This window comes from Micromonospora sp. CPM1 (assembly GCF_023896895.1).
Classification (GTDB): Bacteria; Actinomycetota; Actinomycetes; order Mycobacteriales; family Micromonosporaceae; genus Micromonospora; species Micromonospora tulbaghiae.
Genome location: NZ_JAMHIU010000008.1, coordinates 167818 through 252283 on the forward strand (window position 1 = coordinate 167818; position 84466 = coordinate 252283).

Below are 84466 nucleotides of genomic sequence, written 5' to 3' on the forward strand. Positions count from 1 at the left end.
GGCGCCCACCTCGGCATCGCCCACGACGGCGACGCCGACCGCTGCGTCGCGGTCACCGCCGACGGCGACGAGGTCGACGGCGACCAGGTCATGGCGATCCTCGCGCTGGCCATGCGGGACGCCGGCGAGCTGACCCAGGACACCCTGGTCGCCACCGTGATGAGCAACCTCGGCCTCCGGCTGGCCATGTCCGAGCACGGCATCCGGCTGGTCGAGACCAAGGTCGGCGACCGGTACGTGCTGGAGGAGCTGCGCGCCTCCGGCCTGGCGCTCGGCGGCGAGCAGAGCGGGCACATCGTGCTGCCCGCGTACGCCACCACCGGCGACGGGGTGCTGACCGGCCTGCACCTGATGGCACGGATGGCCGCCACCGGCACCTCGCTGGCCGAGCTGGCCGCCGTGGTCACCAAGCTGCCCCAGGTGCTGATCAACGTGCCGGTCGGCGACCGTACCGTCGGCGCCGCCGCACCCGCCGTCCGGGCCGAGGTCGAGCGCGCGGAGGCGGAGCTGGGCGAGACCGGCCGGGTGCTGCTGCGCCCCTCCGGCACCGAGCCGCTGGTCCGGGTCATGGTCGAGGCGGCCACCGAGGACACCGCGCGCGAGGTCGCCGAGCGCATCGCCGAGCAGGTCCGCACCGCCAGCCCGGTCGCCTGACGCCACACCGGGTCGCCTGAGCCACGCCGCCCGCCGGGATCTCCTCGGCGGGCGGTTCAGTTCGCGCGCAGGCGGCGCAGCCGGGTCACCGCCTCGGCCAGCACCTCCGGCCGCTTGCAGAACGCGAACCGGATCAGCCGGCGGCCGGCCTCCACGTCGTCGTAGAACACCTGAGTGGGCACCGCCACCACACCGCAGCGCTCGGGCAGCGCCCGGCAGAACTCCACCCCGTCCCGGCCACCGAGCGGCGTGACGTCGGCGGTGACGAAGTAGGTGCCCTCCGGCGCGAGCACGCCGAACCCGGCGTCGGCCAGCCCGGCGGCGAGCTGGTCCCGCCGCCGTTGCATGTCGTCCCGGAACCCGGTGAAGTACGCGTCCGGCAGCCCGAGCGCCACCGCCACCGCCGGTTGCAGCGGCCCGGCGTTGACGAACGTCAGGAACTGCTTCACCCGCAGCACGGCGGCCACCAGCGGTGCCGGCCCGCTCACCCAGCCGACCTTCCAGCCGGTGCAGGAGAACGTCTTGCCGGCCGACGAGATGCGCAGCGTCCGCTCCCGCATGCCCGGCAGCGTGGCCAGCGGTACGTGCGGCGCGGCGGCGTCGGTGAACACCAGGTGCTCGTAGACCTCGTCGGTGACCGCGTACACGTCGTGCTCCCGGCACAGCCCGGCGACCACTGCCAGCTCGTCGGCGGTGAAGACCTTGCCGGTCGGGTTGTGCGGCGAGTTCAGCAGCACCATCCGGGTACGCGGCCCGAACGCGGCGCGCAGCTCGTCCGGGTCGAACGCGTACCGGCCGTCGGCGCCGGGACGCAGCGTCACCGGGCGGCGGACCGCACCGGCCAGCGCGATCGAGGCGGCGTACGAGTCGTAGTACGGCTCGAAGCAGATCACCTCGTCACCCGGCTCGCACAGCGCGAGGATGCTCGCCGCGACCGCCTCGGTGGCGCCGGCCGTCACCACGATCTCGCCGTCCGGGTCGTACTCCAGGCCCCAGAACCGGCGCTGGTGCTCGGCGACGGCGGCGCGCAGCGCGGGGATCCCCGGGCCGGGCGGGTACTGGTTGTGGCCGGTACGCAGCGCCTCGGCCGCGGCGGCGAGCATCTCCGGCGGGCCGTCGGTGTCCGGGAAGCCCTGCCCGAGGTTGACCGCGCCGGTACGCACGGCCAGCGCGGACATCTCGGCGAAGACGGTGGTGCCGAACGGCCGCATCCGGGCCACCAGGGGATCGGTCGTCGTCACGGCGGCCAGCCTACGGCCCGCCGCCGACTGCTCACCAGCCGAAGCAGGTCGCGCCGTACTCGCCCGAGTCCGTGGAGACGACCTTGCCGTTGACTGTGATCCGGCAGGTCACGTCGCCGGACTCGACCGGGCTGGCGATGATCTGCACCCGCTCGCGGTCGTTCGCCGTGAAGCGCAGCCGCCAGGGTGTGTCCACGGCGCCGGGCTGGTGGAAGTTCGCGTCCGCGTCGTAGAACTGCACCTCCGCCTCGCCGTTGGTGGCGGTCACCTCGTACAGCACGGTGAACCTGCCGGGCCCGCCGGACGGGGTGGTGGCCGGTCGGGCCGGGGGACGGGTGGGCTCGTCGGCCCACCCGTCGGGCTCGCCGTACAGCGGGTCGTCGTACCGCTCGCCGGAGGCCGTCCCCTCGCTCATGGCCCGGCCGAGGAAGGACAGCCCCACGCAGCCGCAGACGATGAGCGCCAGGACTGTGACGATGCCGATCACCAGGCCGATCGCCCAGCCACCGCCGCTGCGGCGCGGCGGCATGCCCGGATACGCGTACGGCGGCGGGTAGGGCCCGGGCGGGTAGGCGCCGGGTTGGTAGGGGCCGGGCGGGTAGGCGCCCGGTGTCCAGGCCGGCTGTGCCGGGAGGTCCGGGGTGCCGGGTCGGGACGGCCACCCGGGCGTGCCGGGGGTCTGTGGGTCGCCGGAGGCCGGCGGGACGGCCGGGCGCGGCGTGGCGGCCGGGTCGGCCGGAGCCGCCCACCCCGGTTCGCCCACCGGCCGGCCCGTGTCGCTCGGAGACGTGGCCGGGCCGGTTCCGGACGCGCTCTCCGGGCCGGGTGCGGCCCAGGGGCTCGGAGCCGGGGACGGCGACCAGGGCGCGGGTGGCGTCCACGGCTGCGGGGCGGCCAACGGGTCCGGCGGCGTCCAGGTGGAGGGCGGCGGCGTGGCCGGTGCGGCGGTCGGGTCGCTCGGTCCGGAGGCCGGTTCGGGGGCGGGGGTCGTCTCGGACATCGGCTCAGCTCACAGGGGTACGGCGCGGACGACCGCGGAACGGTGGGCCCGGGGGACGGCGCCCGGCCTCAATGTAGGCGGTGGCGGCCAGCCGTGCGGTCCCGGCCGGCGGTCCGCGCGCCGCGTCCCGTACCGGTCCGGACGGGTGGAACGACCGGGATGGTGCTTTGTCCGGTAATGGCAACCCCGACGTTCGGTTCGCTCAAATTCAGTGATCGTTAACCGGCTTTCCGAGCACGCACGATGAGCGAAACTCGGTTAGGCTGCGGACCATGTGTGGAATCGTGGGTTACGCCGGTGCGCGCCCGGCGCTCGGCATCGTGCTTGACGGACTGCGGCGTCTCGAATACCGCGGCTACGACTCGGCCGGTGTCGCCGTGGTCTGCGAGGACGAGCTGCTGACCGAGAAGAAGGCCGGCAAGCTCGCGAACCTGGAGAAGGTCCTCTCCGAGCGGGCGGCGGACAACCCCGAGGACTGCGCCGCCAGCCCGATCGGCATCGGCGACGGCACCACCGGCATCGGCCACACCCGGTGGGCCACGCACGGCGGCCCGACCGACCGCAACGCCCACCCGCACCTCTCCCCGGACGGCCGCGTCGCGGTGATCCACAACGGCATCATCGAGAACTTCGCGAAGCTCCGCACCGAGCTGGAGGACGAGGGGGTCGAGTTCGCCAGCGACACCGACACCGAGTGCGCCGCGCACCTGATCGCCCGCGCGCTCGCCGACCTGCGCTCGGCCGGTGAGACCGACAGCCCGCAGCTCCTGGCCGCCGCCATGCGCGTGGTCTGCGCGCGCCTGGAGGGCGCGTTCACGCTGCTCGCCGTCGACGCCGGCATCCCCGGCGCGGTGGTCGGCGCCCGGCGCAACTCGCCGCTGGTGGTCGGCCGTGGTGACGGCGAGAACTACCTGGCCAGCGACGTCGCCGCGTTCATCGAGCACACCCGGGACGCGGTCGAGCTGGGGCAGGACCAGATCGTGCTGATCACCCCGGACACCATCGACATCACCGACTTCGACGGTCAGCCGGCCAGCGGCAAGGACTTCCACATCGACTGGGACTCGTCGGCCGCCGAGAAGGGTGGCTACGACTGGTTCATGCTCAAGGAGATCGAGGAGCAGCCGCAGGCCATCGCCGACACGCTGCTCGGCCGGCTCACCGAGAGCGGCGAGATCGCCCTCGACGAGGTCCGCCTCAGCGAGCAGGACCTGCGCGACGTCGACAAGATCTTCATCGTCGCCTGCGGCACCTCCTACCACGCCGGCCTGGTCGCCAAGTACGCGATCGAGCACTGGACCCGCATCCCCTGCGAGGTGGAGCTGGCGAGCGAGTTCCGCTACCGCGACCCGGTGCTGGACCGGTCCACGCTGATCGTGGTGATCTCGCAGTCCGGCGAGACGATGGACACGCTGATGGCGCTGCGCCACGCCAAGGACCAGAAGGCCCGCGTGCTGGCCATCTGCAACACCAACGGCTCCACCATCCCGCGCGAGTCCGACGCGGTGCTCTACACCCACGGCGGCCCGGAGATCGCTGTCGCCTCGACCAAGGCGTTCCTCACCCAGGTCGTGGCCTGCTACCTGATCGGCCTGCACCTGGCCCAGGTGCGCGGCATCAAGTTCGCCGACGAGGTGGGCGCCGTGGTGGCCCAGCTCCAGGAGATGCCCGGCAAGCTGCGCGAGCTGCTGGACCGGATCGAGCCGGTCCGCGAGCTGGGGCGTGAGCTGAAGTCCGAGCCGACCGTGCTGTTCATCGGCCGGCACGTGGGCTACCCGGTGGCGCTCGAAGGCGCGCTGAAGCTCAAGGAGCTGGCGTACATGCACGCCGAGGGCTTCGCCGCCGGCGAGTTGAAGCACGGCCCGATCTCGCTGATCGACAAGGGCACGCCGGTCATCTGCATCGTGCCCTCGCCGGTCGGCCGCGGCATGCTGCACGACAAGGTCGTCTCCAACATCCAGGAGGTACGCGCCCGCGGCGCCCGCACCATCGTGATCGCCGAGGAGGGCGACCAGGCGGTGGTCCGCTACGCCGACCACCTGATCTACGTGCCGCGTACACCGACGCTGCTGGCGCCGCTGGTGACCACGGTGCCGTTGCAGGTGCTGGCCGCCGAGATCGCCGCCGCCCGCGGGCACGACGTCGACCAGCCCCGGAACCTGGCCAAGTCGGTAACGGTCGAGTAGCCGATCTCGTCCACGGTCCCTCCGCCCGTCCACCGGGCGGGGGGGACCGCGCCGTCTCTGCCTGCTCACCGGCCCAGCACGATCCGGGCCATGCCGTCCAGCGCCGGGTTGTCCGGATCCCAGTAGCCGGTGTGGCCGTGCGGAGCGCTCGGGAAGCGCCGGCCGCCGAAGCCCGGCGCGCTCGGGTCGGCGCCGAACCAGAGCCGCTCGCCGTGCCCGTCGAGCACGGCGAGCGCCGGACCGAGCGGCGTACCGGCGAGCAGCGCGCGGCGGGCCAGCTCGTCCGGCGGGCGGGCCAGCCGGATCACGTCGTCCGGCGCGGTCGACGACCAGACCTGACCGGCGGGCATCCGCAGGTCGGCGGCGTGGTCGACGCCGACCCCCGGCGAACCGACGAAGACCAGCGCGTCCGCGCCCAACCCGTGGTCGCGGGCGGCGGCGCCGACCACGAGCGAGCCGTAGCTGTGCCCGAGCACCGTCTGCCGGGCCGGTGAGCCCTCGTGCGCGGCCCGCAGCCCCTCCTGGAACCGGTGCAGCGCCGGGCCGGCGTCCTCGGCCTGCCGGGTGCCCGCCGCCTCGGTGAGGAAGTCGGGCGCGTCGTAGTCCAGCCAGAGCACCGCCGCCGCCTCCTCGCCCGGCCCGAGCGCCGCGCACCGCTGCAACACCCGGGCCGCCCGGCCCAGCTCGGCCGGCGCGTCGGCGAGATCCGAGGTCATGCCCGGGACGTAGGTGAGCACCGAGGAGGCGCGGTCCGGGTTGCCGAGCGCCACCACCGCGCGGCCGTCGCCGGCCGGATCCAGACCCAAGAGGTACGCCCGGGGCGCCCCGCCCGCGGCCAGCCGCTCGGTGAGCCCGTCCAGCCCGCGCAGCGACGCCTCGACAGCGGCGAGCCGGACCCGCCGGGACGCCTCCAGCGGCCCGGCCGGAAGCGGGTGCCGCAGCGCGAGCCGCCGCACGAGCAACTGCTCCCGCCGGTCGCCGAGCAGCAGCCGGTTCGCCTGGTCCCGGGCGGCGGCCGGAAGCCCGTCGAGACGCCCGATCCGGTCCGGTTCCCGCCCCACCAGCCAGCGCCGCTCGGCCGCGCTCAGACCGGCCCACCAGCGGCTCACCTCGGCCGGACCGGCACCGGGCCCGGGCCGCCACGCGGGCGGGACGCTGACCCAGCCGCGCACCGCTGCGGTGGTCAGTTCCGCCAGCCGGCCGGCCGCCTCCCGGTCGGCGGCGCCGGCGAGCGTCAGCGCGCCCTGGATGCCGGCCCGCGCGTGGACCACGGCCGGTCCGGTCTGCGCCACCCGGGCCGGATCGGGCCGGACCGCGCCGGTGCGGTCGACGCGCAGGCCACCGGACTCGGCGCGGGCCACCTCGGCGCCGAGCCGGGCCTTCGCCGCGCCCAGCCGGGCACCGAGCTCGGCGAGCACCTGGTCGACCTCGACCAGTGCGGGAAGCACGTCGGTGAGGCCGGTGCGCAGTTCCCCGATCCGCCGCTGCGCCGCCGCCGAGGCCGTGCCCGACCACCCGGGGCGGAGCGCGCCGATCCGGGCGGTCAGCGCGTCGGCGCGCTGCCGTACCGGCCCGGCGAGGTTCCGCCACGCCGTCCCGGCGGTGGACCAGGCACCCGGGTCGGCCCGCCAGAGCTGCGCGTAGCCGACCGGCACGTCCGCCGCGCCGGCGGGACCGCCGCTCACCGGAGCACCCCGGTGAGGCGGCGGGCGGCGCGTTCGTCGACCGCCTCGTAGCCGTCCGCCCCGCTGCGCAACGCCTGAGCGGTGTCGGCCACCCGGGCGCCGAGCGCGCCGGACCAGCGCCGCACCGCCGCCTCCAGGTCGCCCAGCGCGACAGCGGATCGCCAGCCGTCCGGTGCCGCCACCAGCAACGACTCCGGCGCCGCGCCTGGCCCGCGGGCCAGCCGGTACGCGTCGTCGGCCAGCTCGCGCGCCACAGTGCGCAGCAGCTCCGGGTCGACGTCGAACGGTCTCTCCACCACGTGACCTCCCTCGCCCGGCGCCACCGGCCGGCTCCGGACACCGGGACGCTAGGCGGCACCCGGCGGTGGCCGCCGACCCCTGTGGACAACGGCCGGGGTTTTCCACAGGGCGTTTCCGCCAGGCGGTCCGCGGCGCGTACCGCCGGTAGGGTGAGGCCGTGATCGGGGGAGCCGCGGGCGGAAGCTGAGCCGGGCGCGACGAGCGGGGTGGGGTGGCATGAGACAGGTGTGGCGTGTCGCGGACGTTCGCGCGGCGGAAGCGGGCCTGATGGCCACCCTTCCGGCCGGCGCGCTCATGCAGCGGGCCGCGGCCGGGCTGGCCCGCCGCTGCGCGTTGCTGCTCGCCGACCGGGGCGGTGTCTACGGCGCCCGGGTGCTGCTGCTCGTCGGGTCCGGCGACAACGGCGGCGACGCCCTGTTCGCGGGCGCGCACCTGGCCCGCCGGGGCGCGGCGGTGACCGCGCTGCTCCTCGCGCCGGGCCGGGCGCACGCCGAGGGCCTGGCCGCCCTGCGGGCCGCCGGTGGGCACGTGGCCGACCGGCCGCCCGCGGTGGTCGACCTGGTGCTCGACGGCATCGTGGGCATCGGCGGCACCGGAGGGCTCCGCGAGACGGCCGAGCAGCTGGCCGCGAGCCTGACCGGGCAGCGCGGGCGCGACGGCACGCCCGCCACGGTGGTCGCCGTCGACGTGCCGAGCGGCGTCGCTGTCGACACCGGCCACGTCCCGCTCACCGACGCCGGGCGGCCCAGGGCGGTCCGCGCCGACGTGACGGTCGCCTTCGGCGCGCTCAAGCCCGCACTGGTCGTCGGCCCGGCCGCCGAGCTGGCCGGAGAGGTCGAGCTGGTCGACATCGGGCTGACGCCCTGGCTGCGCGGCACACCGGCGCTCCAGGTGATCGAGCAGGCGGACGTGGCCGACTGGTGGCCGCCGCTGGGCGCGTCGTCGGAGAAGTACTCCCGGGGCGTGGTCGGCGTGGCCACCGGTTCGGCCACCTACCCGGGCGCCGCGGTGCTCTCGGTCGCCGGGGCGCTCGCCGGTCCCACCGGACTGGTCCGCTACGCCGGGAGTGCCAAGGGCGAGGTGCTGCACCAGCACCCGTCGGTGATCGCCACCGGCCGGGTCGCCGACGCCGGCCGGGTGCAGGCGTGGGTCTGCGGCTCCGGCCTGGGCACCGGCGATGACTCCGCCGCCGAGCTGCGCGCGGTGCTCGCCGCGCCGGTGCCGGTGGTGCTCGACGCGGACGCGCTGACGCTGCTCGTGGACGGCAAGCTGGCCGGCCGGCTGCGCGGCCGGGACGCCCCGATCGTGGTGACGCCGCACGACCGGGAGTACGCCCGGCTCTGCGGCGAGATGCCGGGGGAGGACCGGGTCGCCGCCGCGCTGCGGCTGGCCGCCTGGATGAACGCGGTGGTGCTGCTCAAGGGCGACCGCACGGTCATCGGCACGCCCGACGGCCGCGCGTACGTGAACCCGACCGGCACCCCGGTGCTCGCCACCGGCGGCACCGGTGACGTGCTGGCCGGGTTGCTCGGTTCGCTGCTCGCCGCCGGGCTGGCCCCGGAGCGGGCGGCCGGCGCCGCGGCGTACCTGCACGGGCTGGCCGGCCGGGAGGCGGCGCGCGGCGGTCCGGTGACCGCGCCCGACGTGGCCGTCGCGTTGCGTCCGGTACTGGCCCGGCTGGGCTGATCCGGGCGGCGCCGTCCGGTGGCGACGGGCACCGCCCGCACGGCTCACGGCTCTGATGATCACTGACGGAAGTAGGCTGGGGACATGTGGCAGTCGGAGGTGCGCGTCGACCTGGACGCGATCCGGGAGAACGTGACCCGGCTCAAGGCCGGCACCAGCGCCGAGCTGATGGCGGTGGTCAAGGGCGACGGGTACGGCCACGGCATGGTGCCGGCCGCCCGCGCGGCGCTCGACGCCGGGGCGGACCAGCTCGGCGTCTGCACGCTGGACGAGGCGCTGCGGCTGCGCGAGGAGGGCATCACCGCGCCGGTGCTGGCCTGGCTGCTCAGCCCCGGGGTGCCGCTGCACGACGGGATCACCGTCGGCGTCGACCTCGGCTGCGCCAGCCTCACCCAGCTCGACGAGATGATCCAGGCGAGCCGCCGGGCGGGCCGCCCGGCTCGGCTGCACCTCAAGATCGACACCGGGCTGGCCCGGGGCGGCGCCACCGTCGCCGACTGGCCGGCGCTGCTGGAGGCCGCCGCGAAGGCCCAGGCCGACGGCCTGGTCGAGGTGGTCGGTGTGTGGAGCCACTTCGTGTACGCGGACTCGCCCGGTCACCCCACCACCGACCGCCAGCTCGCCGTGTTCCAGGAAGGGCTGGAGATGGTGACGCGTGCCGGCCTGCGCCCGCGCTACCGGCACCTGGCCAACTCGGCCGCCACGCTCACCCGGCCGGACACCCACTTCGACCTGGTCCGTCCCGGCATCGCCGTCTACGGCCTGTCGCCGGTCGCGGGCGAGCAGTTCGGTCTGCGTCCGGCGATGACCGCCCGCGCCCGGGTGATGCTCACCAAGCGGGTGGCGGCCGGCACCGGCGTGTCCTACGGCCACACCTACCTCACCGAGCAGGAGGCCAACCTCGCGGTGGTGCCGCTCGGCTACGCCGACGGGGTGCCCCGGCACGCCTCCAGCACCGGGCCGGTGCAGCTCGCCGGCAAGCGCCGGACCATCTCCGGGCGGGTCTGCATGGACCAGTTCGTGGTCGACTGCGGCGACGACGAGGTGGCCGACGGCGACGTGGCGACGCTGTTCGGCAGCGGGGCGGACGGCGAGCCCACCGCCGACGACTGGGCCGAGGCCGTCGGCACCATCAACTACGAGATCGTGACCCGCTTCGGTGGCGTGCGCGTGCCCCGCGTCTACGACGGCGAGCGCGCATGAGTGTCCGGTTGCCGCGACCGCGTACCGCCGCCGGCAAGGTGGCCGGGCTGGTCGGCGCCGCCGTCGGTGTGGCCGCCGCCGGGCTCGCGGCGGGCGTGGTCAGCGAGCGGGTGCTGGTCCGCCGGCTCAAGAACGACCCGGCCGACCGGTACGCCGGCGAGCTCTTCGGCGAACAGCGCTACGACGAGGCGTACCGGATGGAGATGCCGGACGGCACCGACATCCACGTGGAGGTGGTCGAGCCGGCCCGCCCGGTCGCCGGGCACCCGACGGTGGTGCTGGTGCACGGGTTCTGCCTGGACATGGGCACGTTCCACTTCCAGCGCAAGCGGCTCGCCGAGCGGGGCGACTACCGGGTGGTCGCGTACGACCAGCCGGGGCACGGCCGTTCCGGCCGGCTGGAGAGCGGCGAGTACGACCTGACCGCGCTGGGCCACACGCTGCGCCGGGTGCTCGACGAGGTGGCCCCGGACGGGCCGCTGGTGCTGGTCGGGCACTCGATGGGCGGCATGACGATCATGGCGCTGGCCGAGCTGTACCCGGAGATGTTCGGTGACCGCGTGGTCGGCACGGTGCTGATGGCCACCTCGGGCGGCCTCGCGGCGGAGACCAAGCTGGTGGCGCCCGCGCTGCTCGGCCGCGTCGGCTCGCCGGTGCTCTACATGATGAGCAACGCCACCCGGTACGGCGGCACCGTGATCGACCGGGCCCGCCGGTCGACCTCGAACGTGGCCTGGCTGCTCACCCGCAAGTACGGGTTCGGCACCTCGAAGCCGAGCCCGGCGCTGGTGTCGTACGTCGAGACGATGAACTCGCGCACCTCGGCCGACACGGTCACCCGCTACCTGCGCACGATCGCCACCCACTCCCGGTTCCCGGCGCTGGCGGCGCTGGCCGGCACGCCGGTGCTGGTGATCGTGGGGGACAAGGACATGATCACGCCGGTGACGCACTCCGAGGAGATCGTCCGGCGGCTGCCGCACGCCGAGTTCGTGAAGATCCACGACAGCGGGCACGTGGTGATGCTGGAGCACGCCGACGAGGTGAATGCGGCGCTGGAGAGGTTCCTGGATTCGCTATGACAGTGGTCGTGGAACTGAAGACGGTCGACGACACCCACGGGTTCGGGCGGCGGCTTGCCGGTGTGCTGCGGGCCGGTGACCTGCTGCTGCTCAGCGGCCCGCTCGGGGCCGGCAAGACGGCGCTGACCCAGGGCATCGGCGCCGGCCTCGGCGTACGCGGGGACATCACCTCGCCCACCTTCGTCATCGCGCGGGTGCACCGGCCGGACCCGGAGCGGGGCGGCCGGGTGACGCTCGTGCACGCCGACGCGTATCGCCTGGGTGAGGCCGCCGACCCGCGGGCGGAGATCGACGACCTCGACCTGGACGCCTCGGTGGACGAGGCGGTGACAGTGGTGGAGTGGGGCGAGGGGATGGTCGAGCAGCTGGTCGACGCGCACCTGCGGGTACGCATCGACCGTCGCGACGACGACACCCGGGCGGTCACGCTGGAGCCGGTCGGCGGCGACTGGGCCGCCCGGGTCGCCGAACTGTCCTAGGGCTGGAGGGGCATCGTCCAGCAGTTGGAGTACGCGGTCCGCCCGGCGAGCCGGTCGGTCAGCCAGGCCACCGCGTCGCCCTGGTCGGTGATGAGCGGCACCAGGTGGTTGGTGAGGATCTTGTCCCCGAGGTCCGGCAGGGCGATCGCCTGGTAGGTCACGTCGCCGCCCTTGCGGCACCAGTCGACCGCCAGCTGGCGGGCCTGCCGGTGGGGCACGATGTCGTCCTGGACGCCGGTCGCCACGCGTACCGGGCCGGCGGGCTTGAGCGTGCCGATGCGCTGCCGGTCGAGGACGGCCTGGGCCTCGGGCGCGGCGGCGATGACGGCGGTGAGGGACCGGCCGCCGGTGATCCACCTGCTGCTCTTCGTGAACGCGTACCGGAGGATCGCGTCACCGACGCACATGGTGGAGGTGTCCTTGAGCGCCGCCCGCCCGGCGTCGTTGACGTTCGCCTCGATGACGTCCCGCACGGCCGGGTCGGACTGGGCGAAGCCGTTGAGCGACCAGCCGAGCGCTCCCGCCAGCGCGCTGCCGTCGATGCCGCCGATGACAGCCGTCAGGTCGGCGGGAGGCGCACCGACGTAGGTGCCGGCCAGCGGCACGTCGGGCGCGTAGGCGGGCTGGAGTTCGGCGGCGGCGGCGCTGGCGCCGCCGCCCTGGCTGTAGCCGTACAGACCGACGCGGGACCGGTCGGTGACCGACGCTCCCGGCACCGTGCGGGCGGCGCGGGCGGCGTCGAGCAGGGCCCGCCCCTCGTCGAGGCGGTTGACGTACGTGTGCAGCCGGTCGGTCGCGCCCAGGCCGACGTAGTCGGTGACGACGACGGCGGCGCCGGTGGCGAGGAGGCGGTAGATCGCCAGTGCCTCGTAGCCGACGGAGAGGGTGTCGCCGGTGAGGGTGAGCGGATGTTGCAGAGCGAACGAGGGCGCGCACTGGTCGCCCTGTCCCATGGTGCCGGAGGCGACGGCGACCAGCGGGCGTGGTCCGGTGCCCCGCCACGCCGCCCACGGTTCGATGTAGGCGCCGGTCACGCCGACGGCCCGGCCGTTGGAGTCGGTGGACCGGTACATCAGCCGGGTGGCGGTGCCGGGCATCGGGCGGCCGTCGAGCCCGGGGATGCTCAGGCCGAGCGGCAGCGGCTCGGTGCGGATCAGCGTGCCGTTGACGGCGGGCAGGTCGGCGGGTGGGTGGTAGAAGGCGGGGATGGTCACGCCGCGGGAGACCACCGGAGCGGTGTCGTCGGCGGCCGCGGGTGCGCCGGATCCGGCCAGGTACACGGCTGCCGCCGCGGCGACGGCGAGCATCCGGACGCCTCTCGGGCGGCGGGGGGAGAGGGCGGCGGAGGGCGTGCGGGGACGGGTGTTCCTACTGCTCACGGGCACTCCTAGCGAGCATCGATGGTGGTGGATGCAAGCTAGCAGCGGCGATGTGGCGTAAGTAACTTGCCAGTAGGTTACGCTCCGGTAACTTTTGCCGCCAGTGTCCCGGCCCTGCCGCCGCCCGGGAGTGTCGGTCGCGGCTGGTATGAAGATGGCGACCGACGAGGAGAGGTTGCCGATGCCCGACGCCCCCACCCTGGACCTGCCGGCGCTGCTGCCGGAGGCCTGGCGTGCCGTGCTCACCCCCCACCTGGACCCGGCCCGCACCGCGGCGCTGGCCGAGTTCGTCGCCCGGGAGTACGCGACCGCCACCGTCTTCCCGCCGCTGGAGGACCTCTTCTCCGCCTACCGGCTGTGCGGCCCGGCCGACACCCGGGTGCTCATCCTCGGGCAGGACCCCTACCACAAGGCGGGCCAGGCGCACGGGCTGAGCTTCAGCGTGCGCGAGGGGGTGGCGGTGCCGCCGTCACTGCGCAACGTCTTCAAGGAACTGGGCGAGGACCTGGGCGTGCCGAAGCCGCGCAGCGGCAACCTCGACGGCTGGGCCGCGCAGGGCGTCCTGCTGCTCAACTCGGTGCTGACGGTCCGGCAGGCCACCCCCGGCTCGCACGCGAACAAGGGCTGGGAGGAGTTCACCGACGCCACCATCCGGGCGCTCGACGCGCTCGACCAGCGCGTGGTCTTCCTGCTCTGGGGCGGCTACGCGCGCAAGAAGGCGGCGCTCGTGACCAACCCGCAGCACGTGGTGCTGGAGGCCGGGCACCCGAGCCCGATGAACCCGCGCGGCTTCCTCGGCAGCCGCCCGTTCAGCGCGGCCAACAAGGCGCTTGCCGACGCGGGGCTGCCCACCGTCGACTGGGAGCGTTCAGCCGGCTGACCCGCCCGGCGCCTCGCCCGCCCCGGCGAGGCGCCGCCGTAGCGGGTCAGTCAACGGTGCTCGCCCGGCTCCTCGGGCTCCGTGTGGATGCCGCCCCATCTCCGTCATCTCCGGAGAATGGCGGGCTCTCACCTCATCTCTTTGATCCGGGCGCTACGCACCGTGACCAAACGAGCGGTGAGGGCGTGACCGGGGCGGGCGGAGCGGACGGCTAGGCTGGTTCACCGTGCTCGTACTCGTGGTGGACTCCTCGACGCCCGCGGTGACCGCCGCCCTGGCCGAGGTCTCGGCGGACGGCGTCGCGCTCCGCGCGTCCCGGTGCACCGTCGACGCCCGCGCCCACGGCGAGCTGCTCGCGCCGCAGGTCGACGCCGTGCTGGCGGACGTCGGCGCGCGGCCCGCCGACCTGGCCGCGATCGTCGCCGGCCTCGGCCCGGGTCCGTTCACCGGGCTGCGGGTCGGGCTGGTCACCGCCGCCACCATGGGTCAGGTGCTCGGCGTACCCACGTACGGCGTCTGCTCGCTGGACGGGCTCGGCCACCCGGCGGCCGCCGGCGAGCCGGTGCTGGCGGCGAGCGACGCGCGGCGCCGGGAGATCTACTGGGCCGTCTACGACGGCGCCGGCCAGCGCCTGGCCGGCCCGGAGGTGGCGGCCCCGGCGGTGGTCGCGGAGCGGGCGCGCGAACTGGCGGTCACCGTCGCGGTCGGCGACGGCGCGCACCGGTACGCCGACGTGCTCGGGCTGCCGGTGCGCGACGAGCCGCGCTACCCGGACCCGCTGGCGCTGGCCCGTCTCGCGGCGCCACGGATCCGCGCGGGCGCGCCCGGCGAGACGCTCACCCCGCTCTACCTGCGTCGCCCGGACGCGGTCGCGGCCACCGGCCACAAGCCGGTCCTGCCATGAGGCTGGGCCGGTTCCGCTGGTGGCACATCGACGAGGTGCTGCCCATCGAGGCGGACCTGTTCGGCGCCGAGCAGTGGTCGGCGGCGATGTTCTGGAACGAACTCGCCAACGGGCACTTCTACCTGGTCGCCACCGACGACGACGCCACCGACGACGACGCCACCGGCGACGACGGCGCCGTGCTCGGCTACGCCGGGCTGGCCGTGTCCCCGCCCGACGAGGCGTGGGTGCAGAACGTCGCGGTCCGCCGGGACGCCCAGCGCCGGGGGATCGGCCGGCTGCTGCTGGAGGCGCTGCTCGCCGAGGCGGCCCGGCGCGGCGCCCGCAGCACGCTGCTGGAGGTCGCCGCGGACAACGCGCCCGCGCAACGGCTCTACGCCACGTACGGCTTCGAGCCGATCGGCGTACGGCGCGGCTACTACCAACCGAGCAACACCGACGCGCTGGTCATGCAGCGCAACGAGGACTGACGCGCATGGCTGACGAACCCCTGGTCCTCGGCATCGAGACCTCCTGCGACGAGACCGGCGTGGGCATCGTGCGCGGGCACACGCTGCTCGCCGACGCGCTCGCCTCCAGCGTCGAGGAGCACGCCCGGTTCGGCGGCGTGGTGCCCGAGGTGGCCAGCCGCGCCCACCTGGAGGCCATCGTGCCGACCATGGACCGGGCGCTGCGCGAAGCGGGCGTCACCCTCGCCGACATCGACGCCATCGCCGTGACCTCCGGGCCGGGCCTGGCCGGCGCGCTGCTCGTCGGGGTCGCCGCCGCCAAGGGGTACGCGGTGGCGGCGGAGAAGCCGGTGTACGGCGTGAACCACCTGGCCGCGCACGTCGCGGTGGACACGCTGGAACACGGCCCGCTGCCCGAGCCCGCCATCGCGCTGCTGGTCTCCGGCGGGCACTCCTCGCTGCTGCGCGTCGACGACCTGGCCCGCGACGTGGTGCCGCTCGGCGCGACCATCGACGACGCGGCCGGGGAGGCGTTCGACAAGGTGGCCCGGCTGCTCGGGCTGCCGTTCCCCGGTGGGCCGTACATCGACCGGGAGGCGCGCGCCGGCGACCCGGCGGCGATCGCGTTCCCGCGCGGGCTGACCGCCCCGAAGGACCTGGCCGGGCACCGGTACGACTTCTCCTTCTCCGGTCTGAAGACGGCGGTGGCCCGCTGGGTGGAGGCGCGGCAGCGGGCCGGTGAGCCGGTCCCGGTCGCCGACGTGGCCGCGTCCTTCCAGGAGGCGGTCTGCGACGTGCTCGTCGGCAAGGCGATCGACGCCTGCCGCACCAGCGGCATCGACACGCTGGTGATCGGCGGCGGCGTGGCCGCCAACTCGCGCCTGCGGGCGATGGCCGAGCAGCGGGCCGGCAGGCACGGCATCCGGGTGCGTACGCCCCGGCCGAAGCTCTGCACGGACAACGGCGCGATGGTGGCCGCGCTCGGCTCGCACCTGGTGGCCGCGGGCGTCGCGCCGAGCCGGCTGGACCTGCCGGCCGACTCGGCGATGCCGCTGACAGTGGTCAGCGTGTGAGCGGGGAGGGGACCGACATGATCGTCCGCATGTGGGAGGCCAAGGCCGAGCCGTACGGCTTCGCCGACCTGATCACCTGGGTCTGCGAGACCGCGCTGCCCGAGTTCGAGCACGACCCGATGCACGTCTCCAGCGAGGTGTTCTCCTCCACCGACCACCGGCTCGTGGTCATCTCCAAGTGGCGGAACAACCCCCGGGAGCTGCCGGAGCCGCCGGCGCGCCTGATCGCCCGCCCGCCGCACAGCTGGGACTTCACCCAGGTCGACCGCTGACGCGACGGCCGTCACGACGGCCGGAATTGGTTGGCGCACGGGTCGCCCCGGCACCTAGCGTCGGTGGGCCATGCGCTTCTCACCGGCCGGCGATCCCGGCACCCCCGACGCGCGGTCGGCCACCCGATACCTCGTGTGGCTCGCCGGGCGGCACCCCGTCATCTTCGGCGCCGGTCTCGCGCTCGGCGTGATCTGGATGCTGGCCCAGGCGCTGGTGCCGGCTGTGCTCGGCCGCGCCGTGGAAGCCGGCCTGGCCCAACGCGACCCGGACGCGCTGGTGCGCTGGAGTCTGGCGCTGCTCGGGCTGGGTCTGGTGCAGGCCGTCGCCGGGATCCTGCGCCACCGCTGCGCGGTGCACAACTGGCTCGGCGCCGCCTACCGCACCGTCCAGGTGACGGTGGACGCCACCAACCGCCTCGGTGCCGCGCTGCCCCGGCGGGTCGCGGCGGGCGAGGTGGTGAGCATCGGCACCGCCGACATCGAGCACATCGGCAGCGCCATCGACATCACCGCCCGTGGCGCCGGCTCGGTGGTCGGCATCGTCACCGTCGCGGTGATCCTGCTCAACGCCTCCCAGCCGCTCGGCCTCGTGGTGGTGCTCGGGGTGCCGCTGCTGATGGCGCTCGTGGCGTTGCTGATCCGCCCGCTGCACCGGCAGCAGGCCGCGTACCGGGACTCGACCGGCCGGCTCACCGCCCGGGCCGCGGACATCGTCTCCGGCCTGCGCGTGCTGCGCGGAGTCGGCGGTGAGCCGGTGCTGTCCGAGCGCTACCGGCAACGCTCGCAGGCGTTGCGCGCGGACGGGCTGCGGGTGGCCCGGGTCGAGTCGCTGCTGCAGGCCGCGCAGATCCTGCTGCCCGGCGTCTTCGTGGTGCTGGTGACCTGGCTCGGCGCCCGGTTCGCGCTGCGCGGCGAGATCAGCGCCGGCGAGCTGGTCTCGTTCTACGGCTACACCGCGTTCCTGGTCAGCCCGCTGCGCAACCTCACCGAGGCGGCCGACAAGCTGACCCGGGGACACGTGGCGGCCCGCCGGGTGGTCCGGTTGCTGCGGCTCGCGCCGGAGTTCACCGACCCGGCCACCCCGGGGCCGGTGCCGGCCGGTCCGGGCGAGCTGGCGGACGTACGCTCCGGACTCGTCCTGCGACCGGGCCGGCTCACCGCGCTGGCCACCGCCACCCCGCAGGACGCCACCGAGATCGCCGACCGGCTCGGCCGGTACGCCGACGGGGACGTCACGCTGCACGGCGTACCGCTGCGGGACGTGGCACTGGCGACGGTGCGGGAGCGGATCCTGGTGGCCGACAACGACGCGCAGCTGTTCAGCGGCGTGCTGCGCACGGAGCTGGACCCGCACGACCGGGCCGAGCCCGGCGCCGTCGAGGCGGCGCTGGCCGCGGCGAGCGCCACCGACATCGTCGAGGCGCTGCCCGGCGGCCTGGACGGCGAGGTCGCCGAACGCGGCCGGGAGTTCTCCGGCGGGCAGCGGCAACGGCTGCGGCTGGCCCGCGCGCTCGTCGCCGACCCGGAGACGTTGATCCTGGTCGAGCCGACCAGCGCGGTGGACGCGCACACCGAGGCGCGCATCGCCGAACGGCTCGGTCCGGCCCGCCACGGCCGGACCACGCTCGTCTGCACCACGAGCCCGCTGGTGCTCGGCCACGCCGACCACGTGGTCTTCGTGGAGGACGGCAAGGTCGTCGCCGAGGGCCGGCACGAGGAACTGCTCGCCGCCGAGCCGCGCTACGCCGCCACGGTGAGCCGGGAGGAGGACCGATGAGCAACGCGCTGCCCGTCGCCGACATCGCCCAGGTCCGCCGGTACGTGCGCGAGCTGATCCGCCGTCACCCGCGTGGCCTGGCCGCCGCGCTCGGCCTGCACGCGCTCGCCGCCGGGGCCGGGCTCGTCGCCCCGCGCCTGCTCGGCGACCTGGTGCAGGGGATCTCCCAGGGCATCGCCGCGACGACAGTGGACCGGGTCGTGGCGGCCATCGCCGCGTTCGTGGTGGTGCAGGCGGTGCTGGTCCGCTTCGCGCACCTGGCCTCGGCCCGGCTCGGTGAGCGGGTGCTCGCCGAGCTGCGGGAGGAGTTCGTCGACCGGGTGCTCGCGCTGCCGCTGGCCACAGTCGAGCGGGCCGGCACCGGCGACCTGCTCACCCGCACCTCGCGGGACGTCGCCGCGCTGTCCCGTACGGTCCGGTTCGCCGGGCCGGAGACGCTCATCGCGGCGCTGACCGTGCTGCTGATCCTCGGCGCGCTGCTGCTGACCGGTCCGCTGCTGGCGCTGCCCAGCCTGCTGGCGGTGCCGGTGCTGTGGGCCGGCACGCGCTGGTACCTGCGCCGTGCGCCGCAGGGCTACCTGCGGGAGAACGCGGCCTACTCGGACATCACCGACGGGATCAGCGAGACGGTCGAGGGGGCGCGGACCACCGAGGCGCTGCGGCAGGCGGCCCGCCGCCGGGCCCGCGGCGACGCGGACATCCGCCGGTCGTACGCGGCCGAGCGCTACACGCTCCACCTGCGGACCGTGTTCTGGCCGGTGGCCGAGTTCGGCTACCTGGTGCCGATGGTGGCGACCCTGCTCATCGGCGGCTGGTTCCACCTGAAGGGCTGGGCCAGCCTCGGTCAGGTCACCGCCGCCACGCTCTACGCCCAGCAGCTCACCGACCCGATCGAGCGGCTGCTCGGCTGGCTGGACGAGTTCCAGGTCGGCGGCGCCTCGCTGGCCCGGCTGCTCGGGGTGGCGGCCGAGCCGGACGAGCGCACCAGGGCATCCGGCACGCCGGACGAGCGCACCGCCGCTCGGGGCAGTGCGGGCGGCGACGGCCGGCTCGCCGCGCACGACGTCCGGTACGCGTACCGCCCGGGTCACGACGTGCTGCACGGCGTGACGCTGGAACCCCGGCCGGGGGAGCGGCTGGCGATGGTCGGCCCGTCCGGGGCGGGCAAGTCGACGCTGGGCCGGCTGCTGGCCGGCGTGCACGCGCCGAACGCCGGCACGGTGACGGTGGACGGCCGCCCGCTGGCCGGGATGCCCCTGGCCGAGCTGCGTACCCATGTCGCGCTCGTCAGTCAGGAGCACCACGTGTTCATCGGCACGCTCGCCGACAACGTGGCGATGGTCCGGCCGGACGCCGACCCGGAGCGGGTACGCGCGGCGCTGGCCGCCGTCGACGCGCTGGACTGGGCGCTGGCCCTGCCGGACGGGCTCGACACGCAGGTCGGCGCGGGCGGACACCCGCTCACCCCGGCGCAGGCGCAGCAGCTCGCGCTGGCCCGGCTGGTGCTCGCCGACCCGCACACGCTGGTGCTGGACGAGGCAACCTCGCTGATCGACCCGCGGGCGGCCCGGGCCCTGGAACGGTCGCTGGCGGCGGTGCTTCAGGGCCGTACCGTCATCGCCATCGCGCACCGGCTCTTCTCCGCGCACGACGCGGACCGTGTGGCGGTGGTCGCCGACGGCCGGATCACCGAGCTGGGATCACACGACGAGCTGGTCGCGGCCGGTGGCTCGTACGCCGCGCTGTGGCGTTCCTGGCACGGCTGAGGACGCGCGACGGGCCCCGGCGACGTGCCGGGGCCCGCTCGACGGACGGGTCACGAACGGCGGGTCAGCCGCCAGGTCGCGTACCCGCCGGTGCCGAGCGCGATCAGGAACACCGCCCACACCACCCCGGTGCCGACCTGGAGCCCACCACCGCTGCCCACGTTGGCCTGGGCGGCGGCGACGAGCGAGTCGCTCTGCGCGGGCGGCAGCGCGGCCGGTGGCAACTGCTGCCAGCGCACCAGCCCGGTGCTCTCCAGCATGGTCATGTGGTCGTTGACGAACGTGTTGGCGTCCTCGGCCAGCTTGCGCACGATCGGGTCGCGGGTGCTGGCCCGGACCGCGCCGATCACCGGGAAGATCTTGCCGTGGGCGACCCGCAGCCGGGTGACGAAGATCTGGTCGAACCGGGCGCCGGTGGCGTTCCGCATCTCGGTCAGCCACCCCTGCTGCTCGGCCGTCGGATCCGTCGGCAGGGTGGCGCCGAGCTTGTTGGCCGCCTCGACCACCAGCTGGTCCAGCTCCGCGTGCTGCTTGGCGATCTCCGCGCCGACCTCGCGTACCCGGGCGGACTGGCCCTTCTCGGCCGCCATCTGCCCGGCCGGCATCTCCCACAGCCCGGCCAGCCGTACGCCGTTGAGCAGCGTCATGTCGGCGGCGTTCATCTGCACGCCGGGGTTGGGTGCGGCCTGCGCCGTCCCGGGAACGACGCCGATCCCCGCGCCCAGCGCGGCGAGCAGCAGTACCACCCGGTGCGCCAGCTTGCGGCGTGCGGATTCCAGCGATGCCATGGTTGCGGTGCCTCCTCGGTCCGGACCGGTACGCGGGGTCGTGGACGGCCGCGCAAGCCGGCCGCCCGTCCGCACACTGGTACGGATCGGCGGGCCGATCAGTTCAGCGGGTCGGCGAGGAGTCGTTCGAACGCCAGCTCGGCGGCGCCGATCAGCGCCGCGTCGTCACCGAGCTTCGGGGTACGCAGCCGCACGTGCTCCAGGCACGCGGGCAGCCCGTTGGAGTTGAGCCGGCTGCGCACCTGCGCGGCGGAGGCCAGGTAGAGGTCGCGCATGGTGCCGCCGAAGATGACCATCTCCGGGTTGAAGATGTTGACCAGGTTCGCGACGCCGAAGCCGAGCCAGTCACCGGCCTGCCGTACCGCGGTCTGGGCGCGGGCGTCGCCGCGGTCGGCGGCGTCGAAGACGGCGAGCAGCGCGTCCCGGCCGCGTGCCTCGGACCGGCCGGCGGCGCGCAGCAGCCCGTGCTCGCCGATCTCGGTCTCCCAGCAGCCGCGCCGGCCGCAGTCGCAGCGCACCCCGTCGCGGACCACCACCATGTGGCCGACCTCGCCGCCGTAGCCGCCGTGCCCGGTCAGCCGCCGCCCTCCGGCGATGATGCCCGCGCCCACACCGACGTCGCCGTAGAGGTAGATGACGTTGTCGCAGCCGACCGCCGCGCCGCGGGCGTGCTCGGCGTACGCGGCCACGTCGGCCACGTTGCCCACCGTGATCGGTACGTCTATCCCCAGCTCGACGGCGAGCGCGGCGCCGATCGGCTCGTCCACCCAGCCGGTGGTCGGGCTGAGCCGGACCAGACCGTCCTCCCGGCGGACCATGCCGCAGACCGCCAGCCCGGCGCCCACGCAGACCGCGTCCGCCGGCACCGACTGGTGCATCTCCTTGACCGCGCCCGCGAGCAGCGGGGCGGCCTCCCCGGCGACCAGGTTGCGCGGCCGGTCCATCTCCCGGCGGTCGAGCACCTCACCGCCGAGCCCGACCCGCGCGGCCCGCAGCCGGTCCACCTCGACGCTGTACGCGTACGCGTAGACCCGTTCCGACTCGGGCCGGACGACGAGTGACGGTCGTCCGGCCCGGCCGGTCTCCTTCGGCGTCCCCTCGCTGACCAGACCGGCGCCGGCCAGGTCCGCGGTCAGCGCGCCGATGGTGCTGCGGTTGAGTCCGAGCGCGGTGGTCAGTTCGGCGCGGGTGGTGGCCCCGTGAACGTGTACGTAGCGGAGCAATGCGCCCAGGTTCTGCCGACGGATCTCGTCCTGACTGGGGCCCGCGCGCATTGCCACTGCCATGGTGTTTCCGTACCCCTGATCAGCGGTTGCCGGTGGCGGCGGCCCGCCGACGCGACAGCGCGTCGATCGTCGCCGCGGCGAGCAGCACCACGCCGGTGACCACGTACTTCACGCCCGAGCTGTATCCCATCAGTCCCATACCGTTGTCGATGACCGCGACCACCGCGCCACCGAGCACGGCGTCGAGGATCCGGCCCTTGCCGCCGAAGAGGCTGGTGCCGCCGATCACCGCCGCGCCGACGGCGTAGAGCAGTACGTTACTGCCCCCGGTGTTGGGGTCGACGGAGTTGCCCCTGCTGGCGGCCACGATGCCGCCGATGGCGGCCATCGAGGAGCAGATGACGAAGACGGAGATGCGGATGCGGTCGACGTTGATGCCGGCCCGGCGGGCCGCCTCGGCGTTGCCGCCGACCGCGTAGATGTGCCGCCCGTAGCTGGTGCGCTGGAGCACGAACGTCCAGACGATCAGCAGCACCGCGATGATCGGCACCACGATCGGCACGCCCTTGAGCGAGGTGATCAGCACGTTGCGGCTGCGCTCCAGGTTGAGCACGTAGACAGCGACGCCGAGGATCACCGCGAGGCCGGCGATCCGGGCGGCGACCACCGCGATCGGGTCGGTGAGCAGGCCGCGGGCGGCCCGGTTGCGGTACCGCAGCAACTGCACGGCCGCGTACCCGGCGACTGCCACCGCGGCCAGCGCCCAGCCCAGCGCGGGGGTGAGGTTGCGGTTGGCGATCGCGACGAGCACGTCGTCGCGGATCGCGATGTTGGCGCCCTCGTCCATCAGCGTCAGCACGACGCCCTGGAAGGCCAGGAACCCGGCGAGCGTGACCACGAAGGACGGGATGCCGACCTTGGCGACCAGCAGGCCCAGCACGGTGCCGATGACCACGCCGGTGACGACGGCGGCGAGCACCGCCACGTACCAGGGGTAGCCGAGCACGGTGACCACATTGGCCAGGATCGCGGCGCAGACGCCGCTGGCGAAGCCGGCGGAGAGGTCGATCTCGCCGAGCAGCAGGACGAAGACCAGGCCCATGGCGATGAGCGTGACGGCCGCGCCCTGGGTGAACAGGTTCGCCAGGTTGCCGGCGGTGAAGAACGACGGGCGGGCGATCGAGAAGCCCACCGCCAGCGCCACGAGCATGACCACAGCGGGCAGCGCGCCGATGTCGCCGCCGCGTACCCGGCGCCAGTAGTTGTTCACGTGGCTGCTCATGGTCGGTGTCGGTGTGACACCGGCCGGGCCTTCCTTCTTCACGACGATGGCGGTCATCGGACGGCTCCTGGAGTGGTGTCGGCGGGCGCGGCGCCGTTGCCGCCCGGCTCGCCGGTGAGGCCGAGGCTGCCGGAGCGGCCGGCGGTGATCAGCTCGACCACCTGCGAGTGGGTGATGTCGGTGGTCTTCACCTGAGCGACCATCTGGCCGAGGTAGAGCGCGGCGATCCGGTCGGAGACGGCGAAGACGTCGTTCATGTTGTGCGAGATGAGCACCACGGCCAGGCCGTTGTCGGCCAGCCGGCGCACCAGCTCCAGCACCTGGGCGGTCTGCGCGACGCCGAGCGCGGCGGTCGGCTCGTCCAGGATGACGAGCCTGCTGTTCCAGAGCACGGCCTTGGCGATGGCGACGGTCTGCCGCTGGCCGCCGGAGAGGCTGGCCACGTGCTGGCGCAGCGACTTCACGGTGCGCACGCTCAGGCCGGCGAGCGTCTCGGCGGCCATCTGCTCCATGGTCGGCTCGTCGAGCACGATGCCGCTGCGCTTCTCCCGGCCGAGGAACATGTTCTGCACGATGTCGAGGTTGTCGCAGAGCGCGAGGTCCTGGTAGACGACCTCGATCCCGAGCGCGGCGGCGTCGCGGGGGCTGTTGATGGTCACCGGCCTGCCGTCGAAGAGGAACTCGCCGGCGTCGGTGGGGTGGATGCCGCTGATGCACTTGACCAGGGTCGACTTGCCGGCGCCGTTGTCGCCGACGAGCGCGGTCACCTCGCCGGGGTGCGCGGCGAAGGCGACGTCGCGGAGCACCTGGACGGGACCGAAGCTCTTGTCGATCCCGCGTAGCTCCAGCAGGGGGGTTGCGGACACGGGGTTCTCCTTTGGGCGGAGGGAGGTCTCGGATCCCGTCCGGCGCCGCCTGAGGCGGGTGGGTCAGCTCACGCCGGCGTCGGTGCAGAGCTTCGCGAAGGCACCGGTGCAGAGCTCTTCCTTGGTGACGTAGCCGTCGGCCACCACGTCCTTGACGTTGTCCTTGTAGATGGCCTTGGGCTCGAGCAGCACGGCCGGCACGTCCCGGTTGCCCTCCGGGTCCTTGACCGTCTGGCCGGTGTCCTTCTTCTCGCCCTTGGCGAGCGCGATGGCCAGCTCGGCGGCGGCGTCCGCCTCCTTCTTGACCGCCTTGTAGACGGTCATGCACTGGTCACCGGCGAGGATGTTCTGCAGGCCCTCCTTGGTGGCGTCCTGACCGGTCACCGGGACCTTGCCGTTGAGCTTGTTCTTCTTCAGCACCGAGATGGCCGCGTTGCCGAGACCGTCGTTGGCGGCGAGCACGCCGTCGATCTTGCCGCCGGCCTTGGTCATCTGCTGCTCGAAGATCGTGGCGGCCTGCGCGTTGTCCCAGGCCGGCACCGGGTCGTCGGCGACCTTGGTGTATTCCTTCGAGTCGAACTTCGGCTTGAGCACCGAGTCGTACCCGTTCTTGAACAGGGTGGCGTTGTTGTCGGTCGGCGAGCCGTTGAGGTACGAGATCGACGGGTTCTTGACGCCCTTGTCGGTCAGGCACTTGCTCAGGCCCTCGCCCTGGAGCTTGCCGACCGCCTCGTTGTCGAAGCTGACGTAGTACTGGGCGGAGCCGCCCAGGGTCAGCCGGTCGTAGTCGATGGTCGCGACGCCCTGCGACTTGGCCTTGTCGAGCACGGCCTTGCCGGTGCCGGAGTCCAGGTTGACGATCATCAGGACGTTGACGCCGCTGGTGATCATCTGGTCGGCGATGGTCTGGAACGCGGTCTTGTCGTTCTGCGCGTTCTGGATGTCGGACTCGACGCCGGCCGCGTCGAACGCCGCCTTGAGGTACTTGCGGTCCGCGCCCTCCCAGCGGGCGGAGGACTTGCTGTCCGGCAGGATCACGCCGATCTTCGGCTTCTTGGCGTTGGAGCCGCCGGCCTCGTCGGAAGAACCGCCGTTGTCACCGCATGCGGCCATGCTGCCGGTCGCGAGAAGACCGACGGCCGCGAAGGTGAGGAAGCCCTTGCGCATGTGCAGGGTCCTTTCGGAGGTGGGGGAGTGGTGATGTTTTGTTGTGTCCGGCAACGTATTCCCCGTTTCCCATGCGCCGCAAGACTGCCGAGGTCAGAAGTTTGTTGGCGGCGGTAACAATTCAGCAACGCGGTTGTCACCCACGGGACACCACCGGGAGAGCGCGTTCCGGGAACGCTCCCACACGTACCGTCACGACCCCGCTCAGATGGCGGCGATCGATGCCGTCGTCGCCCCGGTGAGCGCAACCAGATCCGTCGGCGCGAGCTGCACCTGCAACCCCCGGCGACCCGCCGAGACGTACACCGTCGGATGCGCCAGCGCCGAGGCGTCGATGACCGTCGGTAGCCGCTTGCGCTGCCCGAGCGGGCTGATGCCGCCGCGGACGTACCCGGTCGCCCGCTCGGCGGTCGCCCGGTCCGCCATGGTGGCCCGCTTGCCGCCGGCCGCGGCGGCGAGCGCCTTCAGGTCCAGCTCGCCGGTCACCGGCACCACCGCCACCGTCAGCCCGCCGTCGACCTCGGTGACGAGCGACTTGAACACGCGCTCCGGCGCCACCCCGAGCGCGGTCGCCACGAGCGCGCCGTAGTTCGGCGCGTCCGGCGACACGTCGTAGGTGTGGGTGCTGTGGGCGATCTTCCGCTTGCTCAGCAACGCGATCGCCGGAGTGCCGGGGCCCGCCATGGGCGTCAAGCTAGCCCGGCTGTCGGCCGACCGCGAGCCGAAACCGCGCGCCGGGGTCAGCCGCCGGCCGGAACCGGCCGGCAGACGAGCACCGTGGGGTCGCCGGCCACCCGGGTCAGCGCCAGACCGGCCGCCTCGTCGCCGGACAGTCGCAGGTCGCGGCGCAGCTTCTCCGGCTCCAGCGCCGACCCGCGCTTACGGATTTCGACCCGGCCGACCCGCCGCTCCCGGAGCAGGGCGCGCAGCCGCTTGAGCGAGAACGGAAGCACGTCGGTGATCTCCAGACAGCGGGCGAACGGGGTGGGCCGGGCCTGGTCGCCGTACAGGTAGGCGATCGACGGGTCGGCGAGCGTGGCGTCGAGGTCGGCGGCCAGCTCGGCGACCAGGTGCGCGCGCACCACAGCCGGATCCGGGTCGTAGAGGAACCGCCGGACCGGTCCCACCGGCGCCTCCTGCGCGCCCGTGCCGGTGAGGAGCGACACCGCGTCGTCGCGCTCGCGCAGCACCGTGGCGCGGCGCGGGACCTCGGCCAGCTCGCCGCACCACAGCGCCGCCTCGACCAGGTCGCCGTCCACGCTCACCCACTCCGCCTCGGCGCCGCCCGGGATGAGCGCGTGGTCCAGCCCGGGCGCCACCTTCACCACCGTGCGCGGCACCCGCGCGGCCAGGCCGGTGACGAAGTCCCACGGCGGCGAGTAGGCATTCGGGTCGAAGACGCGCCGCCCGGTGCCCGCCCGCCGCCGGGCCGGATCGCAGAACACCGCGTCCACCCCGGTCACGTCGAACGCCGTGGCGTCACCACAGGAGACCGTCACCAGATCGGCGAGCCCGGCCGCCTCGGCGTTCGCGGCGGCCATCGTGGCGGTCACCGGGTCGGCCTCCACCGCGTACACCCGGATGCCGGCGCGGGCCGCGGCGAGCGCGTCGGCCCCCAGGCCGCACCCCAGGTCGGCCAGCGTGGTCACGCCCGCGGCGCGCAGCCGTGCCGCGCGCCGGTCGGCGACCACGCGGCGGGTCGCCTGCTCCAGCCCCGCCCGGGTGAGGAACATCCCGGCCGCCGCCGCGCCGAACTTGCCGGCCGCCCGGCGGCGCAGCTCGGCCTGGGTGAGCGCCGCCGCCGCGAGCCCGCCGGGAAGGCCGGCCGAGCGCAGCGCGGCCGCCGCCGCCAGCGGGTCGCCGCCGGCCACCCGCTCGGCCGCGGCGAGCGCCGCCGACCCCTCGGGGGTACGCAGTGCGGCGAGCTGGTCGAGATCCACGCGCTCATTCTCCCGGCCCGGTTCCGGCGCGACACGGAGGGCGACGCGTTGGCACTCTCCTTGACGGAGTGCTAGCCGAGGAATAACCTGCGATTAGCACTCTCACCCTGAGGGTGCCAACACCCGAGCCTCGTGCCCGGGGGTTGAGCGCCAGGCGGACCGGCACCCGCGACGACGGCCCCGCCCGGTGGCATGTGGCAGATTGACGCTGGTCGGCATGCCGGCCGGCAACGACACCAAGTACCCGGGAGGGTATGCCCGTGACTACCGCGACCAAGGTTGCGATCAAGCCGCTCGAGGACCGCATCGTGGTCCAGGCGAACGAGGCCGAGACCACCACCGCCTCGGGCATCGTGATCCCCGACACCGCCAAGGAGAAGCCGCAGGAGGGCACCGTCCTCGCTGTCGGCCCGGGCCGGATCGACGACAAGGGCAACCGCGTGCCGATCGACGTGAAGGTCGGCGACACCGTCCTCTACTCGAAGTACGGCGGCACCGAGGTCAAGTACGCCGGCGAGGAGTACCTGGTGCTCTCCGCCCGCGACGTCCTCGCGGTCATCGAGAAGTAAGCAACCGATCAGTGTCGTTGCCCCGGTCCGGCTCGCCGGGCCGGGGCAACGTCGCTTCGAAGGGATACTGATGGCGAAGATCCTCAGCTTCTCGGACGACGCCCGGCACCTGCTCGAGCACGGTGTCAACGCCCTCGCGGACGCGGTGAAGGTCACCCTCGGCCCGCGCGGGCGCAACGTCGTCCTGGACAAGAAGTTCGGTGCGCCCACGATCACCAACGACGGCGTGACCATCGCCAAGGAGATCGAGCTCACCAACCCGTACGAGAACCTCGGCGCGCAGCTGGTCAAGGAGGTGGCGACCAAGACCAACGACGTCGCCGGCGACGGGACCACCACCGCCACCGTGCTGGCCCAGGCCATGGTCCGCGAGGGCCTGCGCAACGTGGCCGCCGGCACCAACCCGATCGGCCTGAAGCGGGGCATCGACGCGGCGGCCGCCAAGGTCTCCGAGGCGCTGCTCGGCAAGGCCGTCGAGGTCGCCGGCAAGGAGTCGATCGCGCACGTCGCGACCGTCTCCGCGCAGGACGCCGCCATCGGCGAGCTGATCGCCGAGGCGATGGAGAAGGTCGGCCGCGACGGCGTCATCACCGTCGAGGAGGGCTCCGCGCTCACCACCGAGCTGGAGGTGACCGAGGGTCTGCAGTTCGACAAGGGCTTCATCTCGCCGAACTTCGTCACCGACCTGGAGGCGCAGGAGGCGGTCCTGGAGGACCCGTACATCCTGATCACCACCCAGAAGATCTCGGCGATCGAGGAGCTGCTGCCGCTGCTGGAGAAGGTCCTCCAGAACAACAAGCCGCTGCTCATCGTCGCCGAGGACGTCGAGGGCCAGGCCCTGTCCACGCTCGTGGTCAACGCGCTGCGCAAGACCGTCAAGGTCTGCGCCGTCAAGGCCCCCGGCTTCGGCGACCGCCGCAAGGCGATGCTCCAGGACATGGCGATCCTGACCGGCGCCGAGCTGGTCGCCCCGGAGCTGGGCTACAAGCTCGACCAGGTCGGCCTGGAGGTGCTCGGCACCGCCCGCCGCGTCGTGGTCGACAAGGAGAACACCACTGTCGTCGACGGTGGCGGGCAGGCCTCCGAGGTCGCCGACCGGGTCGCGCAGATCCGCAAGGAGATCGAGGCCTCCGACTCCGAGTGGGACCGGGAGAAGCTGGCCGAGCGGCTGGCGAAGCTCTCCGGCGGCATCGCCGTGATCAAGGTCGGCGCGGCCACCGAGGTCGAGATGAAGGAGCGCAAGCACCGCATCGAGGACGCCATCGCCGCGACCAAGGCCGCGGTCGAGGAGGGTACGGTCCCGGGTGGCGGCGCCGCCCTGGCCCAGATCCTGCCGGTGCTCGACGACGACCTGGGCTTCACCGGTGACGAGAAGGTCGGCGTCTCGATCGTGCGCAAGGCGCTCGTCGAGCCGCTGCGCTGGATCGCGCAGAACGCCGGCCACGACGGCTACGTGGTGGTGGAGAAGGTCGTCGGCCAGGACTGGGGCAACGGCCTCGACGCCGCCACCGGCGAGTACGTCGACCTGGCCAAGTCCGGCATCATCGACCCGGTGAAGGTGACCCGCAACGCGGTCAGCAACGCCGCCTCGATCGCCGGCCTGCTGCTCACCACCGAGAGCCTCGTGGTGGAGAAGCCGGCCGAGCCGGAGCCGGCCGCCGCCGGTGGGCACGGCCACTCGCACGGTCACGGCCACCAGCACGGCCCGGGCTTCTGACCCGAAGAGCACGCCCGACGTCAGGGCACACCGCCGACCCGGTGGTGTGCCCTGACGCGTATCTGCTTACGGAACGCTGACGACATTGGCAGCCGGCCCGGCGGGTCGACCAGACTGGACGCCGTGAGCACCCTCTCCCGCCGCCGCGCGGCGACGGCCGGTGTCGTCGCCACCGTGGTGGCCCTCGGCACCGCCGAACCCGTGGCGGTCCTGACCGGTCCCCGGTCCGCTCCGCTCGTCGCCGTCGGCGGACTCGTCGTCGACCTGGTCCCCGAGCCGCTCAAGCAGTTCGCCATCGACGTCTTCGGCACGTACGACAAGATCGCCCTGCTGGTGGGGACCGCGCTGCTGCTGGCCGCCTTCGGGGCGCTGCTCGGCCTGACGGCGGCCCGGCGGCTGGTGCTCGGCCTGGCCGGGGTCGCCGCGTTCACGGTGCTCGGCGTCGCCGCCGCGCTGACCCGGGCCGGCGCCAACGCGTTCGACGCGCTGCCCGCCCTGGTCGGCGGCGGACTCGGCGCGCTGACGCTCTGGGCCTTCGTGGCCGGGCCGCTGAGCGCCGATCCGGCGCGCCGGGAGCGGTCCGGGCGGGATCGGTTCGACGCGGTGCGACGCGACCGGGCCGGGACCGATCCGGCGGAGCGCGGGACGGAGCCGGCGGACGGTGACCGGGCACCCCGCGCCACGCCGCCGTCCGCGCCGCCCCCGGCGGTCGCCGCGCTCGCCCGCGAGGGGGAGACCCCCGGCGGCTGGGAGCCGGTCCGGCACGACGACGACGCGGAGTCGCGGCGGCGGTTCCTGCGTGGCGCCGGGCTGCTCACCGGCGCGGCGGCGGTGGCCGGGCTGGGCGGGCACTGGCTGGCCGGCCGGCGCGGCGTGTCGGCGGCCCGGGAGGCGGTGACGCTGCCCGCCCCGGCCGCCCCCGCACCGCAGGTGCCGGCCGGAGCGGACCTGTCGCTGCCCCGGCTCGCGCCGTACGTCACGCCGAACCGGGAGTTCTACCGGATCGACACCGCGCTCGTGGTGCCGCAGGTCGATCCGGCCACCTGGCGGCTGCGCATCCACGGTCGGGTACGCAACCCGATCGAGCTGAGCTTCGACGACCTGTTGGCCCGCCCGATGGTCGAGCGGTACGTGACGCTCGCCTGCGTCTCCAACGAGGTGGGCGGCGACCTGATCGGCAACGCGCGGTGGCTCGGCGTGCCGATCGGGGAACTGCTCGACGAGGCCGGCCCGGAGGACGGCGCGGACCAGGTGGTCGGCCGCGCGGTGGACGGCTGGACCTGCGGCACGCCGACGTCGGTGCTGCGCGACGGGCGGGACGCGCTGCTCGCGGTCGGCATGAACGGCGAGCCGCTGCCGATCGAACACGGTTTCCCGGTGCGGATGGTGGTGCCCGGCCTCTACGGGTACGTGTCGGCCTGCAAGTGGCTCACCGAGCTGGAGCTGACCAGCTTCGCCGACTTCGACGCGTACTGGGTGCCGCGCGGCTGGTCCGCGCAGGGCCCGATCAAGACGCAGTCCCGGATCGACACGCCCCGGCCCCGCAGCCGCCCGGCCGCCGGCCCGGTGACGGTGGCGGGCGTGGCGTGGGCGCAGCACCGTGGCATCCGCCGCGTCGAGGTACGCGCCGACGGCGGCCCGTGGCAGGAGGCGACGCTCGCCCCGGCGGTGTCGGCGGACACCTGGGTGCAGTGGTCCTGGCGGTGGGACGCGACGCCGGGCGAGCACACGCTCCAGGTCCGGGCGACCGACACGGCGGGCGAGACCCAGACGGAACAGCGCGCCCCGGTCGCCCCCGACGGCGCGACGGGATGGCACACCGTAAGAGTCACCGTCGCCTGACCACCAACCGCCGCGTGGCGGCATCATCTCCTTGATCAACACCAGCTCCCCGAAGTGGTGGCATCAGAGGCTCCGCGATATGGCCACTTCGCCGAGCTGGTGTTGATCACGCGGGGGCGGGCCGGGGCGGGACGACACGACGCCGCGCCCCGGGGTCCGGGGCGCGGCGTCGGGGGTAGTGGAGCCGGTCAGGCGACCTTGCGCTGGTCCGGCACGGCGGTGTTGTGCGGGCGGCCGAGGCGCGCCTCCAGCCGGGCGATGTCCACCCGGGTCTGCCGGCGGTCGGCCAGGTCCTCCCAGCCGAGCGCGAGCAGCCGCAGCCGCTCGGACTCGCTGAACCCGCCCCAGACGCCGTACGGCTCGCGCACGGAGAGCGCGTGCGCGGCGCACTCGGCGCGCACCGGGCAGGCGCGGCAGACGGACTTGGCGCCCATCTCGCGGCGGAGCCGGGAGGAGCCGCGCTCGCCGTCCGGGTGGAAGAACTGCGCGCTGTCGCGGCCACGGCAGGCCCCGAGCCGCTGCCAGTCCCAGAGCTCGTCGATCGGTCCAGGCAGCCTACGTACGTTCGACATCAGCACCCCTCCTCCCGCGCGGCACCGCGGAGAATGTTCGTGGCCAGCTACCGGGCGGCGGTCCGCGCGGGATGCCGGTTCCGGATGAACCCCTCGGTACCCGAGCGGTCCGCGCCTCACACATCTGTGATCGAAAACCTCGGACACTCGGCGGCATATGCCCCATCTGTCGGAAAAGTTCGGATGATTGCCCGGAACCCCCTCCCGACCCCACCTCCGCATGGTCTGCTCTGAGTCGGAGAGGAGACCACTGTGCGTAGTGTTCTTGTGTGCGTTCGGACACCATTGGCGGCCCAGCATCTGACCTCCGCGGCGGCGCGGCTCGGGCTGTCCGGCGTCGTCCGGACGGCCGTCTCCGATCCGGAGGTGATGTTGCGGCTCGCCGAGCGTCCGGTGGACGTGGTGCTCGCCGACACCGCCCTGACCCGGCCGGACAGCGCCGGCTTCGTCCGGCGGGTGCTCGCCCGCGCCCCGCAGGCGGCGGTGCTGCTGCTCGGCGCCGAGGAGTCGGAGTCGGCGGCGGCCACCATCAGCGCCGGGGCGCGCGGGCTGATCCAGAACGCCGACCACGACCTGACCAGCGCGGTCGCCAAGGCGCTGCTGCTGCTCTCCGCCCCCGGCCGGAGCAACCGGCACCGGGTGGCGGACACCGCCCGGGACGCGGCGGCGGTCGGCGGGCCGACCCGGTCGGCGGCGCCGGGGCGTACCCAGGGTGGGCCCGGCTGGCCGGCGCCGGCCCCGGTGGACGCCGCGGGCCTGCCCACGGTGGTGCCCGTGCAACGGGGCGAGGACCCGGACGACCCGGCGGCGGCCGACGGCGCGGAGGCGCCCCGGACGGGCGCGGCCCAGCGGCCGGCGCGGACGCCGCGCAGCGCGATCGGGCTGACCGAGCGGGAGCTTCAGGTGCTGCTCGGCATGGCCGAGGGCAAGAGCAACGCGGAGATCGGGCGGGAGCTGTTCGTCTCCGAGGACACGGTCAAGACGCACGCCCGGCGGCTGTTCCGCAAGCTCGGCGCGCGCGACCGGGCGCACGCCGTGGCGGCCGGATTCCGGGCCGGCCTGGTCGCCTGACCCCGGCGGGAGTCACTCCGACGCGGAGTCGTCGGTGCCCTCGGTGAGGGTGTCGTGCACGCCGTCGGCGTAGCCGCGGGCGTAGTCCCAGCTCACGTAGTGGTCCGGGTCCGGGTCGTAGGCCGGCTCGTGCACCCGGGGACGCCCCGAGTTGAGCAGGTGGCGCAGGTTGCCGCGCAGCAGGTCCCAGTCGAAGTAGTGCGGCTCGCGGCAGTCCTCGCACTCGATCACCAGGCCGCGCACGCCGATCGGCTGGAGCAACGCCTGGTAGATCTCCAGATCGGCGAGATCCTCCAGGACGTCCTGGCGCTCGACCTCGGTCAGCGGGTCGAGCGCGTCGTCGTCGCCGGGATCGTGCAGGCCGGCAGCCGGATCGGCCGGGTCGCCGTTGAACGGGTCGATGGGCTCGTCGTGCACCCCCTCACCGTAGACCCCGAGCCGCCGGAAAGCCCGCCCCAGCCCGTGCTGTGGCCCGGCCTACCCTCGGGCCCGCCGCTGCCCGGGCCGGGACGGGTAGGTGGGTACGATGAGGCGACGCGCCGTCACCAGGCGCCTGCCGGTGCCCCCGCGCGCCGCCTCGCTGCAGCCCGTTCGACCAGCTCAGGGGAGCAATCGTGGAGAATTCGCCCAGCACCGAGATCCCGGCCGGCACCGACGGCGGGGAGCTGGGTGGTCATCTGCCCGAGCTGCCGGCCGGTTCGGCCCGGGTGGTGCCGCTCGGGCTGACCTTCGACGACGTACTGCTCCAGCCGGGCGAGTCGGACGTCGTGCCCAGCCGCGTCAACACCCGCACCCGCCTCACCCGCAACATCGAGCTGACCGTGCCGCTGCTGTCCAGCGCGATGGACACGGTCACCGAGGCGCGGATGGCGATCGCCATGGCCCGCCAGGGCGGCATCGGCGTGCTGCACCGCAACCTCTCCGTCGAGGACCAGGCGCTCCAGGTCGACCTGGTGAAGCGCTCCGAGTCCGGCATGATCACCAACCCGGTGACCGCCAGCCCGGACGACACGCTGCGCGAGGTCGACGCGCTCTGCGGGCGCTACCGCATCTCCGGCGTGCCGGTGGTGGACGGGCAGGGCCAGCTGGTCGGCATCGTCACCAACCGCGACATGCGGTTCGTCTCCGACCCGGCCACGCCGGTGCGCGAGATCATGACCCGCACCCCGCTGATCACCGCCCCGGTCGGCGTGAGCAAGGACGACGCGCTCGGCCTGCTGCGCCAACACAAGATCGAGAAGCTGCCGATCGTGGACGCGGGCGGCAAGCTGCGCGGCCTGATCACCGTGAAGGACTTCACCAAGAGCGAGCAGTACCCGAACGCCACCAAGGACGACGCGGGCCGGCTCCGGGTCGCCGCAGCGGTAGGCGTGGGCGAGGACGGCTACAAGCGGGCCCGCGCGCTCGTCGACGCCGGCGTGGACGTCGTCATCGTGGACACCGCACACGGCCACCAGCGGGCCGTGCTGGAGATGGTCGCCCGGCTCAAGCGGGACGTCACCATCGACATCGTGGGCGGCAACATCGCCACGTACGCGGGCGCGAAGGCGCTCGTCGAGGCCGGCGCGGACGGCGTGAAGGTGGGCGTCGGCCCGGGCGCCATCTGCACCACCCGGATCGTCGCCGGGGTCGGCGTACCCCAGATCACCGCGATCATGGAGGCGGCCCGCGCCGCCCGCCCGGCCGGCGTGCCGGTGATCGGCGACGGCGGCATTCAATACTCCGGCGACATCGCCAAGGCCCTGGTGGCCGGCGCCGACACGGTGATGCTCGGCAGCCTGCTCGCCGGCTGCGAGGAGAGCCCCGGTGAGCTGATCTTCATCAACGGCAAGCAGTACAAGGCGTACCGGGGGATGGGCTCGCTCGGGGCGATGCAGTCGCGCGGCCAGGGCAAGTCCTACTCCAAGGACCGCTACTTCCAGCAGGACGTGCTCGCCGAGGACAAGCTGGTCCCGGAGGGCGTCGAGGGTCAGGTGCCCTACCGGGGTCCGCTGTCCGCCGTCGCCCACCAGCTCACCGGCGGGCTGCGCGCCGCGATGGGGTACGTGGGCGCGGAGAGCATCCCGGAGCTGCACCGGCGTGGCCAGCTCATCCGGATCACCGCGGCCGGGCTCAAGGAGAGCCACCCGCACGACATCCAGATGACCGTCGAGGCGCCCAACTACCACTCCCGCTGACCCACCACCCCCAACCACCTGGAGTCCCCCATGCGTGACGTGGTCGAGATCGGGCTGGGCAAGACCGCGCAGCGCGGCTACCACCTGGACGACATCGCCATCGTGCCGAGCCGCCGCACCCGGGACGTCGACGACGTCTCCACCGCGTGGCAGCTCGACGCGTACCAGTTCGGCATCCCGTGCGTCGCGCACCCCTCGGACGCGACCATGAGCCCCGCCTCGGCGGTCCGGCTCGGCCAGCTCGGCGGCCTCGGCGTGCTCAACGTCGAGGGCCTCTGGACCCGGTACGAGAACCCGGTCAAGATCCTGGAGGAGCTGGCCGGACTCGGCGAGGACGCGCGGGCGACCAAGCGCCTCCAGGAGGTCTACGCCGAGCCGATCCGGCCCGACCTGATCGCCGAGCGGGTACGCGAGCTGCGCGAGGGCGGCGGCACGGTGGCGGTGCGGGTCTCCCCGCAGCACACCCTGGCGCTGGCCCCGGTGATCCTCGACGCCGGCGTGGACATCCTGGTCATCCAGGGCACGCTGGTCTCGGCCGAGCACGTCTCCACCACCGACGAGCCGCTGAACCTCAAGGAGTTCATCGCCGACCTGGACCTGCCGGTCGTCGTGGGTGGCTGCACCGACTACAAGACGGCGCTGCACCTGATGCGTACCGGCGCGGCCGGCGTGATCGTGGGCATCGGCGGCGACGACTGGTCGACCACCGAGTCGGTGCTCGGCATCCGGGTGCCGATGGCCACCGCCATCGCCGACGCCGCCGCGGCCCGCCGCGACTACCTGGACGAGACCGGCGGCCGGTACGTGCACCTGATCGCCGACGGCGACATGCAGACCTCCGGCGACATCGCCAAGGCGCTCGGCTGCGGCGCGGACGCGGTGATGCTCGGCGAGCCGCTGTCGCTCTGCGAGGAGGCCCCGGCCGGCGGCGCCTGGTGGCACTCGGCGGCCAGCCACCCGTCGCTGCCCCGGGGCGCGTTCGAGGTGGCCGGCGAGCCGCTCGGCTCGATGGAGAAGCTGCTGTTCGGCCCGGCCGACGAGCCGGACGGCCAGCTCAACCTCTTCGGCGGCCTGCGCCGCGCGATGGCCAAGTGCGGCTACCGCGACCTGAAGGAGTTCCAGAAGGTCGGACTGGTCCTCGACCGCTGAGCACCGCTGAGTACCGGCTGAGCACCGCACGACGGCGCGGGCGGCGGCCCGGACGTGTTCCGGCCCCGCCCGCGCCGTCGCGCGTCTAGGCTCGCCGGGTGAGACGGGGGCGGGTCTGGGCGGCAGGGCTGGCGGCGGCGGCGCTCGCGCTGGGCGGCTGCACCGGCGGCGACGAGCGCGGGTTCCGGCCGGGCGCGGCGGACGCCGGTGACCCGTACGTGCCGGGTGCCGGCAACGGCGGCTACGACGTGGGCCACTACGCGCTGGACGTGCGCTACGACCCGGCGAGCGACCGGCTCACCGGCACCGCCACGCTGACCGTCACCGCCACCCGCGCGCTGTCCCGGTTCCAGCTCGACCTGGCCGGGCTGGACGTCGAGCGGGTGCGGGTCGACGGCGAGGTGGTGAAGCACCGCCACGACGGCGCCGAGCTGATCGTCACCCCGGCGAACGGGCTGCCGTCCGGGCGGCGGTTCACCGTCGAGGTCGCGTACGGCGGGGTGCCGCAGCCGCTGCCGAACGCCGAACTGGGCGACGGCGGCTTCCACGCCACTGCGGACGGCGCGATAGCGCTCGGTCAGCCGGAGTCGGCGAGCACCTGGTACCCGGTGAACGACCACCCGTCGGACAAGGCCACCTACGACCTCGCGGTCACCGTGCCGGACGGGCTCGCCGCGCTGTCCAACGGCGTGCCGGAGGGCCGGACGTCCAGCGGCGGCTGGACCACCTGGCGCTGGTCCGAGCGCGCGCCGATGGCCAGCTACCTGAGCACGCTGGTGATCGGCGACTACCGGGTCAGCAGCGGCACCCACGCCGGCAAGCCCATCGTCACCGCCGTCGCCGCGGCGCTGCCCGCGGACGGGCCGGCCGCCGCGTCGGTGGCCCGCACCGGCGAGGTCGCCGACTTCCTGGCAGGGCGCTTCGGGCCGTACCCGTTCGAGGCGTACGGCGGCGTGGTGGTCGCCGACGAACGCATCCGGTACGCGCTGGAGACGCAGAGCCGTCCGGTCTACGGGCCGGCGTTCTTCCGCGGCGACCGGCCGAACACCGAGGTGGTCGCGCACGAACTGGCCCACCAGTGGTTCGGCGACAGCGTCTCGGTGGCCCGGTGGAGCGACATCTGGCTCAACGAGGGCTTCGCCACGTACGCCGAATGGCTCTGGGCCGAGCACGACGGCGGGCGCACGGTGGCGCAGACCGTCGCGCAACGGTACGCGGACACCGACTGGTCGAAGCCCACTGTCGACCCGGGCCGGGCCGGGATGTTCGGCGACGCGGTCTACCAGCGGGGCGCGCTCGCGGTGCACGCGCTGCGCCGCGCGGTGGGCGACGAGACGTTCCACCGCGTGCTGCGCGGCTGGCTGGCGCAGCACCGCGACGGCAACGTCACCACCGCCGATTTCGTCGGGTACGCCGAACGCACGTCGGGGCGGCCGCTGCGGGCGCTGCTGGACGCCTGGCTGGTCGGCGGCACGCCGCCGGGACTGCCGTGACGCACGCGTGACCGCCGCTGGGTAGGCTGCCGCGTCGGAGCGGCCCGTGGGCGGTGGCCGCCGAACGGCCCCGGGAGGGATCGAGGCGATGACGCGGCGCGGCGCACGACGACTCGGGTTGCTGACCTGCGGCACGCTGCTGGTGGCCGGCTGCGGTTCGGCCGAGCCGGACCCGGGTCCGTCGACCCCGGCCGGCCCGGCACCGGCGACCTCGCGCAGCTTCGCACCGGGCGCGGCCGGTGCCGGCGATCCGTACTTCCCCAGCTACGGCAACGGCGGGTACGACGTCGCGCACTACACGGTCAAGGTGCGCTACGACCCGGAGACCGACAAGCTCAGCGGCACCACCACGCTGCGGGCCACCGCGACCGCCGACCTGTCCGCGTTCAACCTGGACCTGGCCGGGCTGACCGTCCGGTCGGTCACAGTGGACGGCGCCGCCGCCCGGCACAGCCGCACCGACGACGAGCTGGTGATCACCCCGGCCATCGGGCTGACCTCCGGCAACGGCTTCACCGCCGAGATCCGGTACGACGGCCGGCCGGAGCCGCTGCGGAACGAGGCGCTGGGCGAGGGCGGCTGGCTGCACACGACCGACGGGGCGATCGCGCTCGGCCAGCCGGAGTCGGCGAGCACCTGGTTCCCGGTCAACGACCACCCGTCGGACAAGGCCACCTACGACATGGAGATCACCGTCCCGAAGGGACTGACGGCGGTCTCCAACGGCGTGCCGAAGGGTAGGTCGACGAGCGGCGCATGGACCACCTGGAAGTGGTCGGAGACCGCCCCGACGGCCAGTTACCTGACCACCGTGGCGATCGGGAAGTTCCGGGTCACCACCGGGGAGCACAAGGGACGGCCGGTCTACAGCGCGGTCACCACCCAGGTGGCGCAGGGCGCGCCGGACCGGTCCCTCGCGCGCACGGTCGAGGTCGCCGACTACCTGGAGAGCGTCTTCGGGCCGTACCCGTTCGACGCGTATGGCGGCGTGGTGATCGCCGACGACCGGATCCGGTACGCGCTGGAGACGCAGAGCCGCCCGGTCTACTCGGCGAGCTTCTTCCAGCAGGGCGACAACACCGGCGTGGTCGCGCACGAGCTGGCCCACCAGTGGTACGGCAACAGCGTGTCGATCCAGCGCTGGCAGGACATCTGGCTCAACGAGGGGCTGGCCACGTACGCCGAGTGGCTGTGGGCGGAGCACAGCGGCTCCACCACCGTGCAGCGCACGTTCGAGCAGAAGTACGCGAACGCCGGCGGGCAGGTGTGGCGTACGCCGCCGGGCAAGCCGGGCGTGGCGAACCTGTTCAGCCGCTCGGTCTACGACCGGGGCGGGATGACTGTGCACGCGCTGCGCGTGGCGGTGGGCGACACCGCGTTCTTCACCATCCTGCGCACCTGGGCCGCGGAGCGGAAGAACGGCAACGCCACCACCGCCGACTTCGTGGCGCTGGCCGAGCGGATCACCGGCAAGAAGCTGGCGAAGGTCTTCGACCCGTGGCTGTACGGCACCGAGCGCCCGCCCGCCCCGAAGCCGCTGTAGCGCCTCAGTTCTTGACGCGCAGCGACGGGTGGGCGGCCAGGAACGCGTCGGCCCGTCCGCCGCGCAGCGCGGTGAGGAAGTCGCGGCCGAGCGGCTTGAGCTGTTCACCCCGGTAGGCGCCGCCGCTGCTCACTCCGGCGCCGGGCAGCACGACGAGCGTGAGCCGGTCGGCCGGCAGGCCACCCAGGGCGTACGCGAAGTCGATGAGCTTCCGGCCGCCACCGGCGTACACCAGGGTCTTGCCCAGCGCGGCCACCACCTGTTCGACCCGCTGCGGGTCGCGGGCGGTGCCCTGGTCGACGATCTTGCGGGCCAGCGCCCGGAGCAGTTGCTGCTGGTGCCGCTGCCGGGTGTAGTCGCCGCCCGCGGTGTAGCGCTGCCGCGCGAAGTCGAGCGCCTGCCAGCCGGTCAGGTGCCGGGTGCCCTTCTCGTAGACCATCTGCGGCCCGACGTACCCGCCGCCGGTCAGGGTCCGCATGGTGCCGTCCGGGCGGCGGTGCCGGGACTCGACCCGCTGGTCGACGTAGAGGTCCACCCCGCCGAGCGTGTCCACCAGCTTGTCGAAGCCGCCGAACGTGATCACCGCCCCGGCGTCGATGCGCAGCCCGGTGTAGCGGGAGACGGTGGTGCGCAGCAGCTCGTACCCCTGGGCGGTGCTGGGGTTGCGCTTGTCGCCCGGCACCCGGCTGCCGTAGCTCATCGCGTGGGTGAGCTTGGTCCGGCCGCCCGGGTAACGGGCCTTCGGGTAGGCGGGGATGTCCACGACCAGGTCGCGGGGGAGCGAGTAGAGGTACGCCCGGTCCAGCCCGGCCGGTACGTGCAGCAGCAGCACGGCGTCGGCGTGCGGCTCCCAGCCGGGGATGCTGACCCGGGTGTCCACGCCGACGAGCAGCAGGTTGAGCGGGCCCTTCAGGTCGGCGCCGGGCGGCGGCGTCGGGCTGGCGGTGGTCGGGGCGGGCGTGGGCGAGGCCGGGGGTGCGGTGGTCGGGCCGGCGACCGGGGCGGCCGGGCGGTTCGCCACCAGCCGGGTGGTCACCACCGCTCCGGTGGCCACCAGCAGCGCCGCCACCAGTGCGGCCAGGCCCAGCAGGCGTCGTCTCGTCACGTTCGTTCCTCCCCGTGGATTCGACGCGCCAGGGCGGCCCACGGGTTGCAGCGGCGGGAATCCCGGCGATCGAGCGCTCTGCATGATGTGCGAAAAAGCCTCGTTGGCGCTATAGCTACTCGTCGGTAATGATGCGTCCATGCGCTACGACGTGGTCGTCATCGGGTCCGGGTTCGGCGGCAGCGTCACCGCGCTGCGGCTGGCCGAGAAGGGTTACTCGGTCGGCGTGCTGGAGGCCGGCCGGCGCTTCGCCGACGACGAGTTCCCGCGTACGTCCTGGCGGGCGCGACGGTTCCTCTGGGCGCCCCGGCTCGGCTGCTTCGGGCTCCAGCGGATCACGCTGCTGCGCTCGGCCGACCGCAAGGCCGGCGGCGGCGTGCTGGTGCTCTCCGGCGCCGGTGTGGGCGGCGGGTCGCTGGTCTACGCGAACACGCTCTACGAGCCGCTCGACGCGTTCTACGCCGACCCGCAGTGGCGGGACATCACCGACTGGCGCGACGAGCTGGCCCGCCACTACGACCAGGCAAAGCGGATGCTCGGCGTCACCACGTACCCGATCGACACCCGCGCGGACCAGGCCGTGCGCGCGGTGGCCGAGCGGATGGGAGTGGCGCACACCTACCACCCGACGCCGGTCGGGGTGCACATCGGGCGCCCCGGCGAGCGGGTGGCCGACCCGTACTTCGGCGGGGCCGGGCCGGACCGCACCGGGTGCAGCCACTGCGGGTCGTGCATGACCGGCTGCCGGCACGGCGCCAAGAACACGCTCGTGAAGAACTACCTCTGGCTGGCCGAGCGGCTCGGCGTGCAGGTGCACCCGCTGACCACTGTGACCGCCGTACGCCCCGACCCGGCCGGCGGCTACGCCGTGCACACCGAGCGCACCGGCGCCTGGCTGCGCAAGCGGCGCGAGGTGATCCACGCCGACCAGGTGGTCTTCGCGGCCGGCGCGCTCGGCACCCAGCGGCTGCTGCACGAGATGAAGGCGACCGGCGCGCTCCCGGCGCTCTCGCCCCGGCTGGGCGAGCTGACCCGCACCAACTCCGAGGCCATCCTCGGCGCCTCGGTGGCGCCCGGCGCGGCCCGCCGGCGCGGCCTCGACTTCACCGAGGGGGTGGCGATCACCAGCTCGTTCCACCCCGACCCGCAGACCCACATCGAGCCGGTCCGCTACGGCAAGGGCTCCAACGCGATGGGCCTGCTCCAGTCGCTGCTCGTCGACGGCGGTCCCCGCCGGGTCCGGCGCTGGCTGGGCAGCATCGTCCGGCAGCCCGCGCTGGCGGCGCGGATGCTGTCGGTACGCCGCTGGTCCGAGCGCACCGTGATCGCGCTCGTCATGCAGTCGGTCGACAACTCGCTGACCACCCGCTACCGCAAGGGCCGGCTGGTCTCCGGCCCCGGCCACGGCGCGCCCAACCCGACCTGGATCCCGGCCGGCAACACGGCGGCCCGGCTGCTCGCCGAGGAGATCGGCGGCACCCCCGGCGGGGCGGTCACCGAACCGTTCAACATCCCGGTGACGGCGCACATCCTCGGCGGTGCGGTCATCGGCGCCACCCCGGACGCGGGCGTCATCGACCCCTGGCACCGGGTGTACGGGCATCCGGGGCTGCACGTGGTGGACGGCGCGGCGGTCTCGGCGAACCTGGGCGTCAACCCGTCGCTGACGATCACCGCACAGGCCGAGCGGGCCATGTCGTACTGGCCGAACAAGGGCGAGGCCGACCCGCGCCCGGCGCTCGGGTCGGCGTACACCCGGGTCGAGCCGGTCCCGCCGCGGCGGCCGGCCGTCCCCGCGCACGCCCCCGCCGCGCTGCGCTGAGCGGCCGTCACAAGGTTCACCCCGCCACACCGCCGGGGCGCGTCCGCGCGGCCGGTGACTGTCGGTAGGCTTTGCGCACATGAGCACGCCTCGCCCCGTCCTCGTGGTGGACTTCGGAGCCCAGTACGCCCAGCTCATCGCGCGCCGTGTCCGCGAGGCGAAGGTCTACTCGGAGATCGTCCCGCATTCCATGCCGGTGTCCGAGATGCTGGCCAGGAACCCGGCCGCGATCATTCTGTCCGGCGGCCCGTCCAGCGTCTACGCGCCGGACGCGCCGCAGATCGACGCCGGGATGTTCGACGCCGGGGTGCCGGTCTTCGGCATCTGCTACGGCTTCCAGGCCATGGCGCAGGCGCTCGGCGGCACCGTCGCGCGCACCGGGAACCGCGAGTACGGCGGCACCCCGCTGCGCCCGCGCCTGACCGAGCCCGGCGTGCTGCTGCGCGACCTGCCGGCCGACCTGCCGGTCTGGATGAGCCACGGCGACTGCGTCACCGAGGCTCCGGACGGCTTCACCGTCACCGCCGAGTCGGCGGGTGCCCCGGTCGCCGCGTTCGAGGACGTGGCCGGCCGCCGGGCCGGCGTGCAGTTCCACCCCGAGGTGGGGCACACCGCGCACGGCCAGGAGATGCTCACCCGCTTCCTGTACGACATCGCGGGCATCGAACCGACCTGGACGCCGTCGAACATCATCGACGAGCAGGTCGCCCGGATCCGCGAGCAGATCGGCGACAAGGAGGTCATCTGCGGCCTCTCCGGCGGCGTCGACTCGGCGGTCGCCGCGGCGCTCGTGCACCGCGCCGTGGGCGACCAGCTCACCTGCGTGTTCGTCGACCACGGCCTGCTGCGGGCGGGTGAGGCCGAGCAGGTCGAGAAGGACTACGTGGCGGCGACCGGCATCAAGCTCAAGGTGGTCGACGCCCGGGAGCGGTTCCTCGGCGCGCTCGCCGGGGTGACCGACCCGGAGCAGAAGCGCAAGATCATCGGCCGGGAGTTCATCCGCGTCTTCGAGGCCGCCGCCCGGGAGATCGCCGCGCACGGCGACGTGGAGTTCCTCGTGCAGGGCACGCTCTACCCGGACGTGGTCGAGTCCGGCGGCGGCACCGGCACCGCCAACATCAAGAGCCACCACAACGTGGGCGGCCTGCCCGAGGACCTCAAGTTCTCCCTGGTCGAGCCGCTGCGCACGCTGTTCAAGGACGAGGTCCGCACGATCGGCCTGGAGCTGGGGCTGCCCGAGGCGATGGTGTGGCGGCACCCGTTCCCCGGCCCGGGCCTGGCCATCCGGATCATCGGCGCGGTCGACGAGGAGCGCCTCGCCGTGCTCCGCAAGGCCGACCTGATCGCCCGGCAGGAGCTGACCGCGGCCGGTCTGGACCGGGGCGTCTGGCAGTTCCCGGTGGTGCTGCTGGCCGACGTCCGCAGCGTCGGGGTCCAGGGCGACGGGCGCACCTACGGTCACCCGGTGGTGCTGCGCCCGGTCTCCAGCGAGGACGCGATGACCGCCGACTGGTCCCGGCTGCCCTACGACGTGGTGGCCCGGATCTCCACCCGGATCACCAACGAGGTCGCCGAGGTCAACCGCGTGGTCCTGGACGTCACCAGCAAGCCGCCGGGCACCATCGAGTGGGAGTGACGCGGCTCAGGCCGCCGGCGGCGTCTGCGGTCCGGCCTCCGGCGCGGCCGGCGCCTGCGGCCCGCCCGGCGTAGCCGGCGGGACCGGCGGCCACCCGGGCGCGGTGCCCGGCGGGTGCGGCCACGCGGGTGCGCCGGCCGGCTCCTCGGGCATCAGGAACCACATGATCGGGTACGCGAGCGCGGCGAGCCCGCCGGTGAGCACCGTGGCGGTCGCGAAGACCACCCGGATCAGCGTGGGGTCGGCGGCGAAGTAGCGGCCGAGGCCGCTCGCCACACCGGCGATCATGCGGTCGCTGACCGGTCGGCGGAGCTGCTTGTACGGGGCCTGGGAGGGGTTCGGGAAGGTCATGGGTCAACGGTCCCGCGCGCCGCGGCGGCCGACCTCGGTGACCGCCCGGACACTTACCCTGACCCATCCCTGAGGCGCCAGCCAAGAGTCAGGAATCTGACTCTTTTCGATCTCGGTAACCCGGTCCGGGGAGAATTTGCTCCCGTGACCACCTCGCTGGAGCCGCTCCGCAGGATCGCGGCATACGCAGTTTGTGCTGATTCAAACGGCCGAGTGTTGCTGGTCCGCGCATCGGAGCGCTCCGGCACCCCCGGCACCTGGTCGCTCCCCGGAGGAGCGGTCGACCACGGTGAGGACCCCAAACACACGGTCGTACGGGAGACCGCGGCCGAGACCGGGCTCTCGGTGGCGGTCGCCGGCCTCCAGGACGTGCTCGCCGACATGCGGGCGCTGCCCGAGCGGCGCATCACGATCCACACCGACCGGCTGCTCTACACCGTGTCGGTCCGCGGCGGGACGCTCACCGAGCGGGTCGACCGCCCGACCGACCTGGCCCGCTGGTTCACCCTCGACGAGGCCCGGGAACTGCCGCTGCGGTCGTTCACCGCGCGTGCCCTGGGCCTGCCCACCTCCACCGACGACATCGTGCCGGAGGAGGTGCCCGAGTTCCCCTCGTTCTACGCCGTCCCCGGCCCGGACGGGCTGCACCGGGCGCAGCGCTTCGCCGCGTACGCGGTGGTGACCGACCCGGAGGAGCGCGTGCTGCTGACCCGGGTCTCCGACGGCTACCCGGGCGCCGGCTGCTGGCACCTGCCCGGCGGCGGCACCGACTACGGCGAGCAGCCGGGCGCGGCGCTGATCCGGGAGCTGGTCGAGGAGACCGGCCAGACCGGCCGCCTCGTCGAGCTGCTCGGCGTGGCCAGCCACCGGGACGCCGCCTCGCTCGGCCCGGAGGGCTACCCGATCGACTGGCACGGCGTACGCGCCTTCTACCGGGTGGTGGTCGACCAGCCCGCGCCGCCCACCGTGGCCGACATCGGCGGCTCCACCTGCGAGGCCCGCTGGTTCCGCCGCGAGGAACTCGGCGCCCTCCCCACCGACCGCCTCACCGAGGTGACAGCCGAAGCGGTCCAGGCCGCCCACCTCCTCTAACCCCACCCCGGCGCCCCCACCCGTGCGCCCCACCCCGGCGCCCACCCCGGCGATCATGAAGTTGACGGCGCGAAATGTCCGCCTCGGTACCGCTAACCTCATGATCGACGGAGTGGGACGCGGGGAGTGCGCGGGGGCGCGCGGGCGGGGGAGGGTGCTGTGGAGCAGCTGCGGCGGGTCGGGGCCTACGGGGTGCTGCGGGACTCCGAGGGGCGGGTGTTGCTGGCGCGTGGCTCGGCGAAGTGCCCGTACCCGGGGGTGTGGCAGTTGCCGGGCGGCGGCGTCGAGCACGCGGAGCACCCGGCCGACACCGTGGTCCGCGAGTTCGCCGAGGAGACCGGCCTGACCGTCGTGCCCGGCGCGATCCGGGCCGCGGTGGCCGACGTGGTCGCGTTCGCCGACCTGGGGATCGCGCTGCACACCGACCGGCTGATCTTCGACGTGGAGGCGCGCGGCGGGCGGCTGCGACCCGAACCGGCCGGCGGCAGCGACGAGGTGGCGTGGTGCACGCCCGAGGAGGCGGCGGCCCGGCCGCTGATGCCGTTCACCGCCGAGCTGCTCGGCCTGCCGGTGACTCCGCTGCCGGCCGATCTGCCCCGGGCGCTGCCCGCCGAGCCGACCGGACCGGCAGTCGACCGCCGGCAGCGCTTCGCCGCGTACGGGCTGGTCACCGACCCTGCCGACCGGGTGCTGCTCACCATGATCGCCGACGGCTATCCGGGCGCGGGCCGCTGGCACCTGCCCGGGGGCGGCACCGACCACGGCGAGCAGCCCGCCGCAGGGCTGCTGCGCGAGCTGGTCGAGGAGGCCGGGCAGCTGGGCCGGGTGGTCGATCTGATCGCCGTGGACAACCTGCACAACCCGGCCGCGCTCGGCCCGGAGGGCCGCCCGCTGGACTGGCACGGCGTCCGGGTGATCTACCGGGTACGCGTGGACGCGCCGACCGACGCGGTGGTGACCGAGCTGGCCGGCGGCTCGACCGCGCGGGCCGCCTGGTTCGCCCCGGAGCAGGTCACCGGTCTGTCGATGACCGACGTGGCGGCCCGGGCCACCGGGCAGCGGGTGACCTGAATCGCTCGCCGAGCCGCCCCGGGTGGCCTCCGGTACAGTCGGAAGTACGGCTGACCGACAAAAACGGGCGTTGAGGCCCGAGATGGGAATGAGTGGGCGGTTCGCGCGGTTAAGGGAGATATAAGTACCGCCGGCAGCTATCGCCAAGCCCCTGTCCCCTGTGCAATGGTGTACTCCGCAAAAGGGCTGCCGGACCCGAAAGGTCCGGCACGAGACAGCCGGACACCCGCCCCGCAGTGGGCGGCCAGCCGATCCGGTGATGGAGGAAACGTGCCGAGAGCCCCATGGCGCCGGCGTCGTACGACTGACAGTCCGCGCCCCGCAGGGCGTCGCTGGGCGGGCAGGTTGCGCCGCAGCAGTACGTTCGCCCGCCAGGTGCTGCTGGTCCGGGTGGGCCGCCGGGACGGCGCGACCGTCTCGGGGACCGACCTGGTCACCCCCGACCACCGTTACGCCGACCGCCAGCGCCTCCGCTACGGCCGGCTCGACACCGACATCGAGACGGTACGCCCGATCAGCCCGGCACTCGCCCCGGCCGCCCCGGTCGACGACGAGTCCCCGGCGATGTCGATCCCGCTCCTGCCGGGTGAGCGCACCGCCGCCCGCCGGGCCAAGTTCGCGCTCGTCAACGCGTGCACGCTGAGCAGCCTCATGCTCGGCATGCTGGCCATCTTCCTGGCCATGCGCGGTGACGTGCAGATCGCCGCGATCTGCCTGATCGCGTGCGTCGCGTTCGACGGCCTCGACGGCGCGCTGGCCCGCAAGCTCGGTGTGGCCAGCCCGTTCGGCGCGCAGATGGACTCGCTCGCCGACATGTGCTCGTTCGGCCTCGCCGCGCCGGTCGTGGTCTACGCCTCGCTCGCCGGTTCGGCGCCCCCGGCGGCCGCCGCGGTGTCCTGCGCGCTCGTCGCCGCCTGCGCAGCGGTCCGGCTCGCCCGGTTCAACGTCTCGCCGAAGGACGGCCGCTTCTTCTGCGGCGTGCCGACCACCATGGCGGCAGCGGTGCTCGCACTGACCGTGGCCATCGGCGTGCCGGTCCCCGGCCTGGTCATGGTGGCCGGCGTCGCGCTGCTCGCCTTCGCCATGGTGTCCAGCTTCCCGTACGCGAAGCTCGCCCGGCTGCTGAAGCTGCCGCCGTGGCTCTGGCTGGCCCCGGTGGTCGGCGCGCTCGTCGACATCCGGCTCACGTTCGCCCTCGTGGTGGTGGGCTACCTGGTCAGCGGGCCGCTGCTCTGGCTGCACCAGCGCCGTACCGCCTGATCCTGGCAACGACAGAAGGGGCGCCGCGAGAGCGGCGCCCCTTCTTCGTGTCCGGCGCCGTCAGCGCCAGCGGGCGATCACCGTCGCGCCGCCGACCACCTTGTCGCCCGGACCGACGAGCGGGTCCGCGGCGTCGGCCGGCAGGTAGACGTCGGTACGCGAGCCGAACCGGATCAGGCCGAAGCGCTCGCCCCGGGCCAGCAGCGACCCGACGGGCGCCCGCTGCACGATGCGGCGGGCGATCAGCCCGGTGCGCTGCGCCACCACCACCGTGCCGTGGTCGGTGTCCAGCACCGTGTACGCCGCCACGTTGTGCTCGGCGTCCGGCTTCATGGCGTTGACGAACCCGCCGTCGGCGACGAAGTAGTCGACCACCTTGCCGGCCACCGGGGCGCGGTTGACGTGCACGTCCAGCACCGACAGGAAGACCGCGATCCGCAGCCACTCGCCGTCACCGAAGCGCTCGTCCTGCAGGCGCTGCACGGACAGCACCTGACCGTCCGCCGAGGCGACCACTGCCGACGGGTCCTCCGGCACGTCCCGCTCCGGGTCGCGGAAGAACGCGGCCACCGGCGCGGCGGCCAGCGCCGGCAGCAGCCACAGCTTCGACTTCGGTCGCGCGGCCCGGGCCAGGGCGGCCAGGCCGAGCGTGATGCCCGCGGCGGCCACCCCGTTCGAGTCGATGTGCATGCCCCGGGTCAGCGGCACGCTCGACGGCCGGTACGCCGGGGACAGCGAGGCCGCGAGCGCGACCGGCGCCGGGGTGAACCGCAGGTGGTGCACGCGTACCGGCGGGGTGTTGCGCAGCACCAGGTCGGTGCGCACGCCGTGCAGCACGCCCTGCCGGTCCAGCTCGCCGTCGGCGCCCTCGGTGCGGAACAGCGGCGCGGCGACGCTCAGCACCGCGCCCTCGGCGAGGTACTTCGCCAGCCCGTCGACAGCGGCGCGGGCCTCGTCCGCGGTGCCGGTGAACGGCTCGGCGACGACCACCACCGCGGCGGCGTCCGCCTCGGCGAGGGTGTCGACCACGCGTACCCGGTCGGCGACCCAGCGGCCCTGCGCGGTGACGTGTTCGCGCAGCGCGGCCGCTGCGGCGCCCTCCGCCGGCACCACGGTGAGCCGGTCGCCGGGGAGCAGCGCCTCGATCGCGGCGGCCAGCACCGCGGACTCCGGGGTCGCGCCGACCAGCAGGCCGGCCTTCGGGTCGTTACGCCGGGCGAACTCGCTGACGAGCGTGCGGGCGGCGCGCTCGCCGATGCGGACCGCACCGGAGGGACCGGTGACGCGCACGGCGGGGGACTGGGTCATGTCGGACGGGCTCCTGACGAGATAGCGAACGGACGGGGCGGCTCCGGCGACCCGACCGGCGGCTCCGGCGTGTCGGGGGCGTGGGCCGGCCGGCGGAGGCGAGATCTCCGCCGACCAGCATAGGCCGCGTCCGAAGGGCGCCGCAGTGGCGCGGTCAGGCCGGATCCCCCGGCGTACGGCGTTGCGGAGCCGCCTCGTCGGCCGGTGGATCGAGCGGCGGCAGTTCGCGGGTGGCCGGCTCCGAGGAGTCCGTGGTGGCCTCGGTGGCCCACTCGTCGGCGGCGTCGGGCCTCTCCGCGCCGGCCGCCGTGTCCACGCCACCGGCTGTCTCCACGCCACCGGGCGTCTCCACGCCGGCGGCGGGGGAGCCGTACGGCGCCGAGACAGTGACCTCCGGCGCGGGCTGCTCCGGTGCGCGGCCCGAGCGCAGCGCACCGATCAGTCCGAGCAGCCCGATCAGCACCAGCCCGCCGGCCAGGAACCAGCCGACCGGGGGTACGGAGAGGCCGAGGATCCGGGCCAGCAGCCACCAGACGGACAGGCCGAGGAAGACGAGTCCGAAAGCGAACGACACGATGTCGGTACGGTGTGCCTTCACCGGGTCACCTCCAGCTTGCCGGCGTTCACGTGGACGTAGAGGCGCAGCTTGCCGCCACCGGGACCGTCGGCGCCCGCGTCGGTGGTCTCCCACTGACGGCCGCCGAGCCCGCCGCTGCGCCGGCCGAAGACCGTGGCGTCGCCGGCGTTCACGTCGGCCACCGTGGTCACGTCGACGTTCGGCGGTACGACCACTGTCGCGTTGCCGAGGTTCACGTCGACAGTCACCTGGACGTCCTGCTTGTCGAAGTCGATCCCGCGCAGGTCGAGCGTCGCGTCACCGAGGTTGTTCTCGTACCGGTCGGCCAGGTCGCGCAGGTCGGTCGGCGCCCAGGTGACGTTGCCGTCGATGCCGCGTACCCGGTCGTAGGACTCGGCGACCGTGGCGATGCCGAGGGCCGCCGCTGTCACCAGGCCCAAGGCGATCAGCCAGCGCGCCCGGCCGAACCAGGTGCCGACGAGCAGACCGAGGCCGATGGTGGCGAGCACCGCGGCGAAGTAGCCGGCGGCGCCGACCGGGAAGACGTCGAGCAGGTCGAGCATGGCCACCACGCCGAGCGCCAGGAAGATCAGCGAGAACGTGATCGCGCCGAGCGGGGAGCGCTCCTTGGGTCGCTTCGGCGGTCGCGGCGGCCGGACCGGTGGCGGGACGGGCTGCGATCCGGCGTAGGGGCCGTGCGGGGCGAACGGCGGCCGGTAGCCGCCGGGCGGCAGCGGTGCGCCCACCGGCGCGGGCGGCGGCACGGCGGGCGGCTCGTCCACCCGGGTGCCCGCGTCCCGTGCGCCGGGCCAGGCCGGGTTCGTGCCGTAGGCCGGCCAGGTGGCGGTGTCGGCGACCGGGCCGGTCACCTGCTGCATCGCGACCGTCGCCGGCTCGGACGGGCCCGGCCGGGTGCCGGCCGCGGCGGGCCAGCCCGGCGCCGGGAGCGTCGGGTAGCCGGTGGCGGGCCCGGGACGGCCCGGCTCGCGCTCCGCGTCGGACGTCGCCGGGTGCCCCGGCTCGGCCGGCGGGGCCGGCGGGTAGCCCGGCTCGACCGACGGCGCCGGCGGGAAGCCGGGCTCGGACGCGGACGCCGGTGGGTAGCCGGGCTCGGAGGCGGGCACCGGGGGATAGCCCGGCTCGGGTCGGCCGGGCGGCGGGTAGCCGGGCTCGGCGGGCAGGCCGCCGGACGGCGCCGCCCCGGGGTGGCCCGGTCCGGCGGGAGTACCGGTCCACTGCGCCGCGGGGGGAGCCGCGGCCCACGTACCCGGCGCCGGGGCGGGCGGCGCGGGCCAGGCCACCGGTGGCACCGGACCCGGCGCGGGGCCGTGCGGCGGCGCAGGCTGGGCCGGCCGCTGCGCCGGGCCGCGCTGCTCGCGGTTGAGCAGGAGCGCGCCGCCGATCAGGATCACCGCGCCGAGCAGGATCGCCCGGAACCCGTCGGTGACGACGTAGGCGAAGCCGAGCGCCACCACGATGCCGAGCACGATCACCGTGATCGGGGACATGCTGGACCGGCCCCGGCCGAGCATGGCCTCCACCGGCGAGGCGGTGTCGCCCTCGCCGGGGATGATCAGCCAGCCGGCGACGTACACGATGATCCCGATGCCGCCGAAGAAGCCGAGCACAGCCAGCAGCACTCGCCACAGCACCGGGTCGGTGTTCGTGGCCCGGCCGATGGCGGCGCACACCCCGGCCAGGTAGCGGCCCTCGCGGGGGCGTACCAGGCCGTACCGGGTGGTGAAGCCGGCGGCGCCGGGCGGTGGGGCGTACCCACCGGGTGGCGGACCGGCGAACGGCGTGCCGCCGCCGGGCGGCGGGGTGGCCTGGTCGGTGGCGGGCGCCGGTCCCGGCGGGGGCGGCGGCGGGGTGTCCTGTGCTGCCGCCCAGGGGCGGGGCGGACGGGCAGCGTCCTCGTTCATGCCTTCGATACTGCTGCCCCGGCCGCCCGAGCAGCCTCCGGACCCGACCCTGACCCCACCCTGAGATCCGCCGCCGGTGAAACTCCGGGGCGTCCCCGTGGTCCGGGGTGTCGCCGCCGTGTGACGATCGGAGCGTCGGCGCCGCCGGCGCGTCCGCCTCGACCTGGGAGCCTCCGATCAGCAGCACCCCCGCCCCGCACGCCCCGCGCCTCTACCGGGCCACCGACCACCGGCTGGCCGCCGGGGTGGCCGCGGGCATCGCCGAGCACCTGGGCATCCCGGTGCTGCGGGTGCGCGTGGCGTTCATGGTGCTGCTCGGGCTGAGCGGGCTCGGGCTGCTGCTCTACGCCGCCTTCTGGGCGGTGGTCCCGCCCCGCCCCGGCGACACCGCCGTCCCGCCCCGCCGCGACCTCGCCCAGCTGCTGCCGTTCGTGGTGATCGGGCTCGGCGTGCTGCTGCTCCAGGTGGTCGCGTTCAACTCGGTGGGCGCGGCCGGCACGGCCGGCTGGCTGGTGGCGATCATCGCGGTCGGCGCGGGCGTCATCTGGCACCAGTCCGCCCCGGAGCGCCGCCGGCAGTGGGGCGACTCGGCGGTGCCCTGGCTCGGCGCGGTGGTGGAGGAGAGCGACAGGCGCGCGTTCGTGCTGCGCTTCATCGGCGGCGGCGTGCTCGTCGCGGTCGGCATCATCGGCGTGGCGGCCGTCTACTCGCCGGCGCAGAACTTCGACGCGGTGCTCAACGGCGTGATCTTCGCGCTGGTCGGGCTGGCCGGCGTGGGTGTGGTCACCGGTCCGGTGCTATGGCGCACCTGGAACCAGCTCCGCTCCGAACGGGAGGGCCGCATCCGGGAGCAGGAGCGCGCCGAACTGGCCGCGATGGTGCACGACCAGGTGCTGCACACGCTGGCCCTGATCCAGCGCAACGCCACCGACGTCAAGACGGTGCAGCGGCTGGCCCGCGGCCAGGAACGCTCGCTGCGCAACTGGCTCTACAAGCCGGCCGCCTCGCCCACCGAGCGCTTCGCGGCCGCCCTGGAGCAGGCCGCCGCCGAGGTGGAGGACACGTTCGCCATCACGGTCGAGGTGGTGGTGGTCGGCGACCGGGAGACCGACGAGCGGGTGGGTGCCATCGTGGCCGCCGCCCGGGAGGCCCTGGTCAACGCGGCCCGGCACGCCGGTGTGCAGACCGTGTCGCTGTACGCCGAGGTGGAGCCGGAGCAGGTGAGCGTGTTCGTCCGGGACCGGGGCAAGGGCTTCGACCCGGATACGGTGGAGAATCACCGGCACGGCGTCCGGGGCTCGATCATCGGACGGATGAAGCGGCACGGCGGCCGGGCGGAGATCCGGTCCGAGCCGGGGGAAGGGACCGAGGTCCGGCTGATCCTGCCGATCAGCGGCTCCGGCTCCACGGCGGAAAGGGACAAGTGACATGTCCGAGCAGGAACCGGTCGAGGGTACGGCGCCGCGCGGGCCGCTGCGGGTGTTCCTCGTCGACGACCACGCGATGTTCCGGGCCGGCGTCCGTGCCGAGCTGGGGGCGCGGGTGGAGGTCGTCGGCGAGGCCAGCTCGGTGGCCGAGGCGGTGACCCGGATCGCGGCCACCGCCCCGGACGTGGTGCTGCTCGACGTGCACATGCCCGACGGCGGCGGTCGCGCCGTGCTGGAGGCGATGCGGCGCACCCACCCGCAGGTGCGGTTCCTGGCACTGAGCGTCTCCGACGCCGCCGAGGACGTGATCGGCCTGATCCGCGCCGGCGCGCGGGGGTACGTCACGAAGACGATCTCGCCGGAGGAGCTGACCGACGCGATCCGGCGGGTGGCCGACGGCGACGCGGTGTTCAGCCCGCGGCTGGCCGGGTTCGTGCTCGACGCGTTCGCCTCCCGGCCGGACGCGCCGGTGGCCGACCCCGAGCTGGACCAGCTCACCAACCGCGAGCGCGAGGTGCTGCGGCTGCTCGCCCGGGGGTACGCGTACAAGGAGATCGCCAAGGAGCTGTACATCTCGATCAAGACGGTCGAGACGCACGTCTCCAACGTGTTGCGCAAGCTCCAGATGTCGAACCGGTACGAGCTGTCCCGCTGGGCCGCCGACCGCCGGCTGGTCTAGGACTCCACGCCGATCCCAGGGGGCGGGGCCTCGGCGGCCTCGTACCCCAGGGGCCCTGCTGGTGCCCGCTCAGTCGGCATGGCATCATCCGGACGGATAAAAAACGCCGCAGTCGTGCGCCCGTGAGAGACGCCGGGGTCGGCGCGGTGAACGTCACAGCCCTGCGCGCCGCAGGGACGTCTGTCGACCCCTCTGTGCCCGTCTTGCCTGTTCAGGGCCCTATCGTCCGTACGCTTTGTGATCTTTTCTCAAGTATCGGCAACGTGGCGACCAACTAACGGCTTGATAACGGCACCTTCACGGAAAGGGCCGGTTGGTGTCACAGTGGCAGCACCTCACCCCCCGGTGTGAGGCATCTCGTCGGGCCTGCCGACCACGTGACGCCGTCTTTCGCGCCGCCGCGTGGTCGCCGACCCTGCGCGGTGTCTCGTCCAGGGTGTGGCGCCCGGCGGATCGGTACCCCTGGGGTGTCCCGAATTCCTCTGCGGTAAACCGGCGTCCTGCGGTTCGGGTCGCCGGTGGTGTCACCCCCAAAGACGTGCGTGAAACTCACGACGGAACCAGGTTAGAAAGAGGAGGCCCCTCGGAATGAGAGTCTCGAAGCGGGCGAGCGGCGCGCTCGCGGTGGGCGCGGCATTCGCGCTCGTCGCGTCCGGCTGCTCCAGCGGGAACAACGACGGTGGCGACGCCGGCGCTAGCAAGGACGGCGCCATCGTCATCGACGGCACCCAGCCGGAGAACCCCCTGGTTCCGGCGAACACCACCGAGACCGGTGGCGGCGCGATCATCGACTGGCTGTGGAGCGGTCTGGTCGAGTACCCCAACAACGGTGGGGCGCCGCAGAACCTGCTCGCCGAGTCGATCGAGACGAGCGACTCGAAGGTCTTCAAGATCAAGATCAAGCAGAACACCAAGTTCCACGACGGCACCACCGTCAAGGCCGAGAGCTTCGTCAAGGCCTGGAACTGGGCGGCGTACGGCCCGAACGGCGCGCAGAACGCCTCCTTCTTCGCCGACATCCAGGGCTTCGACGAGGTCTACACCGAGGACCCGGACGGCCCGGACGGCCCGCAGAAGGCCCCGGAGCCGAAGGCCAAGGAGATGTCCGGCCTGAAGGTCGTCGACGACTGGAACTTCGAGGTCACGCTCTCCGCGCCGACCGCCGTGTTCCCGACCAAGCTCGGCTACAGCGCCTTCGTGCCGCTGCCGGACGCGTTCTTCTCGTCCACCCCGGCGGACTTCGGCAAGAAGCCGATCGGTAACGGCCCGGTGAGCCTCGTCTCCTGGCAGGACGACGTCGAGATCAAGCTGACCCGCTTCGACGACTACAGCCTGCGCGACAAGATGAAGATCAAGGACGTCACCGTCAAGATCTACCAGGACGACACGGCGGCGTACAACGACCTGCTCGCCGGCAACCTGGACTTCCAGCAGCAGGTTCCGGTCTCCGCGCTGGCCGGTGACAAGTGGAAGACCGACCTGGCCGACCGGGCCATGGCCTCGACCACCCCGTCGACCGGCATCATCGCCTTCCCGATCTACGACAAGCGCTTCCAGAACCCGAAGCTGCGCAAGGCGATCTCGCTGTCCATCGACCGGCAGTCGATCACCGACAAGATCTTCTTCGGTACCCGTAAGCCGGCCGACAGCTGGGCCAACCCGCTGACCCCGGGCGCCGAGCCGGGCAACTGCACCGCCTGCAAGTTCGACGTGGCCCAGGCCAAGCAGCTCCTCCAGGAGGCCGGTGGCTTCCAGGGCAAGCTGACCCTGTCGTACAACGCGGACGCCAGCCACAAGGAGTGGATGGAGGCCGTCGCGCAGCAGATCAAGACCAACCTGAACATCGACGCGGTTGCCGTCGGCGTGCCGACCTTCGCGGTCTTCCGCGCCAACATCAACGCCTACAAGATGACCGGCGCGTACCGGGCCGGCTGGCAGCAGGACTACCCGGACGTGGAGAACTGGATCAACCCGCTCTACGTCACCGGCGGTTCCTCGAACGACGGCAAGTACAGCAACCCGCAGGTGGACGCCCTCGCCAAGGAGGCCACCGCGGCCCCCAGCATCGAGGAGGCCCACAAGAAGTTCGCTGAGGCCGTCAAGCTCATCGACCAGGACGTCCCGTCGATGCCGATCTACTTCGGTGGCCAGCAGTCCGGCCACTCGGAGAAGATCAAGAAGCTGGAGCTGACCAACGTCGGCGAGCTCGACATCACCTCGGTCGAGCTCTGATCCGAACGGTCTGACCCCGGGTCGGGCTCGCCTACCGGTGAGCCCGACCCGGGGCCGTTCCGCGAGGGGGTGTACAACGAACCCCTCGCACGTTGTCGCCGCCGCGCCGGCTCACCCGGCGCTCCCTGTCTGGAGGACCACCCCATGGGCCGTTATCTCTTGAGACGGCTGCTGCAACTCGTGCCGGTGTTCATCGGCACGACGTTCCTGATCTACTGGCTCGTCTGGTCCGTGCCCGGTGACCCCTTCGCCGGCAAGTGCGGCGACCGCGGTTGCCCCCCGAACTACCGGGCCATGATGACCGAGAAGTACAACCTCGACGAGTCGATCTGGGTGCAGTACGCCAGCTACATGAAGAACCTTGTGCAGGGTGACTTCGGTATCACGTTCGGCGGTCGCGAGATCAGCGACATCATCGCCACGTCGTACCCGAACACCCTGAAGCTGGCGGTGGTCGCCCTCGCCATCGAGGCCGTGATCGGTCTCGGCGCGGGCATCCTGACCGGTCTGCGGCGCAACGGCTTCCTGGACAACCTGGTCCTGGTCTCCACCCTCTTCCTGATCGCCCTGCCGGTCTTCGTCATCGGCTTCGTGCTGCAGTGGCTGCTCGGTGTGAAGTGGGGCATCATCAACCCGACCGTGTCCAACGAGATGCGGTTCAGTGAACTGATCGTGCCGGGCTTCGTGCTCGGAAGCGCATCGATGGCGTACATCGCCCGGGTGGCGCGTACGAGCATCGCCGAGAACCGGCGTGCCGACTACGTCCGCACCGCGATCGCCAAGGGCCTCCCGATGCGCCGGGTGGTCGGCGTGCACCTGCTGCGCAACTCGCTCATCCCGGTGGTCACGCTGCTCGGCACCGACCTCGGCGCCCTGATGGGTGGCGCGATCGTGACCGAGGGCATCTTCGGCATCAACGGCATCGGCCGGCAGGTGCTCCGCTCGATTGTCACGAAGGAGAGCGCTACCGTTGTCGGCATCGTCGTGGTGCTGGTGCTCGTCTATCTCGTGATGAACCTGGTGGTCGACCTGCTCTACGCCGCCCTCGACCCGAGGATCCGCTATGAGTGACCGCCGCAGCGAACGAATCGTCCCAGCAGTCTGCGCGGGCAACCACGCCCGCGCCGAGCGCAGCGAGGTGCGGGCATGAGTGACCCGAGTACCGCGTCGATCGTGTCGACGCCGCCCGCGACCATGCCCACCGAGGCCGGTTCGGGCGCTCCCACAAACGCCGGCCTGCCGGAGAGCGCGAAGCAGCAGAAGCCGCGTGGTCTGCTCGGCGACGCCTGGATCGACCTTCGCCGCAAGCCCCTGTTCTGGATCTCGGCGACGATCATCGTGGTGTTCCTCGTGATGGCGGCCTTCCCCTGGCTGTTCACCTCCGGCGACGCGGTCAACGGCACGCTGGAGCGCAGCCGGGTCGAGCCGTCCTCCTCCGCCTGGTTCGGCTACGACGTGCAGGGCCGCGACGTCTACGCCCGGGTCATCTACGGCGCCCGCGCCTCGATCGTCGTCGCTGTGGTCTCCACCGTCCTGACGCTGCTCGTCGGCGGCACGATGGGCATCATCGCCGGCTACCGCGGCGGCTGGGTGGACGCGCTGCTGTCCCGCATCGCGGACATCTTCTTCGGCCTTCCGTTCGTGCTCGGCGCGATCGTCATCCTGACCACGTTCAACGGATCCGGCACCGACAACGGCGAGTGGACGATCATGGGGCTGGTCATCCTGTCCCTGAGCGTGCTGAGCTGGCCGGTCGTGATGCGGCTGATGCGCTCCTCGGTGCTCGCCACCAAGGAGGCCGACTACATCGTGGCGGCCCGCGCGCTCGGCGCCGGCACCGGCCGGATCATCCTCAAGCACCTGCTGCCGAACTGCCTGGCCCCGCTGCTGGTCTACGGCACGATCATGGTCGGCTCGTTCATCGGTGCGGAGGCCACGCTCTCGTTCCTGGGCATCGGCCTGAAGAGCCCGGTCGTCTCCTGGGGCATCATGATCAGCGAGGCGCAGAACTACATCCGGGTCTCGCCGTTCCTGCTGTTCTTCCCCGCCGCGTTCCTCGTCGCCGCTGTGCTGAGCTTCGTCATGCTCGGCGAGGCGGTCCGCGAGGCCCTCGACCCGAAGCTCCGTTAGGGGAACTGAGTTGTCCGACATTCTCGTGTCCGAGCAGTCCGCCCCGGGCGCCGACGGATCCGGCCGCCCCTCGGGCCGCCTGCTCGAGGTCGACGACCTTCGGGTGGAGTTCCGCACCCGGGACGGCGTCGCCAAGGTCATCAACGGAGTCACGTACCACGTCGACGCGGGGGAGACCCTCGCCGTGCTCGGCGAGTCCGGCTCCGGCAAGAGCGTCACCGCGCAGACCATCATGGGCATCCTGGACACCCCGCCCGGCTTCGTCACCGGCGGCCAGGTCCGCTTCCACGGCAAGGACATGCTCACCATGTCCCCCGAGCAGCGGCGGCGGATCCGGGGCGAGGGCATCGCCATGATCTTCCAGGACTCGCTCTCGGCCCTCAACCCGGTTTTCACAGTCGGCTTCCAGATCGCCGAGCAGTTCCGCATCCGCCGCGGCATGAGCCGCTCGGACGCGAAGAAGCGCGCGATCGAGATGCTCGACCAGGTGAAGATCCCCAACGCCAAGGGCCGGTTCAGCAACTACCCGCACCAGTTCTCCGGCGGTATGCGGCAGCGCGCCATGATCGCCATGTCGCTGGCGCTGGACCCCGAGGTGCTGATCGCCGACGAGCCGACCACCGCGCTGGACGTGACCGTGCAGGCCCAGATCATGGACCTGCTCGGCGAGCTCCAGCGGGAACGGCAGATGGGCATGATCCTGATCACCCACGACCTCGGCGTGGTCGCCGACGTCGCGGACCGGATCGCGGTCATGTACGCCGGCCGGATCGTCGAGGAAGCCGACGTCTACGACCTGTACCGCAAGCCGGCACACCCGTACACGCTCGGCCTGCTCAACTCGATCCCGCGGATGGACGAGAAGGGCCAGGAGCTCCGTACCATCAAGGGCCTCCCGCCGAACCTGATGAACATCCCGCCGGGCTGCGCGTTCAACCCACGCTGCCCGATGGCGCAGCCGGTGTGCCGGGAGAACGTCCCGCCGCTGCTGCAACTGGGCAACGGCCGGGCCAGCGCCTGCCACTTCGCCGAGGAGCTGGTGAACCGTGACTGAGCACATCATCGAGGTTCGTGACCTGGTCAAGCACTACCCCGTGACCCGGGGCGTGGTGTTCAAGAAGACCATCGGCCAGGTCAAGGCGGTCGACGGCGTCTCCTTCGAACTCAAGGCCGGCGAGACGCTCGGCGTGGTCGGCGAGTCGGGCTGCGGCAAGTCGACGCTCGCCCGGGTGCTGATGAACCTGGAGAAGCCGACCGGCGGCCAGGTGCTCTACAAGGGCCAGGACATCTCCAAGCTCTCCGGTGGCGCGCTGCGGCGGCTGCGCCGGCAGATCCAGCTGGTGATGCAGGACCCGTACACCTCGCTCAACCCCCGGATGACGGTGGGTGACCTGATCGGCGAGCCGTTCGAGATCCACTCCGAGGTGGCCCCGCGCGGCAGCCGGCGCAGCAAGGTCAAGGAGCTGCTGGACCTGGTCGGCCTCAACCCGGAGCACATCAACCGGTACCCGCACCAGTTCTCCGGCGGTCAGCGGCAGCGCATCGGCATCGCCCGGGCGCTGGCGCTGCGGCCCGAGGTGATCGTCTGCGACGAGCCGGTGTCGGCCCTGGACGTCTCGATCCAGGCCCAGGTGATGAACCTGCTGGAGAAGCTCCAGGCCGAGTTCGGGCTGTCGTACGTCTTCATCGCGCACGACCTGTCCGTGGTGCGGCACCTCTCCGACCGGGTCGCGGTGATGTACCTGGGCAAGATGGTGGAGATCGGCACCGAGGACGAGATCTACGAGCGGCCGACCCACCCGTACACCCAGGCGCTGCTGTCGGCGGTGCCGGTGCCGGACCCGACCGTGCGGGAGAGCAAGGCGATCATCCGGCTCCAGGGCGACGTCCCCTCGCCGGTCAGCCCGCCCTCGGGCTGCCGGTTCCGGACCCGCTGCTGGAAGGCGCAGGACATCTGCGCCCAGGAGGTGCCGCTGCTCCAGATCCGGCCGGGCTCGGACCACCCGAGCGCCTGCCACTTCGCGGAGAAGCGGGAGATCGTCGTCACCCACGAGGTGGCCTGATCCAACCGGACCGCCTGCCGGTGTCGATCACGACACCGGCAGGCGGTTCGTCGTCTCCGTGGGCGTCACCGCGTCTCCGCCGGCGTCACAGCGGGCCGCGGCCGGCGCGCAGCAGCAGGAGCGCGAGCTGGGTGCCGTCCGCGCCGAGCTCGGCCCGGAACCGCTCCAGGATCTCCCGCTCGCGGGAGAGCACCAGCCGGGTGCCGCCGGATGCCATGCGGGTCGCGCCGACCTCCTGGGAGAGCGCTGCCCGCTCCTGCCAGAGCGCGACGAGGGTGCGGTCGATCTCGTCGATCCGCCGCCGGATCTCGCCGATCCGCTCCGCCGCCGCCGCGTCGTCGGTGCCGGTCCGGGCGGCCGCGGCCCCGGTCGGGTCGCCGGCCGGCCGGTCGTGCGGCGCCAGGCTGCCGCTGGACTCCACCACGTCAGTCATCATCGTCGTCCCTCTCGGGGCTCGGGCCCGGTACCCGGATCCCGGAACGAAAACGCCCCGGGCTCTGGGGAGCCCGGGGCGTTTCGTAGGTCTGTGATCAGGCGCGACCCACGGCTGCCGGACTCCCGGTGCCGTAGTAAAAGTAGAAGCGCTGATCGAACACGTCGTCGAGTATGCCGACCACCTGGGCGGGCGCGCAAGAAGACGCACCAACAGGTGAGACGTGACGGCGTGCGCCGGGCGGCGGCGCGGGCGGGGAAGTGTCCGCCCGGCGGCATAGACTCGGGCTGCGATGCATCCTCTCTTCGACATTCCCGCGTCCCCGCCCGCGCCGGAGTCCCGGCCCACCCCGGCCCGCCGCCCTGCGGGCGCCGGGTCGGACCCGCAGGCCCTCCTCGACGGCCTGAACGGCCCCCAACGGGACGCGGTGACCCACGCCGGCTCCCCGCTGCTGATCGTGGCCGGCGCCGGGTCCGGCAAGACCCGGGTGCTGACCAACCGGATCGCCTACCTGCTCGGCGCCCGCGACGTGCACCCCGGCGAGATCATCGCGATCACGTTCACCAACAAGGCCGCCGGTGAGATGAAGGAGCGGGTGGCCGCGCTGGTCGGCCCGCGCGCCCGGCTCATGTGGGTCTCGACGTTCCACTCCGCCTGCGTACGCATCCTGCGGGCCGAGCACGAGCACGCCGGCCTGAAGTCGACGTTCTCGATCTACGACGCGGACGACTCGCGCCGGTTGATGCAGATGGTCGCCCGCGAGCTGGACCTGGACCCGAAGCGCTACCCGGCCCGGGGCCTGGCCGCCCAGGTGTCGAACCTGAAGAACGAGCTGGTCGACCCGGAGGAGTTCGCCGGCCGGGCCAAGGGGCCGAACGAGCGGGCGCTGGCCGAGGCGTACACGCTCTACCAGCGGCGGCTGCGCGAGGCGCACGCGCTGGACTTCGACGACCTGATCATGACGACGGTGCACCTGCTCCAGTCGCACCCGCACGTGGCGGAGAGCTACCGGCGCCGGTTCCGGCACGTGCTGGTGGACGAATACCAGGACACCAACCACGCCCAGTACGTGCTGATCAAGGAGCTGGTCTCCGGGACCGAGGGGATCCCGCCGGCCGAGCTGTGCGTGGTCGGTGACGCCGACCAGTCGATCTACGCGTTCCGCGGCGCCACCATCCGCAACATCCTGGAGTTCGAGCGGGACTTCACCGACGCCCGCACGATCCTGCTGGAGCAGAACTACCGCTCGACCCAGACCATCCTCAACGCGGCCAACGCGGTGATCGACCGGAACACCTCCCGGAAGCCGAAGCGGCTGTGGAGCGACGCCGGGTCCGGCGAGCAGATCGTCGGTTACGTCGCCGACACCGAGCACGCCGAGGCCGACTGGGTGGCCCGGGAGATCGACCGGCTGGTCGACGACGGCGAGACCCGCCCGGGTGACGTGGCGGTGTTCTACCGCACCAACGCCATGTCCCGGGTGTTCGAGGAGGTGTTCATCCGGGTCGGCCTGCCCTACAAGGTGGTCGGCGGGGTGCGCTTCTACGAGCGCAAGGAGGTCCGCGACGCGCTCGCGTACCTGCGCGCGGTGGTGAACGACGACGACACGGTCAGCCTGCGCCGGGTGCTCAACACCCCGCGCCGGGGCATCGGCGAGCGCGCCGAGGCGTGCGTGGAGGCGCTGGCCGCGCGGGACCGCATCTCCTTCGGCGCCGCGCTGCGCCGGGCCAAGGACGCACCGGGCATCTCCACCCGGGCGGCGAACGGCATCGCCGAGTTCGTCGCCCTGCTCGACGCGGCGCGGGAGCTGGCCGACACCGGCACGCCGGAGGAGGTGCTGGAGGCGGTGCTGACCCGCTCGGGCTACCTGGCCGAGCTGGAGGAGAGCCTCGACCCGCAGGACGCCGGCCGGGTGGACAACCTCCAGGAACTGGTGAGCGTCGCGCGGGAGTACACCGAGCGGATCGAGGCGCTCGGCGCCGACGACGAGCGGGCCACGCTCGCCGGTTTCCTGGAGCAGGTGGCGCTCGTCGCCGACGCCGACCAGATCCCCTCCGACGACCCGGACCACCAGGGTGTCGTCACGCTGATGACGCTGCACACCGCCAAGGGCCTGGAGTTCCCGGTGGTCTTCCTGACCGGCCTGGAGGACGGCGTCTTCCCGCACCTGCGCTCGCTCGGCGACACCCGTGAGCTGGAGGAGGAGCGGCGGCTGGCGTACGTGGGCATCACCCGGGCCCGCCAGCGTCTCTACCTGTCCCGCGCGGTGACCCGGTCGGCGTGGGGCGCGCCCGCCTACAACCCGCCGTCGCGGTTCCTGGAGGAGCTGCCGCCGGAGCTGGTCCGCTGGGAGCGCACCGAGGGGTCGTACACCTCGTGGGGCGGCGGAGGCGGTGGCGTCGGCGGCCGGGCGGACCGGCTGGGCCGCGGCGGCTTCGCCGGCGGCACGCCCAAAGCGACCGAGCTGGCGAAGCGGCTGGGCGTGGACGCCAGCCGCCTGGCCACCGCGAGCGAGCTGAAGCAGGCCCCGAAGGTCTCGGTGGGCGACCGGGTCAACCACCAGCGGTACGGCCTGGGCAGGGTGCTGGCGGTGGAGGGCGCCGGGCCGGGCGCCCGGGCCCAGATCGACTTCGGCGACCAGACCATGTGGCTGGTGCTGCGGCACGCCCCGATCGACAAGCTCTGAGCGTCGGGCGGTCCTGACCGCCCTCACTCAACCCCGGACGTCACCGATCGCGTCTCACCCTGCATCCGCTCGTGGACGCGAGACGGATGCGACCTGGAGGTGGCGTGAGCCGCGACGAGGACGACGAACAGTTCCGGCTGTTCGTCCAAGCACAGTGGGGACGGCTGGTCCGCACCGCCTACCTGCTGACCGGCGACCGGGGGACGGCCGAGGACCTGGTCCAGTCGGCGCTGGAGAAGACCCATCGGCGCTGGGGGAGGGTGCTGCGCAGAGACGCGCCCGAGGTCTACGTGCGCCGGGCGATGGTCAACACGGCCATCTCCTGGCGGCGTCGGCGGCGGCCGCTGGAGGTGCCGCTGCTGACCTCCGACAGCGCGCCGGTGCCTGACGCGTACGCGCAGGTGGAGCAGCGGCGACTGCTGCTCGCCGCGCTGCGCCGGCTACCGCCCAGAACCCAGGCCGTTCTGGTGCTGCGCTACTTCGAGGACCTCAGCGAGGCGGACACCGCCCGGGTTCTCGGCTGCTCCGTCGGCTCGGTGAAGAGCCAGGCGTCGCGCGGGCTGGCCCGGCTGCGGGTCGAGTTCGCCCCGCCCGCCCCTGCGTCCCCGGCACTGCTCCAGGAGGATCCGGTATGACCGAGAACTTCGCCCGTTCGACGCTCGGTCCCGCGCTGTGCCAGGCCGCGCACGGTGTCGGCGTACCCGAGGACCCGTGGCCGGGGTTCGCCCGGCGCGAGCGACGGCACCGGCGCAACCGGCTGATCCGGGCGGCTGTGGCAGCGGTCGTGGCCGCGCTCGTCGGGGTCCAGGCCAACGTGGTGCCCCTCCCGGGCTGGGCGCCCGGCATCGCGGTCGCCGCCGCCCCGGCGGCGCTGCTCGACGCGCCGCCCCGGGGCGCGCTCGCCGGCGACCGGGCCTGGCTGGACACGCTACGGGAGCGGATCAGCGCCGATCCGGCGATGGGCCGCCCCACCGCACTCGGCGGCTCGAAGACGGACGGCTTCTGGAAGGTCGGGGATCGCGACCGGATCCGTCTGCTCTACGGCAGTGACCGGCCGGGCCGCCGGGTCGCACTGGTGGCGGTGCCGCTGCGGTTCGGCCTGCTCACCAAGGAGACGCTGGTCTGGTACGCGGGCCCGGCCGGTGCCGACGCCGGGCAGATGCGCTACGCCGGTCACAGCGAGGCCGCCGACGACCCGGTCATGACGCTGATGCAGGCCGGTCCGGACGGGGGCGCATTCGCGGTCGTCGTCGGGCCCCCGAGCTCCACCGTGAGGATCAGTGGCGACCCCCGGTACACGCCGAGGGGAACGCTGGAGTACGAGGACATCGCGCGGGCGGACGGCAGCGGGGTCGGCTTCGCCGTCCTGCCTCCCGGGCCGCTGCGGCACGAACCCGTCGTCCGGGTCGGCGACGACAACCATGTGCTCTTCCAGGGCGGCCTGGGCGGCGGCCCGTACGCCGGGATCGACCCGACCGCGCGGGAGATGGACGTCCTGCTCACCGCCGCCCGGCGGGGCGCCCGAGGCACGCCGATGGCCGACGCCGACCTGCGCGACGTCGCCGGATGGGCGCTTCTCGACAGCCGCCTCCCGGTGGCCGGGACGACGGTACGGGTGCTGTGGTCGGGCACCGAGGGCGGCCGGCCCGCCGCGCTGCTCACCGTGCAGCCCGCAGGCGGCGGGGTGATCGCGTACGCGATGCACGGCGACCACCGCACCGGCTGGGGGGTCGACCTGCGGCTGCTGCTGCCGGCCGAGGGCGCCGACCGGCGGCCGGTCGGCTGGCGGATCCGGGCCGACGACGGCACCCGTCCGCCCACCGGCCAGGTGCGGGTGATCGCCCCGCCGGACGCGGCCCGGGTCACGGTCACGGTCGGCGGCGCACCCCCGGTCGCCGTCGCGCTCGACGCGTCGAAGGCGGGCACCACCCGGGTATCGCCGGACCAGCCGGCCACCCTCACCGCGTACGCCACCGACGGCAGCGTCCTCGGCGCCACTCCGGTGCCGCCGGTCGAGACGGACATGTCGGGCCTGCCCGGCGACAGCCCGGCCACCCGGGTGACCCCCTGACGAACCGAAGGCGTGGCCGAGCCGGAGACGGCTCGGCCACGCCGATGGATCACCCGCGTCAGCAGGCCACGCTGATGCCCCGGGCACGCAGGAACGGCGCCGGGTCGATCTGGTTCCACATCGCGCCCTGGTGCACCTCGAAGTGCAGGTGCGGGCCGGTGGAGTCGCCGGTGGAGCCCTCGTAGCCGATGACCTGACCGGCCTTGACCGTGTCGCCGACGCCGACGGCGAGCCGGCTCTGGTGGGCGTAGTGGGTCAGGTAGCCATTGTGGTGGTCGATGAAGACCGAGATGCCGTAGCCGTCGCCCACGTCGCCGGCCTTGACCACGGTGCCGGCGGCGGCGGCGTGGATCGGCGTGCCGGAGGGCATGGCGAAGTCGATACCGGCGTGCTGGGTGCCCCAGCGGGGCCCGTAGCAGGACGTGATGTCGGCGCCCTTCATCGGGATGACCCAGGTCGGCTTCTTCGCCGCTGTCTTCTTCTTCGTCGGCTTCGGCTTGGGCTTCGAGGTCGCCGTCTTCTTCGGCGCCGGGCTGGTCGCGCCGGCGCTCGGGCTCGGCGAAGGGCTGGCCGGTACGGCGGACGGGGTGACCGGCTGGCGGTCCGAACGGTCGGCGCGGGCGGCGTCGTCGGCGCGGGCCGCTGCGCCGAGGTCGACGGCGGCGGGCGTCGGGTCGGACGGGGCGGTGGTGGCGACCACGCCACCGATGCCGAGGCCGAGCAGGGCCACCGCGCCGGTGACCACGTAAACGGTGCGCCGGGCGCGGCGCGGGCGCCGGTGCCGGGCGGGAGCGTTGTCCGGGGTGGGGCTGCTGTGCTGCACGGGATCCTTCATCGGTTTCGAGGGGCACGTGACCTCGAAATACTGGTGTCGGTGCAGGTCGCAGCGGGTATCGGGGGTGTGGAGACGGTGGTCCGCGCTGCCGCCGCGCGTCCGGTTTCGAACCGGCCAGCCGGTTCGGTCGAAGAGACGATCATCGGTCGATGTGCTCCCGCTCACACCCGTCGGTGTGACCTGGCAGACATCGGCGCAGACGAAACCGCCCGGACCATGCGATCCGGGCGGTGAAGGGGCGTGCGGAGCGTCAGGACGCGGCTACGTCGCTGTAAACTTCCTCGACTTCGAGCTGAATGTCCACTCCGCGGTCCTTGAGGAACGCCACCGGGTCCTGCGGCTGGCCCTTGACATGGATCTCCAGGTGCAGGTGGGAGCCGTAGGAGTGGCCGGTGTTGCCGACCAGGCCGAGCTGGTCGCCGGCCTTCACCTCCTGGCCCTCCTTGACCGTCACGGCGGAGGAGTGGCCGTAGATGGCCTCGCTGCCGTCGGAGTGCTTCACGATGACGGCGTAGCCGTAGCCGCCGAACCAGCCGGCCTTGCTGACGGTGCCGGCGTGGACCGCCTTGTAGGGCGTGCCCTCCGGGGCGACCAGGTCGATGCCGGTGTGCAGCTTGCCCCAGCGCATGCCGTACGGGGACTTGAAGTCGTAGCCGTGCAGCGGCAGGAGCCACGGGTCCTGCTCGGCGGCCCTGCTGTCGGAGCGGTCGGAGCGGGAGGCGGTGTCCGCGCTCTTGCCGCGGTCGGCGGCGTCCTGGCTGGCGACCGAGGCCTGCCGGAGCTCGTCGAGGACCGACGGGCTGACGCTCTTGGCGTCGGGGAGGGCGTTCGCGCCGATGGCGACGATGCCGGCGCCGACGAACGCGGTGGTGACCACCGCGGCGTAGCGGCTCCGCGGGGGGGTGGGTACGCGGCGGCGGCCGCGATAGCGATCGGGCTCAGACGACAGGCGCTGGCGCACGCACACCCTCCGTTGTCGGGGATCCGATGCGACTCCGGACCGTTCGGTGAGGCTCGGTCGAACCTCCGGTGTCGCGTCGTCACCCGTCCGTGGACCTGATGACAACCGTGGACACGTTAGCCAACCGCCACTCCTGTCACAAGCCGAAGCGCCGAAGTGCTGATTCGTTATGTCCAATTCCATCCGACCTTGTCATATCTCGTGCCGCCGGTCGGATGGCCTGTCGACTGCCCGTTCGTCGCGGACAGTGACCGAACGGCGGAGGTGTCCGGCTTTCCGCGTACCCGGGAGGGCGGTAGGGGGACGGCTCGTATGTGGGAAGGTCCGGCCCGGCTTCCCGCCCTCCGCCCGGCCGGGTTACCGTTCGTTCAGGTCAGGAGTGCCGGTGAAAGGTGTGCGCAGATGAGCTCTCGTATCCGGGTCGTCGTCGCGAAGCCCGGCCTGGACGGCCACGACCGGGGCGCGAAGGTCGTCGCACGCGCCCTGCGGGACGCGGGCATGGAGGTCATCTACACCGGCCTGCACCAGACGCCCGAGCAGATCGTCGAGACCGCGATCCAGGAGGACGCGGACGCGGTCGGCCTCTCGGTGCTCTCCGGCGCGCACATGACGCTGTTCAAGCGCGTCGTCGAACTGCTGACCGAGCGCGACGCCACCGACATCGTGGTGTTCGGCGGCGGCATCATCCCCGAGGCCGACATCCCGGAGCTGGAGCGGCTCGGCGTCGCGAAGATCTTCACCCCGGGTGCCACCACCGGGTCGATCGTCGAGTGGGTGCGGGAGAACGTCGCCCAGCCGGTCGGCTGACCCGCCGCGTTTCCGGCTCCGGGCACGGGGGAGGGGCCGGACGCACCCCTCACACGCCCGGCCCCTCTATGCACGATGCCCCGCCGCCACCCCTCGACCGACAGGGCATCGGCCGCTCCCGTCGTCGCGCTTGACCAGCGCGCCGACATCACACTCAACGACGCCCACGACGGGCGGTTACGCCCCGGCCCGGACATCCCCCGGACGGCTGACGCCCGCGTGCGCCGGCGCGGCGGTGATCGGCCCGGCCGGCGCCGGCCTGTGCATTACCGCACACCCCGCACCCGCTCGGTTGCCGCCCGTTCCCATCTCGTTAGGCTGCGGCAAATGGCCTGTCTCATCTGATGACAGGCGTCAAACTGATTTTCCGAAGCTGGTGGCGGCGCGACGGCGCGCCGCGGAGACGGGACGGGACGCGCAATCGTGGACCTGTACGAGTACCAGGGGCGGGACCTGTTCGAGCGGCACGGCTTGCCCGTGCTCGCCGGCGGCGTCGCCACTACCCCGGAGGAGGCCCGCGCGATCGCCGAACGCCTCGGCGGCCGGGTGGTCGTCAAGGCGCAGGTGAAGGTCGGTGGCCGCGGCAAGGCCGGCGGCGTGAAGCTGGCCGAGGGCGCGGAGGAGACGGTGGCCCGCGCCACCGACATCCTCGGCATGGACATCAAGGGTCACACCGTCCACAAGGTCATGATCACCGTGACCGCGGACGTGGCCGAGGAGTACTACTTCTCGTACCTGCTCGACCGGGCGAACCGCACCTTCCTCTGCATCGCCAGCGTGGCCGGCGGTATGGACATCGAGCAGGTCGCGGCCGAGACCCCGGAGCGGGTCGTGAAGGCGCCGATCGACGCCAACACCGGCGTGGACGAGGCCAAGGCGCGCGAGATCGTCACCGCGGCCGGCTTCCCGGCCGAGATCGCCGACCAGGTGGTCGACGTCGCGGTCAAGCTGTGGCAGGCGTTCGTGGCCGAGGACGCCACGCTCGTCGAGGTGAACCCGCTGGCCACCACCAAGGACGGCAAGCTGCTGCTCCTGGACGCCAAGGTCACCCTGGACGAGAACGCCGCGTTCCGGCACCCGGACCACGAGGCCCTGGTCGACCAGGCGTCGGTGGACCCGCTGGAGCAGGCCGCGAAGGCCAAGGACCTCAACTACGTCAAGCTCGACGGCGAGGTCGGCATCATCGGCAACGGCGCGGGCCTGGTCATGTCCACGCTCGACGTGGTCGCGTACGCGGGCGAGCGGCACGGCGGCGTCAAGCCGGCCAACTTCCTCGACATCGGCGGCGGCGCGAGCGCCGAGGTGATGGCGAACGGCCTGGAGATCGTCCTGTCCGACCCGTCGGTCAAGAGCGTCTTCGTCAACGTCTTCGGCGGCATCACCGCCTGTGACGCGGTCGCCAACGGCATCGTGCAGGCGCTGGCGCTGCTGGAGCAGCGCGGCGAGAAGGCCACCAAGCCGCTCGTCGTCCGCCTCGACGGCAACAACGCCGAGGCCGGTCGGGCGATCCTCGACGGCGCGGCCAACCCGCTGATCCAGCGGGTCGACACCATGGACGGCGCGGCCGAGCGGGCCGCCGAGCTGGCAGCTGCGGGGGTCTGACAATGGCTATCTGGCTGACCAAGGACTCCAAGGTCATCGTGCAGGGGATGACCGGTTCCGAGGGTTCCAAGCACACCCGGCGGATGCTCGCCGCCGGCACCAACGTGGTCGGCGGCGTCAACCCGCGCAAGGCCGGCACCACTGTCGACTTCGACGGCACCGAGCTGCCCGTCTTCGCATCCGTCGCGGACGCGATGAAGGAGACCGGCGCGGACGTCACTGTCATCTTCGTGCCGCCGCAGTTCACCAAGGCCGCCGTGGTCGAGGCGATCGACGCCGGCATCGACCTGGCCGTGGTGATCACCGAGGGCGTCCCGGTGCACGACACCGCCGCGTTCTGGGCGTACAACAAGTCCAAGGGCGAGCGCACCCGGATCATCGGCCCGAACTGCCCGGGCATCGCCTCGCCGGGCGCGTCGAACGCCGGCATCATCCCGGCCGACATCACCGGCTCCGGCCGGATCGGCCTGGTCAGCAAGAGCGGCACGCTGACCTACCAGATGATGTACGAGCTGCGCGACATCGGCTTCTCCACCTGCGTCGGCATCGGCGGTGACCCGATCATCGGCACCACCCACATCGACGCCCTGGCCGCCTTCGAGGCGGACCCGGAGACCGACGCCATCGTCATGATCGGCGAGATCGGCGGCGACGCCGAGGAGCGGGCGGCCGAGTTCATCAAGGCCAACGTCACCAAGCCGGTGGTCGGCTACATCGCCGGCTTCACCGCCCCGCCCGGCAAGACCATGGGCCACGCCGGCGCGATCATCTCGGGCTCGGCGGGCACCGCCGACGCCAAGAAGGCGGCGCTGGAGGCGGTGGGCGTCAAGGTCGGCAAGACCCCGACCGAGACCGCCAACCTGATGCGGGAGATCATGTCCGGCCGCTGAGCGGTCGGAGCGACGTGCCGAGGGGGTCGACCGGGGAACCGGTCGGCCCCCTCGCGTTCAGCGGTACCAGTACGGGTAGTACGAGTTGCCCCGGGCGCGCACGATGGCGCTGGCGACGATGTTGATCACACCGAACGCGATGGCCAGCCAGCCCAGCAACTGGGACTTGCCGTTGCGCCGGGCGTCGCGGATCGACAGCGCGCCGAAGACGATGCCCAGGATGCCGCAGCAGAACAGGCCGAAGACGATGCCGAGGACGCCCCAGAGCGTGGTCCGGTCCCGGCCGACGGCCGGTGGCGGCGGGGGCGGCGGGTACGGAGCGTTCACGGCTTCCTCCGAGCGGTCGGCACCGCGACGGGAACGGTCGCGTCTGAGGCCGAGGCTAGACCGGATCACCGCCGTGGGACCGGGGTTCGGCGAACTCGCCACGCTGCCGACCGGGTATCGGACTGCCGTCCTCCGCGCGGCGTGCCAGAGTAGACACGATGTCACGCGTCACCCCTGACCAGCCCCGCCGTCCGGCCACCGGTCCCCCCGCCGGCGCCCGGCCGCCCGGCCGTGCCCGTCCGGCCGCCCGGGTGCCCGCGCCCCGATCGGGTGAGGAGCCCCGCAGCCGGGCCCCGCTGCCGGTCGCCGCCGGGGTGGCCGCGCTCTGGGCGGCGCTGACCTCCTGGCTGCCGGTCTCCGCCGTGCTGGGCCTCGCCCAGCTCAGCGAGGACGCCGGATCGCTCGGCGGCGCGTTGCGTGCCGGCCTGGCCGGATGGCTGCTCGGGCACGGCGTGCCGTTGGGCACCACCGCCGGCCCGCTCGGCCTCACGCCGCTCGCGCTCAGCGCGCTCGCCGTCTGGCGGCTCACCCGCGCCGGGGTGCACGTCAGCCGGGCCGTCGGCGCGCGCGGGGCCGGCTCGCCCCGCCAGGCGCTCACCGTCGCGGTCGCGGTCGGCATCGGGTACGCGCTGCTCGGCGCGCTCGCCGCGTTCGCCGTCGACGCGGGCGGCCTGCGGGTCTCCCCGGTCACCGCCGCGCTCACATTCGCCGCGTTCGGCATACCCGCCGCCCTGGTCGGCGCGCTGCGCACCACAGGCGTGTGGGCGCTGCTGGCGGCGCGCTGCCCACCGCCGGTGCGCGACGGTCTGCGCACCGGACTCGTCGCCGCGCTGCTGCTGTGCGGCGCGGGTGCCGGCGCGGCCGGACTGGCGGTGGCCACCGGTGGCGGCGACGCGGCCGACATGATCGGGGCGTACCGGACCGGGGTGGCCGGTCAGGCCGGCATCACCCTGGTCAGCATCGCCTACGCGCCCAACGCCACCGCCTGGTCGGCGAGCTATCTGCTCGGTCCCGGGTTCGCGGTCGGCACCGACACCGCCGTCCGTACGAGTGAGGTCTCCGTGGGCGCGCTGCCGGCCGTACCGTTGCTGGCCGGCCTGCCGCGCGGCCCGATGGACGGGCTGGGTGGCGCGCTGCTGGCGGTGCCGGTGCTGGCCGCGATGGCGGCCGGCTGGCTGCTGGCCCGGCGGCTGCTGCGCGCGGCGGCCGAGGAACGCGCCGAGGTGCGCTGGCCGGCGCTGCTGCTTCCGGCCGTGCTCGCCGGACCGGTCGCCGGCGCGCTGCTGGGGCTGTTCGCGGCGGCCTCCGGCGGGTCGCTCGGTGGTGGCCGGCTGGCCGAGGTCGGGCCGTCGCCGTGGGCGGTGGCCGCGGTGGCCACGCTCGTGATCGGGGTGGGCGCGGTGCTCGGCGCCGCCGCCACCCGCACGCTGACCCGCACCCGCTGACGCGCACCCGCTGACCCGCGCCGCCGGGGCCCGGAGAGGCGTCAGGGGCGCCCACCGGAAGGTGGACGCCCCTGGACGGCGGAGGATCAGGGCTGGGCCGGCAGGCTGACGTTGGCGACGATGCCCAGGATGATCAGGATGATGCCCAGGCCGGCGCCGACCGCGCCGCAGATCAGACCGGTCTTGGCCTGACCGTCGTTGTTGGCGAGCCCCTGCGCGGCCTTCTGGCGGCCCAGGTAGCCGGTGACGACAGCGGCGATACCCAGCGGGATGCCGAGGTAGAAGCAGCAGACCAGCGGGATCGAGGCGATACCGAGGATCATGGACACGAGGCCCAGCGTGTTGTTCGGGGTCTGACCCGCCCCGGCCGGGTAGCCGGCACCCGGGTACTGCGGCGCGGCGCCGTACGGCTGCTGCTGCGCGTACGGGTCCTGGCCGTAGGCGGGCTGACCCGAGGTGGGCTGGCCGTACGGCTGACCCGAGGTCGGCTGCTGGCCGTACTGCGGCTGGGCGTACGGGTCGTGCGGCTGGGCGGTCGGGTCCTGGTTCGGCTGCTGGCCGTACGGGTCCTGTCCGGGGTAACCGGGCTGCATGTCTGGGTGCTCCTCAGGTCGGTTCGGGTTGTCGGTCAGTTCGTGCCGCTGTTGCCGGCGAGACCAGCCAGGCCGCCGAGGAGGCAACATCCCACCACGATGACGGCGATCCAGATCAGACCGACGATGAGGGCCCACTTGGACCACTTCTTGGACTCGGCGGCTGCGGCCTGGGCGCCGGCGTAGTCACCCTGCTGGATCAGCGGGTTGACCTTCGACGCGTTGATGATGGCCGGGATCGCGAGCGGCCAGAACAGGAAGATCGCGACGATGGACATCGTCATGTTGTTGTCGATCTGCTGCGGCTGCTGCGGGGGGTATCCGGGCTGCATGGGAACTACTCCTCGGTCCGGCGGCACGCGGCGTGCCGGGTTCACTGGGGGTGCGGGCCGGGCACGGGGCCGGACACCGGGCGACCGGCAGCGTACCGCGATCACGCCACCGGGGAGGTCACCCGATGGGCCGCCGCCCCGCGGCCGGGCCGCCTGACCTGCCCGATAGGGTTGCCCGGTGACCGAGCCCGCGTCCGTCGCCCGCCTCGTCGTCCTCGTCTCCGGCTCCGGCAGCAACCTCCAGGCGCTGCTGGACGCCACCGCCGACCCCGGGTACGGCGCCCGGGTGGTCGCCGTCGGCGCCGACCGGGACGGGATCGCCGGCCTGGACCGGGCCGCCGCCGCTGGTGTGCCGTCCTTCGTCGAGCGCGTCAAGGACCACCCCACCCGCGCCGACTGGGACAAGGCGCTCACCGCGCGGGTCGCCGAGCACCGGCCCGACCTGGTCATCAGCGCCGGGTTCCTCAAGCTCGTCGGCCCGGAGTTCCTGGCCGCGTTCGGCGACCGCTACCTCAACACGCACAACACGCTGCTGCCGGCGTTCCCCGGCATCCACGGCCCCCGCGACGCGCTGGCGTACGGCGTCAAGGTCACCGGGGCCACCCTGTTCTTCGTCGACGCCGGCATGGACACCGGCCCGATCGTGGCCCAGGTCGCCGTGCCGGTGCACGACGACGACGACGAGGACGCGCTCACCGAGCGCATCAAGTCCGCCGAGCGGCGCCAGCTCGTCGAGCAGGTCGGCCGCCTGGTCCGTGAAGGTTGGACGATCACCGGAAGAAAGGTCACCATCCCGTGAACGCCACTGAGGACGCCGGCCGCCGCCCGATCCGGCGCGCGCTGGTCAGCGTCTACGACAAGACCGGCCTGGTCGAGCTGGCCCGCGCCCTGCACGAGGCCGGTGTGGAGATCGTGTCGACCGGGAGCACCGCGTCGACGATCTCCGGCGCCGGGGTGCCGGTGACGCCGGTCGAGCAGGTCACCGGCTTCCCGGAGATCCTCGACGGGCGGGTCAAGACGCTGCACCCGAAGATCCACGGCGGCCTCCTCGCCGACCTGCGCAAGGACGCGCACGCCGCCCAGCTCGACGAGCACGGCATCGCCGGCATCGACCTGCTGGTCTCCAACCTCTATCCGTTCCAGGCCACCGTCGCCTCCGGCGCCGACGCCGACGAGTGCGTGGAGCAGATCGACATCGGGGGTCCGGCGATGGTGCGGGCCGGGGCGAAGAACCACGCCTCGGTGGCGGTGGTGACCGACCCGGCCATGTACCCGGCGGTGGTGGCCGCGCTCGCCGAGGGCGGCTTCACGCTGGCCCGGCGCCGGGCGTTCGCCGCCCGCGCGTTCGCCGACATCGCCGACTACGACGTCGCGGTGGCCGACTGGTTCGCCACCACGGTGTCGCCGGCCGAGGACGGCTGGCCGGAGTTCGCCGGCCTGGCGCTGCGCCGCCAGGCGGTGCTGCGGTACGGCGAGAACCCGCACCAGGCGGCGGCGCTGTACACCGACCCGGGCGCGCCGGCCGGGCTGGCCCAGGCCGAGCAGTTGCACGGCAAGGAGATGTCCTACAACAACTACGTCGACGCGGACGCCGCCTGGCGGGCCGCGAACGACTTCCCGGACCAGCCGGCGGTGGCGATCATCAAGCACGCCAACCCGTGCGGCATCGCGGTCGGCGCGGACGTGGCCGAGGCGCACCGCAAGGCGCACGCCTGCGACCCGGTCTCCGCGTTCGGCGGCGTGATCGCGGTGAACCGGCCGGTGAGCGTGGAGCTGGCCGGTCAGGTCGCGGAGATCTTCACCGAGGTGCTCGTGGCGCCGGGCTTCGACGAGGGCGCGCTGGAGGTGCTGCGGGCCAAGAAGAACATCCGGCTGCTGCGGGCGCCCGCGTTCGCCACCCGGCCGGCCGAGTGGCGGCAGGTCAGCGGCGGCGTGCTGGTGCAGATGCGGGACGCCGTCGACGCGCCCGGCGACGACCCGTCCGGGTGGACGCTCGCCACCGGCGACCCGGCCGACGAGGCGACGCTGCGCGACCTGGCGTTCGCCTGGCGGGCGGTACGCGCGGTCAAGAGCAACGCGATCCTGCTGGCCCGCGACGGCGCCACCGTCGGCGTCGGCATGGGCCAGGTCAACCGGGTGGACTCGGCGCGGCTCGCGGTCAGCCGGGCGGGTGACGAGCGGGCCCGCGGCTCGGTCTGCGCCTCGGACGCGTTCTTCCCGTTCGCCGACGGCCCGCAGATCCTCATCGACGCCGGGGTGCGGGCGATCGTCCAGCCGGGCGGCTCGATCCGGGACGAGGAGACCATCGCGGCCTGCAAGGCGGCCGGCGTGACCATGTACCTCACCGGCACCCGGCACTTCTTCCACTGACCGGTCCGGCGTCCGGGTGCCGTCAGCCGTCCACACGGCGGACGCACCCGGACGCCGTGCCGTTGCCTGCCGCCGGAGGCGGTTGCTAGCGTGTGCGCGGCGACGATCGACCGTCTCCGCTGTCTGTGAGCCCGGCAGGTGTGCCATGCGCGTTCGCGACCGGTTGACCGCCGTCGTCGTCACGCTGGCGTTCGTCCTGGCCGGACTGGGATCGGCCGCCGCGCCCGCGGTCACCGCGCCGGCCGCCGAAGCGCTCGCCGCCGCCGCGCGGCCCGCTCCCGCCGCCGCACCACCCGCCGAAGCGTTCGCCGCCGCGCCGCCCGCTGCGGCCGCCGCCCCGGCGAGCGGAACGAGCCCGGTTGCGCTGCGTGCCGCGTACCCCGAAATCTCCTGGTCGGAGCTCGCCGCCGGGCCGTGGCACGACCACGGCGGCGGCCTCGGCTACGCCGACGGACCGGACGACCTGGCCCCGGCCGCGCTCCCGCGCGTGGCCGGCCCGGCCGTGCCGGAACCCGTCGTGCCCGCGCCCCGGCCGCTGGTCGTGCCGCTGCCGCCGCGCGGCCCGCTCGCCGCGCGCGCCCCGCCGGCCGCCTGAGCCGCACCGAACCCGCAGCCCACACCGGGACACCGCGCTCGCGCCGCACCGGAACCGCCGCGTCGACCCGGCGGTTCCGCCGCGAGCTGCCGTCCACCGGTACGGCGGCGCGCCTCACGCCGCCGGGTCCGCCTCGGGTTCGTCCCGGGTCCGCCTTCCGCACGCGTGCCCGTATCGGAGGCCCCGCCCCCTCTTCCTCCGGGGGACGGGGCCTTCGTCGTCACGCCTCGGTGCGCACCTCGGCGAAGTGGCAGGCGCTGGGGTGCGGGTCCGCCGCGCGGGGCACCGCCTGCGGGTCCTGGGTCGCGCAGACCTCCTCGGCCTTCCAGCAGCGGGTCCGGAAGTGGCAGCCGGACGGCGGCTCGGCCGGGCTGGGCACGTCGCCGGTGAGCCGGATGATGGTCCGCCGGTCGCGGGCCTCCGGGTCGGGCACCGGCACCGCCGACAGCAGCGCCTGGGTGTACGGGTGGGTCGCGCGCTGGTAGATCTGTTCCTCGGTGCCGATCTCCACGATCCGGCCCAGGTACATCACCGCCACCCGGTCGGAGATGTGCCGCACCACGGAGAGGTCGTGCGCGATGAAGATGTAGGACAGCCCCAGCTCGTCCTGGAGCTGTTCCAGCAGGTTGATCACCTGGGCCTGGATCGAGACGTCCAGCGCCGACACCGGCTCGTCGCAGACGATGATCTCGGGCCGCAGCGCGAGCGCCCGGGCGATGCCGATGCGCTGCCGCTGACCGCCGGAGAACTGGTGCGGGTAGCGGTTGACGTGCTCCGGGTTGAGCCCGACCACGTCCAGCAGCTCCTGCACCCGCTGCCGCCGGCTGCGCTTCGGGGCGGCCTCCGGGTGGATCTCGAACGGCTCGCCGATGATGTCGCCGACCGTCATCCGCGGGTTCAGCGAGGTGTACGGGTCCTGCATCACCATCTGCATGTTCCGGCGCAACCGGCGCAGGTCCGCCCCGGTCGCCCGGAGCAGGTCGCGCCCCTCCAGCGTGACCCGCCCGGCCGTCGGCGTCTCCAGGCGCATGAGCAGCCGGGCCAGCGTGGACTTGCCGCAGCCGGACTCGCCCACCACGCCGAGCGTCTCGCCGCGCCGCAGCTCGAACGAGACGCCGTCGACGGCCTTGACCTGGCCGATGGTCTTCTTGAACAGCACACCCTGGCTGATCGGGAAGTGCTTGACCAGCTGGTCGACGGCGAGGATCGTCTCGCCGCGCACCTTGGCGGGTTCAGCCGTCGCGGTCATCGTGCACCTCCTGGGCGAAGTGGCACGCGCTGGTCCGCCCGTCGGCGAGCACCAGGTCGTGCGGCACCTCGTCCACGCAGACCTGCTGGACGTACGGGCACCGGGGGTGGAACGGGCAGCCGGACGGAATCGCCATCAGGTTCGGCGGCAGCCCGCGGATGCTGGACAGCGCCTGGCCGCGCACGTCCAGGCGCGGGATCGACTCCAGCAACCCCTTCGTGTACGGGTGGGCCGGCGCCCGGTACAGCGCGTGCACGTCGGCGTGCTCGACGATCCGGCCCGCGTACATGACCGCGATCCGGTCCGCCACACCGGCGACCACGCCCAGGTCGTGGGTGATCAGGACGAGCGCCATGCCGAGGTCCCGGCGCAGATCGGCCAGCAGGTCCATGATCTGCGCCTGCACCGTGACGTCCAGCGCGGTGGTGGGCTCGTCGGCGATCAGCACCTTCGGGTCCAGCGCCAGCGCCATGGCGATCATGACGCGTTGCCGCATACCGCCGGAGAACTGGTGCGGGTAGTCGCCGAGCCGCTTCGCCGCGGCCGGGATCCGGACCAGGTCCATCAGCTCGACGGTGCGCCTGCGCGCGTCGGCGCGCGACATCCCGGCCCGCTCGCGCAGTGACTCGCCGATCTGCCAGCCGACCGGGAAGACCGGGTTCAACGCCGACAGCGCATCCTGGAAGATCATCGCGATCTCGGCGCCGCGTATCTGCCGGCGTTCCTCCTCCGGTCGGGTGAGCAGGTCCCGCCCCTGGTAGAGGATCTGCCCGGCGCGCACGTACGCGGGCGGGGTGTCCAGGATGCCCATGATCGCCTGCGCGGTGACGGACTTGCCGGAGCCGGACTCGCCCAGCACCGCGAGCGTCTCACCGGCGTCCAGGTGGTACGTCACCCCGTTGATCACCCGGGCCACGCCCTCCCGGGTGCGGAACTCGACGTGCAGGTCCCGTACCTCCAGCAGGTGCCCGCCGGGCGGGGTGGGTGAGGCCGGCGTGGGCCGGACCGCGTTCTGCGTCATGGCTGTGCCTGCCTTTCGCTCGCGACTGCGGGGCTCGCTGCGCTCACTCCTCGCGCTCGCACCGGGTCACCGCAGCTTCGGGTCGAAGGCGTCGCGGATCGCGTCGCCGAGCATGATGAAGGCGAGCACGGTCAGGGCGAGGAATGTCGACGGCACGATCAGCGGCGTCGCCGACTCCCGCATGTGCACCCGGCCGGCGTCGATGTCGATGCCCCAGGAGATGGTCGGCGCCTTCAGCCCGATGCCGAGGAAGCTCAGCGTCGCCTCGGCCGCGATGAACGACCCGAGCGCGATGGTGAGCACCACGATGGCCGGGGCGAGCGCGTTCGGCAGGATGTGCCGCCACATGATCCGGCCGTTGCCCGCCCCGAGCATCCGGGCCGCCGCCACGTAGTCCTGCTCCCGGGCGGTGATCACCGAGGAGCGGACCACCCGGGCCGCCGTGGTCCAGCCGAGCAGCGCCAGGACGAGGATCACCGCGAACAGCCGTACCGTGTCGCCGCTGGTGCTGACACGCTTGAGCAGCACGATCGCGGCCAGCAGCAGCGGGATGCCGAGCACGATGTCGATCACCCGGGACAGCACCGCGTCGATCCACCCGCCGAAGTAGCCGGCGAGCATGCCGACGACGAGCGCGATCACACCGGTGATCAGCGCGGAGAGCGCGCCCACGAGCAGCGAGGCGCGGGCGCCGTAGACCGCCCGGGCGAACGTGTCGCAGCCCTGGAAGTCGTACCCGAAGATCGCCCCGCCGGACGGCCCGGCGTGCTGCCGGGAGAGCACGCAGTCGCGCGGGTCGTTGGCGGCGAACAGCCCGGGCGCCACCGCCATCGCGGCGACCAGCACCACCAGGAGCAGGCTGATCCAGAAGACCGGGTTGCGGCGCAGGTCCCGCCAGGCGTCACCGGCCAGGCTGCGGGCCCGGTCCGGCCGCCCGGCCCGGCCCGGCGTGCCCGGTTCGCCGGAGACGCCGCGCCGCGCGGCCTGGTTCTCCGTGGCCGCCACCGTCTCGAAGTCGCTCACTGCGGCACCTCGCTGCGCTCACTCATAGCGGATCCTCGGGTCGAGGACGGCGTAGAGCACGTCCACCACCAGGTTGGACAGCAGGTAGACCACGACGAGCACGCTGACGATGCCGACCACCAGCGGGCCGTCCTCGGTGCGGATGCCGCGGAACAGGTTGAAGCCGACGCCCGGGACGTTGAACACGCCCTCGGTGATGATCGCGCCGCCCATCAGGTTGCCCAGCTCGACGCCGAGGAAGGTGACCACCGGGATGAGCGAGTTGCGCAGCACGTGCACCCCGACGATCCGGCGTCGCCGCAGCCCCTTGGAGCGGGCGGTCCGGACGTAGTCGGCGCGCAGGTTCTCGGTCACCGAGGTACGCGTCAGCCGCAGCGCGGTGGCCAGGGACAGCGAGCCGAGCACGATGCCGGGCAGCAGCAGCGCGTAGAAGGACGGCTGGGCTCCGGCGGTGGGCGGGAAGACCGGCCACCGGACGCCGAGGAAGTACTGGGCCAGCGGGGCCAGCACGATCGTGGGGATGCCGAGCACCAGCAGCGTGAGCACGAGCGTGGCGTGGTCGAACACGCCGGAACGCCGGATCGCCGCGATCACGCCCGCGGTGACCCCGAAGATCACCGTCACGGCCATCGCGATCACGGCCAGCTTCAGGGTGACCGGCCAGGCGGCGGCGAGGATGTCGCTGATCTGCCGCCCGGTCAGCGACTGCCCGAGGTCGCCCTGGACCAGGCCGCCCAGGTAGTCGAAGTAGCGGTAGAAGAAGCCGCCGACGCCTGTCGCGTCCAGGTGGTACTTCTCGGTCAGATAGGCCCGCTGCGCGGCGGTCACCGGCCGCTCCCCGGCGAGGGCCTGGATCGGGTCGCCCTGCCCGGCGAACATCAGCGCGTAGACGATCAGAGTGGTCCCGAAGAAGGCGAGGACCATCTGGAGCAGTCGCCGCAGGATGAACCGGAGCATGCTGGCAAGTCTGCCGAAACCGGGCTAAATGCGTGCCAATGCGAGGGCCGGGCCACCCGTGGGGGTGGCCCGGCCCGTCAGCGGGATGTCAGGCGCGTTCGATCTTCAGCAGGTCCACCCGGTCGAAGAGGTCCACGTGGACGTTCTTGACCTTGGTCGAGTGGCCGAAGTTGTTCTGCCCGTACCGGAGCGGGATCACCGGCATGTCCTGCGCGAGCAGGTCCTCCGCCGCCTGGTACTTCTTGATCGCCTCGTCCTCGGTCGCCGCGCGGGCGCCCTCGGCGAGCAGCTTGTCGAACTCCGGGTTGCTGTAGCCGTAGTAGTTCGACGAGCCGGTGGTGCTGTACAGCGGGCCGAGGTAGTTCTCCATCGACGGGTAGTCCATGACCCAGCCCATCCGGAACAGGCCGACCGGCTGCTTCTGCTTGAGCTTGGTCAGCAGGTCCGCGAACTTCGGCTCGGCGGTGCCGACGCAGTCCACGCCCAGGTTGGCCTTGAGCTGGTTGCAGGTGGCGTCGATCCAGTCCTTGTGGCCGCCGTCGCCGTTGTAGGACAGCTCGATCTTCTTCGGGCCGCCCGCGGCCTCGTACATGGCCTTGGCCTTGACCGGGTCGAACGCGCCGGCGGTGCCGATGGTGTTCTCCCGGTAACCGGCGACCACCGGCGAGACGAACGAGCGGGCCGGCTGCTGCGAGTCCTTGAAGATCGACTTGGTGATCTCGTCCCGGTCGATCGCCATCGAGATCGCCTTGCGCACCTCGGGCTTGCTGAACTCCTCCTGGAACGTCGGGAAGGCCAGCACCTGCAGCGACGAGGCCGGGCTCTGCTGGAAGCGGTCACCCAGGTCGGTCGCGGCGGTCGACAGGTTCTCGGTCGGGATCGTCTTGATCACGTCGAGGTTGTCCGACAGCACGTCCGCGTACGCGGCGGTCGGCTGCTGGTAGATGCGGAACTCGACGCCGCCGACCTTGGGCTGCTGGCCCGGGAACGCGTCGTAGCGCTCCACCTCGACCTTGGCGTCGTGCTGCCAGTTGCCCTTCATCTTGAACGGGCCCTGGCCGATCGGCGCCTGCTCGTAGCCCTCGGCGAGCACGCCCGGAGCGGAGAAGGCCGCCTTGGGCAGCGGGTAGAAGGCGGTGTAGCCGAGCATGGACTTGAAGTCCACGTACGGCTGGCTGAGCGTCACGGTGAAGGTCAGGTCGTCGACCTTCTTCAGGCCGCTCATCGTCGTCGCCTTCGGGCTCTCGCCCTGGAGGTCGTCGTAGCCGGCCACCTTCTCGAAGAAGTAGCTGGAGTTCTGGCCGTTCGGCGCGTAGGCGCCGTAGTTCCAGGCGTCGATGTAGTTGTCGGCGGTGACCTTCTCGCCGTTGTGGAACGTGTAACCGGGCTTCAGCTTGACCGTCCAGACCTTGTTGTCCGACGTCGTCACCGAGTCCGCCGCCATCTCGTGCGGCTTGTTCGCCTCGTCGTAGTCGACGAGCGGGCTGAACAGGGCCGACAGGACCTGGGAGCCGCTCGTCTCGTTGGTGTTGGTGGGCACCAGGTGCTGCGGCTCGGCGATCTCGATCCGCACGGCCGCGTCGGAGTCGCCGGCACCGCCGCCGCCACCGCCCGAGCCGCAGGCCGTCAGGCCCAGTGTCACCGCGAGCGGGAGCGCGGCCCAGGCCGCGAGCCTACGAACACGCATGGAGTCTCCTCATCTCCTCACGCTGCGCGGTCGTCCCGGCACTGGGTGACTCTGCGCAACGAGCGGTAACGGTAGGTCGCGATCCGGCCCATCGACAACTAGTGCGTGGTCAACTGATGACGGATCGTGTCCGGCGAGCCTTGTCGCTGCCGCTCGTGGGTGCTAGCCCTCGCCCCTACCTGGCGTTTTGTTCGTCGCCGGTGGGCGGTTCAGGACGTGGTCGGAGGCATCTGAGGTGCCTGGGTCGTCTGCCCGATCCCTGCCTCTCCGGGTGCGCCCGGACCGTCGCGTCCCGGTGACTGGTCACTCTCCGTGACTTAAGGCACGTTGCGCAGCGTGATCGTCGGCCGTCGTCGTCCGGGTCCGCCCGGGGCCGTGAGACGATCACGACGTGACGGCGACGATCCTGGACGGCAAGGCCACCGCGGCGGAGATCAAGGACGAGCTACGAGCCCGGGTCAAGGCGCTCGCGGAACGCGGCATCACCCCCGGCCTCGGCACGGTGCTGGTCGGGGAGGACCCCGGCTCCCAGGCGTACGTCAACGGCAAGCACCGCGACTGCGCCGAGGTCGGTATCGCCTCGCTGCGGGTCACGCTGCCCGCCGACGCCACCCAGGAGCAGCTCGACGCGGCGCTCGCCGAACTGAACGCCGACCCGGCCTGCCACGGCTACATCGTCCAGCTCCCGCTTCCCGGGCACCTCGACACCCAGCGCGCGCTGGAGTCGATCGACCCGGACAAGGACGCCGACGGGCTGCACCCGGTCAACCTGGGCCGGCTCGTCCTCGGGTACGACGCGCCGCTGCCCTGCACCCCGCGCGGCATCGTGGAGCTGCTGCGCCGGCACGACGTGCCGCTGCGCGGCGCGAACGTGGCAGTGGTCGGCCGGGGCAACACGGTCGGCCGCCCGCTGGGTCTGCTGCTGACCCGGCGCAGCGAGAACGCCACCGTGACGCTCTGCCACACCGGCACGCTCGACCTGGCCGCGCACACCCGCGCCGCCGACGTCGTCATCGTCGCCGCCGGGGTGCCCGGGCTGCTCACCGCCGACATGATCAACCCGGGTGCGACGGTGGTGGACGTCGGCATCACGCGGGTCATCGGCGAGGACGGCAAGGGCCGCTACACCGGCGACGTGGATCCGGAGGTGGCCGAGGTCGCCGGCAAGCTCGTGCCGATGCCCGGCGGCGTCGGCCCGATGACCCGGGCGATGCTGCTGACGAACGTGGTCGAACGGGCCGAGCGGGCGGGCTGACACCCACCCAGGTCATAACCGTCCGCCCCTGGCCCGATCGGTGCCAGGATGGCTGATACGGTCCGGAAAACCGACTGGTATCAGGGAGTGGGACGACCATGGGTAAGAAGGTCACTGTCGTCGGCGCCGGATTCTACGGCTCCACCACCGCACAGCGCCTGGCCGAGTACGACGTCTTCGACACCGTCGTCATCACCGACATCGTGGAGGGCAAGCCGGCGGGTCTCGCGCTCGACCTCAACCAGTCCCGCGCGGTCGAGGGCTTCGAGACCAAGGTCGTCGGCGTCACCACCGGCCCGAACGGCGAGGGCTACGACGCCATCGAGGGCTCGGACGTCGTCGTCATCACCGCCGGCCTGCCGCGCAAGCCGGGCATGAGCCGGATGGACCTGCTGGAGACCAACGCCAAGATCGTCCGGCAGGTCTCCGAGAACGTCGCCAAGTACGCCCCGAACGCCGTCGTCATCGTGGTGTCGAACCCGCTCGACGAGATGACCGCGCTGGCCCAGCTCGCCACCCAGTTCCCCAAGAACCGGGTGCTCGGCCAGGCCGGCATGCTGGACACCGCCCGCTTCACCAACTTCGTCGCCGAGGCACTGAGCGTGCCGGTGAAGTCGGTACGGACCCTGACGCTCGGCTCGCACGGCGACACGATGGTCCCGGTGCCGTCGAAGAGCAGCGTGAACGGCAAGCCGCTGCGTGACGTCATGCCGGCCGAGCAGATCGAGGAGCTGGTCGTCAAGACCCGCAACGGTGGCGCCGAGGTCGTCGCGCTGCTCAAGACCGGCTCCGCGTACTACGCCCCGTCCGCCGCCGCGGCCCGGATGGCGAAGGCCGTGGCCGAGGACTCCGGCGCGGTCATGCCGGTCTGCGCCTGGGTCGACGGCGAGTACGGCATCTCCGGCGTCTACCTGGGTGTCGAGGCCGAGATCGGCGCCGAGGGCGTGAAGCGGGTCGTCGAGACCGACCTGGACGCCGACGAGCTGGCCGCGCTGAAGGAGGCCGCCGAGGCCGTCCGCGCCAAGCAGGGCGACGTCGCCAGCATGTGACGCCCGACCACCGCACAGAAGGCCCGCCGGCACGCGCCGGCGGGCCTTCTGCCGTCCCACCCGCCGTCCTCCCCGTTCTCCCCGTCGATCATGAAGTTGACGGCGGAAACGGAGATCGACCAGGCCGCCAACCTCATGATCGACGGGGCGGGGGCGGGGGCGGGGGCGGGGGCGAGGGCGAGGGG

General features: G+C 73.2%; 75 protein-coding genes (1 of these 75 cut by a window edge). 45 read left to right on the forward strand and 30 right to left on the reverse strand.

What is annotated here, in order from left to right; all coding sequences use genetic code 11:
- On the forward strand, positions 1 to 654 hold the final stretch of the coding sequence (gene glmM / locus M8C11_RS12370) for a phosphoglucosamine mutase (protein WP_073828911.1). Its footprint begins 702 nt before the window's first position; the window shows 654 of its 1356 coding nt (coding positions 703-1356); its start codon lies off the left edge, out of view; it ends in the stop codon at positions 652 to 654.
- Positions 655 to 710: 56 nt separating this feature from the next.
- Here the strand turns inward: glmM and M8C11_RS12375 are convergent, their stop codons facing one another.
- Complete coding sequence (locus M8C11_RS12375; RefSeq protein ID WP_252449614.1) at positions 711 to 1895, reverse strand: pyridoxal phosphate-dependent aminotransferase; 1185 nt, start codon at positions 1893 to 1895, stop codon at positions 711 to 713.
- A gap of 31 nt (positions 1896 to 1926) precedes the next feature.
- On the reverse strand, positions 1927 to 2895 hold the full coding sequence (locus M8C11_RS30410; RefSeq protein WP_305884541.1) for an MmpS family transport accessory protein: 969 nt from the start codon (positions 2893 to 2895) through the stop codon (positions 1927 to 1929).
- A 272-nt stretch (positions 2896 to 3167) separates the two neighbouring features.
- Between M8C11_RS30410 and glmS the strand changes: the two genes are divergently transcribed.
- Entirely contained in the window at positions 3168 to 5081 is a 1914-nt protein-coding gene (gene glmS / locus M8C11_RS12385; RefSeq protein WP_120573122.1) for a glutamine--fructose-6-phosphate transaminase (isomerizing), read from the forward strand.
- A 65-nt stretch (positions 5082 to 5146) separates the two neighbouring features.
- Here glmS and M8C11_RS30530 read toward each other — a convergent pair whose 3' ends face one another.
- Positions 5147 to 6766: an alpha/beta hydrolase gene (locus M8C11_RS30530; protein ID WP_252449615.1), complete on the reverse strand. Its 1620-nt coding sequence runs from the start codon at positions 6764 to 6766 to the stop codon at positions 5147 to 5149.
- Positions 6763 to 7065, reverse strand: coding sequence for a type VII secretion target (locus tag M8C11_RS12395; RefSeq protein WP_252449616.1), 303 nt, complete (start codon positions 7063 to 7065; stop codon positions 6763 to 6765). Before M8C11_RS12395 ends, M8C11_RS30530 begins: the two co-directional genes overlap by 4 nt.
- A 217-nt stretch (positions 7066 to 7282) precedes the next feature.
- Between M8C11_RS12395 and M8C11_RS12400 the strand changes: the two genes are divergently transcribed.
- From M8C11_RS12400 to tsaE, 4 genes are all read left to right on the forward strand, one after another.
- On the forward strand, positions 7283 to 8752 hold the full coding sequence (locus M8C11_RS12400) for an NAD(P)H-hydrate dehydratase (protein ID WP_252449617.1): 1470 nt from the start codon (positions 7283 to 7285) through the stop codon (positions 8750 to 8752).
- Between the two features lie 84 nt (positions 8753 to 8836).
- A complete protein-coding gene (gene alr / locus M8C11_RS12405) occupies positions 8837 to 9955 on the forward strand; it encodes an alanine racemase (RefSeq protein WP_252449618.1) in 1119 nt (372 codons plus the stop codon).
- Positions 9952 to 11037, forward strand: a complete 1086-nt coding sequence (locus tag M8C11_RS12410; RefSeq protein WP_252449619.1) for an alpha/beta fold hydrolase — start codon at positions 9952 to 9954, stop codon at positions 11035 to 11037. Before alr ends, M8C11_RS12410 begins: the two co-directional genes overlap by 4 nt.
- Positions 11034 to 11516 (forward strand): tRNA (adenosine(37)-N6)-threonylcarbamoyltransferase complex ATPase subunit type 1 TsaE, encoded by a 483-nt coding sequence (gene tsaE, locus M8C11_RS12415; RefSeq protein WP_121685467.1) that lies wholly within the window; start codon positions 11034 to 11036, stop codon positions 11514 to 11516. Before M8C11_RS12410 ends, tsaE begins: the two co-directional genes overlap by 4 nt.
- Here tsaE and M8C11_RS12420 read toward each other — a convergent pair.
- Complete coding sequence (locus tag M8C11_RS12420) at positions 11513 to 12895, reverse strand: lipase family protein (protein ID WP_252449620.1); 1383 nt, start codon at positions 12893 to 12895, stop codon at positions 11513 to 11515. The two genes, tsaE and M8C11_RS12420, sit on opposite strands and share 4 nt — an antisense overlap.
- A gap of 181 nt (positions 12896 to 13076) precedes the next feature.
- Between M8C11_RS12420 and ung the strand changes: the two genes are divergently transcribed.
- From ung to M8C11_RS12455, 7 genes are all read left to right on the forward strand, one after another.
- On the forward strand, positions 13077 to 13775 hold the full coding sequence (ung, locus tag M8C11_RS12425; protein ID WP_013288560.1) for a uracil-DNA glycosylase: 699 nt from the start codon (positions 13077 to 13079) through the stop codon (positions 13773 to 13775).
- Between the two features lie 226 nt (positions 13776 to 14001).
- The gene (gene tsaB / locus M8C11_RS12430; RefSeq protein WP_120573130.1) at positions 14002 to 14679 is read left to right on the forward strand and encodes a tRNA (adenosine(37)-N6)-threonylcarbamoyltransferase complex dimerization subunit type 1 TsaB; all 678 of its coding nucleotides are present in this window, start codon (positions 14002 to 14004) and stop codon (positions 14677 to 14679) included.
- A complete protein-coding gene (rimI, locus tag M8C11_RS12435) occupies positions 14676 to 15149 on the forward strand; it encodes a ribosomal protein S18-alanine N-acetyltransferase (protein ID WP_252449621.1) in 474 nt (157 codons plus the stop codon). The genes tsaB and rimI overlap by 4 nt, the downstream gene beginning before the upstream one ends.
- A 5-nt stretch (positions 15150 to 15154) precedes the next feature.
- Positions 15155 to 16201: a tRNA (adenosine(37)-N6)-threonylcarbamoyltransferase complex transferase subunit TsaD gene (tsaD, locus tag M8C11_RS12440; RefSeq protein ID WP_252449622.1), complete on the forward strand. Its 1047-nt coding sequence runs from the start codon at positions 15155 to 15157 to the stop codon at positions 16199 to 16201.
- Between the two features lie 17 nt (positions 16202 to 16218).
- Positions 16219 to 16473, forward strand: a complete 255-nt coding sequence (locus tag M8C11_RS12445) for a hypothetical protein (protein ID WP_091426737.1) — start codon at positions 16219 to 16221, stop codon at positions 16471 to 16473.
- Positions 16474 to 16543: 70 nt separating this feature from the next.
- A complete protein-coding gene (locus tag M8C11_RS12450; RefSeq protein WP_252449623.1) occupies positions 16544 to 18250 on the forward strand; it encodes an ABC transporter ATP-binding protein in 1707 nt (568 codons plus the stop codon).
- Positions 18247 to 20016: an ABC transporter ATP-binding protein gene (locus M8C11_RS12455; RefSeq protein ID WP_252449624.1), complete on the forward strand. Its 1770-nt coding sequence runs from the start codon at positions 18247 to 18249 to the stop codon at positions 20014 to 20016. The genes M8C11_RS12450 and M8C11_RS12455 overlap by 4 nt, the downstream gene beginning before the upstream one ends.
- A 50-nt stretch (positions 20017 to 20066) precedes the next feature.
- On the opposite strand, the gene M8C11_RS12460 is transcribed toward M8C11_RS12455, so the two are convergent.
- The 7 genes from M8C11_RS12460 to M8C11_RS12490 all read right to left on the reverse strand — a co-directional run bounded on the left by M8C11_RS12460 (position 20067) and on the right by M8C11_RS12490 (position 27285).
- Positions 20067 to 20804, reverse strand: a complete 738-nt coding sequence (locus M8C11_RS12460; RefSeq protein ID WP_120573135.1) for a DUF4142 domain-containing protein — start codon at positions 20802 to 20804, stop codon at positions 20067 to 20069.
- Between the two features lie 98 nt (positions 20805 to 20902).
- On the reverse strand, positions 20903 to 22078 hold the full coding sequence (locus M8C11_RS12465; RefSeq protein ID WP_121685460.1) for an ROK family protein: 1176 nt from the start codon (positions 22076 to 22078) through the stop codon (positions 20903 to 20905).
- Between the two features lie 31 nt (positions 22079 to 22109).
- Complete coding sequence (locus M8C11_RS12470) at positions 22110 to 23369, reverse strand: sugar ABC transporter permease (RefSeq protein WP_120573137.1); 1260 nt, start codon at positions 23367 to 23369, stop codon at positions 22110 to 22112.
- Complete coding sequence (locus tag M8C11_RS12475) at positions 23366 to 24178, reverse strand: ATP-binding cassette domain-containing protein (RefSeq protein WP_120573138.1); 813 nt, start codon at positions 24176 to 24178, stop codon at positions 23366 to 23368. The genes M8C11_RS12470 and M8C11_RS12475 overlap by 4 nt, the downstream gene beginning before the upstream one ends.
- A gap of 63 nt (positions 24179 to 24241) precedes the next feature.
- On the reverse strand, positions 24242 to 25345 hold the full coding sequence (locus M8C11_RS12480) for a sugar ABC transporter substrate-binding protein (protein WP_135242027.1): 1104 nt from the start codon (positions 25343 to 25345) through the stop codon (positions 24242 to 24244).
- A gap of 204 nt (positions 25346 to 25549) precedes the next feature.
- Positions 25550 to 26029 carry a Cys-tRNA(Pro) deacylase gene (gene ybaK, locus M8C11_RS12485; RefSeq protein WP_145754042.1) on the reverse strand — a complete coding sequence of 160 codons (480 nt, stop codon included), beginning with the start codon at positions 26027 to 26029 and terminating at the stop codon, positions 25550 to 25552.
- A gap of 56 nt (positions 26030 to 26085) precedes the next feature.
- Complete coding sequence (locus M8C11_RS12490; RefSeq protein ID WP_252449625.1) at positions 26086 to 27285, reverse strand: methyltransferase domain-containing protein; 1200 nt, start codon at positions 27283 to 27285, stop codon at positions 26086 to 26088.
- 254 nt (positions 27286 to 27539) lie between these two features.
- On the opposite strand from M8C11_RS12490, the gene groES reads away from it, so the two are divergent.
- The 3 genes from groES to M8C11_RS12505 all read left to right on the forward strand — a co-directional run bounded on the left by groES (position 27540) and on the right by M8C11_RS12505 (position 31413).
- Positions 27540 to 27854 (forward strand): co-chaperone GroES, encoded by a 315-nt coding sequence (groES, locus tag M8C11_RS12495; RefSeq protein WP_018222648.1) that lies wholly within the window; start codon positions 27540 to 27542, stop codon positions 27852 to 27854.
- A 70-nt stretch (positions 27855 to 27924) separates the two neighbouring features.
- Positions 27925 to 29571: a chaperonin GroEL gene (groL, locus tag M8C11_RS12500; protein WP_252449626.1), complete on the forward strand. Its 1647-nt coding sequence runs from the start codon at positions 27925 to 27927 to the stop codon at positions 29569 to 29571.
- Positions 29572 to 29694: 123 nt separating this feature from the next.
- On the forward strand, positions 29695 to 31413 hold the full coding sequence (locus tag M8C11_RS12505; protein ID WP_252449627.1) for a sulfite oxidase: 1719 nt from the start codon (positions 29695 to 29697) through the stop codon (positions 31411 to 31413).
- A 188-nt stretch (positions 31414 to 31601) separates the two neighbouring features.
- Here the strand turns inward: M8C11_RS12505 and M8C11_RS12510 are convergent, their stop codons facing one another.
- Positions 31602 to 31985 (reverse strand): WhiB family transcriptional regulator, encoded by a 384-nt coding sequence (locus M8C11_RS12510; protein WP_030501539.1) that lies wholly within the window; start codon positions 31983 to 31985, stop codon positions 31602 to 31604.
- A 252-nt stretch (positions 31986 to 32237) separates the two neighbouring features.
- Between M8C11_RS12510 and M8C11_RS12515 the strand changes: the two genes are divergently transcribed.
- Entirely contained in the window at positions 32238 to 33056 is an 819-nt protein-coding gene (locus tag M8C11_RS12515) for a response regulator transcription factor (RefSeq protein WP_252449628.1), read from the forward strand.
- Positions 33057 to 33068: 12 nt separating this feature from the next.
- Here the strand turns inward: M8C11_RS12515 and M8C11_RS12520 are convergent, their stop codons facing one another.
- A complete protein-coding gene (locus tag M8C11_RS12520) occupies positions 33069 to 33473 on the reverse strand; it encodes a DUF5319 domain-containing protein (protein WP_120573145.1) in 405 nt (134 codons plus the stop codon).
- Positions 33474 to 33670: 197 nt separating this feature from the next.
- Here M8C11_RS12520 and guaB point away from each other — a divergent pair, with 197 nt between their 5' ends.
- From guaB to M8C11_RS12540, 4 genes are all read left to right on the forward strand, one after another.
- Positions 33671 to 35233: an IMP dehydrogenase gene (gene guaB / locus M8C11_RS12525; RefSeq protein WP_252449629.1), complete on the forward strand. Its 1563-nt coding sequence runs from the start codon at positions 33671 to 33673 to the stop codon at positions 35231 to 35233.
- A 30-nt stretch (positions 35234 to 35263) separates the two neighbouring features.
- Positions 35264 to 36382, forward strand: coding sequence for a GuaB3 family IMP dehydrogenase-related protein (locus M8C11_RS12530; RefSeq protein ID WP_121683703.1), 1119 nt, complete (start codon positions 35264 to 35266; stop codon positions 36380 to 36382).
- Between the two features lie 98 nt (positions 36383 to 36480).
- Positions 36481 to 37875, forward strand: a complete 1395-nt coding sequence (locus tag M8C11_RS12535) for a M1 family metallopeptidase (RefSeq protein WP_252449630.1) — start codon at positions 36481 to 36483, stop codon at positions 37873 to 37875.
- Between the two features lie 88 nt (positions 37876 to 37963).
- Complete coding sequence (locus M8C11_RS12540) at positions 37964 to 39418, forward strand: M1 family metallopeptidase (protein ID WP_252449631.1); 1455 nt, start codon at positions 37964 to 37966, stop codon at positions 39416 to 39418.
- A gap of 4 nt (positions 39419 to 39422) precedes the next feature.
- Here M8C11_RS12540 and M8C11_RS12545 read toward each other — a convergent pair whose 3' ends face one another.
- Positions 39423 to 40523 carry an LCP family protein gene (locus tag M8C11_RS12545; RefSeq protein ID WP_252449632.1) on the reverse strand — a complete coding sequence of 367 codons (1101 nt, stop codon included), beginning with the start codon at positions 40521 to 40523 and terminating at the stop codon, positions 39423 to 39425.
- 139 nt (positions 40524 to 40662) lie between these two features.
- Between M8C11_RS12545 and M8C11_RS12550 the strand changes: the two genes are divergently transcribed.
- Positions 40663 to 42345: an FAD-dependent oxidoreductase gene (locus M8C11_RS12550; protein ID WP_252449633.1), complete on the forward strand. Its 1683-nt coding sequence runs from the start codon at positions 40663 to 40665 to the stop codon at positions 42343 to 42345.
- Between the two features lie 79 nt (positions 42346 to 42424).
- Entirely contained in the window at positions 42425 to 43981 is a 1557-nt protein-coding gene (guaA, locus tag M8C11_RS12555) for a glutamine-hydrolyzing GMP synthase (protein WP_252449634.1), read from the forward strand.
- Positions 43982 to 43987: 6 nt separating this feature from the next.
- Here the strand turns inward: guaA and M8C11_RS12560 are convergent, their stop codons facing one another.
- Positions 43988 to 44332 carry a PspC domain-containing protein gene (locus M8C11_RS12560; protein ID WP_252449635.1) on the reverse strand — a complete coding sequence of 115 codons (345 nt, stop codon included), beginning with the start codon at positions 44330 to 44332 and terminating at the stop codon, positions 43988 to 43990.
- A 144-nt stretch (positions 44333 to 44476) separates the two neighbouring features.
- Here M8C11_RS12560 and M8C11_RS12565 point away from each other — a divergent pair, with 144 nt between their 5' ends.
- From M8C11_RS12565 to M8C11_RS12575, 3 genes are all read left to right on the forward strand, one after another.
- The gene (locus tag M8C11_RS12565; protein ID WP_120573154.1) at positions 44477 to 45424 is read left to right on the forward strand and encodes an NUDIX hydrolase; all 948 of its coding nucleotides are present in this window, start codon (positions 44477 to 44479) and stop codon (positions 45422 to 45424) included.
- Between the two features lie 159 nt (positions 45425 to 45583).
- Positions 45584 to 46495, forward strand: a complete 912-nt coding sequence (locus M8C11_RS12570; RefSeq protein WP_252449636.1) for an NUDIX hydrolase — start codon at positions 45584 to 45586, stop codon at positions 46493 to 46495.
- A gap of 345 nt (positions 46496 to 46840) precedes the next feature.
- The gene (locus M8C11_RS12575; RefSeq protein ID WP_252449637.1) at positions 46841 to 47755 is read left to right on the forward strand and encodes a phosphatidylcholine/phosphatidylserine synthase; all 915 of its coding nucleotides are present in this window, start codon (positions 46841 to 46843) and stop codon (positions 47753 to 47755) included.
- A 60-nt stretch (positions 47756 to 47815) separates the two neighbouring features.
- Here M8C11_RS12575 and M8C11_RS12580 read toward each other — a convergent pair whose 3' ends face one another.
- The 3 genes from M8C11_RS12580 to M8C11_RS12590 all read right to left on the reverse strand — a co-directional run bounded on the left by M8C11_RS12580 (position 47816) and on the right by M8C11_RS12590 (position 51562).
- A complete protein-coding gene (locus M8C11_RS12580) occupies positions 47816 to 49063 on the reverse strand; it encodes a phosphatidylserine decarboxylase (protein WP_128138448.1) in 1248 nt (415 codons plus the stop codon).
- A 154-nt stretch (positions 49064 to 49217) separates the two neighbouring features.
- Positions 49218 to 49661 (reverse strand): hypothetical protein, encoded by a 444-nt coding sequence (locus M8C11_RS12585; RefSeq protein WP_252449638.1) that lies wholly within the window; start codon positions 49659 to 49661, stop codon positions 49218 to 49220.
- A complete protein-coding gene (locus M8C11_RS12590) occupies positions 49658 to 51562 on the reverse strand; it encodes a PspC domain-containing protein (RefSeq protein WP_252449639.1) in 1905 nt (634 codons plus the stop codon). Before M8C11_RS12590 ends, M8C11_RS12585 begins: the two co-directional genes overlap by 4 nt.
- Before the next feature lie 176 nt (positions 51563 to 51738).
- On the opposite strand from M8C11_RS12590, the gene M8C11_RS12595 reads away from it, so the two are divergent.
- The 7 genes from M8C11_RS12595 (at position 51739) to M8C11_RS12625 (ending at position 60093) form a co-directional block, all read left to right on the forward strand.
- Positions 51739 to 52989, forward strand: a complete 1251-nt coding sequence (locus tag M8C11_RS12595) for an ATP-binding protein (protein WP_252449663.1) — start codon at positions 51739 to 51741, stop codon at positions 52987 to 52989.
- 1 nt (position 52990) lies between these two features.
- The gene (locus tag M8C11_RS12600; protein ID WP_030501521.1) at positions 52991 to 53668 is read left to right on the forward strand and encodes a response regulator transcription factor; all 678 of its coding nucleotides are present in this window, start codon (positions 52991 to 52993) and stop codon (positions 53666 to 53668) included.
- Between the two features lie 588 nt (positions 53669 to 54256).
- Positions 54257 to 55900, forward strand: coding sequence for an ABC transporter substrate-binding protein (locus M8C11_RS12605; protein WP_252449640.1), 1644 nt, complete (start codon positions 54257 to 54259; stop codon positions 55898 to 55900).
- A gap of 144 nt (positions 55901 to 56044) precedes the next feature.
- On the forward strand, positions 56045 to 56971 hold the full coding sequence (locus M8C11_RS12610; RefSeq protein WP_252449641.1) for an ABC transporter permease: 927 nt from the start codon (positions 56045 to 56047) through the stop codon (positions 56969 to 56971).
- Positions 56972 to 57046: 75 nt separating this feature from the next.
- Complete coding sequence (locus tag M8C11_RS12615; RefSeq protein WP_252449642.1) at positions 57047 to 58030, forward strand: ABC transporter permease; 984 nt, start codon at positions 57047 to 57049, stop codon at positions 58028 to 58030.
- A 25-nt stretch (positions 58031 to 58055) separates the two neighbouring features.
- Positions 58056 to 59084: an ABC transporter ATP-binding protein gene (locus M8C11_RS12620; protein ID WP_252449664.1), complete on the forward strand. Its 1029-nt coding sequence runs from the start codon at positions 58056 to 58058 to the stop codon at positions 59082 to 59084.
- Positions 59077 to 60093, forward strand: a complete 1017-nt coding sequence (locus tag M8C11_RS12625; protein WP_252449643.1) for an ABC transporter ATP-binding protein — start codon at positions 59077 to 59079, stop codon at positions 60091 to 60093. Before M8C11_RS12620 ends, M8C11_RS12625 begins: the two co-directional genes overlap by 8 nt.
- 85 nt (positions 60094 to 60178) lie before the next feature.
- On the opposite strand, the gene M8C11_RS12630 is transcribed toward M8C11_RS12625, so the two are convergent.
- Positions 60179 to 60529 (reverse strand): chorismate mutase, encoded by a 351-nt coding sequence (locus tag M8C11_RS12630; RefSeq protein WP_091426193.1) that lies wholly within the window; start codon positions 60527 to 60529, stop codon positions 60179 to 60181.
- A gap of 289 nt (positions 60530 to 60818) precedes the next feature.
- On the opposite strand from M8C11_RS12630, the gene pcrA reads away from it, so the two are divergent.
- The 3 genes from pcrA (at position 60819) to M8C11_RS12645 (ending at position 65283) form a co-directional block, all read left to right on the forward strand.
- Positions 60819 to 63212: a DNA helicase PcrA gene (gene pcrA / locus M8C11_RS12635; protein ID WP_252449644.1), complete on the forward strand. Its 2394-nt coding sequence runs from the start codon at positions 60819 to 60821 to the stop codon at positions 63210 to 63212.
- Positions 63213 to 63316: 104 nt separating this feature from the next.
- The gene (locus M8C11_RS12640; protein ID WP_252449645.1) at positions 63317 to 63847 is read left to right on the forward strand and encodes a SigE family RNA polymerase sigma factor; all 531 of its coding nucleotides are present in this window, start codon (positions 63317 to 63319) and stop codon (positions 63845 to 63847) included.
- Positions 63844 to 65283, forward strand: coding sequence for a hypothetical protein (locus M8C11_RS12645; RefSeq protein ID WP_252449646.1), 1440 nt, complete (start codon positions 63844 to 63846; stop codon positions 65281 to 65283). Before M8C11_RS12640 ends, M8C11_RS12645 begins: the two co-directional genes overlap by 4 nt.
- A gap of 58 nt (positions 65284 to 65341) precedes the next feature.
- Here the strand turns inward: M8C11_RS12645 and M8C11_RS12650 are convergent, their stop codons facing one another.
- Positions 65342 to 66106, reverse strand: a complete 765-nt coding sequence (locus M8C11_RS12650; protein WP_374667994.1) for a M23 family metallopeptidase — start codon at positions 66104 to 66106, stop codon at positions 65342 to 65344.
- 262 nt (positions 66107 to 66368) lie between these two features.
- The gene (locus M8C11_RS12655; protein ID WP_252449648.1) at positions 66369 to 67079 is read right to left on the reverse strand and encodes a peptidoglycan DD-metalloendopeptidase family protein; all 711 of its coding nucleotides are present in this window, start codon (positions 67077 to 67079) and stop codon (positions 66369 to 66371) included.
- Positions 67080 to 67481: 402 nt separating this feature from the next.
- Here M8C11_RS12655 and M8C11_RS12660 point away from each other — a divergent pair, with 402 nt between their 5' ends.
- From M8C11_RS12660 to sucD, 3 genes are all read left to right on the forward strand, one after another.
- Positions 67482 to 67886 carry a cobalamin B12-binding domain-containing protein gene (locus M8C11_RS12660; protein WP_013288515.1) on the forward strand — a complete coding sequence of 135 codons (405 nt, stop codon included), beginning with the start codon at positions 67482 to 67484 and terminating at the stop codon, positions 67884 to 67886.
- Between the two features lie 423 nt (positions 67887 to 68309).
- Positions 68310 to 69488, forward strand: coding sequence for an ADP-forming succinate--CoA ligase subunit beta (gene sucC, locus M8C11_RS12665; protein WP_073828859.1), 1179 nt, complete (start codon positions 68310 to 68312; stop codon positions 69486 to 69488).
- Positions 69489 to 69490: 2 nt separating this feature from the next.
- Entirely contained in the window at positions 69491 to 70378 is an 888-nt protein-coding gene (sucD, locus tag M8C11_RS12670) for a succinate--CoA ligase subunit alpha (RefSeq protein WP_121683015.1), read from the forward strand.
- Between the two features lie 57 nt (positions 70379 to 70435).
- Here sucD and M8C11_RS12675 read toward each other — a convergent pair whose 3' ends face one another.
- Positions 70436 to 70705 carry a DUF4190 domain-containing protein gene (locus M8C11_RS12675; RefSeq protein WP_120573175.1) on the reverse strand — a complete coding sequence of 90 codons (270 nt, stop codon included), beginning with the start codon at positions 70703 to 70705 and terminating at the stop codon, positions 70436 to 70438.
- 158 nt (positions 70706 to 70863) lie between these two features.
- Here M8C11_RS12675 and M8C11_RS12680 point away from each other — a divergent pair, with 158 nt between their 5' ends.
- The gene (locus M8C11_RS12680) at positions 70864 to 72150 is read left to right on the forward strand and encodes a DUF6350 family protein (protein ID WP_252449649.1); all 1287 of its coding nucleotides are present in this window, start codon (positions 70864 to 70866) and stop codon (positions 72148 to 72150) included.
- An 86-nt stretch (positions 72151 to 72236) separates the two neighbouring features.
- On the opposite strand, the gene M8C11_RS12685 is transcribed toward M8C11_RS12680, so the two are convergent.
- Positions 72237 to 72743 carry a DUF4190 domain-containing protein gene (locus M8C11_RS12685; RefSeq protein WP_252449650.1) on the reverse strand — a complete coding sequence of 169 codons (507 nt, stop codon included), beginning with the start codon at positions 72741 to 72743 and terminating at the stop codon, positions 72237 to 72239.
- 35 nt (positions 72744 to 72778) lie between these two features.
- Complete coding sequence (locus tag M8C11_RS12690; protein ID WP_121683018.1) at positions 72779 to 73075, reverse strand: CD225/dispanin family protein; 297 nt, start codon at positions 73073 to 73075, stop codon at positions 72779 to 72781.
- Positions 73076 to 73253: 178 nt separating this feature from the next.
- Between M8C11_RS12690 and purN the strand changes: the two genes are divergently transcribed.
- The 3 genes from purN (at position 73254) to M8C11_RS12705 (ending at position 76040) form a co-directional block, all read left to right on the forward strand.
- A complete protein-coding gene (gene purN / locus M8C11_RS12695) occupies positions 73254 to 73874 on the forward strand; it encodes a phosphoribosylglycinamide formyltransferase (protein WP_120573179.1) in 621 nt (206 codons plus the stop codon).
- Complete coding sequence (gene purH, locus M8C11_RS12700; RefSeq protein ID WP_252449651.1) at positions 73871 to 75445, forward strand: bifunctional phosphoribosylaminoimidazolecarboxamide formyltransferase/IMP cyclohydrolase; 1575 nt, start codon at positions 73871 to 73873, stop codon at positions 75443 to 75445. Before purN ends, purH begins: the two co-directional genes overlap by 4 nt.
- A 145-nt stretch (positions 75446 to 75590) precedes the next feature.
- Positions 75591 to 76040, forward strand: a complete 450-nt coding sequence (locus M8C11_RS12705) for a hypothetical protein (RefSeq protein WP_252449652.1) — start codon at positions 75591 to 75593, stop codon at positions 76038 to 76040.
- 220 nt (positions 76041 to 76260) lie between these two features.
- Here M8C11_RS12705 and M8C11_RS12710 read toward each other — a convergent pair whose 3' ends face one another.
- The 5 genes from M8C11_RS12710 to M8C11_RS12730 form a co-directional block, all read right to left on the reverse strand.
- Positions 76261 to 77289, reverse strand: a complete 1029-nt coding sequence (locus M8C11_RS12710; RefSeq protein ID WP_120573182.1) for an ABC transporter ATP-binding protein — start codon at positions 77287 to 77289, stop codon at positions 76261 to 76263.
- The gene (locus tag M8C11_RS12715; RefSeq protein ID WP_252449653.1) at positions 77273 to 78310 is read right to left on the reverse strand and encodes an ABC transporter ATP-binding protein; all 1038 of its coding nucleotides are present in this window, start codon (positions 78308 to 78310) and stop codon (positions 77273 to 77275) included. The genes M8C11_RS12710 and M8C11_RS12715 overlap by 17 nt, the downstream gene beginning before the upstream one ends.
- 66 nt (positions 78311 to 78376) lie before the next feature.
- A complete protein-coding gene (locus tag M8C11_RS12720) occupies positions 78377 to 79333 on the reverse strand; it encodes an ABC transporter permease (RefSeq protein WP_120573183.1) in 957 nt (318 codons plus the stop codon).
- An 18-nt stretch (positions 79334 to 79351) separates the two neighbouring features.
- Positions 79352 to 80290, reverse strand: a complete 939-nt coding sequence (locus M8C11_RS12725; RefSeq protein ID WP_120573184.1) for an ABC transporter permease — start codon at positions 80288 to 80290, stop codon at positions 79352 to 79354.
- Between the two features lie 88 nt (positions 80291 to 80378).
- Positions 80379 to 81977 (reverse strand): ABC transporter substrate-binding protein, encoded by a 1599-nt coding sequence (locus M8C11_RS12730; protein ID WP_252449654.1) that lies wholly within the window; start codon positions 81975 to 81977, stop codon positions 80379 to 80381.
- Positions 81978 to 82368: 391 nt separating this feature from the next.
- Between M8C11_RS12730 and M8C11_RS12735 the strand changes: the two genes are divergently transcribed.
- Both M8C11_RS12735 and M8C11_RS12740 read left to right on the forward strand, forming a co-directional pair.
- On the forward strand, positions 82369 to 83232 hold the full coding sequence (locus M8C11_RS12735; RefSeq protein WP_120573186.1) for a bifunctional methylenetetrahydrofolate dehydrogenase/methenyltetrahydrofolate cyclohydrolase: 864 nt from the start codon (positions 82369 to 82371) through the stop codon (positions 83230 to 83232).
- A gap of 98 nt (positions 83233 to 83330) precedes the next feature.
- A complete protein-coding gene (locus tag M8C11_RS12740; RefSeq protein WP_252449655.1) occupies positions 83331 to 84281 on the forward strand; it encodes a malate dehydrogenase in 951 nt (316 codons plus the stop codon).
- The last annotated feature ends 185 nt before the right edge of the window (positions 84282 to 84466 follow it).

Excerpts from the sequence above, each read along its gene's own strand:
- M8C11_RS30410 (WP_305884541.1), bottom strand. The coding sequence starts at position 2,895 with ATGTCCGAGACGACCCCCGCCCCCGAACCGGCCTCCGGACCGAGCGAC.
- glmS (WP_120573122.1), top strand. The coding sequence starts at position 3,168 with ATGTGTGGAATCGTGGGTTACGCCGGTGCGCGCCCGGCGCTCGGCATC.
- M8C11_RS12400 (WP_252449617.1), top strand. The coding sequence starts at position 7,283 with ATGAGACAGGTGTGGCGTGTCGCGGACGTTCGCGCGGCGGAAGCGGGC.
- alr (WP_252449618.1), top strand. The coding sequence starts at position 8,837 with ATGTGGCAGTCGGAGGTGCGCGTCGACCTGGACGCGATCCGGGAGAAC.
- M8C11_RS12410 (WP_252449619.1), top strand. The coding sequence starts at position 9,952 with ATGAGTGTCCGGTTGCCGCGACCGCGTACCGCCGCCGGCAAGGTGGCC.
- tsaE (WP_121685467.1), top strand. The coding sequence starts at position 11,034 with ATGACAGTGGTCGTGGAACTGAAGACGGTCGACGACACCCACGGGTTC.
- ung (WP_013288560.1), top strand. The coding sequence starts at position 13,077 with ATGCCCGACGCCCCCACCCTGGACCTGCCGGCGCTGCTGCCGGAGGCC.
- rimI (WP_252449621.1), top strand. The coding sequence starts at position 14,676 with ATGAGGCTGGGCCGGTTCCGCTGGTGGCACATCGACGAGGTGCTGCCC.
- tsaD (WP_252449622.1), top strand. The coding sequence starts at position 15,155 with ATGGCTGACGAACCCCTGGTCCTCGGCATCGAGACCTCCTGCGACGAG.
- M8C11_RS12445 (WP_091426737.1), top strand. The coding sequence starts at position 16,219 with ATGATCGTCCGCATGTGGGAGGCCAAGGCCGAGCCGTACGGCTTCGCC.
- M8C11_RS12450 (WP_252449623.1), top strand. The coding sequence starts at position 16,544 with ATGCGCTTCTCACCGGCCGGCGATCCCGGCACCCCCGACGCGCGGTCG.
- M8C11_RS12455 (WP_252449624.1), top strand. The coding sequence starts at position 18,247 with ATGAGCAACGCGCTGCCCGTCGCCGACATCGCCCAGGTCCGCCGGTAC.
- M8C11_RS12460 (WP_120573135.1), bottom strand. The coding sequence starts at position 20,804 with ATGGCATCGCTGGAATCCGCACGCCGCAAGCTGGCGCACCGGGTGGTA.
- M8C11_RS12465 (WP_121685460.1), bottom strand. The coding sequence starts at position 22,078 with ATGCGCGCGGGCCCCAGTCAGGACGAGATCCGTCGGCAGAACCTGGGC.
- M8C11_RS12470 (WP_120573137.1), bottom strand. The coding sequence starts at position 23,369 with ATGACCGCCATCGTCGTGAAGAAGGAAGGCCCGGCCGGTGTCACACCG.
- M8C11_RS12480 (WP_135242027.1), bottom strand. The coding sequence starts at position 25,345 with ATGCGCAAGGGCTTCCTCACCTTCGCGGCCGTCGGTCTTCTCGCGACC.
- ybaK (WP_145754042.1), bottom strand. The coding sequence starts at position 26,029 with ATGGCGGGCCCCGGCACTCCGGCGATCGCGTTGCTGAGCAAGCGGAAG.
- groES (WP_018222648.1), top strand. The coding sequence starts at position 27,540 with ATGCCCGTGACTACCGCGACCAAGGTTGCGATCAAGCCGCTCGAGGAC.
- groL (WP_252449626.1), top strand. The coding sequence starts at position 27,925 with ATGGCGAAGATCCTCAGCTTCTCGGACGACGCCCGGCACCTGCTCGAG.
- M8C11_RS12510 (WP_030501539.1), bottom strand. The coding sequence starts at position 31,985 with ATGTCGAACGTACGTAGGCTGCCTGGACCGATCGACGAGCTCTGGGAC.
- M8C11_RS12530 (WP_121683703.1), top strand. The coding sequence starts at position 35,264 with ATGCGTGACGTGGTCGAGATCGGGCTGGGCAAGACCGCGCAGCGCGGC.
- M8C11_RS12540 (WP_252449631.1), top strand. The coding sequence starts at position 37,964 with ATGACGCGGCGCGGCGCACGACGACTCGGGTTGCTGACCTGCGGCACG.
- M8C11_RS12550 (WP_252449633.1), top strand. The coding sequence starts at position 40,663 with ATGCGCTACGACGTGGTCGTCATCGGGTCCGGGTTCGGCGGCAGCGTC.
- guaA (WP_252449634.1), top strand. The coding sequence starts at position 42,425 with ATGAGCACGCCTCGCCCCGTCCTCGTGGTGGACTTCGGAGCCCAGTAC.
- M8C11_RS12560 (WP_252449635.1), bottom strand. The coding sequence starts at position 44,332 with ATGACCTTCCCGAACCCCTCCCAGGCCCCGTACAAGCAGCTCCGCCGA.
- M8C11_RS12580 (WP_128138448.1), bottom strand. The coding sequence starts at position 49,063 with ATGACCCAGTCCCCCGCCGTGCGCGTCACCGGTCCCTCCGGTGCGGTC.
- M8C11_RS12590 (WP_252449639.1), bottom strand. The coding sequence starts at position 51,562 with ATGAACGAGGACGCTGCCCGTCCGCCCCGCCCCTGGGCGGCAGCACAG.
- M8C11_RS12600 (WP_030501521.1), top strand. The coding sequence starts at position 52,991 with ATGTCCGAGCAGGAACCGGTCGAGGGTACGGCGCCGCGCGGGCCGCTG.
- M8C11_RS12605 (WP_252449640.1), top strand. The coding sequence starts at position 54,257 with ATGAGAGTCTCGAAGCGGGCGAGCGGCGCGCTCGCGGTGGGCGCGGCA.
- M8C11_RS12610 (WP_252449641.1), top strand. The coding sequence starts at position 56,045 with ATGGGCCGTTATCTCTTGAGACGGCTGCTGCAACTCGTGCCGGTGTTC.
- M8C11_RS12615 (WP_252449642.1), top strand. The coding sequence starts at position 57,047 with ATGAGTGACCCGAGTACCGCGTCGATCGTGTCGACGCCGCCCGCGACC.
- M8C11_RS12630 (WP_091426193.1), bottom strand. The coding sequence starts at position 60,529 with ATGATGACTGACGTGGTGGAGTCCAGCGGCAGCCTGGCGCCGCACGAC.
- pcrA (WP_252449644.1), top strand. The coding sequence starts at position 60,819 with ATGCATCCTCTCTTCGACATTCCCGCGTCCCCGCCCGCGCCGGAGTCC.
- M8C11_RS12645 (WP_252449646.1), top strand. The coding sequence starts at position 63,844 with ATGACCGAGAACTTCGCCCGTTCGACGCTCGGTCCCGCGCTGTGCCAG.
- M8C11_RS12660 (WP_013288515.1), top strand. The coding sequence starts at position 67,482 with ATGAGCTCTCGTATCCGGGTCGTCGTCGCGAAGCCCGGCCTGGACGGC.
- sucD (WP_121683015.1), top strand. The coding sequence starts at position 69,491 with ATGGCTATCTGGCTGACCAAGGACTCCAAGGTCATCGTGCAGGGGATG.
- M8C11_RS12680 (WP_252449649.1), top strand. The coding sequence starts at position 70,864 with ATGTCACGCGTCACCCCTGACCAGCCCCGCCGTCCGGCCACCGGTCCC.
- M8C11_RS12685 (WP_252449650.1), bottom strand. The coding sequence starts at position 72,743 with ATGCAGCCCGGTTACCCCGGACAGGACCCGTACGGCCAGCAGCCGAAC.
- M8C11_RS12690 (WP_121683018.1), bottom strand. The coding sequence starts at position 73,075 with ATGCAGCCCGGATACCCCCCGCAGCAGCCGCAGCAGATCGACAACAAC.
- M8C11_RS12705 (WP_252449652.1), top strand. The coding sequence starts at position 75,591 with ATGCGCGTTCGCGACCGGTTGACCGCCGTCGTCGTCACGCTGGCGTTC.
- M8C11_RS12710 (WP_120573182.1), bottom strand. The coding sequence starts at position 77,289 with ATGACCGCGACGGCTGAACCCGCCAAGGTGCGCGGCGAGACGATCCTC.
- M8C11_RS12715 (WP_252449653.1), bottom strand. The coding sequence starts at position 78,310 with ATGACGCAGAACGCGGTCCGGCCCACGCCGGCCTCACCCACCCCGCCC.
- M8C11_RS12725 (WP_120573184.1), bottom strand. The coding sequence starts at position 80,290 with ATGCTCCGGTTCATCCTGCGGCGACTGCTCCAGATGGTCCTCGCCTTC.
- M8C11_RS12730 (WP_252449654.1), bottom strand. The coding sequence starts at position 81,977 with ATGCGTGTTCGTAGGCTCGCGGCCTGGGCCGCGCTCCCGCTCGCGGTG.
- M8C11_RS12740 (WP_252449655.1), top strand. The coding sequence starts at position 83,331 with ATGGGTAAGAAGGTCACTGTCGTCGGCGCCGGATTCTACGGCTCCACC.